Raw genomic sequence first — 114349 nt, 5'->3', positions numbered from 1 at the left:
GCCGAGTCAAGCCAGCTGACCAAGAGGTAGCTGCTCGGCCGTCGACGGAAGGAATGTCTGATGCGCTCTGCTCGCATGCTTCTCGCCACCGGGGCGGCTTCCGCTGCCCTCGCCCTCGGCGCCCTCGGTGCCACCGGCGCCCACGCGGTCGGCTCGGACCACGAGGACTCCTCCTACAGCCAGGAGGAGAGCAAGGAGAACGGCTCCGAGAACGGCAAGGAGAACGGCTCCGAGCACGGCAAGGAGAACGGCTCCGAGCACGACAAGGAGAACGGCTCGGAGAACAGCAAGGACGAGGACTACAACAAGGACGAGGACTACAACAAGGACGAGGAGGACTACAACAAGGACGAGGACTACAACAAGGACGAGGACTACAACAAGGACGAGGACTACAACAAGGACGAGGAGGACTACGGCAAGGAGCACGAGAAGGACTCCTACGAGTCCCCGCGTGGTGGCGTGCACACCGGTGGCGGTGCGCTGGCCCTGATCAACGAGGGCGACTGGAGCAAGGACTCGGGCTCCTCGAAGGAGAGCGAGCACGGTTCGGGCTACAGCAAGGACAGCGAGCACGAGTCCGGCTACAGCAAGGACAGCGGGACCAAGGAGTCCTGGGGCAGCGACCACGACAAGCCCCGCGGCGGTATGCACACCGGTGGCGGCGCCCTGTCCGCTCCGAACATGACCGCGGGCGGGCTCGCCGTCCTGGCGGTCGCCGGAACCGGTCTGTACGCGGTGCGCCGTAGGAAGACGGCCGGAAGCGCGGTCTGATCCATGCCGGACGCGATAGCCGCCGCGGCCGCCACGCGCGAGCCGCGTGGCGGCCCCGGTCGGCCCGCCCGGTACCCCGTCCGCTTTGCTGCCGTGCCCTAGTGAGGTGGTTTCCGATGGCAGCTGGTCCGCCTACTCCCGCTGACGACGAACTGGACGCGCCCGAGCAGGGGTCCCGCTCCGGCGCGATGGTGATGTGCGCCGTCGCCGCTCTGGTTCTGGTCATGAGTCTCGTCGGCGGCCAGGACACGACGCCCGGCTCCCGGGCGCCGCAGGCCGCTTCGGCCGGCGCCTCGGCGTCGTCGGAGGGCGGGTCGGCGCAGCCCGCCGACACATCGGCCCCGTCCGCAGGACGGCCGCCGACGAAGCGTCTTCCGAGATCGAAGCCCGTGCGGCTGCTCATCCCGAAGATCTCGGTCGACGCGCCCTTCACGGACCTCGCCATCGGCCCCTCGGGGCAACTGGAGCCCCCGCCCGCGGCCGACACCAACCTCGTCGGCTGGTACGCCAAGGGACCCTCCCCGGGGGAGATCGGTACGTCGGTGATCGCCGGACACGTCGACACGGCGACGTCCCCCGCCGTCTTCGTGGGCCTCGGCGAACTGGAGGAGGGCGACGTCTTCCACGTCAGACGAGCCGACGGACGCAAGGCGTCGTTCGAGGTCGACGACGTGGAGACGTTCGAGAAGGACGACTTCCCCGACGAACGGGTGTACGGCGACTCCTCCAGGCCCGAGGTCCGGCTCATCACCTGTGCGGGTGAGTACGACCGCAAGGTACGGGACTACACGGAGAACCTCGTCGTCTTCGCCCACCTCGTCTGAGGGGACGCCCTCGTCCTTCGCTCCGCACAACCCGCTGCGCGGCCGGTCACCCGCGTAGTTCATACGAGTCGCGCTCTTCACAGGTCGGGCACAGGATCGAGGAACGCTGACGTCGACTCACCGTGACCGAACCACACCCCGCCCTCGCCGAAGGAGATGTGCGCAGGATGACCACCACGTCCGAACGTGTTTCGGGATCGCTGACACGACAGATCTCGCAACGTGTCTCCCAGTCCGTGTTCGACGGCTCCAGGCTCCGTGTCGTCCTGCTGGTGGACGTCTACGACGGCGCACAGCAGCAGTTCCTGGAGGCCTACGAGCAGCTGTGCAACCAGGTCGCGTCCGTCCCCGGGCACGTCAGCGACCAGCTGTGCCAGTCCATCGAGAACCCCTCGCAGTGGCTCATCACCAGTGAGTGGGAGAGCGCCCCGCCGTTCCTCACCTGGGTGAACAGCGAGGAGCACGTGCGGATGGTGGCACCGCTGCACGACTGCGTCCGCGACACCAGGTCGCTGCGCTTCCACGTGGTCCGCGAGACCGGCGGCCCCGCAGCGGAGCCGAACGCCGGACAGCGCCGGCTCCAGGCGTCGCCGCGCATCGGTGACGGCGTCATCCGCCACGCGCTCACCTTCACCGTCAAGCCCGGCAGCGAGGAGGCCGTCGCCAAGATCCTCGCCGGCTACGCCTCGCCGGAGCCGCGGGTCGACGACACCACCCGCCTGTGCCGCACCTCCCTGTTCATGCACGGCAACCGCGTGGTGCGGGCCGTCGAGGTGCGCGGCGACCTGCTCGCGGCGCTGCGCCACGTCGCCCGGCAGCCCGAGGTGCGCGCCGTCGAGGAGGCCATCAACCCTCACCTCGAGCAGCAGCGCGACCTCGACGACCCGGCGTCCGCCCGCGCCTTCTTCACCCGGGCCGCCCTGCCCGCCGTACACCATGTGACGGCGGGCCAGGAGACCCCGGACGCGGTGCGCCACGCCCTGTACTACCCGGCCCGCGAAGGGTGCGCCATGCGGCTGGCGGAACTCCTCGCCCGGCACGACGAGGCGGCGGCGGACGACCCGAAGGGCCCGGTGCTGCGCAGCACCATCTTCCAGAGCGAGGACGTCGTGATGCGGCTGATCGACGTGCACGGCGGGCTCGACGCCGACCCCGGCGCGGTGCTCGGTCTCAGCGACCGCGCCCAGGCCGCCGAACTCACGGCGCTCCTCGACGCCGAAGCCCTCGGCGTCGATGCCGCCGCGCTGAAGGACGGCGACCCCGCCCGCCTTCTCACACTCGCCCGTATGGAACTCGTCACCGACCGCCGCGCACCCGAAGAAGCCTGAGCCCACGCCCTGGCTGCAGCGGCCGAGCCGCCGTGTCGACACGGCGCCTGATCCGGAGGAAAGTCGTGATCAATCCCAGAATCGTGCATCTGAGCGAGGTAGAGCCCAACACCAGGCGCGGTGGCGACCTGCGCGCCATGCTCACTCCCGCCACGGTCGGCTCCACCAGCGGCTTCATGGGCGTGGCCATCGTGCAGCCCGGCGACCGCATCGGTGAGCACTACCACCCGTACTCCGAGGAGTTCATCTATGTGGTGTGCGGGCAGCTGGAGGTGGACCTGGACGGCGAACCCCACCCGCTGCAGCCCGAGCAGGGGCTGATGATCCCCGCCTACATGCGGCACCGCTTCCGCAACGTCGGCAACGTGGAGGCCCGCATCGTCTTCCACCTGGGCCCGCTGGCGCCCAGCCCGCCCCTCGGCCATGTCGACACCGAGGAGACCGACGGCCTTCCCGTCGGCGCGGAGATGAACGTGGGCGGCGTGCCGGCGGCCGAGCGTACGCAGGTCCGGTCATGATGACCCGGCGCGTGGCGGTCACCGGTATAGGCATTGTCGCCCCGGGCGGTATCGGCGTACCGGCCTTCTGGGAGCTGCTGTCCCAGGGCCGTACCGCGACGCGGGGCATCACCTTCTTCGACCCGTCCGGGCTGCGCTCCCGGATCGCCGCCGAATGCGACTTCGACCCGGCGGCCCACGGCCTGGATCCCGCGGAGGCCGAACGCTGCGACCGGTACATCCAGTTCGCCCTGGTCGCCGGCGAGGAAGCGGTACGCGACTCCGGACTCGACCTCGCCAAGGAGAACCCTTGGCGGGTCGGGGTCTCCCTGGGCACCGCGGTCGGCGGCACCACCCGGCTGGAGCACGACTACGTCCTGGTCAGCCATGGCGGCAAGCGCTGGGACGTGGACCACCGGGAGGCGGAGCCGAACCTGCACCGCGCCTTTTCGCCCAGCACCCTCGCCTCCACGGTGGCGGAGCGGTTCGGGGCGTGCGGACCGGTGCAGACCGTCTCCACCGGCTGCACCTCCGGGCTCGACTCGATCGGGTACGCCTTCCACACCATCGAGGAGGGCCGGGCCGACGTGTGCATCGTCGGCGCCTCGGACTCGCCGATCTCGCCGATCACGATGGCGTGCTTCGACGCGATCAAGGCGACCTCCCCGAACAACGACGACCCGGCCCACGCGTCGCGCCCCTTCGACGCCGACCGCAACGGGTTCGTCATGGGTGAGGGCGGTGCCGTGCTCGTCCTGGAGGAGCTGGAACACGCCCGGGCCCGTGGGGCGCGCGTGTACTGCGAGGTCGGCGGCTACGCCACCTTCGGCAACGCCTACCACATGACCGGTCTGACCAGCGAGGGCCTGGAGATGGCGCGGGCCATCGAGCTGGCACTCGACCACGCCCGGCTCGACGGCACCGACATCGACTACGTCAACGCGCACGGGTCGGGCACCCAGCAGAACGACCGCCATGAGACGGCCGCGGTCAAGCGGGCCCTGGGACAGCACGCCTACGACACACCCATGAGCTCCATCAAGTCCATGGTGGGTCACTCCCTCGGCGCGATCGGATCGATCGAGGTCGTCGCCTGTGTGCTGGCCCTCGCCCACCAGGTCGTACCGCCCACCGCGAACTACGAGACCCCGGACCCCGAGTGCGACCTGGACTACGTGCCGCGCGTCGCCCGTGAGCGACGGCTGAACAGCGTGCTCTCCGTGGGCAGCGGGTTCGGCGGCTTCCAGTCCGCGGTGGTCCTGAACCGGCCGAGGGAGAAGACACGATGAGCGAACCACATCGGCGGCGCGCGGCCGTCACCGGTATCGGAGTGGTCGCGCCCAACGGAACCACCACCGAGACCTTCTGGAAGTCCACCAAGGAGGGCATCAGCGTCCTGGACCGCGTCACCCGGGACGGGTGCGAGGACCTGCCGCTGCGGATCGCCGGTGAGATCCGGGAGTTCGACCCGTCGGCGGCGATCGAGGAGCGCTTCCTCGTCCAGACGGACCGGTTCACGCACTTCGCGATGGCCGCCGCCGACCTCGCCCTCGACGACGCCCGCCTGCCCCGGTCCGACACCGACGGTTCTCCGTTCTCCGTCGGCGTGGTGACCGCGGCCGGCTCCGGCGGCGGCGAGTTCGGCCAGCGCGAGCTCCAGCAACTGTGGGGCAAGGGCAGCCGCTTCGTCGGGCCGTACCAGTCCATCGCCTGGTTCTACGCGGCCAGCACCGGCCAGATCTCCATCCGCCGCGGCTTCAAGGGGCCGTGCGGCGTGGTCGCCGCCGACGAGGCCGGGGGCCTGGACGCCCTGGCACACGCGGCGCGGGCCGTGCGGCGCGGCACCGAGGTGATCGTGGCCGGGTCGACGGAGGCGCCGCTGGCTCCCTACTCGGTGGTCTGCCAGCTCGGTTACCAGGAGCTGAGCACCGTCGACGACCCGTCCCGCGCCTACCGCCCGTTCACCTCGGCGGCTTGCGGTTTCGTGCCGGCCGAGGGCGGCGCCATGCTCGTGGTCGAGGACGAGGAATCGGCCCGGGAGCGGGGCGCGCAGGTGCGGGCCTTCGTCGCGGGGCACGCGTCGACGTTCACCGGCGCCTCCCGCTGGGAGCAGTCCCGCGAGGGGCTGGCCCAGGCCGTCCGGGGCGCCCTGGACGAGGCCGGCTGCGCCCCCGAGGAGATCGACGTGGTCTTCGCGGACGCCCTCGGCGTCCCCGACGCCGACCGTGCCGAGGCGCTGGCCATCGCCGACGTCCTCGGCGCGCACGGCCGTCGGGTGCCCGTCACGGCGCCGAAGACCGGCATCGGCCGGGGCTACTGCGCCGCGCCGGTGCTGGACGCCGCGGCGGCCGTTCTCGCCATGGAGCAGGGCTGTGTCCCACCCACCCCCAATGTCTTCGACATCTGCCATGACCTCGACCTGGTGACGGGCGCGGCGCGGGTCGCCGAGGTGCGCACGGCGCTGGTCCTCAGCCGGGGCCTCATGGGGTCGAACTCGGCGCTGGTGCTTCGGCACGGCACCACCGACGCCTCGCAGTGAGACGTCGCGGAGCAAAGGAGAAAACGCATGAGTGACCGAATCACCGTGGAAGAGCTGGCCGAGCTCATGAAGAAGGCCGCCGGAGTCACCGTCCCCGCGCCGGAGCTCCAGCAGCAGCAGGATTCCGGCTTCGACTCCTTCGGCGTCGACTCGCTGGGGCTGCTCGGTATCGTCGGCGAGCTGGAGAACCGTTACGGCACGCCGATGCCGCCCGACGCGGAGCGCTCCAAGACCCCGCGCCAGTTCCTGGACCTCGTCAACAGCGCGCTGCTGGCGGGGGCCTGAGATGGCCGGCCACACGCAGAACGAGATCGTCATCGCCGCACCGGTCGACCTCGTCTGGGACATGACCAACGACGTGGCGGGCTGGCCGCAGCTGTTCAGCGAGTACGCCTCCGTCGACATCCTGTCCCAGGAGGGGAACAAGACCACCTTCCGGCTCACCATGCACCCCGACCAGGACGGCAAGGTGTGGAGCTGGGTCTCGGAGCGGGAGGCCGACCGCGAGACGCTGTCCGTCACGGCCCGCCGCGTCGAGACGGGGCCCTTCGCGTACATGAACATCCGCTGGCAGTACAAGCAGGTGCCCGAGGGCACCCGGATGACGTGGACGCAGGACTTCGAGATGAAGCCCGACGCGCCGGTCGACGACGACTGGATGACGGACAACATCAACCGGAACTCCAAGGTGCAGATGGCCCTGATCCGGGACCGCATCGAGCAGGCCGCCGCGGAGCGCGAGCCCGTGCCGAGCCTGACCGACTGAGCGGGACGGAGAACCGGACGATGCACCAGGCACTGATCGTCGCCCGTATGGCCCCGGGCTCCGCGCAGGACATCGCCAAGGTGTTCGCGGAGTCGGACAGCGGAGAACTCCCGCACCTCATCGGGGTCACCGGGCGCAGTCTGTTCCAGTTCGGTGATGTGTACCTGCACCTCATCGAGTCCGAGCGGGACCCGGGACCCGCCATCGCCAAGATGGTCGGGCACCCCGAGTTCAAGGACATCAGCGAGCGCCTCTCGGCGTACGTCAGCGCGTACGATCCCGAGACCTGGCGGTCGCCGAAGGACGCGATGGCGCACTGCTTCTACCGCTGGGACCGGGACGCCACCGGCTGAACCGCCCAGCCCCACGCCAGCCGCCGGACACGCGAGGTGAGCGTGCCCGGCGGCCGGCGTCGTACGGCGCTGCCTCACCGGCGGGCGCTGCCACCCGGGACGGTGCAGTCGAACGCGTGCAGATAGGCGTTGACCGGACGCATGTCGTCGATGTCCAGGCCCGCGGCGGTGAGCCGGCCGACCATGCTCTCGGTGGTGTGCTTGGCCCCACCGACGTTGAGCAGCAGCAGCAGGTCCATGGCGGTGCTGAACCTCATCGAGGGGGTGTCGTCGACCAGGTTCTCGATGACCACGACCCGCGCTCCGGGGCCGCCCGCCGCGATGACGTTGCGCAGTGCCCGGGCGGTGCTGTCGTCGTCCCACTCCAGGATGTTCTTGATGATGTACACATCCGCCTGGACGGGGATGTCCACGCGGCAGTCGCCCGGCACGATCCGGACCCGGTCCGCGAGCGCGCCTCCCGGACGCAGCCGGGGATCGGCGTTCTCCACCACGCGCGGCAGGTCGAGCAGGGTGCCGTGCAGCGACGGGTACTTCTCCAGCAGGCTCGCCACCACATGCCCCTGGCCGCCGCCGATGTCGGCGACCGACTTGCTCCCCGACAGATCGAGGAACTCGGCGACCTCCCGCGCGGACTGCGTGCTGGAGGTCGTCATGGCGCGGTTGAAGACGTCGGCCGACTCCGGGGCGTCCTCGTTGAGGTAGGTGAAGAACTCCTTGCCGTACAGGTCCTCCACGACGTTGCGGCCGGTGCGCACCGCCTCGTCCAGCTTGGGCCACGCGTCCCAGGTCCACGGCTCGGTGCACCACAGGGTGATGTAGCGCAGGCTGTGCGGGTCGTCCTCGCGCAGCAGCCGGGACATGTCGGTGTGCGCGAACGTCCCGTCCTGCTGCTCGGCGAAGACGCCGTAGCAGGAGAGGGCCCGCAGCAGCCGACGCAGTGGCTGGGGCTCGGTCTTCACCGCGGACGCGAGGTCCTCCACGGCCATCGGGGTGGCGCCGAGCGCGTCGGCCACCCCCAGCCGGGCGGCCGCGCGGAGGGCGGCGGCACACGCCGCCCCGAACACGAGCTCCCTCAGCCGCATGGGCGGCGCAGGGGCGGTCTCTGCGGTCGTCATGTGCCGCCTTCCTTCCTTGCAGGGTGGTGCGGACGGTCCGCCGGGCGGCTCAGCACAGGCCCGCGGGCCGAGACGCCTGGCAGGTGTTGCCTTCGAAGGTGTTGCTCACACCGCTGTCCACGTCGACGAGGTCGGCCGGGGCGTTGTTCCCCAGCGTGTTGTCGCTGATCCGGTTCCGCTCGCCGGAGGCGCCGACGATGCTCTTGAACAGGACGATGCCGCCCGACATCGGCGACTCGCCGGCGTGGTCGCGGACCACGTTCCGCGTGATCAGGGTGTCCTCGGTGCCGGTCAGGACGATGCCGGAGCCCTGGATGGCGTCCAGGCGGGCGGTCGCCGGGCAGGACTTGTTGTTGCGCACGATGTGGTTGTCGCGCACGGTGAGGGCGCCGGCCCGCGGCTTGTTCTCGTCACCGACGAGGAACACACCCGCGCAGTTGCCGGTCGCGTGGTTGCCGGAGACGGTCAGGTTGCGCAGCCGGCGGACGGTGACGCCGATCCGGTTGCCCTCCAGCCGGTTCTTCTCCACCACGGTGCCCCGGGTGTCCAGGGCGCCTTCCTCGGCGCTGATCGTGTTGGCGAGGAACAGGCCCGCGTCACCGTTGTCCCGGGCCGTGTTCTTGCGCAGCACGCTGCGGATCGAACGCTCCTGGGCGATACCCCACACGCCGTTCTTCACCGCCGTCACGTCGTGCACGGTCAGCCCGTCCGTCGAGACCGCGGACACCCCGGACTTGGCGAAGCCGGTCACCGTCAGGGAGGCGACGGTGACGTCCCGGACGGCGCGGTCCTTGGTCCCCTCCACACAGATGCCGTTGCCGCTCGCGGCACAGGCGTCGGCCGCCTTGTCCGCGCTCGGCCTGATCACGGTGTCGCGGCCCATGCCCCGCAGGCTCAGCCCGGACGTCGTCACCTTGACACTCTGGTGGTAGGTGCCGGTGGTCACGAGCACGGTGTCGCCGGGCTTCGCGGCGTCCACGGCCTCCTGGATGGATTCCCCCGGGAAGACCAGGTGGGTCTCGGGCACGGCGATCGGCGGAGCCGCGCCGAGCCCCACCCCCATCAGCGCGGCGGTGCACGCCAGATACGCGATATGGCATTTCGTCATATTCCGCACGGTATGACCAGATGGGTCGCGGACGTGCCGGATGCGCCATCCGACGGCGTGTCCCACGCCCGCAGGGCAGGCCGGACCGCTCGCGGTCAGTCCCGCGGACGGGCGCGATCCCGCTCCCTGGCCCGCAGGATCTCGACGGTGCGCTCGCACCAGTCGAGGTTGCCCCGTTCGAAGGCGAGGCCCCGGGTGCAGGTCAGATAGGGGCCGATGCGGCGGCCGTGGCGCAGGAAGTCCTCCTCCGCGCGGTCGCCGCGCATGGTGTGCAGCAGTTCCTCGAACAGCTCGATCCTGGCCCGGGCGAAGGCGGCTCGTGCGGTGAGCTGGTCGATCAGGGCCCGGGTGTCGACATGGTCGACGGCCTGCACCTTGACCAGGAGGTCGTCGCGGATGGCGGACGGCTTGGCGGAGGCGGACGCGAAGCGCTCCAGCTCCGCGAGGCCGGCGTCGGTCACATGGAACAGACGCTTGTTGGGGCGGCTCTCCTGCACGACCTCCCGGCCGGCGACGAACCCCTCCTTCTCCAGCCGGCTCAGCTCCGCGTAGAGCTGCTGCGGCTGGGCGTGCCAGAAGTTCGCCACGCCCAGGTCGAACGCCTTCGCCAGCTGGTAGCCGCTGAGCTCGCCGTCGAGCAGGGCCGCCAGCACGGCGTGCCGTAGTGCCATCGGACCGCTTCCCTCCTGCCCCTGTCGGCGTGTGCACCACCCATGATAGTCATGAAAATGACTACTCATATTCATGACTATGGAGGCTGGGCAGCATGACCACCGCAGACCGTTTCCGCGCCGCCGTCGACCACCGCGACCTCGCCGCTCTCGACGACCTCTTCACCGACGACATCCGCCTCTACAGCCCGGTGAAGTTCACCCCGTTCGAGGGCAAGCCGATGGTGATGGGCCTCTTCGGCGTCCTGCTGCGCACGTTCGAGGACTTCCGCTACATCGGCCAGTACGCGGGCGAGGCGCAGACCAGCGCCGACGGCACCTCGGCGCCGTCCGAGATCCTGCTGTTCCGCGCCACGGCCGGCGGCAAGGAGATCCACGGCGTAGACCTGCTGCACTTCGACGACGAAGGGCGGATCAAGGAGTTCACGGTCATGGTCCGGCCGCAGTCCGCCGTCCACGCCCTCGGCGAAGCCGTGCTCGCCGGGCTGGCCGCGGACGGCCTCGTACCGACCTCGGCCGATCGGTAGGACACGCGCCGCCGCGCGCCGTGGCGGGCGACGCGGTGGACCGGCCAGGAGGGACACCGCGGCGGCGCGGCCTCACCGCCGCGGGCTGTCCGGAGGAACCGGAACCCGGGCGCTCCCGCGCTCCCGCTTCACCGGGCTCGACTTCAAGGACGACGGCGACTGTCCGATGCTCGAGATCAACCGCCAGGGCCGCCCAGAGGGGCCTGCTCGGACCGGGACACGACGAAGGCCCCCACCGACGGGTGGGGGCCTTCGTGCGGAGCGCCGGCCACGACTTGAACGTGGTCCTGCCCCCTGGAAGGGGACTGTGCGACGGTTACACCTCCGGCGCTTGACGGGCAGCGCCGCTGCTCAGGCTGCCCGACACCTCGACAGTACGCACCGCCGCGGCGGCCGGCCACCGCAACGAGCGGCAGACGGGTGACGTGTCGCCCGGTTCACCTGGGTGGCCCAGGAGCGGTTGCCAGGGCGGAAGGTGTCCGTCGGCGGTGGGCTCAGTTCCCGCCGCGCGCCCTGCGGCCGGTACGCGCGACGCGTGGGCGGTCGCCGGCGTCGAGGGGGCCGGAGTACCCCACCGTGCCGAGGCTGAGCAGGACATGGCGCTCGGCGACCTCCTCGGCGGTCAGCGGACCCTCGGCCCGGTACCAGTTGGCCACGCCCTGGCACATGATGAGGACCGCCCGCACGGCGTCGGCCGGGATGGGTGTGGTGAAGGCTCCTTCGCGGATCCCGGCCTGGACGGTGTCGAGCAGCATGTGCTGCAGGTAGTCGCGCAGAGCCACGTACCGGGCGCGGTTCTCGGGTTCCAGGCTGCGGATCTCGGTGTCGAGGAAGGCCAGGCCCTTGCGGTTGGCCATGTAGAGCACGATCGACTCCACCATGCCGCAGAAGCGGGGCAGCGGTTCCTCGCCGGCCTCGGCGGCGGCGGCCCGGCAGCGGTCCAGGACGTCCTTCATGGACGTCTCCAGGAGTGTGGTGAGCAGGGCCTGCTTGTTCTCGTAGTGGTAGTAGAGGGCGGGCACGGTGACGCCGACCCGGCCGGCTATGTCCCGCACCGAAGTGCCGTGGTAGCCGTGCTCGTTGAACGCCTCCATGGCGTGCAGCAGGATCGGGTGCAGGTCGAGCGGGCCGTACGAGCGCCAGTGTGGTGCGGGAGCGGCGGTGACGCGGCTCGGTTCGGTGCTCAACGGCTCTCCTCCGACGGCTGGACGACGGGGACATCGTAGGTCCTCCACGGCGGTTCACGCACCGGTTGGTCGCTTATCGATCGCTCAGTGGCTGTCGAGCGGATCGTCAATAAACAGCTCCGTCACAGGCGTTGACCATCTCGTGTTGCGCTCCTACGGTCTTAGCGAACGCTCAGTAAGTACCCGATCCCCTTGCGGAGAGGACCCGATGAGCCCGACGAGTGATGCCCCGGCGGCCGGCCCCCGCCCGACGACCACGGCCGGCGACCGCGCCGGTCCGCTGGCCGGAGTGCGCGTGGTGGAGCTGGCGGGCATCGGCCCCGCCCCCTTCGCCGCGATGCTCCTCGCCGACCTGGGCGCGGACGTCGTCCGCGTCGACCGGCCCAGCCCGTCCCCGGTCGGTATCGCCCCCGCGCAGGACCTGGCCAACCGCAACAAGCGGTCCGTCCTCGTCGACCTGAAGACGCCAGGGGGACCCGGCACCGTGCGGGCACTCGCCGCGCGCGCCGAAGTCCTCGTCGAGGGCTACCGACCCGGCGTCGCCGAACGCCTCGGGGTGGGACCGGGGGACTGCCTCGCCGTCAACCCGGCGCTGGTGTACGGCCGGATGACCGGCTGGGGCCAGCACGGACCGCTGGCGCCGCGGGCGGGACACGACATCGGCTACATCGCCACCGCGGGCGCCCTCGGACTGATCGGCCCCGCCGACGGCCCGCCCGTCGTCCCCCTCAACCTGCTCGGCGACTACGCGGGCGGTTCCCTCTACCTGGTGGCCGGCGTGCTCGCCGCGCTGCTCACGGCCCGCGCCTCCGGCCGCGGACAGGTGGTGGACGCCGCGATCGTCGACGGCACCGCGCACCTCACCACCGTCGTCCGGGGCATGCTCGCCGCCGGGGGATGGCGTGCCGAGCGGGGCCGCAATCTGCTCGACGGAGGCTGCCCCTACTACACCGTCTACGAGACCGCGGACGGCGGCTGGATGGCCGTGGGCGCGCTGGAGCCGCAGTTCTACCGCGAGTTCGTCCGGGTTCTCGGTGTGCCGGGCGAGGAACTGCCGGACCGGGACGACCCGCGCGACTGGCCGGAGCTGCGCGCCAGGTTCGCGGCACGCTTCCGGACGGCGAGCCGCGAGGCCTGGACGGCTCTCTTCGAGGGCACCGACGCCTGCGTGGCGCCCGTGCTGTCGCTGCACGAGGCGGCCGGCCATCCGCATCTGGCCGGGCGCGGCACCTTCACCGAGGCGCACGGTCTCACCCAGCCCGCCGTCGCTCCCCGCTTCTCCGAAACCCCCGGCGCGCTCCGCCTGCCCCCCGCCGAGCCCGGAGCCCACACCGAGGAAGTGGCCCGCGACTGGGCGGTCCCCGAACTCACCGCCGCGAAGTCCGCCCCGGCCGGGGCGGCGAAGGACGCCGACTGATGGAACTCTCCACGCCCCTCACCTACGCCGGCAATCCGCGCACCGCCGCGGACCGGGCCGCCGCACTGGAACAGGCCGGGCTCGACGCCGTCTGGGTGGCCGAGGCCTACGGCTTCGACTCGCCGACGATCATGGGATATCTCGCCGCCCGCACGGACCGGATGAAGATCGGCTCCGCCATCCTCAACGTCTACTCCCGCACTCCCGCACTGCTCGCCCAGACCGCCGCCGGACTGGACGCCCTCACCGGCGGACGCGCCCTGCTGGGCATCGGCGCCTCCGGACCGCAGGTCGTCGAGGGCTGGCACGGCCGCCGCTACGACAAGCCCCTCGGCCGGACCCGCGAGGCCATCGAACTGGCCCGGCGCATCTGGCGCCGCGAAGTGATCGAGCACCACGGCATCACCGACCTGCCGCTGCCCCCGGAGAAGGGTGGCACCCTCGGCAAACCGCTGAAACTGCTCACCCACCCGGTCCGCGACACCATCCCCGTCTACGTCGCCGCGCTCGGCCCGGCCAACGTCCGGATGACCGCCCAACTGGCCGACGGCTGGCTGCCGTTCCTCTACGCGCCGGAGCACGCGGACAAGGTGTGGGGCAAGGCCCTGGCGGAAGGCGCGGCGCTGCGCGACCCGGCACTCGGACCGCTGTCCGTCGTGGCGGGCGGGCTGCTCGCGATCGGCGAGGACGCCGAGGCGGTCCGCGACCTGATGCGGCCCACCATCGCGCTCTACGTCGGCGGCATGGGCGCGCCCGGCCGCAACTTCTACTACGACCTCGTCTGCTCCTACGGCTACGAGGCCGAGGCCGCCGCCGTCCAGGAGCACTACCTGGCCGGCCGGAAGAGACAGGCGGAGGCCGCCGTCCCGGCGGGGCTGTGCGAACTGGTCTGCCTGGCCGGACCGGAGGGCTATGTGCGCGACCGCGTCGAGGCCTTCCGGGAGTCGGGCGTGACCATGCTCAACATCACGCCCGCCGGCCCGGATCCGGCCCGGCTCGTCGAACGCGTCAAAGGCTGGCTGTGAACAACCCGCCGCCCCGCATCCCACCCACCCGGAGACGACATGAAGCGTGACCTCTACGGCCCCGAGCACGAAGCCTTCCGCGAGACCGTGCGCACCTTCCTCACCAAGGAGGTGGCCCCGCACCACGAGCAGTGGGAGAAGGACGGAGTCGTCGACCGCGAGGTGTGGCGGTCGGCGGGCCGGCAGGGCCTGCTCGGGCTCGCCGTGCCCGAGGAGTACGGCGGCGGAGGCAGCGACGACTACCGCTACAGCGCCGTCCTCATCGAGGAGTTCGCCCGCGCCGGCGCCTCCGGGCTCGCGCTCAGCCTGCACAACGACATCGTCGGCCCCTACCTCACCCGGCTCACCACCGACGAACAGAAACAGCGCTGGCTGCCCGGCTACACCACGGGTGACATCGTCACGGCCATCGCCATGACCGAACCGGGCGCGGGCTCCGACCTCCAGGGCATCCGCACCACCGCCGTCGACCAGGGCGACCACTACCTGCTCAACGGCGCCAAGACCTTCATCTCCAACGGCGTCCTCGCCGACCTGGTGATCGTCGTCGCCCGCACCACCCCCGAGGGCGGCAGCGCCGGCCAGAGCCTGCTGGTCGTGGAGCGCGGCATGGCGGGCTTCGAGCGCGGCCGCAACCTCGACAAGATCGGGCAGAAGGCGCAGGACACCGCCGAGCTGTTCTTCCACGACGTGCGCGTGCCGAAGGAGAACCTGCTCGGCGAGGAGAACCGGGCGTTCACCTACCTGATGGCCAACCTCGCCCAGGAGCGGCTGGCCATCGCCGTCGGCGCCGCCGCCGCCACCGAGGCCGTACTGGACCTGACGACGCGCTACGTGAAGGAGCGCGAAGCCTTCGGCCGGCCGCTGGCCAAGCTCCAGCACGTGCGCTTCGAGATCGCCGAGATGGCCACCGAGGCGGCCGTCACCCGCAGCTTCATGGACCGCTGCATCGCCGAGCACAGCCGCGGCGAACTCGACGCCGTGCACGCCTCGATGGCCAAGTGGTGGGCGACCGAACTGGAGAAGCGGGTCGCCGACCGCTGTCTCCAACTGCACGGAGGCTACGGCTACATGACGGAGTACCGGGTCGCCAAGGCCTTCGTCGACGGACGCATCCAGACGATCTACGGCGGGACCACCGAGATCATGAAGGAGATCATCGGCCGCTCCCTGCTCGGTTGAGCGCCCCCGCCCCCGCACCGCACCCCTCATCCGGAAGGCACCGATGGTGACCAGTGAAGCGTATGTGTACGAGGCGATCCGCACCCCGCGCGGACGCGGCAAGGCAGGCGGCGCCCTGCACGGAGTCAAGCCCGTCGACCTCGTCGTCGGCCTGATCGACGAGGTCCGCCGCCGTTTCCCCGGCCTCGATCCGGCGGCCGTCGACGACATCGTGCTCGGTGTCGTCAGCCCCGTCGGGGACCAGGGCGCCGACATCGCGCGGACCGCCGCGCTCGCCGCCGGCCTGCCCGACACCGTGGCCGGCGTCCAGGAGAACCGCTTCTGCGCCTCGGGCCTGGAAGCCGTCAACCTGGCCGCCGCCAAAGTGCGTTCGGGCTGGGAGGACCTGGTCCTGGCGGGCGGCGTGGAGTCCATGTCCCGCACCCCGATGGGCAGCGACGGCGGCGCCTGGGCGCAGGACCCGCTGACCAACCACGACACCGGCTTCGTCCCGCAGGGCATCGGAGCCGACCTCATCGCCACCCTGGAGGGCTTCACCCGCCGCGACGTCGACGAGTACGCAGCCCGCTCCCAGGCCCGCGCCGCCGAGGCGTGGAAGGACGGCCGCTTCGACCGGTCCGTCGTCCCCGTCCGCGACCGCAACGGAATGCTCGTCCTCGACCGGGACGAGCACCTGAGGCCCGGCACCACCGCCGACAGCCTCGCCGCGCTCAAGCCGTCCTTCGCGACGGCCGGCGAGGCCGGCGGGTTCGACGCGGTGGCCCTGCAGAAGTACCACTGGGTGGAGAGGATCGACCACGTCCACCACGCGGGCAACTCCTCCGGCATCGTGGACGGCGCCGCCCTCACCCTGATCGGCTCCGCCGCGGCCGGCGAACGGTACGGACTGCGGCCCCGGGCCCGGATCGTGTCGGCCGCCGTCTCCGGCGCCGATCCCACCATCATGCTCACCGGGCCCGCGCCCGCCTCCCGCAAGGCCCTCGCCAAGGCGGGGCTGACGGTCCAGGACATCGACCTGGTCGAGATCAACGAGGCGTTCGCCGCGGTCGTCCTGCGCTTCGTCAAGGACCTCGGCCTAGACCCGGAGAAGGTCAACGTCAACGGCGGTGCCATCGCCATGGGCCACCCCCTCGGCGCGACCGGCGCCATGATCCTCGGCACGCTCGTGGACGAACTGGAGCGCCGCGAACTGCGCCACGGCCTCGCGACCCTCTGCGTCGGCGGCGGCATGGGCATCGCCACCGTCGTGGAACGCCTCTGAGCGCCGGCCCGCGCTCCCCAACCCCGGCCCGTCCACACCCCTGGAGAACCGCACCCCATGGTCACCACCGCCGCAAGCCGCACCATCCGCTGGGAAGAGGACACCACCGGCGTCGTCACCCTCGTCCTCGACGACCCCGACCAGTCGGTCAACACCATGAACGAGGCGTTCATCGACTCGCTCGACGCCGTCGTCGACCGCCTGGAGAGCCACCGCGACACCCTTCGGGGCGTCGTCGTCACCTCCGCCAAGAGCTCCTTCTTCGCCGGCGGCGAGCTGCGGGACCTGATCGCCGTCACCCCCGCCACCGCCGAGCGCTCCTTCGAGGCGGGCATGCGCGTCAAACGCGCCCTGCGCAGGCTGGAGACGCTCGGCCGGCCCGTCGTCGCCGCCCTCAACGGGGCCGCGCTCGGCGGCGGTTACGAGATCGCGCTCGCCTGCCACCACCGGGTCGTCCTCGACCGCCCGGCCGCCCGCGTCGGCCTGCCCGAGGTGACGCTGGGCCTGCTGCCCGGCGGTGGGGGAGTGGTCCGCACGGTGCGCATGTTCGGCATCGCCGACGCCTTGCAGAAGGTCCTGCTGGAAGGCACGCAGTACGGCCCGGAGGCCGCGCTGCGGGCCGGCCTCGTCGACGAGATCGCCGCCGATCCCGCCGAACTCCTCGCCAAGGCGCGCGCGTTCATCGACGCCCACCCCGAGTCCGCCCAGCCCTGGGACACACCCGGCTACCGCATCCCCGGCGGCACCCCCGCGCACCCGGCGCTGGCCGCCCGGCTGCCCGCCCTCCCCGCCCTGCTCCGCAAGAAGCTCGGCGGCGCCCCGTACCCGGCGCCGCGCAACATCCTCGCGGCGGCCGTGGAGAGCACCCAGGTCGACATCGACACCGCGTTCGTCGTCGAGGCCCGCTACCTGACCGACCTGGTCACCGGGCAGACCACGAAGAACATGATCCAGGGCTTCTTCTTCGACCTCCGGGCCGTCGACTCGGGCGCCGGCCGCCCCAAGGAGCCACCGGCCCGCACGGTGCGCAGGGTCGCCGTCCTCGGCGGCGGCATGATGGGCGCCGGCATCGCTCACTCCTGCGCCGGGGCGGGCATCGAGGTCGTCCTGAAGGACGTCTCCACCGAGGCGGCCGAGCGCGGCAAGGCCTACTCGGCCGGCCTGCTGGAACGCGCCGTCGCCCAGGGCCGTATCACCGCCGAGCGGCGCGACGCGCTCCTCGCCCGCATCACGCCCACCGCCGACGCGGCGGACCTGGCGGGCTGCGACGCGGTGATCGAGGCGGTCTTCGAGGATCCCGACCTCAAGCGGAAGGTGTTCAAGGAGGCCGAAGGCGTCGTGGCACCGGACGCCCTGCTGTGCTCCAACACCTCCACCCTCCCCATCGCCCTGCTCGCCGACGGCGTCCGGCGGCCCGCGGACTTCATCGGGCTGCACTTCTTCTCCCCGGTCGACAAGATGCGGCTGGTCGAGATCGTCAAGGGCCCGGAGACGGGAGACGAGGCCCTGGCGCGCGCCTTCGACCTGGTCCGGCAGATCGGCAAGACACCCATCGTCGTCAACGACAGCCGGGGGTTCTTCACCTCCCGTGTCATCGGCCTGTTCATCGACGAGGGCGTCGCCATGGTCGGCGAGGGCATCGACCCCGCGACCGTGGAACAGGCCGCCGCGCAGGCCGGCTACCCGGCCAAGGTGCTCGCCCTGATGGACGAGCTGACGCTCACCCTGCCGCGCCGGATCCGCGAGGAGACCCGCCGGGCCGTCGAGGAGGCGGGCGGCAAGTGGCGTCCGCACCCGGCCGACGCCGTGGTGGACCGCATGATCGACGAGTTCGGCCGGGCGGGCCGGGCCGCGGGCGGCGGCTTCTACGAGTACGCCGACGGCCGCCGGACCGGACTCTGGCCGGGTCTGCGCGAGCACTTCACCGCCCCCGGCCGGACACCCGCCGACCTGCGCGAGCTGAAGGAGCGCATGCTCTTCGTCGAGGCGCTGGACGCCGTGCGGTGCCTGGAGGAGGGCGTGCTGGTGTCCGTGGCGGACGCCAACGTCGGCTCGCTGCTCGGCATCGGCTTCCCGGCCTGGACCGGCGGCGTCCTGCAGTACATCAACGGCTACGGCGGCGGCGCCGGAGCGGGTGGCGGACTGCCCGCCTTCGTGGCCCGCGCCCGCGAACTCGCCGACCTGTACGGAGAACGCTTCGCCCCGCCGGAGCTGCTGCTGCGCAAGGCGGAACGCGGCGAGATCTTCAGCGACGGCTGAAGCACCCCCGGCATCGACCACACCGACCGTCAGGAGGCCGAGTGAGATGACGACCGCCCCGCGCACCCCAGGGCAACCACCCGCCGAGCCCACCGCACCGGAACCGCTCGCCGAGCCCACCGAACAGACCCTGCCGCTGCTCCTCGCACGCAACGCCCGCCAGTACCCCGACCTGCCCGCACTGTCCTGGCGGCAGCCGGACGGCGGCAGTACCGGCGAGGACGGCTGGACCACGCTCACCTGGTCCGAGGTCCGCGACCACACCGCCCGCCTCGCCGCCGGATACGCGGCACTCGGCGTGGGCCGCGGCGACCATGTGCTGCTGATGACGGCCAACCGGCCCGAACACTGGCTCTCCGACCTGGCGCTGGTACGCCTCGGTGCCGTGCCCGTCAGCGTCTACGGCACCTCGGCGCCCGAGCAGGTCGCCCACATAGCCCGCAACTGCCGGGCCCGGCTCGCCGTCGTCGAGGGCCCCGCGCAGGTGGCGCTGTGGGAGCCGCTGGTGGCGGACACCGGGATCCCGCTCGCCCGGCTCGTCGTGGTGGAGCCCGGCGCGCAGGGCGGTCACCTCCCCTACGACGCCCTGCTGCGGGAACCCGTCCCCGAGCGCTTCGACAAGGCGCTCGACACCGCCCGGCCCGAGGACCCGCTGACCGTCGTCTACACCTCCGGCACCACCGGCGAACCCAAGGGCGTCGTCCTGAACCACCGGCACGTGCTGGCCAACGCGCTGGCCCTGGACGCGGTGGTCGAGCTGCCGCCGCACGTCGAGCACATCTGCTACCTGCCGTTCGCGCACATCGCCGAGCGGATGCTCGGCATCTACCTGCCCTGCCACCGCGCCTCGCACGTCTACCTGTGCGCTGATCCGGCACGCGTCGCCGAAGTCGTGCGCAAGGTGCGCCCGGCGCAGTTCTTCGGTGTGCCGAGGGTGTGGGAGAAGCTCGCGGCCGCCGTCCGGGCCATCCTGTCGCTGCTGCCCGAGGACCAGCGCGCGCTCATCGACGAGGCGGCGCGGGTGGCCCGGGAGCACGTGGCGTACCGGGAGCGGGGCGAGCGGCCGCCCGCCGAACTGGAGGCCGCCTACGCCCGGCAGCGCGAGGAGATCCTGCTGCCGATGCTGGCCGCGGGCGGTCTCGACCGGGTGACCTGGGCGGCCAGCGCCTCCGCGCCGATGCCGATCGACGTGGTGCGGTTCTGGGCCGGCTTCGGCATCGTGATCATGGATGCCTGGGGGCTCACCGAGACCACCGGGGTGGCGACCACCAACAGTCCGCGCACCGGCTTCCGGCTGGGCTCGGTAGGGCGCCCGGTCTCCTCCGTGGAGGTCCGCGTCGCCGCGGACGGCGAGATCGAGGTGCGCGGCGAGACCGTCTTCTCCGGCTATCTGGGCGAGGACGGCTCGGCGCGGCCGGCCGTGGACGAGGACGGCTGGCTGCGCACCGGGGACATCGGCCGGGTCGACGACGACGGCTATCTGTGGCTCACCGACCGCAAGAAAGAAATGATCATCACCTCCACGGGCAAGAACGTCTCCCCGGCCCTGGTGGAGAACGCCCTCAAGGAGCACCCGCTGATCGGGCAGGCCCTCGTGCACGGCGACGGCCGCTCCTACCTGGTCGCGCTGCTGGTGCTCGACGCGGAGGCGGCGCCGGCCTGGGCCGCGGCCCACGGCGTCGACGCCGGCGGCGGCCTCGCCGCACTGGCCGCGCATCCCGTCGTACGGGAGGAGGTGGCGCGGGCGGTCGCGGCGGCCAACTCGCGGCTCAACCGGACCGAGCAGGTCAAGCGGTACACGCTGCTGGCCGAGGAGTGGGGCCCGGGGACCGGGGAGCTGACGCCCTCGCTGAAGATGAAGCGCAGGGTCATCCGGGACAAGTACGCGGCCGCGCTGGCGGAGCTGTACGAGAACTGAGCCGCGGCCGCCACCGCACGACGGCGGGCGCCCCGCCCCCTTCGGGGGGACGGAGCGCCCGCCGTCGGCGTTTCCCGGCCGGCTAGAGCCCGTAGCTCTTGCCGATGACGTCCCGCTGGATCTCGCTCGTCCCGCCGTAGACGGTGGAGACGACCGCGGCGCGCAGATGGCGCTCCATGTCGAACTCGGTGGTGTAGCCGTAGCCGCCCATCATCTGCATGCCCTCCAGGGCGGCGCGCTTGGCGGTCTCGGTGGCCTTGAGCTTGGCCATGGACGCCTCGCGCGGGAACAGCCGGCCCGGTTCGGCGTCGCAGGCGAGCGCCACCTCGCGCACCAGCAGCCGGGTGCACTCGATCTCCGTGGCCAGATCGGCGATGCGGTGGCGCAGCGCCTGGAAGGAGCCGACGGGGCGGCCGAACTGCTCGCGCTCGCGGACGTAGGCGACGGTGTCGTCGAACGCGCGGCGGGCCAGGCCCAGCATGTTGGCGGCGAGGAACAGCCGCTCGTGGTTGAGGCCGGCCATCAGCTGCCGCCAGCCGTTGTCGACCTCGCCGACGACGGCGTCCGCGGGCAGGCGTACGTCGGTGAACCAGACGTTGTTGACCTCGCTGCCGCCCATGGTCTCGATACCGCGGATCTCCACGCCGGGCGTACCGGCGGGGACGTGGAACATCGTGAGACCGGCGTGCTTGTCGCCGCTCGTGCGGGCCACGAGCAGGATGCTGTCGGCGAGGTGGGCGTTGGAGATCCAGGTCTTCTGACCGTCGATCACCCAGTCGCCGTCCGGCCGGCGTCGGGCGCGGCAGCTGAGCGCGCCGACGTCGGAGCCGGCACCGGGCTCCGACATGGCGATGGCGAGGACGTTCCCGCGCGCCATGCCGGTGAGGACGTCGCGCTTCTGCTCCTCGGTGCCGAACCCTTCGTAGGCCTTGGCGGTGATGACGGTGGTGATGAAGCCGCCCGCCGGGACCATGCCGTACGAGGTCTCCTCCAGGAACAGGCACGCGTCGGCCAGTCCGCCGCCCGCGCCGCCGTACTCCTCGGGCAGGCACACCCCGAGCCAGCCGAGGTCGGCGAGCCGGGCGTACAACTCCGGGCTGTGGGGCCCGCGACCGCCCTTGGTCAGCGCGTCGCGCTGTTCACGGGTGCCGCACTCGCGTTTGGCGAAGTCGCGAACGGCGGTGACGAAGTCGGACTGTTCCGGGGTGAGACGACTGACCATGGGGTCCTCCGGGTTTCGGTAAGTTACAAAGAAATGCTAGTTGTTTCATGGTCTCTTCCATAGGGGTGGAGGGGTATCGTGAGGAGCACCATGAAGACTTCAGCGAACGACTCCCTGCTCGCGAGGGCCATCGCCCTGCCCGAGACCGAGGAGAAGGTGGCGCGGCGCATCCTCGACGCCGCCTTGGAGCAGTTCACGACCTTCGGCCTGCGCCGCTCCTCCGTGGACGACGTCGCCAAACGGGCCGGTGTCTCCCGCGTGACGGTCTACCGCCGCTTCCAGACCAAGGACGGACTGGTCGAGGCGTGCCTGCTGCGCGAGGGCAGCAGGTTCTTCCAGACACTGGACGCCGCGGTCGCCGGGCTGCCGACGATGGAGGAACGCGTCGTCGAGGGCTTCGTGGTCGCCCTGCGCCACACCAGGGCCCATCCCCTCTTCGGCGGACTGCTGCGCCTCGAACCCGAGGTGGTGCTGCCCTACCTGACTGTCCAGGGCGGCCCCGCCCTCGAGGCCACCTGCGACTATCTGACGGCGCATCTGCTGCGCGCGCAGCAGACCGAGGGCCGCGGCGACTCCGACCCGCGGCCGGTCGCCGAGCTGATGATCCGGGTCGCCGTCTCCTTCCTGCTGAACCCGTCCAGCTGTATCGAGATGGAGGACGAGGACCAGGCCCGCGCCTTCGCCCGGCGCTACCTCGCCCCCCTGCTCGACGCCTGACGGACGACGCCGCTCCTCAGCGCCGCCGGTGCAGCCACCGCGCGACGGCGACCGCCCGCTCCCGGGCCGCCGCCGTGGAGGTGAAGGAGGTCAGGTTCACCGGCGGGGCGAAGCGCCGCACCGTGACCGACTGCGGAGCGGTGAACGCCCGCAGCCCCTCCGCCCCGTGGATCCGCCCGAAGCCGGAGTCCCCGGAACCGCCGAACGGCAGCGCCGGCACGGCGGCGAACCCCAGCACCGAGTTGACCGACACCGCGCCCGCGCGCAGCCGGGCGGCGATCGCCGCGCCCGCCCGCCGGTCGCCGCAGAACACCGTGGCGCCCAGCGCGTACGCGGAGGCGTTGGCCCGGGCCACCGCCTCGTCCACGCTCGCCACCGCGTTGATCGCCACCGTCGGCCCGAACGTCTCCTCGGTCATCGCCGCCGAGTCCTCCGGTACGTCGGCCAGGACGACCGGCGAGACATACGCCCCGGACACCGACGCCGCCGAGCCCAGCAGCGCGCGCGCCCCGGCCGCGAGCGCCGCCTCCACATGCCGGCGGACCACCTCCGTCTGCCCCGGCATCGTCATCGGGCCGTAGACGGCGTCCGGCTGCGGACCGACCCGCAGCGACTCGGCCCGCTCCACCACCTTGCGGCACAGCTCGGCGTGCACCTCCCGCACGGCGTAGACGCGTTCGACGCCCGCGCAGGTCTGCCCGGCGTTGCTCATGGCACCCCACACGACGGCGTCGGCCGCCGCGTCCAGATCGGCGTCCGCCGTCACGATCGTCGCGTCCTTGCCTCCGCACTCGGCGAGGAACGGCGTCAGCGACCGCGCGCACTCCGCCATCACCTTGCGCGCGGTGCCCGGCGAACCGGTGAACGCCAGCTTGTCGACGCCCGACCGCGCCAGCGCCGCACCCGTCGACGCCGCGCCGGTCACGACGGTGAGCAGCCCGGCGTGCTCGGGCACGGCCGCGTCGAAGAGCTCCGCCAGCAGCACGCCCGTACCCGGGGTGTACTCGGACGGTTTGAAGACGACGGCGTTGCCCGCCGCCAGCGCGTAGCCGATGGAGCCCATGGGGGTGTAGAGGGGGTAGTTCCACGGGCCGATCACCCCGATGACGCCGAGCGGCCGGTGCACCAGCGTGGCCCGCTGGTGCGCGGCCGCCAGGCCGGTGGGCACCCGGCGGCGGCGCAGCACCCGCTCGGCGTTGCGGGCGGCCCAGTCCAGGTGCTCCAGGGTGAGGACCACCTCCAGTGCCGCGTCCCCGGCCGGCTTCCCGGTCTCCGCCGCGATGGTCTGCGCGACGCTGTCCAGAGCGGAGGCGAGTCCCCGCTTCCAGCGCAGCAGCCGCTCGCGGCGCCGGGCCGCCGGCAGCGCCGCCCAGTCGGCCGCGGCCGTCCTGGCCCGGTCCACGGCCCGGTCGACGGCGGGTGGTTCGTGGACCGGGTGCTCGGCGAGGACCTCGCCCGTCGCCGGGGCGCGCACGGTGAAGGTGGCCGGGCGGGTCGCGGCGTCCTGGCGGGTTTCGGTCATCGGTGCTCCCGGGATGTGTGGCCGCCGGTCGGCCCGGCACCGGACGCGCTCGCGTCGGAGGCGGACCTGCCGGAGGGGATCGTCGGCGTGGTGCGGGGGGCCGCGGTGCGTGGGTCGGTGGTGTGGGGGTCGGTGGTGCGTTCGGTGCGTTCGGTGTGGGGGTCGGCGTGGCGGTCGGCGTGGCGGCCGGCGTCGGACGGGTCGGTCTCGGCCGGGTTGTCGGTCGTGGCCGAGGCGTCGGCGGCGGCCGGGGTGTCGGCCGTGGCGGTCGGGCTCGTGGCGTCTTCGTCGGGGAGCGGGTCGAGCGGCCTGGACTGGGCCCAGTGCGGGCCCAGATCGTCCAGCGTCCAGCCGAAGGGATAGCTGCGCGGCTTGGGCCGGTACGGCCACCAGCCGGGCCTGGCCGGCAGCAGGCGCACCACGGCGGCCCGGGCGCGCAGGGCGTGGTGCGCGGCGGCCCGGACCGGTTCCGGCTGCGGACGGAAGCCCAGCGCGTCGAGCAGGGGTTCGTCGAGGACGGCCAGCGAGGCCCGCGCCACCAGCGGCCTGAGCGGCCGCGGATACCACTGGGTGACGACCCGCAGCGTCGCCGCGGCGACCCGCCGGTTGGCCGGGTCGTAGGCGAACATCTCCTCCTCGTAGGCGTCGTGCAGGCGGGCGAAGCCCGCGTAGTCGTCCGGCAGTCCGGTGATGCCCATCATCGTGCCCATGCGCCGCCCCACCAGGGCCAGGCTCTCGGTCTCCTGCGGGCACAGCGGACGCCAGCCGTACCGGTCGATCCACCGCTTCGGGCCGACCACCGTGGTGGCCAGGACGTAGCGGTAGTCCTCCTCGGGTATGCGGTAGCGGCCGTGGATCCGGTTGAGGTGCCGGGCGGCGTCCCGCGCGCGCTCGGACGCCATGCCGTCGGCGATCATCTCGTGCGCGATCAGCACGGTGTCGTCGTACCGCTTCTGCCCCGCGCGCTCGAACTCCTGGGTGCGGTCAAGGAGACGCGAGATCCGCGGTACCCCGTAGTCCCGCAGGAAGGCGATCGAGACGCCCTGGAGGTAGTCCCAGGGGAACTCGTACTGGGTGATCCAGCGGAAGATCTGCTCGTGGTCGCGGAGCGGATCCATCTGCTGGATGCGGCGGAGCCGGCTGTAGCGGCCCATGGACGGGTCTCCTAACGGTTCCTGGTGCTGCGTGCGGTCACATCCAGCGGCTTGTCGGCGCCCGAGCGCACCACCATCGTGATGTCGCCGATCACCGGCACCTTCTGCTCGAGCGGGACGCACACGTCGGAGACCGTGCCGAGACCTTGAACGCCGTGCCGGGGACGAACATGACGGCGGCGCGCTTCCAGTGCGTACGGCCCGTTCCTGGCCCGTTCGTCCGGGCGTAGGCGGATCTGTCACTCATGGGGACGTCCCTTCCGCGGGGCTGGACGATGGCGGCCAGCTCTCGACGACCACCGATGAGTCGAAGATACAAAAACTATTGACTTGTTTCACGAGCTGCGTCAATACTCCAGACACAACGGAGAAGCGGAGATGCCATGACCGTGCCATGACCGCTCCGCCGCGCATGTCCGCCGATCCAACTCCGCTCGAATCAGCGAGAGGTGGCGCTCCGTCCGCCGTCATGGCCCCCCGGTTGCTGCTCCTCCAGGTCGCGCACCCCGTCGTCGGCGCGGGCGTCGCGGACCACAGCAACTTCCGCACGCGATGCGGGACGTCGGCCGCGTCCGGGGGCTCAGGAGCACGACCTGCCCCCCGACCGGCCGCCTTCAGCGCCTACTACGACGACACCTGCCCGTGGCACGCACCGCCCGCGCGGCGTCCCGGGCCGAGCCGGCAACCGGGAGCCGGGGCAGGTGACCCACGGGCAGCGCGCGGACCACTGCCCCGCGCGCGTCCGGAATCGCCGCGCGGCCGTACCCCCTCAGCCACGCCAGCCGTCTCGCTCCGTCGCGCCGGCCGTCCCGCGCGTCACCCTCAGTCGCGCCGGCCGTCTCCCACAGTCGCGCGGGCCGTTACCCTCAGTCGCGCCGGCCGTCTGCCTCAGTCGGGCAGGCCCTCTCCCTCAGTCGTCCGAGCCGGAGCCGTTGCCCCCGCAGGTGCTCGAACGACTCGACGTCCGCAGCAGTTCGCCGGCCATCAGCGGGGCGCCGGCCACCCCGCGCACCCACCGCGGGCCGCCCCGAGCGGCCCAGAAGACGCAGCCGCAGCCGCCCACGACGAGCAGCAGGACGCCGGACAGCACGAGTACGGCCATGGTGAACTCCCCCTTCAGGCACTGGTCGCGGCCATCGTCTCAGCCGCGCGCCGGACGGCCGCGGCGGCCCCGCCATGGGCGGGGCCGCCGCGACTCGTGCCCGGTCCTTCGTTCCGTGCCGTCAGACCTGCGTGGAGAATCGCTCCCACACCCGGTGCGCGCCCAGCAGCTCGACGACCTGCTCCAGGACGGCGGTGGGGGAGTCGGCGACGACCACACCCGGGGCGTCGGTGGTCACACCCGCCGCTTCGAGGGCGGCCGTGCCGTTCGCCCAGGCACCGATGGCCTTGCCGTGCCGGAACGCCTCCGCCAGCAGCAGCCCGACCCGCGGATCCGGCGCCGACGGCCCCGCCGCGGTGGGCGTGGACTTCGCGTCGCGGGCGGTGTACGCGTCGCTGCCCACACCGGGCGCGCCGGCCAGCAGCACGGCGTCGAACTCCACCGAGCGCGCGGTGACATAGGTGCGCTGCACGGTCACCGCGCCGTCGCCGGAACCGAGGACGCCGCCGACGGGCGCGACGACCAGCGGCACCATGCCCGCGTCCAGCACGGCCTCGCGCACCGCCCGGACACCGTCCAGGTCGCCGTCGGCGCCCGTGAGGATGCCGACGATCCGCCCGTCGACCGGCCACGTCCGGCCGAGCTGCGACAGCGCCGGGCTGGGCTCGACGTCGGCGAGCGGTACGGTCGGTGACGGAGCCGGCAGGCCGAGCCCCTGCGCGACCTGCTCGCACAGCTCGGGGTCGATGTTGGCGAGCACCTGCAACTGCCGTTCCTTGATGGCCTGCTCGTAGCACTTGCCGAGCTCGAAGACATAGGCGCCGATGATGTGCTCGCGCTCCACCGGGGTCATGCTGAGCCAGAACCGGCGGGGCTGGCTGAAGTGGTCCGCGAACGACTCCGGGGCCTCGCGCACCCGCGTCGACTCCGGCACCCGCACCGGCGTCTCGATGAACGCCCCGGTGTCCGCGCCGGCCAGGAACGGGCAGCCGCCGTCGAGCGAGTTCGGCCGGTAGGGGGCCACACCGCGGTGCACCGCCGTCTGGTGCATACCGTCACGCTGCATGTCGTTGACCGGCGCGTGCGAGCGGTTGATGGGCAGCTGCGGGAAGTTGGGGCCGCCCAGCCGGGTGATCTGCGTGTCCAGGTAGGAGAACAGCCGGCCGGCGAGCAGCGGGTCGTCGGTGATGTCGATGCCGGGGACGAGGTGGCCGACGTGGAAGGCGACCTGCTCGGTCTCGGCGAAGAAGTTCGACGGGTTGCGGTTCAGGGTGAGCAGCCCGATCGGCTGCACCGGCGCGAGCTCCTCGGGGACGATGTTCGTCGGGTCGAGGAGGTCGATGCCCTCGAAGGTCTGGTCCGGGGTGTCGGGGAAGGTCTGGATGCCCAGTTCCCACTGCGGGTACGCGCCGGCCTCGATGGCGTCCGCCAGGTCCCGGCGGTGGAAGTCCGGGTCGACTCCGCTGGTGATCTGCGCCTCCTCCCACACCTGGGAGTGCACACCGAGCTTCGGCTTCCAGTGGAACTTCACCAGCGTCGTGCCGCCGTCGGCGGCCACCAGCCGGAAGGTGTGGACGCCGAAGCCCTCCATCGTCCGGAACGAGCGCGGGATGCCCCGGTCCGACATGTTCCACAGCGTGTGGTGGGTGGCCTCGGTGTGCAGGCTGACGAAGTCCCAGAAGGTGTCGTGCGCGCTCTGCGCCTGCGGGATCTCCCGGTCCGGATGCGGCTTGCCGGCGTGGATGACGTCCGGGAACTTGATCGCGTCCTGGATGAAGAAGACCGGGATGTTGTTCCCGACCAGGTCGAAGACGCCCTCGGAGGTGTAGAACTTCGTCGCGAACCCACGGGTGTCGCGCACGGTGTCGGCCGACCCGCGCGACCCCAGCACCGTGGAGAAACGCACGAACACCGGTGTCTCCACGTCCTTGGCGAGGAACGCGGCCTTGGACACGGAGGCCGCCGTGCCGTAGCTCTGGAACACTCCGTGCGCCGCCGCGCCCCGGGCGTGCACCACGCGCTCCGGGATCCGCTCGTGGTCGAAGTGCATGATCTTCTCGCGCAGATGGTGGTCCTGAAGCAGCACCGGTCCGCGCGGGCCCGCCTTGAGCGAGTGGTCGGTGTCGTACAGCCGGGTGCCCTGCGCGTTCGTCAGATAGGCCCCGGACTGCGCCATCCGGGCCTGCTCGGCGCCGGTCGGCTGACCGGTCGGCGAGACGGTCTCCGGGCCGCTCTGGTCCGGCTTGGGCGGCAGCGGCTCCCTCGGCTCAGTCGGTTCGGCGACCGACGGCGACTCGGCACCGGGCTTGCCCGGGATCCCCTCCGCCGGTTCGCCGTCGCCCTGCAAGCTGTCGGCGACCTTGTGGGCGACCCGCTTCAGGGGGTTGGCCTCGCTCATACGTCCTGCTCCTTGGGCTCATGTCGTCTCGTACGCCCCACGGGGCGCGCGCAGCGGGTACCCACGCCTGGGCGAATATGTTCCGGTCAAGGACGGAAGGCTGCCGCCGACGGACGGTTCCGGCCATCGGCCGGTCAGGTGATCGTCTGACCGTCGTGCGTGCCGCCCTCGCAGTACTGGGAGAAGCCGTTCGGGGCCGCGCTGTCCGCGATGATGATGATCATCCCGCCACCCTGGACGCACTCGCTCGCGGTGACGTCGACCGGGAGGCCGACCGACATGTCTACCGGCATGACGACCGAGGCCTCGACCGGGGTGTCGATGTTCCGTGCGGCGTCGGCCCGCGCCGGGCCGGCGGACAGCACCGACATCACGGACAGCACCGGTACGGCGGTCAGGACCGACACGGCCAGGGCCACGCCCGGTGCCCACGACGACATCCTCATGGCAACTCCTTCTCACCCGTGCCGTACCAGCCTCCCCGCCCCTCGCCATGCCCGCGACCGCACGCGCGCAGCCGGGCGACGGCGGACGCGGCGGGCCCGTACCGGCCGGCCTCAGCTCCTCGCCGGTACCGGACGCCGGAGCAGGTAGACGGCCGCCGCGCCGACCAGGACGGCCATGCAGGCGATGAACACCAGCCCCGCGCCCTCGAGACCGATCGGCGCCACCAGCAGGCCCACCCCGATGACCGGTACGGAGATGCCCGCGTACGCCACGACGAACAGCGTCGAGATGACCGCCGCGCGCCGCTCCGCCACCGAGGCCTCGGCCACCGCGGACAGCGCCCCGCGGAACGCCAGTCCCTGCCCGCACCCGCCGACGACCGCGCTCAGCACCACCAGCGACAGCAGCTCCCACCACAACGCCCCCGCGAGCAGCGCCAGCCCGGCGAGGAGCCCGGCACAGCCCAGCGGCAGCGACCGCCGCACCCCGACCCGGCCGACGGCGAGCTGCCCGACCGTCGAGGCGAAGAACGCCAGCGCGACGACCAGCCCGCTCACCGCGTGGTCGCGCACGTCCAGGGCGTGGGCGAGGAAGGACGGGCTGACCGATGTGAACACCCCGAACAGGGCGAACCCCACGAACGAGGCGGTCGCCGCGGGACCGAACACCGCCCGCACCTCCGGCGGCAGACCGGGCCGTTGCGGACGTACCGTGCTCAGCGGCCACGGGGCGTACTGCGCGAGCACCCCGGCGAGCAGCGGACCGCAGCCGAGACCGCCCATGGTGGCGGCGGTCGCCACCAGCGTGGCCCGTGAGCCGCCGCCGCGCGGTGCCAGCTCCATCACGTACGCCGTGGCGGCCCCGGTGAACAGCCCGGCCGACAGCCCCGACAGCAGCCGCCCCGTGTACAGCCACCCGAGCCCCGTGGCGCACAGGAAGCAGAGCGCGCTCGCGGCCGCGCACCCGAGGCCCCAGAGCAGCACCGGACGCCTGCCCACGGCGTCCGAGGCGTTGCCCGCGAGCAGCAGCACGCCGATGACCCCGAAGGCGTACACCGCGTACACCACGGTGACCGTGAGCTCGGAGAAGCCGAACTTCTGCTGGTAGAGGCCGTAGAGAGGGGTCGGCAGCGTGGTGCCGGCCATGCACACGGCGAACACCGCCCCGGCGAGCAGGCACGGGTGCCAGCCTCGGCGATCACCGTCCATGCCGCCGACGGTAACCGTCCCGCCCCGCGCCCTCCGCCCCGGCACGCCGGGCCCTCCGCCCGTCCGAAGCGCCCGGTGGTGTGTCCGCTCTCCGGTGCCGAAGTGCGCGACAGGCGGACGATTCCCATGGACCGTCAGGAATCTCTGTGCGCTCTCTTTACGTGTCCGGCACCCGGGGGTAACTTCCAGCCGTCGAAAGCGGTTGCAGCAAGTTTCCGATGATCCTTTCGGATCGTCGTCGAAGCGAAGCGAGCGCGCCCGTGGCCGCGCTCGTCCCGACGCGGTCCGCTCACGAGGGAGTCCCCATGCAACGCAGTCCTGCCAGGCGGCTGAGACGGCCGCTGACCACCCTGGCGATAGCCGGCTCACTGCTGAGCCTCGTCCAGTTCGCGCCGCGAGACGCCGAGCCGGCCGCCGAACCGGTCGCGGCCACGGCCGGCGCGGCGAACACGGCGACGGTCTTCTACTACACGAAGACCAGGAACTGGTCGCAGTACAAACTGCACTACGCCCCCGACGGCGGCACCTGGACGACCGTCCCGGGCGTGACCATGGAGGCCGCCTGCACGGACTGGGTCAAGAAGACCGTCGACCTGGGCTCCGCGAGCGGACTGCGGGCCACCTTCAACAACGGCAGCGGCACCTGGGACAACAACGGCGGTGCCAATTACGCCCTGGGCACCGGGAACATCACCGTCAAGGACGGTGTGGTCGCGCACTCCGACCCCTGCGCCGGCAGCACCGAACCGCCCGACGGCAACGCGGCCACCGTGTACTACTCGACCGAGTCGCTGGGCTGGTCCACGGCGAACATCCACTACGCGCCCACCGGCGGCACCTGGACCACCGCCCCCGGCGTCGGCATGCGGGCCGCCTGCACCGGCTGGTGGAAGCAGACCGTCGACCTGGGCGCGGCCACTTCCATGAAGGCCGCGTTCAACAACGGCAACGGCGTCTGGGACAACAACAACGGCAGCGACTACACCCTCGCCGCCGGCACCAGCACGGTGAAGAACCGCACCGTCGTCGCCGGCGCCGCCGACCCGTGCGCCATCGAGGCCCCCGACACCGAGGCCCCCACCGCCCCGGTGAAGGTGAGCGCGAGCGCCGACGGTGTCTCCGTCGTGCTCACCTGGGACCCGTCCACCGACAACAAGGCCGTCATCAAGTACCAGGTCACCCGGACCGGCGGAAGCCAGGGCACCGTCCTCACGGACGTCGGCTCGACCGTCCTCACCGACAGCGGCCTCGACGCGAAGACCACCTACACCTACACCGTGCGGGCCGTGGACGCGGCGGGCAACATCTCCGCCGCCTCCGCGTCTGCCCGGGCGACCACCGGCGAGAAGCCGGCCGCCCCGGCACCGGGCACCCCGCTGGGCACCGACCCGCGCAAGGACCCCATCTACTTCGTGCTCACCGCCCGCTTCAACGACGGCGACAGCACCAACAACCGCGGCGGCAGCCAGCATGTGAAGTCCGGCAACGCGGCCGCCGACGACCCCATGTTCCGCGGCGACTTCAAGGGCCTCGTCCAGAAGCTCGACTACATCAAGGGCCTCGGCTTCTCCGCCGTCTGGATCACCCCGGTCGTCCTCAACCGCTCCGACTACGACTACCACGGCTACCACGGCTACGACTTCTACAAGGTCGACCCGCGCCTGGAGTCCGCCGGAGCCACCTACCAGGACCTGATCAACGCCGCCCACGCCAAGGGCATGAAGATCTACCAGGACGTCGTCTACAACCACTCCTCCCGCTGGGGCGCCAAGGGCCTGTTCACGCCCACCGTGTACGGCGTCCGCGACTCCCAGTGGAGCTGGTACTACGACGAGCGCAACGAGGGCTTCGCCTACGACGGCCTGACCGTGGAGCCCAAGAGCGGCAAGTCGTACTACAACGGTGACCTGTGGTCCACCGCCCAGCCCTCCGGCAACACCTGCCTCAACTGGGGCACTCCCACCGGCGCCAAGAGCCCCGAGGGCTACACCATCTACAACTGCCAGTGGCCGAGCCCCACGTCGGGCATGTTCCCCAAGGCGTACTACCACCAGTGCTGGATCGGCAACTGGGAGGGCGAGGACTCCCGCTCCTGCTGGCTGCACGAGGACCTCGCCGACTTCGACACCGAGAGTGCCGCGGTGCAGAACTACCTGATCGGCGCCTACAACAAGTACATCGACATGGGCGTCGACGGCTTCCGCGTCGACACGGCCGTGCACATCCCCCGCACCACCTGGAACCGCCGCTTCCTGCCCGCCATCCAGGAGCGGGTGACGCAGAAGTTCGGCGCCGAGGCCGCGAAGAACTTCTTCGTCTTCGGCGAGGTCGCCGCCTTCGTCAACGACAAGTGGAACCGCGGCTCGGTCAACCACTCGGCGCAGTTCTACACCTGGAAGGAGCGCAAGGAGTACGCCGCCGACGACGCCAAGGCCGCCCTGGAGATGTACGACTACGAGCAGCAGCTCGGCACGGCCAACCAGCCCACCTCCACCAACGCCTTCCTGCAGGGCAACAGCTACCACACGCCCGACCACGCGCGGTTCTCCGGCATGAACGTCATCGACATGCGCATGCACATGAACTTCTCCGACGCCCGCAACGCCTTCCACAACGGCAAGGACTCGGACGACAGCTACAACGACGCCACGTACAACGTCGTCTACGTCGACAGCCATGACTACGGCCCCAACAAGAGCAGCGAGCGCTACTCCGGCGGCACCGACGCCTGGGCCGAGAACATGTCGCTGATGTGGACCTTCCGCGGCATCCCCACCCTGTACTACGGCTCGGAGACCGAGTTCCAGGCGGGCAAGAAGATCGACTGCGGCCCCACCTGCCCGCTGTCCACCACCGGCCGCGCCTACTTCGGCGACCAGATCGCCGGCGAGGTGAAGGCGGCCGACTTCTCCAAGGTCGAGTCGGCCGGCGGCACCGTCGCCACCACCCTGGCCAAGCCCCTGGTCAAGCACGTCCAGCGGCTCAACCAGATCCGCCGCGCGGTGCCGGCCCTCCAGATGGGCCAGTACTCCACCGAGGGCATCAGCGGCGACATGGCGTACAAGCGCCGCTACACCAGCGGCTCGACGGACAGCTTCGCGCTGGTCACCGTCACCGACGGGGCCACCTTCAGCGGTATCCCCAACGGCAGCTACGTCGACGCCGTCACCGGCGACGTCCGCAACGTCACCAACGGCACGCTCACGGTCGCCGCACCCGGCAAGGGCAACCTGCGCGTCTACGTCCTGAACGGCTCGGGCAAGATCGGCACGGACGGCCCGTACCTGAAGTAGGCCGACGGACCGGCCCACGGTCGTGACGACGCCGCCGTGGGCGCGGGGTGGCAGGCTCACCCGGCGCCCACGGCATCGTGCCGGACGGCCTTCGCGGACGGCCTACGAGGATGGCCTTCCGGGACGGAAACGGGGCAGCAGCACCGCATGAGGCCGCAACCGCGTTTCGCGCTGTCCGCCACCACCCTCGACGCCCCGAACGCCCACGAACTGGCGCGGTTCTACCAGGGCCTGCTCGGCTGGCCGGTCAGGAAGGAGGAGCCCGGCTGGGTCGAGATCGCACCGCCCGACGGCGGCACCGGGCTGTCGTTCCAGACGGAGCCGCTGTTCACCCGCCCGCAGTGGCCCTCCGCCCCGTCCGGGCAGCAGATGATGATGCACCTGGACATCGAGGTCGACGATCTGCCCGCGGCCGTCGAGCACGCCGTCGCCCTCGGAGCGACGGCGGCCGACTTCCAGCCCCAGGACGACGTACGAGTCCTGCGCGACCCGGCCGGACACCCCTTCTGCCTGTGGGTCCGCACCGACGCCGGCCCCTGACGCCGCCCGGACCGTCAGTCCCGCTCGCCGCCCGCTGTTCCCCCCGTCGTCCCCGCCGTGCGGAGGACCACCTCGTCGAAGTCGGCCGGCAGACCGTGACCGGTCAGGTCCCAGGCCCACAGACCGGCGAACGCCCCGGTGAAGCCGAGCGAGCGGATCCGGCCGTCGACGAACTCCTCGGCGTGCTCGTCCGACAGCACGGTCGCGTCCAGGGCCGGCCCGAGGGAACGCCAGCCGGCACCCGTGTCATGGCGGAACCGCAGCCGGGGCCCGTCGAGGTCGAGCCCGAGGCGGAGCCGCGCCACGGCGCCGAGCGGCACCTGGCCGGCCTCGTCCACGGTCACCGCGCCCCGGTCGGCGGCCGCCACCCGCAGCACCGCCCGCCCGTCGTCGTCGGCGGTGACATGCAGGAAGTACCAGTTGCGGGAGTTGTAGTAGGCGGTGATGCCGGCCAGGTGCTGGAAGCCGCTCGGCCGGTACTCCATCGTGGCTTCCAGGGAGAACCGCCAGGAGGTGACCCGCTGGGCGACCAGGCCGGCGCCGGTCAGGCTCTGCGGTGAGCTCCGCCGCGCAGCCGCAGATGCGAGGGCCGTTCGGCGAGGGTGCACCAGTCGGGCGTGGCGGGCCGGCGCAGCGTCGACCAGTCCGGGGCCAGCGCGGGCGCGTCGAAGCCGTCGACGGTCTCCGTAAGTTCGTCGCCGTCCCGCTGCTCCGGACTCTCACCCGGCGGCAGCGGCAGCGGCGGGGCCGGTAGCTCCGTCGAGGGAGCGCCGTCCGGGGTGCGGGGCCATCCGTCCGCGGTCCAGGTGACCGGAGCCAGCGCGGTCTCGCGGCCCAGGACGCACGGCCCGCGGCGGCCGTGGTGCCGCGCCACCAGGTAGGCGAGCCACCACTCACCCGTGGGCGTCTCGACGAGGCTGCCGTGACCGGCCTTCTGCAGGGGCAGGTCGGGATCGTGCCGGGCGGTGATGAGCGGACCGGCCGGATCGCTCTCGTAGGGGCCCTCCAGGCGACGCGACCGGGCGACGGTGACCTGATGCCCGTAGCCCGTCCCGCCGTCCGCGGTGAGGAGGTAGTACCACTCGCCCCGGCGGTACAGGTTCGGTCCCTCGATCCACCCGGCGCGCGGTGGCAGCACGACCCGCACCGGGTCGCCGACGAGGCGGCGCGCGACGCGGTCGTAGCGGGTGGCCTCCAGGCCCGCCGAGCCGCCGTGGCCGGGCCGCCAGTCGTGGACGAGATTCAGCAGCCGGCTCTCCGCACCGTCGTGGAAGAGCGAGGCGTCGAAACCACGGGCGTGCAGCAGGACCGGATCCGACCACGGTCCGTCGATCGACGGGGCGGTGGTGAGGAGGTTGGGGCTGTCCGTGAAGCCTTCCGCGTAGGTGGAGACGTTGCTGTACACGAGGTGGAACAGCCCGTCGGCACAGGTGAGGTTGGGCGCCCACACGCCCCCGGAGTCCGGGCAGCCGGTCAGGTCCAGCAGCCGCGTGCTGTCCAGCGCCCCGCCCAGCGGGCGCCAGCGCACCAGATCCCGTGAGTGGTGCAGCCGCACACCCGGGAACCACTCGAAGGTCGAGGTGGCCAGGTAGTGGTCGGCGCCCACGCGCACGATCGAGGGGTCCGGGTGCGAGCCGGGGAGGATCGGGTTGCGGACGACCCGGCTGCTCTGCTGCGGCACGCGTTCCCTCACCCGTCCACCTCGTCACGAACCTGCCATCGCCGACCCGGAGAAGGGGCGGTCCACCCGGACCGTAGTGTCGAACACGCGCTTCGACAAACGATCACCTCGTCGCCCGGGCGGCCGGGCCGTGCGCGGTCATGACAGCATGCCGGTATGCCTGTCCCGCACCCCGATGGCGAGTACGCGATCACCACGATGTACTCCGTGCCCGACGACGCCTGGTACCTGGAACTGGACGTCGTCGCCGGTCGGCGGAGCGTCGTGACGGCGATCGTCCCCGACGAGGACCCGGCGCGGGAGCCGACGGTGTGCTTCGACCCCCAAGGGGGGCACCTGGACATCCCGTACGAGGTCATGCGGTGGTTCATGGACCAGGTCGCCGAGGAGATCCGCACCTCGCGCGCCTGGATGCGGCTGCGGCCCGAACTCGTCTCCGTCATCCACGACTTGCGCCAGGAGCACCTGGGCATGCTCTCCGACGAGGAGTTTCCGCACGTCCTGGCGCAGGTGCGCGCCGCCGTCCCCGAGGCCGACCTGCCCGCCGTGCTCGCGGCCGCGTTCGGCCGGAGACCCGACGGCACGACCATCGACCACGGGTAGGCGCCACGGTCCGGAACGGACCCGCGTCACTCGCTCAGCCCGACGACGCCCCAGCCCCTCCCCGCGGCCTCGGCCAGGACCTGCCCCCACCCCTCCAGCAGCTCCTTGAACGCGTCGAAGTCGCCGACCCACCCCTCGGGGGCGGCGGCATGCTCCGTGAACGCCTGCCGTGCCCCGTCGAGACCGGGGCGTATCCGCTCCCAGCGCGCGCCGAGTTCGCGCACCGTGCCCGGCGACCGAGCCAGCAGCACGCCCTGGCCGTGGGCGTCGGGGTCGTCCTCGTCGTCGCCGAACAGGCCCGGCTCGGTGTGCCGCGCCGTACCGTCGAGCCCGTCCCAGACCAGTTCCAGCAGCAGAGCGTCCCACTCGGCCCGCATCGGCGCGGCGATGTGCTCCCGGAAGGATTCCCACCGCTGCCCGGCCCAGAAGTGCGGCTTGAACGACCCGCAGGTGCGCGGGAACTCGTACACGGCGAAGCGGCCGCTGTGCGGTCCGCGAGGCCAGTCCAGGCCGCTCTCGACGGCCGGCGCGTCGCGATCCCACCAGCCCGTGCCGTCGTCGTACCAGGCGTCCCTCAGCCGCGTCAGCCGCCGGCCGGGCGGAACCTCGGTCAGCCACGACCAGTCGGCGATCATCACCGTGATGTCCAGCCCCATGCCCGCCCCCTCAGCGCCGGTCCCCGGTCAGCCGCGCCACGGGACGGGCGTCGACGCGCGGTCGGGTCGTCCTGATGGGCACGCAACCAGTGTCGCAGGTGGTGGAGTCGGGCACGCGGGCGGTCTACCCTGGCGGGGTGACGACTCGGATGATCATCCTCAACGGTGGTTCCAGCGCGGGGAAGTCCGGGATCGTGCGGTGTCTGCAAGCCGTACTGCCCGATCCATGGCTGGCGTTCGGGTGCGACTCGTTCGTCGACGCGATGCCCGCGCGGCTCCAGGCGTCGGACCACGGGATCGACATCTTGGCGGACGGCGTGGTGAGCGTCGGGGAGGAGTTCCTGGCGCTGGAGGCGGCCTGGCGCGAGGGCATCGCGGCGATGGCCCGCGCCGGCGCCATGATCGTCGTCGACGACGTCTTCCTCGGCGGAGCGGAGTCCCAGCGGCGCTGGTGCAAGGCTCTCGGCGATCTGCCCGTCCTGTGGGTCGGCGTCACCTGCGACGCGGCGGTCGCCGCGGGCCGGGAGATCGCGCGCGGAGACCGGGCCCGGGGCATGGCGGCGGCGCAGGCCGGCATCGTCCACGAAGGCGTGAGCTACGACCTGGTCGTGAACACGACGCGGACCGAGGCCCTGGAGTGCGCGCGCGCCATCGCCGCACGCGTCGACGGCTGAACCGGACGGAGCCGAGGGCGCTTTCCCGGGCAGTGACTGCGCCGGTCGGCCGAACGGTCAGGAATCGAGAAGCGCCGCCCGCCGAGCCGCAACTAACGTTGCCGCCATGGACATCACCATCCACACCACGTCCCTCCCGCACGACGACCCGGACGCCTCCCTGGCCTTCTACCGCGACATCCTCGGCTTCGAGGTCCGCAGCGACGTCGGACAGGGCAGGATGCGCTGGATCACGGTGGGCCCCGTCGACCAGCCCGGTACGTCGATCCTGCTGGCGCCGCCCGCCGCCGACCCCGGCATCACCGAGGACGAGCGCCGCACCATCACCGAGATGATGGCCAAGGGCACCTACGGCTGGATCCTGCTCGCCACCCGCGACCTCGACGGCACCTTCGCCAAGGTGCAGGCCAACGACGCCGAGGTCGTCCAGGAGCCCACCGAGCAGCCCTACGGCGTACGCGACTGCGCCTTCCGCGACCCCGCGGGCAACCTCATCCGCATCCAAGAGCTCCGCTGAACCGGGGAAGGATTCCGCATGTGCCATCCCGCCTGGGGGCGCGCACTGACCGCCGCACGGCGTCTGAGCGACCTCGCACGACTGCGCCGCGTCCGCGACCGGCTCGACCGGGAGTACGCGCGGCCGCTGGACGTCGAGGCGCTCGCCCGCGACGCGGGCCTGCCGGCCGGAGAGCTCAGCCGCCAGTTCCGGCTCGCGTACGGCGCGTCCCCGTACGCCTATCTGACGGCACGTCGTATCGAGCGCGCGGCGGCGCTGCTGCGCCGTGGCGAGCTGGGTGTCACCGAGGTCTGCCGTGCTGTCGGCTGCGCCTCGCAGGGCGTCTTCGTCACGCGCTTCACGGAACTGACCGGCATGCCGCCCACCGCCCACCCGCGCGTCAGCGGTCCGGTCGGGGACCGGGAAGCACCGGCGCCCGAGCCGCAGCCGGTGTGACGGACAAGGAGATCACCGACATGACGGGGGAAACCATGACAGCCATGCCACCGCGGAGCCTCGCGGAGAGACTGCGGGACACCCGCGCGAGGCTGGAGAACGACATCGACCTCTGGGTCGCCACGCCGGGCTCTTCGGGCGTGCACCTCATCCCGCTCTCGTACCTCTGGGACGGGGAAGCGTTCCTCGTCTCGACGCCGCGTGCCTCCGTCACCGGCCGCAACCTGCTCGCGGGCGGCGTCGTACGACTCGGCCTGGGACCCACACGCGACGTCGTGGTCGTCGACGGCACCGCCGAGCCGGTGGATCTCGCCGACCTCGACCCGAGGACGGGCGACGCGTTCGCCGCCAGGACCGGATTCGATCCGCGCGAGCTCGACGCCTACCAGTACTTCCTGATCCGGCCCCACCGCATCCAGGCCTGGCGGGAGGCGAACGAGCTGAAGGGCCGCGACCTGATGCGCGACGGCACCTGGCTGGGCTGACCACCGTCTGGCCGCAGTCAGGGGGAGTCGGCTGGAGGAGCGGCCGTTTTGCGGCTATGGCTTAGGACGTGACTGTCACTCCCGGCCAGGAACCCGCCGCGCCCGTGTGGCGTGCCGTCCACCGCACCACCAGAGGGTCGCGGCATGCCGGGCGCTGAGACCCGGCGCCGGCTGCCGCGCGCCCTGCCGGCGCTGCTGGCCGCGCTCTTCGTGCTGCTGCACGTCTTCGGCTATCCCGCGACGCGCTTCTCCAACGACTCCTACCGCTACGCCCGCGAGGCGTACGAGTTCCTGGGCGACTCCCCGGGCGAGGCGACCCGCAAGGCCGTCGCCGCCTACTGCGAGGACACGGCCGCGCTGGTCCACCGCAACCGCATGCTCGACCAGCTGGGATTCCGGGCACCGGGCCGCGAGGCCGCCTACGCGGCGCGGTGCGAGAAGAAGTACGCGGGTGGACTCGTCCCGACCGACCCGCGGTACGAGAGGATCTTCCACACCCGGCCCGGCTACCCCCTGATGGCCGCTCCCTTCGTGGCGCTGCTCGGCGCCAAGGCGGGACTCACCCTGGTCGCCCTCGCCTTCACCACGCTCGCCGGCTACCTCGTGCACCTGCTGCTGCGCGCACTGCGCGCGCCGCCGTGGGCCGCCGCGCTCGGCCAGGCCTTCTACTACGTGACCCCGCTCGCCTTCTGGGGAGGCCGGCCGCTGACCGAGGGCCCGGCCCTCGCGCTGACGACCGCGCTGCTGCTCGCCTCGGTGTGGTTGCTGCGCGACCGCGTCCTGCCGGGCGCGGCGCTGTTCGCCGGTGCCCTCGCCTGCGGGCTCACCGTCCGCTACTCCAGCTTCCTGATCGTCGTGCTGTTCCTGGCCGCCGCCGCGGCCGCGTCGCTGCTCCTCGTCCGTCGCGCCAGGCGCCCCGGAGCGTGGTGGCTGGCCGGACTGTCGGCGGGCGGCACCCTGGCCGCGCTGGGCCTGAGCAAGGCCCTGAGGCTCCCCGGCACGGCCGACTCGCTCCAGGACACCTTCACACTGCACTGGACCCGGCCCGAGATCGCCGACCCGTGGCGAGCCCTCGCCCGCCTCAACCTGAACTACTGGTGGCAGTGGCTCCAGAAGGAGGCGCTGGCCCCGATGCTGCTCCTGCTGCTGGCGGTGGGCGCCTGGGGCGTGTGGAAGCGCTCGGTGCCGGTCGCCCTGTGCGTGATCGCCGTGGGCGCCACCGGCTTCGCCACGGCGGCGGCGCACCCCCTCGCGGTCGAACTGGACCGGCTGTACGTCGCCGTATGGCTGATCCCCGTGATCGGGGTGCCGCTGGCACTCGCCCGGCTACGGCGTCCGGTGCCGCAGCCGGGTGGCAGCGGTCCCGGCCGGGCGGGTGCCCCGGCCGGGGAGGACCCGGAGGGCGAGCGCGAGTCGGCGTGGCTGTGACCGCGGCGGCGCGGCCCCGGCCGCCCGACTGGCGTCCGGCGGCGGGGCACGTCCCTGATCCCTCCGGGCGGGCAGCCGGGCGCCCGGAGGGACCGGCGATCAGGAGCTGGTCAGGATGACCAGCCGCTGGGTCGCCCGGGTCATCGCGACATAGCGGTCGACCGCTCCCTCGATCCCCTCCCCGAACGCCTCCGGGTCGACGAGTACGACCAGGTCGAACTCCAGGCCCTTCGACAGCTCCGGGGTCAGCGACCGCACACGCGGCGTGGCACGGAACGTGGGATCGCCGATGACGCAGGCGATCCCGTCGTCGTGCTCGGCGAGCCAGGTGTCGAGGATTTCGTGCAGATCCGCGACGGAGCCGTGCACGACGGGGATGCCGTTGCCGCGGACGGAGGTCGGCACGTTGGCGTCCGGGAGCGCGGCGCGGATGACCTTCTCCGCCTCCGTCATGACCTCCTCCGGGGTCCGGTAGTTGATGCTCAGGGAGGACACCTCGACACGGTCGAGCCCGACCCGCTCGAGCCGCTCCCGCCAGGACTCCGTGAACCCGTGCCGCGCCTGGGCGCGGTCCCCGACGATGGTGAAGCTGCGCGACGGGCACCGCAGCAGCAGCATCTGCCACTCGGCGTCGGTCAGCTCCTGCGCCTCGTCCACGACGATGTGCGCGAACGGGCCGTCCAGGACCTGCCGGTCGGCGCGCGGCAGCGCGCTCTCGTCGATCAGGCTGTCCTGGAGGTCGCGGCCGTGCAGCATCGTCACCGCGCCCTCACCGTCGTCGTCGGCCCTGATCAGGCCCTCGATCACACCGGCCATGCGCTCGCGCTGGGCGGCGACGGTGGCGTCGTGGCGGCGCTTGCGCAGCGACGCCTTCGGGTCGCCGAGCCGCTGCCGCGCGGCGTCCAGCAGCGGCAGGTCGGACACCGTCCAGGCCTCCGCCTCGTCGCGCCGCAGCTTCCGGACGTCGTCGGGGGCGAGCCAGGGAGCGCATTTGCGCAGGTAGGCGGGTACCGACCAGAGATCCGCGACGAGGTCGGCCGGTTCGAGCAGCGGCCAGGCGCGGTTGAGGGCTCCGACCAGCTCACGGTTCTGCCGCAGCGACCTCCGGAACAGCTCGGGCGGGACCTCGTCGTCCTGCCTGTCCAGCGTGATCTTGTCCAGCAGGATCGTGACCAGCGCCTCCCAGACCTCCTCGCGGCCCTCGTTGTGCGGTGTCCCGGGTTCGGGTGCCTCGAACGCCTCGGCCCAGTCGTCGGCGCTCAGCCGGACGTCGGACCAGTGCGTGGTGACCGTCATCCCCTTCGTGGGCGGCTCCTCGTAGAACCTGACGGCCGTCTCGATCGCCTTCACCATGTCCGCGGACGACTTCAGACGGGCCACCTCCGGGTCGCTCTCGACCGTGGCGCCGGCTCCCTCGGGCACGAGGTCGCGCAGGGTGCAGGTGCGCACACCTTCCTCGCCGAGACTCGGGAGGACGTCGGCGACGTAGGCCAGGTACGGCTGGTGCGGCCCGACGAACAGCACGCCGCCCCTGCGGTGGCCCAGGCGGGGGTCGGAGTACAGGAGGTAGGCGGAGCGGTGCAGGGCGACGACGGTCTTGCCGGTGCCCGGACCGCCGTCGACGACGAGAGCGCCGCGGGAGCCGGCTCGGATGATGGCGTCCTGGTCGGCCTGGATGGTGGCGAGGACGTCCCGCATCCGCGCCGAGCGGTTGCCGCCCAGGCTGGCGATGAAGGCGGACTGGTCGTCGAGCGCGGCGTGCCCTTCGAGCCCTTCGGCGGTGAACACCTCGTCCCAGTAGTCGCTGATCCGGCCGCGGGTCCAGCGGTAGCGGCGCCGGCTCGCCAGCCCCATCGGGTTGGCGTGGGTCGCGGCGAAGAACGGCTCGGCCGCGGGCGAGCGCCAGTCCAGCAGCAGCCGGCGCCCGTCGCTGTCGGTCAGGCCGAGCCGTCCGATGTACACGGGCTCGGGGTCGTCGGCGGTGACGATGTGGCCCAGGCACAGGTCCAGGCCGAAGCGTCGCAGGGCGCGCAGCCTGCCGGTCAGCCGGTGGATCTCCAGGTCCCGCTCCAGCACCTCGCGGCCGACACCGCCGGGTGCCCTGCGCTCGGCGTCGAGGCCGGCGGACAGTTCGGCGATCGTCTCGTCGAGGCTGGCCGCGATGGCCCGGAAATGGCGCTCGTCGTCGGCGATCAGCGCCGGGTCGGCCTTGGGGGAGAGGCGGCCCGGGAGATCGAACGCGCTCGTGGTCGCGGAGCTCATGTCACCAGCTCCGATCAGAGGTCTTGCCGGCGCCGTACGATCCATGATCCGGCAAAAGCACATGCACTTCGTGGGTCTCCCGTTTCCGCAGTTTCCAGCCGAGGCCAGCGATTCTGCGTCATGACCGGGGCCTTGCCGCAAGCCCCCCCGTGCGCTATACGTTGAGAGTGGCAAGGAGTGGGTACGTCCTCCGGCCCTCGTTCATCCCCCTCGGCCCTCGGCCTCGATCTTCTCCCACGCCGCCGATGCCGGCTGTCCTCACGCTCGGCGGACGAGTTTCTCACGAGGCGCCGGCACATCGCTCACCGCCGGGCGGCCCAGGAGCCTGGTCAGCAGCGGGCCGGCCATCGCGGTCGTCACCACGGCCATGACGACCATCAGCGAATACAGCTTCTGATTGAGGAAGCCCAGTTGCAGGCCCACGTTCAGGACGATGAGTTCGGTCAGGCCACGGGTGTTCATCAAGGTCGCCAGCGCGGCGGACTGCCGCACCGGCATACGGCTGAGACGGGCCGCCGTGAACGCGCCGACGAACTTGCCGCCGACCGCCACCAGCAGGATCAGCGCCAGATCGCCGAGCCCGCTCCCGTCCACCTTGGAGAGGTCGACCTGGAGGCCTGCCACCAGGAAGAACACCGGCAGCAGCAGCGTTCCGCTCAACTGGCCCAACCGGTCGTGCACTTCACCGCGCAGCCGCTCGGTGCCGGTGCGCGGGAGCACCACACCGAAGAGGAACGCGCCGAAGATGTAGTGCAGGCCCAGCCACTCGGTGGTGGCGGCGGACAGCAGCAGGCCGGCCAGCACGCAGGCGAACGTGGCGGGGGTCAGTCCGGGGTCGCCGCGGCGGGCCGTGAACCGGCGCAGCAGCGGGCGCAGGACGAAGAGCATGCCCAGCAGATAGGGGATGGCCAGCAGGATCCGCCACTGGTCGGGCCCGGCCGAGCCGCTGACGGCGACCACGGCCGCCAGCAGCGACCAGGCGAGGACGTCGTCGATGGAGGCGCAGGCCAGCGCCACCACACCCAGCGGAGTGCGGGCCATGCCCCGGTCGACGAGGATCCGGGCCAGTACCGGGAAGGCGGTGATCGACATGGCGATGCCCATGAAGAGCATGAAGGCCGTCCGGTCCTCGGTCGCGTGATGCTGCATCAGGTACCACGCCAGGGCCATGCCCAGTCCGAAGGGCAGCAGGACGGAGCTGATCGAGACGGTGGCGGCGAGGCTTCCGCTGCCGCGTATCAGAGCGGCGTCCCACTCCAGGCCGACGATGAACATGAAGACCGCTACACCGACCGCGGCGAGGGCGCCGAGCAGGGGCCGCACGCTGGCGGGGAAGAGGGCGTCGGAGACGGCCCCGTGGAACAGGCTCGGGCCGAGTGTGATGCCGGCCAGTACCTCGCCGATCACCGGCGGCTGGCCCAGACGCCTGGCGAGTGCGCCGAACAGCTGGGCCAGGACGACGATGGCGGCGAGGCTGACGAGGAGCGAGGTGGTCCGATGAGCGTCCATGCGATCGGTCTCCGTCCGTGAGGAGGGGCGCGGGCAGGACCAAGGAGGCGGCGTCGTGCCCGAGGCGGGGCCGCTTCGCGGGGTGCAGGGCCATCCTTGCCACGGCGGCCGGTTCACGAACGTTCGGCGGACCAGCGGCTGGAGCAAGGGAAGCCTGCGGGGGCGCATGTCCACCCCCGTGTGCTCCGTGAGGTGGGGGACTGCCTCAGGATGTGCGCCGGGCCGGAGCGGGACACACCTTCCGTACCGCTACTCGGGCAGCGGGCGGTCGTCGACGACGTGCTTCATGACCAGCGTGGAGGTCAGGCGCTGGACGCCCGGCAGCCGGGCCAGCCGCTGGTCGTAGAGCTGCTGGTAGGCGGTGAGGTCGGTGGTGGCGACGCGGAGGAGGTAGTCGGGTTCGCCGAAGAGGCGCTGGGCCTGGATGACGTGCGGGATGGCGGTCACGGCCTCCTCGAAGGCGGTGACGGTGTCGGGATCCTCCCAGCGCAGGGTGGCGAAGACCAGGGTCTCGAAGTTCAGACCGAGGGCTGAGGGGTCGACGACGGCGCGGTAGCCGCGGATCGCGCCCTCCCGTTCCAGGTCACGCAGCCGTCGGTGGCAGGGCGAGACGCTCAGCCGCACGCGGGCGGCCAGTTCGGTGACGGTGAGACGGCCGTCCAGCTGTAGCTCGGTAAGAATTTTCCGGTCCAGGGCATCCATGGAAAAGATTCTCCCTCACCGACAGGGACCGCCGGGAAAAGACAGGAACATTTTCGGGCGTAATCGGCCTAACCTTCCCTCGCACAACAAGAAATGCGAGAGGGACCGATCGATGGACACGACCACAGTGGCGGCCTTCCTGGCAGTGGACCTGCTGCTGGTGTTCACTCCGGGCGCGGACTGGGCCTACGCGATCTCGGCCGGGCTGCGGGACCGGTCGGTGGTGCCGGCGGTCGCCGGGCTGATCACCGGGTACGCGGGCTACACGCTGCTCGCCGTGGCCGGCCTGGTGGCGATCGTGGCGAGTTCGGCGACCGTGCTCACCGCGCTGACCGTCGCCGGGGCCGGCTATCTGGTGTGGCTGGGCTGGGGAGTGCTGAACCGCCCGGCGGTCCTCGGCGCGGCCGCGGGACCCATGGCCTCCTCGCGCGGGCAGATCATGCTCAAGGGCGTCGGGATCAGCGGACTGAACCCGAAGGCGCTGCTGCTGTACTTCTCGCTGTTCCCGCAGTTCATCGAGCCCGCGGCGAGCTGGCCCGTCGCCGCCCAGACCGGGCTGCTCGGCACGCTGCACATGACGTCCTGCGCGGTGGTCTACCTCGCCGTCGGCGCACTCGCCCGCACCGTCCTCAGGACCCGGCCGTCGGCGGCCAGGGCGGTCACCCGGGCCTCCGGGGCCATGATGATCGTCATCGGTGGATCTCTGCTGGTGGAGAGCTTGGCCGGCTGAGCGGTCGAGTCCGCCGGTCGTCCGGGCGGAGGCGCTTGCGGGCCGCTCCGCGGCCTGCGGCAGGATGGGGCGGTGGCTACCGATGCGGAAGAGAGCGGTGAAGCAGGCACCGGTGCGAGAAGGGTCGGTGCGAAAACGACCGGTGGGAAGACGACCGGTGGGAAGACGGCCGGTGGGAAGACGGCCGGTGGGAAGACGGCCGGTGGGAAGACGGCCGGTGCGAAAACGACCGGTGGGAAGACGGCCGGTGGGAAGACGGCCGGTGGGAAGACGACCGGTGGGAAGACGGCCGGTGCGGAAGGGATCGGGCTGAGCGACACCGAACTCCGCGAGATCGCGGGCTACGCGGCCGACTGCGCGAGCAGGGTGCTGCCGGTCTTCGAGCGGAGCGCTCCCGCCGACACCCGCCCCCGGGACGCCGTCGACGCGGCACGCGCCTTCGCCGACGGCGGCCGGCGCACGACCGCTCTGCGGCAGAGCGCGTGGGCGGCGTACAAGGCGGCGCAGGAAGCGACACTCCCCGCCGCCGTCGACGCGGCGCGGGCGGCCAGCCACGCGGCCGCCGCCGCGTTCCTGCACCCCAAGGCGAGCGCTCACCAGGTCAAGCACATCCTCGGTGCGGCGGCGCACGCGGCGCGCGCGGAGGAGCTGGCGGCCGGAGAGGACGAGCAGGTCGCCGCGGCGGCCCTCGAACGGGCGCGCCGGCACGCGCCGGCCGCGGTCGCCGCGGTGCTCGGCCGACTGCCCGCGGCGCCTTCCGGCGGCGGACGCGTGGGCGGGTTCATCCGCGAACTCGACGCCGCTCTCCGCGCCTGAGGCACACGCCGCGTCCCGCTCACTCACATGACACCGCCGCGCGGTGTGCGCCGGGCTTAACCCCGTGCGCTCCCACGGTGTGACGGGACGGAAATTCGATCTTCCTACGGTGCTGAGTCATGGGCCGCCCGTCACCGGCGGGGCGAGGTCGGCCCGGGACGGTACACGCGCGGTGGGGTGGGATTTCGGTGGCAACTGACTCGAAGGACGGCAGCGTCCGCACGGTCTGCTCGTACTGCGGCGTCGGTTGCGGAATCGTGCTCGACATCGCGCGGGACCCCGCCGACGGCCGGCGTCGGGTGACGAAGGCCTCGGGCGACAAGGACCACCCCGCCAACCGCGGACGCCTGTGCACCAAGGGCGCCACGAGCGCGGACATGATGGCCTCGACCGGGCGGGTGGCGAAGGCGCTGGTGCGCTCCGAACGCGGGGCCCAGCCTGCCGAAGCCGACGTGGACGAGGCGATCAGGGCGGTCGCCGGCCGGCTGCGGGCGATCCTGGACGAGCACGGGCCGGACGCGCTGTCCTTCTACGTCTCCGGGCAGATGTCACTGGAGGCGCAGTACCTGGCGAACAAGCTGGCCAAGGGCTTCGTCCGGACCAACCAGATCGAGTCCAACTCCCGGCTGTGCATGGCGTCCGCCGGTTCCGGCTACAAGCTGTCGCTGGGCGCGGACGGCCCGCCCGGCTCCTACGAGGACTTCGACCGGGCGGACACCTTCCTCGTCATCGGCGCCAACATGGCCGACTGTCACCCGATCCTCTTCCTGCGCATGATGGACCGCGTCAAGGCGGGCGCCCGGCTGATCGTCGTCGACCCGCGCCGCAACGCCACCGCCGACAAGGCCGACCTCTTCCTCCAGATCAAGCCCGGCACCGACCTGGCCCTGCTCAACGGCCTGCTGCACCTGCTGGTCGCCGACGGGCACACCGACGAGGAGTTCATCGCCGAGTTCACCGAGGGCTGGGAGGAGATGCCCGCCTTCCTGGAGGACTATCCGCCCGACCGCGTCGCGGAGATCACCGGCCTCGCCGAGAGCGACATCCGCCGGGCCGCGCGGTGGATCGGTGAATCCGGCGACTGGACGAGCTGCTGGACCATGGGCCTCAACCAGTCCACCCACGGCACCTGGAACACCAACGCCCTGATCAACCTGCACCTCGCCACCGGTGCCATCTGCCGACCCGGCTCCGGCCCCTTCTCGCTGACCGGCCAGCCCAACGCCATGGGCGGCCGCGAGATGGGCTACATGGGCCCCGGCCTGCCCGGGCAGCGTTCCCTTCTCGACGACGCCGAGCGCGCCTTCGTCGAGGAGCTGTGGAACATCCCCGCGGGTTCGCTGCGCACCGAGGTCGGGCGCGGCACGGTCGAGATGTTCGAGGAGATGGCCGCCGGGAAGATCAAGGCGTGCTGGATCATCTGCACCAACCCCGTCGCCTCGGTCGCCAACCGCAAGACCGTCATCGCGGGTCTGGAGGCCGCCGAACTCGTCATCACCCAGGACGTCTTCGCCGAGACCGAGACCAACGCGTACGCCGATGTCGTACTGCCCGCGACGCTGTGGGCCGAGTCCGACGGCGTCATGATCAACTCGGAGCGGAACCTCACCCTCGTGCAGGGCGTCGTCGACCCGCCGGGACAAGCACTCCCCGACTGGCAGCTGATCGCCCGGGTGGCCCGCGAGATGGGGTTCGCCGAAGGGTTCGGCCACACCTCCGCGGAGGAGGTGTTCGAGGAGCTCAAGCGGGCGTGGAATCCCAAGACCGGCTGGGATCTGCGCGGCGTCACCTACGAGCGGCTGCGCACCGAACCCGTCCAGTGGCCCGCCCCGCCCGGCGGGACGGACCGCAACCCGATCCGCTACCTCAACGACGGCGTCAGCCAGAGCCTCCTGGAGCGCGAGGACGGCAGCCGCCCGCGCCTGGCCTTCCCGACGCCCGGCGGACGCGCCCGGTTCTTCGCCCGCCCGCATCTGACGCCCGCCGAACTCCCGGACGACGACTACCCCTTCACCCTCAACACCGGCCGTGTGCAGCACCAGTGGCACACCATGACCAAGACCGGCAAGGTGGCCAAGCTCGCCCGGCTCAACCCCGGCCCGTTCGTCGAGGTCCACCCCGAGGACGCCGCCGCACTCGGTGTCGCCGAGGGCGATCACCTGGAGGTCGCCTCCCGGCGCGGCCGAGCCGTCCTGCCCGCCGTGGTCACGGACCGGGTCCGGCCGGGCACCTGCTTCGCCCCCTTCCACTGGAACGACCTCTTCGGCGAGTACCTCAGCATCAACGCCGTCACCAACGACGCCATCGACCCCATCTCCTTCCAGCCCGAGTTCAAGGCCTGCGCCGTCGCCCTCGCCAGGACGGCCGCTCCTGTGCCGGCGGCGGGCGCGAAGGGACGGCCGGAGGCGGCCGGCGAGCAGACCGTCGCCGGGCAGGCCGTCGTGGGGGATGGCGCTGCCGGGCATGGCGTTGCCGGGCAAGGCGCTGCCGTGCGGCGTGGGGCGGCTGTGACGCCGGGCCCGGTTCCGGTCGCGGTTCCGGTTGCGGCCGGGGCGGCGGCCGTGGCGGCGGACTCACCCGTCCAGGCGCTCGCCACGCTGTTCGGCATCACCGACCTCGCGCCCGCGCCGCTGGCCGAGCCGGAGCGTCACTACCTGTCCGGCTATCTCTCCGGTCTGGCCCTGGCCCCGTCCGACGGCCGCGTCCCCGTCCTGCCCTCCGGCGCGCCCTTCACCCCGGACCGCGCCTTCTGGGTGGACGGCGTCCTGGCCGGCATGTTCTCCCGTACCACCGCCGCCTCCGGTGCGGGGGCCGGCTCCGGTACCGACACCGGATCCGGTGTGCCCGCGCCGACCGGCGCCCCGGCGGCCGGCACCGCCGTACCGACCCGGCGTCTGCTCATCCTGTGGGCCTCGCAGACCGGCACCGCCGAGGCGTTCGCCGAGGGCGCGGCCGTCCACCTCGCCGAGGCCGCGGGCCGCACCCCCGAGGTGCTGCCCATGACCGACGCGTCCCCGGCCCACCTCGGCGCCGACACCGACGTACTCCTCGTCACCAGCACCTTCGGTGACGGCGAGTCGCCCGACAACGGCGCCGACTTCTGGCAGTCGCTGTCCGACCCGGACACCGCCCGGCTGGAGGGAGTGCGCTACGCGGTCCTCGCGTTCGGCGACTCCAGCTACGACGACTTCTGCGGCCACGGCCGCCGGCTCGACGAACGGCTCGACGCCCTCGGCGCCACCCGGCTCGTTCCCCGCATCGACTGCGAGCCCGACTTCGAGGAGGCCGCCGAGGACTGGCTCGTCCGGGTCGTCACCGCGCTGGCCACGGCCGACGACGGGCCGCACGGCGACCCGGGCGCTGCCCGGGCGACCGCACCCACCGCATCAGCCGCGCCCACCGCGAACGCCGCATCCGCCGCATCCGCCGCGCCCGCCGTCGGCACCGCCTCCTCGCCCTCGCCCACGCCCGTGCCGCCCGTGCCCACCAAGGCCTCGCCGTTCGCCACCCTGCTCATCGGCAACCGGCTGCTGAGCCTGCCCGGTTCGCAGAAGGAGGTCCGCCAGTTCGCCTTCGACACCCGCGGCGGCGAACTCGCCTACGACGCCGGGGACGCCCTCGGCGTATGGCCGACGAACGGCGCCCCACTCGTCGCCGAATGGCTCGCGCTCACCGGTCTCGACCCCGACGAGCCGGTCGACCTCGGTACCGGCGCGCCGATCCCCGTGGAAGAGGCGCTGCGCACTCGGCTCGACATCGCCCGCATCACCACCGACCTGCTGAAGTTCACCGCGGAGCGCACCGGGAGCCATGAACTGCGGCGGCTGCTGCGGCCGGACAACAAGGACGCGCTCGCGCAGTGGAGCTGGGGACGCCAGGCCGCCGATGTCGTCGCCGCGTACCCGGTCCGCGCCTCGGCGGCCGAGTGGGCCGGCGTGCTCAAGCGGCTCCAGCCCCGGCTGTACTCCATCTCCTCCAGCCCGCTCGCCCACCCCGGCGAGGTCCGCCTCACCGTCTCCGTCGTCCGCTACACCAACGACCTCGGGCGGGACCGCAAGGGCGTGTGCTCCACCTACCTCGCGGACTGCGCGGACGACGGCACCGTGCAGGTCTTCGTCCAGCGCTCGCCCCACTTCCGGCCGCCGGCCGACCCGGCCACTCCCATGATCATGGTCGGCCCCGGCACCGGCGTGGCCCCCTTCATCGGCTTCCTCGAAGACCGCCAGGCACGGGGTCACACCGGACCCAACTGGCTCTTCTTCGGCGAACAGCGCCAGACCACCGACTTCTACTACCGCCAGGAGCTGGAGGCGTACCAGGCGTCCGGCCACCTCGACCGCCTCGACCTCGCCTTCTCCCGCGACCAGCGCAACAAGATCTACGTCCAGGACCGGATGCGTGAACACGGCGCCCGCCTCTGGCAGTGGCTCCAGGACGGCGCCCACTTCTACGTCTGCGGCGACGCGGCCCGCATGGCCAAGGACGTCGACCAGGCCCTCCGGGACATCGCCGCCACCCACGGCGGCATGGACGACGGCGAGGCCACCGCGTACGTCAGGCGCCTGGCCGCGGACAAGCGCTACGTCCGGGACGTCTACTGACCCTCCCGCCCGACACCGCCGCCCTGTGCCGCGACGCGCTCCGGAGCGGATCTGCGGCTGCCCGCCCTGGACGGCACCGTTCTCGCCGAGCGGGCGCCGGAGCCGGGCGCCGACGGCGGTCGGCTCGGCTGGGCCGACCGCCGCGGGTTCGTCGACGCCGACGCCGTCCTGGCGGCCACGGCCGATCGCGGCGAGGACCCTGACCGGCTCAGACACTGGCCGCTCGACGCCCGCACCCCGGAGATCCGCGGCCGGTCACCCGTCCGGAGGGCTCCGCCGCCGGGCGGGCGTGTCCGCTCGGGGACGGGACCTGGATCACCTGCGACGAGGAGAGCCGGCTGCTGAACCGGTGGTGTGAGCCCGCCCGGACGCGGGTGGTGGCGGTGTCGTGGGCCTCAGGGGCGCAGGATCAGACGGATGGGGTCGCCCGTCTTCTTCTCCAGCCGTTCGACCGCCTCGGCGGCCTGCGACAGCGGCAGTACGTCGCTGATGGATCCGGCGAAGTCCAGCCGACCGCCGTTGATCAACCGCAGCAGCTGCGGCAGCGCCACCGGCATGTCGGAGCCGTAGTGGCCGAGGATCTGCTGCTGGAGGTAGCTGAAGCGGGTGCCGTCCGTGACGGTGAGCGGACGGTTCGTCAGCCCGACCAGCACCAGCCGGCCCTTGGGCGCGAGGACGGTGAGCGCCTGTTCACGCACCGCCGGCACGCCCGCGAAGTCGAAGGCGGCGGCGAGGCCCAGCCCACCGGTCGCGGCGGCCACGGTCTGCCGCAGCGCGGGGTCGGCGGAGTCGAGCGCGAAGTCGGCACCGGCGGCCAGCGCCCGCTCCCGGGCGACCTCGCTGGGATCCACGGCGATGATCGGGCACGCGCCCACGGCGCGCAGCAACTGCACCGCGTGCACCCCGAGTCCGCCGATGCCCCACACACCGACCGCCTCGGCCGGCCGGACGGCACCGGTCATGGTGATCGCGCCCCACGGCGTGGACACGGCGTCCGGGATGATCGAGCCCTGGTCGAAGGGGATGGCGTCGGGCAGCAGGGTGAGCGCGTTCGCTGACGACAGGGCGTACTCGGCCCAGCCGCCGTCGTAGTCGACGCCGCGGGTGTAGGTGACACCGTCGCGCACCTCGCCCGCGTACAGCACGACGCGCTGTCCCGGGGCCCACGCGGTGACTCCCTCGCCGGTCTCGGCGACGGTGCCGGACACCTCGTGGCCGAGGGTGACGACATCGCCGTCCAGCAGGCGCGGGGTGAGGGTGCCGTCGATGAGGTGGACGTCGGACAGGCAGACGCCGGCCGCCTCCACCTTCACCAGCACCTGTCCGGGCCCCGGCTGCGGGCGCGGCACCTCCTCCAGGCGCAGGGTGCGGCTCGGAAGGCGCAGGCGGGCGGCGAGCATCTGCTCCATGACGTGACTCCCTCGGTGCGGCGGCGGAGCCCGCGCGACTGTCGCAGGTCGCCTCGTGCCGACCGTACTGCTCGGTCGGCTCGTAACGCAAGGAGGCTTGCTTTAGGGTGAGGGCATGATGCCACCTCCGCCGGGTTCACGACCGGCTCCGGACTCCGCCTCGGCCGCGGCCCCGCAGCCCCTGCGGCGGCGCGGGGAGCGCATGCGGCAGGCCGTGCTGACCGCGACGGTCGGCATCCTCGCCGCCGAAGGGCTGGCCGGCACCACCGTCGCGGCGGTCGCCCGGGCGGCCGGCGTGCACGAGACCTCGGTCTACCGCCGCTGGAAGACCCGCGAGAACCTGATCCACGACGCGCTCACCAGCCGGCTCGACGCCACGCTGCCGATCCCGGACACCGGCGAGGTGCGGGAGGACCTGACGCGGTTCTTCGAGGCGCTCGTGGACCTGCTGAGCGGGCCGTACGGACCGGCGCTGCTGCGGCTGAGCGTCGAGCGCGACGACACCCTCGACGACCGCCGCCACCCGTACTGGACCGAACGCCTGGAACGCGCGGCCGTCATGGTCCGACGGGGCGTGGAGCGGGGCGAACTGGCCGAGGACACCGACCCGGGCCTGGTGATCGAGGCGATCAGCGGCCCTCTCTTCACTCGGGTCCTGCTGAGCGACACCCCCGTGGACCCGTCCGTCGCCCACGGCCTGATCCGGCTGGCGCTCGACGGCGCCCGCGCCCGGCCGGACGGCCCCGGCGGCAGCTGAGCCGGTGCGCGCGGTCGTCCCGCCCGTACCGACGGGGGGGCCGAAGACGCGCTGCGCCCGCCCGCTCTCATGGCCTCCGCTCAGGTGTCCCGATCAGGTGTCCCGCTCACGTCTCCCGCGCCGGCGCGTACACCTCCGCCTCCAGTCCGAACGTCCAGGCGACGCCCTCCCGGGCCGTGCGGACCGTCGGCGGGACGCGGAGCCAGTACGTGCGACTGGTGCCGTCCGGCTCCGGGGTGGAGTTGACGACCTCCACCATCACCACCGGCTCGTCACCGTCCAGGTCGATCCGCCAGAGCACGCCGGTCTCGTCCCGGTGCAGGGGACGCGCCCCGGAGTCCGCCAGGTAGCGGTCGTAGCCGTAGTGCTCCAGCATCACCCGGCGCAGCTCGGCGTTCTCCTCGGACCGGATGCGGTCCGGTGTCAGGGTGGCCAGCTCGGCCATGAACGCGGCCGAGACCGGCATACCGCGCCAGGCGTGCAGCGCGAAACCGTCCGGGTAGGCCAGCGCCGGACCGTCCCCGCGGTCCAGGCGCCCCGCCTCGTCGCGATGGAGAGCGACCGGCCGTTCCGACAGGACCGCCACCTCGGCGAACGGCCACCACCAGCCGGCACTGCGGCACACCGCCGCCAGCCCGTCCAGCGGCGCCCGGTCGGTCGGGAAGGCGGCGAGCCACGGAGCGTCGTGCTGGCCCAGGACCGCGTCCAGCAGGAGCAGCCGCACCCGGGCCTCCCGGGCGCGGTCACGGGGGCGGCCGGCGCCGGAGGGGGCGTTCGCGGGCGATGACCCCTCGGCACCGGAGGCGCTGCCGGCAGCACCGGCGAGGTCGTCGAGAACGCCGGTGCGGATCCGCTCCACCAGCGCCTGCGTGGACTCCCACAGCCGGCCACCCGTGGCCGACCAGTGTGCCGACCAGCCCGCGGCCCCCAACTCCGTGTGCAGCCGGTCGCGTTCGCGGGCCCAGGGAGCGCTCCGCACCTCCTCACGCACGCAAGGGCCGCTGTCCTCCAACTCCAGGATCAGCGCCACCGCCGCGCGAGGGGAGCCGGCCCACAGCACACGCCGCGGTTCCGGCAGGCCGGCCCGCCGGTAGGCCAGCCGGACTCCCTCCTCGGCCCCCGCGCGATCGGCCGGCGTCGCCGCCGCGGCCCGTGCGCGCCAAGGGGCGACGGCATCGGGAACACCCGGACCATCGACCGGTTCCACCGCACCGCCCGGCCCTTCGGCCCCTTCCAGAACGCCCGCCGCGCCTGTCGTCGTCATCCGCTTCTCCGTCATCGTCGCCCCGTGCTCCCTCACCACCGCGCCCACTGCTCCGGTCCCGTCCACCGCGCCCGCTCCGTACGGGCAGTTCAGTCCGCGACGATCCGCACGGACCCCGGCACGTACTCCCGCTGCCGGATCACCCGGTACCAACCCCGCGGAAGCGGTATCGCCGCGTGCTCCTCGTGCACCACGCGTCCGCCCTGCGGCAGGTGCAGCAGCATCGGACCGAACGGTCCCGGCTCACGGACCAGTTCGCCGGGGCCGACGACCGCGTGCGCATGTCCGGTGACCTCGCCCAGCGCCAGGACCAGGCGTCCCCGCGCGTCCCGCGGCTCCCTCGGCGCCGCCGCGACATGCGACGGCACCGCCTCCGACGCCACGGGCACGATCAGCACGTCTCCCTGCCGGTACACGACAGCTCTCCCCTCCGCCGGCGCCGACGCACCGGCCTCATGACGCAGACAGTAGGTGCCGCCACTGACAACGCACCGAACCCCGCCCCGCCCCGCCACGTTGTCAGCGGCTGTTGGTACAACTGCGGTCATCACGCAATGCCCTCACCCATCACAGGAGCAGCCGCATGACCATCGGTGACCACCTCTCAGCGCTGTACCGGCTGCCCGCCCACACCTTCCCCGGCCCCGAGGCGCGCACCGACGACCTGCCCGAGCCGGACTCCGTCGCCTGGCGCGTCACCAGCGACGTGTACGACGCGAACGAGGACTGGACGGCGGCCTTCACCCGCTTCTGCGCCACCGTCGACACCGCCCGCGTCCGCGCCCTGATCGTCGGCGCCTGGGAGGAGGCGTACGACACCGATTCGTCGGCCGTCATCGAGGCGCTCGTGGCCGTCCGAGACCGGTTCCCGGCGCTGCGGGCGCTGTTCCTGGGCGACATGGTGATGGAGGAGTGCGAGATCTCCTGGATCAACCAGACCGATGTCACCCCGCTCCTGGCCGCCTTCCCCGACCTGGAGGAGTTCGGCGTCCGCGGCGGATCGGGGCTGCGCTTCCCCGCCTTGCGCCACACCGCCCTGCGCAGACTCACCATGGAGTCCGGCGGGCTGCCCGCGGCGGTCGTGCGCGGCGTGAGCGCCAGCGACCTGCCCGCCCTGGAGCACCTCGACCTGTGGCTGGGCACGCCCGACTACGGCGGCGACAGCGAGGTGGGCGACCTGGACGGGATCCTGTCCGGCGCCCGGCTGCCGCGCCTGCGCCATCTGGCCCTGCGCAACAGCGAGATGCAGGACGCCGTCGCCGCGGCGGTCGCCTCCGCCCCGGTGGTGGCCCGTCTCGAGGTGCTGGACCTGTCCATGGGCGTGCTCACCGACGAGGGCGCCACCGCCCTGCTCAGCGGACAGCCGCTCACCCACCTCAAGGAACTGGACCTGCACCACCACTACATCAGCGAACCGCTCCGGGAGCGTCTGGTGCGCACGCTGGAGACCGCGGGCGTCTCCCTGGACCTCGACCGCGACGACGCGGACGAGGACGAGGACGACGACGGCACGGTGTGGCGGTACGTCGCCGTGGGCGAGTGAGCACGACGAGCATGCGTCCCGACCACCTCCCCGAACACTCCTTCGTGAGTGAACCGCGCCCGCGCTTCGCGGTCGTGGGCAATCCGGAGAACCGCCGGGTCGCCCTCTTCGCCGAGGCGGTGCGCGCGGCGGGACTCCCCGCACCGCGTGTGGTGCCCTGGCTGGAGGTGCTGCGCGCGGGCGGAGCGGAGTTCGACGCGCCGGAGATCGTCCGCGTCGACTCACCGGGGGAGAACGCGGACGTCGACCGGCTGCTGCGCGGCGCCGAGGACCCCACCCGGGTGGAGGGATCGGCCCGCTGGTACGCCGGGTTCACCGCCGCACTGCGCGGTCTGCGCGGCGGCGTCCGGCTCGACGACCCGGCAGAGCTCGCGGTGCTGTTCGACAAACGGCGCTGCCACGCCGTGCTCGACGCGGCGGGCGTCCCGGTGCCGGCCTCGCCCACCTCCGGGGAGCGGGCCGCGCCGGTGCACGGCTGGGACGACGTGCGCGCCCTGATGGCGGCGCACCGGATGCCCCGGCTCTTCGTCAAGCCTGCGCACGGCTCGTCGGCGTCGGGAGTGCTGGCGGTGGAGTCGGGCGGGGGAGGGCGGATCAGAGCCACCACCTCGGTGGAACTCGCCCCCGACGGACGTCTGTTCAACTCGCTCAAGGTGCGCCGCTACGAGAGCGAGCGGGACATCGCGGCCATCGTCGACGCGCTCGCCCCCGACGGCCTGCACCTGGAACGCTGGCTGCCGAAGGCCTCCCAGCAAGGCAGGGCCGCGGACCTGAGGGTGGTCGTGGTGGGCGGCCGGGCCACGCACGCCGTGGTGCGCACCAGCCGCCGGCCGCTGACCAATCTCCACCTCGGCGGCGCCCGCGGCGACCTCGACGCGGCCCGGCAGGCGGTGGAGGCGGCCGGCGCCCGCTGGGCCGACCTGCTCGACGTGTGCGAGCGGGCGGCGGCCTGCTTCCCGCGCACCCTGTGCGTCGGCGTCGACCTGCTGCCGGCCGTCGGCTGGCGCAGGGCCGCGGTGGGGGAGGTCAACGCCTTCGGCGATCTGCTGCCCCGGCTCACCGGCCTGCCCGGCAGCGGAGCCGAAGGCATGGACACCTACGCCACCCAGGTCGCGGCCGCCCTGCGCCTCCCCGCCCGGGGCCTCCCCGGCCTGCGCCCGCCCGCCCGCACCGGACCCGGCCGTCCCGCACTCCCGGACCGGCACGCCGCCGAGCACCACCGGACCGACCCGCACCAAAAGAGAACAGGAAGCCCCGATGCCCTCGCCCGCCCCGACGCCTGACCCGCTCCCGCCCACCCCGCCGGCCGCGGGCGAGCCGGACATGAACGAGATCGTCGGCAGCCACGACCTGCTCCTCGTCACCCTCGACACCCTGCGCCACGACGTCGCCGCCGAACTGGCCGCCGCCGGCCGCATCCCGAACCTGGCCCGCCACCTCCCCGGCGGACAATGGGAGAAGAGGCACGCCCCGGGCAGCTTCACCTACGCCTCCCACCAGGCGATCTTCGCGGGCTTCCTGCCGACCCCGGCCGCGCCGGGACCTCATCCTCGGCTCTTCGCGGCCACCTTCGCCGGCAGCGAGACCACCGCCGGCGGCACCTTCGTCTACGACACCCCCGACGTCGTCTCCGGCCTCGCCGCGGCGGGCTACCACACGGTGTGCATCGGCGGCGTCGGCTTCTTCAACAAGCAGGGTCCGCTCGGCACGGTGCTGCCCAGCCTGTTCCACGAGTCCCACTGGTCCCCGGAGTTCGGCGTCACCTCGCCCGCCTCGTTCGAGAACCAGGTCGCCTGCGCCGAACGCGTGATCGCCGGGCTGCCCGCCGAACAGCGGCTGTTCCTCTTCGTCAACGTCTCCGCTCTGCACCAGCCGAACTGGTTCCACCTGCCCGGTGCCACCCGCGAGGCCGGCGACACGCGCGCGACGCACGCCGCCGCGCTGGAGTACGTCGACCGGCACATCGGGCGGCTGTTCGCCGCCGCGAGCAGCCGGCGCCGCTGCTTCGCGATCGTCTGCTCCGACCACGGCACCGCCTACGGCGACGGCGGCTACACCGGCCACCGGCTGGGCCACGAATCCGTCTGGACCGTGCCCTACGCCCACTTCGTCCTCGACCCGGCGTCCGCCACGCCGGACGAGCCGGCCGCCACGACGCCCCTCCCCGCAGCCCGCCCGACCGAGGCCACCCGATGACCACCACCGCACCGCCCGCACACCTCAGCCCCTACCAGAGCTACGTCTACGCCTACCCGCACAAGACGGCGTACCGCGCCCTGGCGGACCGGCCCCGGCTCACCTCCCTCTGGGCCGGTGAACCGAAGGACGCCCTCTCCCTCTATCTGCACATCCCGTTCTGCGAGATCCGCTGCGGCTTCTGCAACCTCTTCACCCGCGTCGGTGCCCCGGACGGTCTCACCGGCGCCTACCTCGACGCCCTGGAGCGCCAGGCCGGCGCGGTGCGCGAAGCCCTCGACGCCACCGGCGAGCCGCAGTTCGCGACCGCGGCCTTCGGCGGCGGCACCCCCACCTTCCTCACCGCCCCCGAGCTGGAACGGCTCTGCGACATCGCCGAGCACCGCATGGGCGCGGACCTGCGCGCCGTACCGCTGTCGGTGGAGGCGTCACCGGCCACCGCCACCGCGGACCGGCTGGCCGTGCTGGCCGAGCGGGGCGCCACCCGGCTCAGTCTGGGCGTGCAGAGCTTCGTCGACTCCGAGGCGCGCGCCGCCGTGCGCCCGCAGCGCCGCGCCGACGTCGAGGCCGCTCTGGAACGCGTCCGGACCGCCCGCATACCGGTCCTCAACATCGACCTCATCTACGGCATCGACGGCCAGACACCGGACACCTGGCTCCGCTCCCTGGACGCGGCCCTGGCCTGGCGGCCGGAGGAGCTCTACCTCTACCCGCTCTACGTGCGCCCCCTCACCGGCCTCGACCGCCGCCACGGCGGCCCCGACCCCGCCTGGGACGAGCAGCGGCTCGGTCTGTACCGGGTGGGCCGCGACCACCTCCTCGCCCAGGGCTACACCCAGCAGTCCATGCGCATGTTCCGCCGCACCGACGCCCCGCCGCAGGGCGCCGACGACTACGCCTGCCAGACCGACGGCATGATCGGCCTCGGCTGCGGCGCCCGCTCCTACACGGCGGAGCTGCACTACTCCTTCGACTACGCCGTCGGCATGCACCAGATCCGTCAGATCATCGACGACTACGTCGTACGTCCCGCCGCCGACTTCGCCCACGCCGAGTACGGCCGTGTCATCGACGCGGACGAGGCACGCCGCCGCCATCTGCTCCAGTCCCTCCTCCAGGCCGAGGGGCTGCGCGTCGACGACTACCGGGCCCGCTTCGGCAGCGCTCCCGCCGACGACTTCGGCCCCGAACTGGAACGCTTCGCCGAACGCGGCTGGCTGACGGAGACCGAGGCAGCGCCGGAGACGGGCGACAGCCCCATCACCGGCACCGCCACCGGCACCGGCACCGTCACCGGCCCCAGCACCGGCACCGGCCCCACGATCCTCCGGCTCACCCCCGAAGGGCTCGCCCACTCCGACGCGATCGGTCCCGAGCTGTTCTCCCCGGCCGTCCGCTCCGCCATGGCCGCCTACGAGCGAAAGTGACCGGCCGCCCCATGGACCTCACCCTTCTCTACCGCGGCCCCCTCGCCTCCTGCGACTACGACTGTCCCTACTGCCCCTTCGCCAAGCGGCGCGACACCACGGCCCAGTTGCGCGCCGACCGGGCCGCCCTGGAACGCTTCGCCGGCTGGGCCGCCGGGCAGACGGACGACCGCCTCTCGATCCTCTTCACCCCCTGGGGCGAGGGCCTGGTCCGTTCCTGGTACCGGCGCACGCTCGCCGACCTCTCCCACCTCCCGCACATCCGGCGGGTGGCGATCCAGACCAACCTCAGCTGCCGCACCGACTGGCTAGCCGAGGCCGACCCCGACACCCTGGCGCTGTGGTGCACCTACCACCCCGGCCAGACCCCCTACGACCGCTTCCTCGGCAAGTGCCGGGAACTGGCCGCGCGCGGCATCCGCTACAGCGTCGGCGTCGTCGGCCTGCCCGAGCACCTCGCCTCGGCCCGCCGCCTGCGCGCCGACCTGCCCGAGCACGTCTACCTGTGGGTGAACGCCGCCGAGGGCCACACCTACACCGACGCGGACGCCGACCGCTGGACGGCCCTGGACCCGCTCTTCCCCTACAGCCGCCATCCGCACCGCAGCGCGGGCCTGCCCTGCCGCACCGGGGACTCGGTGATCTCGGTCGACGGCGACGGCACCGTCCGCCGCTGCCACTTCGTCCCCACCCCCCTCGGCAACCTCTACGACGGCTCCTACCGCACCGCCCTGCGCCCCCGCCCCTGCCCGCTGGCCGCCTGCGACTGCCACATCGGCTACGTCCACCTGGAGACGCTGCCCCTGTACGACGTCTTCGCGGGCGGCGTCCTGGAACGCATCCCGGCGACCGCGACCGCGACCGCTACCGCGCCCGCCACACCGCCCGCCGCACCAGCGTCAGCGCAGCGCCGCTGAGGCGGTTTCGGGGGACGCGGTCTCGTTGCGCAGCCAGACGGTGCGCTGCGGATACGGGATGTCGATGCCGGCCGCGTCCAGGGCCTCCTTGACCCGGCGGCGCAGCTCGCGGGTGACGGCCCACTGCTGGAGCGGAAGCGTCCGGACCGCCATGCGCACCAGCACTCCGTCGGCGTCCAGCGACTGCACGCCCCACACCGCGGGGTCCTCCAGCAGGACGTCGGCGAAGTCCGGGTCCTGGCGCAGGGCCTGTCCGGTCTCCTCCAGCACCCGGTAGACCTCGTCGAGGTTGGCCTCGTAGGCCACCGCCACGTCCAGGACGGCGCGCGCCCACTCCTGGCTGTCGTTGCGGACCCGCAGGATCTCGCCGTTGCGGATGTGCCACAGACCGCCGTCGAGGTCACGGACGTGGGTCAGGCGCAGCCCGACGTGCTCGACCTCGCCGACGGCCTCACCGAGGTCGACGGAGTCACCGACACCGTACTGGTCCTCGATCATGATGAGCATGCCGGACAGGTAGTCCGCGACCAGGCTCTGCGCGCCGAACCCGATCGCCAGGCCGACCACTCCGGCGCTGGCCAGCAGCGGCCCCAGCGCGATGCCCACCTGGTCCAGGACCATGGCGACGGCGATCACGAACAGCACGACGGACACGATGCTGCTGAGGACGGATCCGATGGTCCGGGCCCGCTGCTCGCGGCGTTCCCGCGCCCGTGAGCGGTCGCGGTGCAGCACCGCCGGTCCGCGGATCGCACGGCGGCCCGTCTCCCGTCCGCCGTCGGCGGGTTCGAGGATGCGCTGGACGACGCGGGTGATGGCCCGCTCGGCCAGCTTCCTCACCAGTGCCACGCCGATCAGGATCAGCGCGATGCGCAGGGGTATGCCGACCAACGCGGAGACGTGGTCGCGCGCCCAGCCGGGCATCGCGAGTGCCAGTTCCACGGACGGGCCGGTGGTCGGACGGTCGGGCAGCTGCACCATGGACCGTGTCGCTCCGTTCCTCGCTGGGGGATCTTGTGCTGCGAGCGCCCCTACCCGCACCGATCGCGGTTACCCCACCACCGTCCTTTGGCCCGCGCGCGGGCGGAGGGTAGCGTCGTACCGAAGCCTGGTCGCCAAGTGTGCTCTCTGCTCGGCCGGACCGTAAGGACCCACTGATGCCCAGCAGGACGGTGACACGATGAACTCGCTGGTGTTCGACAGCGACGACCTGGAACTGACGGAGGACTTCCTCTGCCGGGCCTACGCCCGTATGTCGATCGGGAGCAGCAGCCCGCAGGACAGCAGGACGCACATCCGCCGCGACACCATGCCGTCGGTGAGCGTCGACGAGCTCGACCTGGGCTTCGACATGAGCTACACGGTGACGCCGCTGGGGAAGATCTGCCTGTGCCTGGTCCACGAGGGGACCATCCAGGACCACGGCTACCAGGGGGTGCGGGACGACTTCGGCCCCGGCGACATGGTGCTCTTCGCACCCCCGGAGCTGCCGTACTCGGGCCGGATCTGCACGGCCCGCTACAACATCACCATGCTGGACCCGGCGCTGCTCGACCAGGTCGCGGCCACCGGGCCGGAGCAGCGGTCGAAGCCGGTGCGGTTCACCGGACACCGGCCGGTCTCGGCGGCCGCGGAGCGCCACCTCAAGGACACCATCGTCTACCTGCGCGATCACGTCCTCGCCGATCCGGCGATCGCAGACGAACCGCTGGTCGCCTCCACCAGCAGCCAACTGCTCGCCGCGAGCGTCCTGGCCGCCTACCCGAACACCGCGCGCGCGGAGACCACCGGACAGGACCGCACGGACGCCCACTCGGCCACCCTGCGGCGGGCCGTCGCCTACATCGAGGACCACGCCGACCGGCCCCTCACCGTCGCCGACATCGCCGCCGCGGCGCACGTCACCGTCCGCGCGCTCCAGTACGCGTTCCGCCGCCACCTCGACACCACACCGCTCGCCTACCTGCGGCGTGTGCGCCTCGCGCAGGCCCACCAGGAACTGCGCGCGGCCCAGCCGCTGGGTGGCATCACCGTCACGGAGATCGCCGCGCGCTGGGGCTTCGCCCATCCCGGCCGGTTCGCCGCGCTCTACCGCGACGCCTACGGCACCAGCCCGTCGAGCACCCTGCACAGCTGAGCCGGTTCACGCCCCGGTTCACGCCCCGGTTCCCTCCGGCATCCCGGTCCGCTGCGACGCCCGTGCCTTCAGCGCGGTGTCGAGGGCCTCACGGATCTCGGGCGGCAGCCATTCGCAGTGCGGCCACTGCACGATGTGTTCCGCGACCTCGCGCAGTTTGGTGTTGGTGTGCTGAGAGACCTCTTTCAGGACGTCCCAGGCCGGCTCCGGACGCAGTCCGCCGAGGGCGATCACCACACCGATCGCCTGGTCGACGATGGCATGGGAGACGAGAGCCTGCTTCAGCTGCGCGACCTCCTCCTGAAGAGCGGTCATTCTGTGCGCGAGGTCCACTTGCTCAAGCATGGTGGGTGCAATCCCTGGATCCCTGGGTGAGACGGCCTGTCGGTCACCGTCCTCATGCCCCCGGAAGCACCAGGCAGAAGTCCACGGAACGAAGACCTGCCGCCGCCGCGGTACGGAAAGCGAAACCCTCGCGACACCGCGCCGTACGTGACGGCCCTCGCCCGGGTCAGCACGGCTTGCGCCAGATCCCCAGTTCCGGCTTCTTCCGCATCGACGACAACCGCAGTTCCCGCGCCTGCGGGCAGAAGCGGGAGGTGGGCTCCGCGTACTCCACGTGGAAGACCGCCTTGCCCGCCGCGATGAACGGTTCGAGCAGCGCGCACTCGTCGTACTGGGCGCACTCCTCGTTGACCGCGAAGTCGAAGTCGTCCACCAGCTGCGGAATCTGGGGCAGGTCGTTCTTGAGGCCCACCGCCAGCCCGCGCTCGTGCGCGATGTCAGCGATCATGCGGTTGTAGCGGAGCTGGTCCGCCGCCGTGAGCGGGAAGCCGGTGTCGTTGCCGTACCCCTCCACCAGGTCCGGCTCCACCGCGTCGAAGCCCTTGTCACGGCACATGTCGAAGCGGCGTTCCATGAGGGGGCGCAGGACCGACAGCCGGCGGATGTCCAGCCAGCGCTCGCCGCGCCAGCCGTTGGGCCGGCCCAGGAGGGAACGGGGGAAGGCGTCCCGGTCGGGGCGGAAGTCCTCCCAGGCGCCGACGTTGACGTAGCAGATCACCTTGCGGCCGTCGCGGTGCAGGCGGGCGACGTCGGCGGCGCTGTTCTCGAAGCCGTCGATGTCGTAGACGGGCACGTCGACGGACGGGTCGACCCGCCCGTCGAGCTGCCACTGCCAGGCCAGCCCGGGGCGCGGCCGCCACGGATCGCCGCCCGTGCGGCCGGGGTCGCCGGTGCGGCCGGGGTCGCCTGAGCAGGCGGCGAGGACGGCGACGAGGGCCAGGGCGGCCGCGAGGGCCCGTCCGAGCCGCCTCACCGGTCCGCCTCGGCCAGCGCCGGTGTCAGCCGGGACCAGGGGTTGGGCGGTTCTCCCGTCACCGGCCCGCACACCGCCGCGCCCCGCTCGACCGCCGTGCGCACGGCGAGCGGCACCAGCGGCTCGGGCACCCCGTAGACCAGGTGGCACAACCGCTCCGGCGGCTGCCGCGCCGTCCACGACGGGCGGCTGAACGCCGACACGTACCGCGACCAGGGACCCTCGAACGTGACCGTCAGATCGGCGAGCCGCGCGTAGCCGGGAGCGGGATGGACGCCCGGATTGAGCACGACGGTCGAGGCCCCGAGCCGGCGCACCGAGCGCACCAGGCGACGGCAGGCCGGCAGCCCGTGCGGCGCCGCGGTCACCTGGTCGAGGAAACAGCCGTCCACGCCGTACCACTCCTGGTGCCGGCGCAGATCGGCGGTGATCAGCGCCGGCTCTCGCGCGCCGTAGTCGGTGTCGACATAGCCCAGCAGCCGCGCCCCCGCCGTGCGCAGCGCCTCGGCCGCCGCGACGAACGCCGGGTCAGGGGCCCGGCCGGGACCGTCCGCGGGGTTGAGCACGACCGCGTAGGTGCGCCCGGCGCCCAGGATGAGGCGGTGCCAGGCGGCCGGGTCCTCGGCCGGGTGGACGTAGAGCGGGATCAGCAGGCTCATCGCGCCGGTGCCCCTTCGGAGCTGCGGGACGGTGCGCCCGTGGCCGCCCACAGCGCCTCCAGCGACTCCTCCAGGGTGTGGGCGGGCCGCCAGCCGAGGGCGTCGCGGGCGGCGGTGATGTCGGAGCACTGCCACGACACGTCCGCGGACCGCGCGGAGCCCTTCGCGCCCTCCTCGACGACCCGGCCCCGGAAACCCGCCACCTCCGCCAGCGTCCGCACCAGCTCCCGTACCGGGACCGCGTCGCCGCCGCCGACGTTCAGCACCGGCGGGAGCGGCCCGGGCACGGTCGCCGCCAGCCCCGCCGCCCGTGCCACATCGCGTACGTCGACGAAGTCGCGGTGCGCGGACAGGTCACCGAGCCGCACCGTCGCGTCCGGGTCGCGCCCGGCGTCCGCGAGCAGCGCGGCGACCCGGCCGGGCAGCCCGGTGGGCGGGGCCCCCGGTCCGACCGGGTTGCCGACCCGCAGCACCACCGCGTCCAGCCCCGACGAGGTCACCGCCACTGTGCCCGCCAGCTTGGTCGCCCCGTACGGACCGGCGGGCCGGGTCGCCGCCGACTCCGTCACCCGCAGTCCGGGTGCGCCGGGCCCGTACTCGGCGGCCGAGCCCAGATGGACCAGCCGGGCCGCGGGCGCCGCCTCCCGCAGCGCCGCGCACAGGACGGCCGGGCCGCGCGCGTTGACCTCCGCGAGCGTGACGGCGTCACCGCCGGTCGCGCCCGCGCAGTTGACGACCGCGTCGGGCGCCGCCGACGCCAGCGCCGTCGCCAGGTCCCGGGCACGGTCGGACGCGAGGTCCACGGCGACATCGGCACCGGCGGGGGAGCGGCCGCCGACGAGCACCCGCGTGCCCGGCAGGGCACGCAGCCGCGCGACGACATGACCGCCCAGGTAACCGGTGGCGCCGAGTACGAGGATGCGCATGGGTGGATCAGGCTCCCTTGAGCAGCAGCGACTTGCGGCTGGTGAACTCCGCGTTGGCCCGGTCGTAGTCGTCGGGCCGGCCGATGTCCAGCCAGTAGCCGTCGAACTCGTAGGCGTGCGGCGGGCGCTCGGCCGCGAGCAGGTCCAGCACCAGCTCGTCGAAGCCCAGCGGCAGCCCGGGCGTGTACCCGTCGAGCGTGGCCCGCGCGACGCCGTAGACGCCCATGGACACCCGGTAGTCGATGCTGGGCTTCTCGGTGAAGGCGACGACCCGGCTCGCGTCCGTGGTCAGCACCCCGAAGTCGATGTGCACCTTGCGGGCGTAGGTGGCGATGGTGAGGGGCGCGCCCGAGTCCTCGTGCCGGCGCAGTACGTCGGCGTAGTCGAGGTCGGTGAGCACATCACCGTTCATGACCAGGAAGTTCTCCGGCAGCCGCTCACGCAGGTTGAGCAGCGGGCCCATGGTGCCCAGCGGACTCTCCTCGGTGGCGTAGTCGACGCTCATGCCCCACTGCGCGCCGTCGCCGACGTAGGCGCGGATGATCTCGCCGAGGTGACCGATGGCGATGGTGCAGTGGGTGAAGCCGGCCGTGGCCAGCTGGCGCAGCACGATCTCCAGGATGGCGTGCTGGTCTCCGATCGGGACGAGCGGCTTGGGCAGCGCCGTGGTGTACGGCCGCAGCCGGACGCCCTTGCCTCCGGCCAGGATCACTGCGTGCATGGCATACCTCCTGCGGGTACGTGCCCGTCGGGTCAGATGTTGTAGATGCCGGTCTTGTAGCGGGCCAGGTTGGCCGGATCGACGAACCACCGCGCGGTGCGCGCCAGGCCTTCCTCCAGCGTGTGGCGAGGACGCCAGCCGGTCGCCGCGGTCAGCCGGGTCGCGTCGGCGACGAGCCGCATCACCTCGGAGCCCGCGGGCCGCAGCCGTTCGGTGTCCTCGCGCACGTCCAGCGGCGCGTCCATCACCTTGCCGATCAGCGCGACCAGGTCACCGACGGAGATCTCGCCGCCGGTCCCGGCGTTGAAGGTGCGGCCCACGACCCGCTCCGCCGGTGCGGTGCCCACCGCGAGGAACGCCTGCGCGGTGTCCTCGACGAAGGTGAAGTCGCGGGTGGGACGCAGATCGCCGAGGGTGATGGTGCGCTCCCCGGCCGCCACCTGGCCGACGACGGTGGGGATGACCGCCCGCATCGACTGCCGCGGGCCGAAGGTGTTGAACGGCCGCAGCGTCACCACCGGGGTGTCGAAACTGGCGTGGTAGCTGTCGGCCAGCCGGTCGCCGCCGGCCTTCGAGGCGGCGTACGGCGACTGGGTGTTGATGGGGTGGTCCTCGGTGATCGGCACGGTCTGCGCGGTGCCGTACGTCTCGCTGGTCGAGGTGTGCACCAGCCGCGGCGTGCCCAGCGCGCGCACCGCCTCCAGCACGTTGAGCGTGCCGGTGACATTGGTGTCCACATAGCTGTGCGGCGCCTGGTAGGAGTACGGGATCGCGATGAGCGCGGCGAGGTGGTAGGCGCAGTCGGCGCCGTCCAGGAGGCCACGCACCGAACCCGGGTCGCGTACGTCGCCGAGGACGATCTCCACCTGGTCGAGGACGTCGGCGGGCAGGGTCTCCAGCCAGCCGTAGGACGAGAACGAGTTGTACTGGGCCATGGCCCTGACGCGGTGGCCGGAGGCGACCAGCGCCTCGGTGAGGTGCGAGCCGATGAAGCCTTCGGCTCCGGTGACTGCGGCGAGCGGTGCGGAGGTCAACTCTGGGGTCCTTTCGTCCGGTGCTACGACGGGGATGGCGGGGGCGGGTGGTCCCCCGGTGCGGTGGCTCGGCGGGTCAGGCGTGCGGGGAGGGCCGGCCGAGCAGATGGATCGCGCAGATGGCGAGACAGAGGGCGGCCGCGCCGCAGACCGGCGCCAGCACGCCCGGACCGGGCGGCAGCTCCAGCGCCGTGACCGCCCCGGCACCGCCCGCGGCCGTCAGACAGAGCACGGCCGCCGGCCAGGCCGCGCCGAACGCCTGGAGGAGCAGCGCGGTCCACAGGGCCGCGGCCAGCGGCAGCAGCGCGCCCGGCCCGCCGCCGGTGAGCAGCGCCGGCGGCAACAGCAGCAGCAGATAGGCGGACAGGCACAGGCCGAGCACGGCGGACGAGCGCAGCAGGAACCCGGCGGGCGTCGCGCTGACCCGCAGCGCCGCGACCGACCAGCCGCGATAGCGGTACAGCAGCCACTCGGCCGGACCCATGCTCACCGTCAGCGCGATCACGGCGTACGGATCGCGGCGGCCCTCCAGCATCACCAGCACCGCCGCCGCCAGTCCGAACAGGCCGTACGGGACGGACGCGGCGAGGCGCGGCCGGGGGCCCTCCGCGGCGGCCGGGGCGGCGAGCCCGCTCCACAGGACCCGGGCGGTGACGGCGAGGGTGGCCAGCAGCGCCAGCAGCGGCAGACCCGCCCGCAGCAGCGGGCCGGGCTCCCACCACGGCAGCACCGCGGCACCGGCGATCAGCGGACTGAGCGCGGCCAGCAGCAGCCGTTCCCGGCCCAGTACCAGCAGCACGCCCGCCGCGGCCAGGTACAGCGACTGAGCGCCCGCCGCCACGGTGGACGGACCACCGCCCGCGGGCAGCGCGGCCAGGCCCGTGGCCACCGCCGCGCCCAGCGACGACCCGGTCAGCAGGGTGCGGGCCGCTTCCCGGCGCCCCGTGACCAGCCGCAGGTGCGCGCGGTGGCCCAGCGCCTGGCCCCACGCCCAGGAGACGACGCCCGCCACGATCAGGACGGAGGCGTGCCGGTCGACGCGCCACAGCGGCGCGGTGAGCAGATAGGCCAGGGCGGGCAGCGCGAACAGCACCCCGCGCAGCAGACACCGCACGGTGTCGGGCCGCCACGGGTCGGCCGCGGCGGGCGGCTCCGGGAACGTCCGGGGCACCCGCTCGTACAGTGCGGACGCCAGCGAGAACAGGTTCGGGTGGCCGTACCGCTCCTTGATCAGGGAGGCGGACAGGCCCTCCGCCTCCAGCAGCGCCGCCACCTCGTACGGGTGGACGGCCGGGCCGACGCGGTCGGCGAGTTCGGCGGCGAGCGCGCTGACCGCCTCCTCGTCGGGACCCTGCCGGGGCAGCCGGATCGCGAGCGTGGTGTCGTCCAGGGCCCAGCGGGGGCGGCGGCGCGGCGGGCGCGGTTCGGCCAGCCGCAGCGCCAGGGTGTCCTGTTCGGCGCCGCCGGGTTCGAGGGACATCGGCCCGCTCATCCGGTGAGGCTCCCCGTGCCGGTGACCGCCGGGGCGGGCAGCACGATCCGGGTGGGCGACTCCCGTTTGCCCGTGGCGAGTTCGTGGTAGATGGCGCGGAACGTGTCGATGGTCTGGCGGAGCGTGAACTGCTCGATCACCCGCAGCCGGGCCGCCTCGCCCATCGACCGGCGCCGGCCGGGGTCGCCCAGCAGTTCCAGCGCGGCGGCGGCCATCGCGGCCGGGTCGCGCGGCGGCACCACCAGACCGGTGTCGCCGACCGCCTCCCGCACGCCGCCCACATCGGTGGAGACGGTGGCCCGCCCGCACGACATGGCCTCGATCAGGGTGAACGGGAACCCCTCGCTGATGCTCGACAGCATCACCACGTTCCCGGCCGCGTAGGCGTCCTTGATGTCGTCGACGCGGCCCTCGAACGTCACGGCGTCGGCGTGACCGAGCTCGGCGGCCAGCGCCTCGCAGCGTTCCCGGTATGCCTCCCCGCCCCGCGGCGTGCCGCCGAACAGACGCAGCCGCACGTCGGGCAGCCGCTCCCGCACCAGGGCGAAGGCGCGGATGAGGGTCTCCAGGTCCTTGATCGGGTCGACGCGTCCGGCCCAGCTGAGGGTGAGGCGCTCCGGCTCGGGCCCGGCCGGCGGGAAGGCCGCGGGGTCCACGCCGTTGTAGACGGTGCGGATCGACTCCGGGTCGGCGCCGCCCTGCTCCTCCCACAGCCGGTTGTAGCGGTTGCCGGGAGTGATCAGCGCCGCCCGCCGGTAGGTCTCCTCCGCCAGCAGCCGGAAGAAGCCCAGGATCACCGCCTTGACCGGCCAGCGGTAGGGCGCGGTGCGGTAGCCGAGGTAGCGCTCGCGCAGGTAGACGCCGTGCTCGGTGAGCAGCAGCGGAACCCCGTGCCGTTCGAGGGCCGCGAGCCCCGGCAGCACGGCGACCCCGCCGCTCACGGCGTGCGCGACACCGTCCTCGGGCGGCGGCGCGGCCAGCGGACGCAGGGCGTGTTCGAGCAGCGCCGTGGCGGTGAGCGCGTCGTGCAGGGTCGGCCGCGCCTCGCACACGGCGAGCCCCGGACGCGTCCACACGGAGGTCAGGATGGTGATGGCCGTGTCGCTCCGCAGGAAAGGGCCGAGCAGTCCGTCCGCCGCAGCCCGCGCGAGCGCGTGCAGCGCGGGCGGGAAGCCGTCCTCGGCGCCGGGGTCGACCAGCGCGGACAGGAACCGCTCGTAGGCGGCGGCGAGTTGCCTGCGCGCCCGGCCCCGGGGCGGGCGGCCCGGCGGAGCGGTGCCCCACATGGGCACGGAGAGCACGTCGCGGACATGGCCGGGCAGGTCCCACACGACCGACTCGCGTCCGGTGCCGGTGACGGCGATGACGTCGAAGTCGATGTCCGGCATGCCGGTGACGAGCTGGTCGCACCAGACGCTCACACCGCCGTGGCTGTGCGGGTAGGTGCCTTCGGTCAGCAGGGTGACGCGCGTGGCGCCGGAGCGTCGCGCGCCGCGGTGATCGTGCATCGATGTGCTCCACGGCCGAGGTGTGGGGTGGTGGTGCGGGTCCCGGCCGCGGGTGGGCGGCCGGGACCTCACTGCCGTACGCCGGTCAGTCGCCCGCTGTGGGGGAGACCGGCTCGGCCACGCCCTCGGGGACGCGGGTGTCCGGGGCCGGGGCGGTGGCCGTGGTGGCACCGCCCGTGTCGCCGGCCGCGGAGGAGGCGGCGGACGCCGGCAGGGCGAGGGTGAGCGGCGTGGCCGCCGGCGTCGTCCAGCCGGACCGGTCGCCCGCGTAGGCCTCGCCGAAGGCGGAGCCGGCCCGGGTGGTGCCCTCGGGCATCGTCGCGGGGACCGCCACTCCCGCCGGGCTCTCGACGGTGACGGTGTCGCCGACGCGGTAGGCGGTGACCTGGCCGTCGCGCACGGCGGCCCGCCAGGCGGCGCGCCGCTTCAGCTCGCCGCCGATGTCCTTCATCCGCAGGTTCACCACCGGGGTGTTCGCCGCGAACAGCGCGTCGTAGCCGCCCAGCACGCCGTCCAGGACCGGGTAGGCGATGCGGTCCTCGGCCAGGTTCGACTGGTGGATGAAGTGCGGCTTGGGGTCGTTGGCGAGGACGTGACCGAGGGCGATCTGCCGCTCCAGGGGCACGATGTGCCCGGTGTAGCCGGTGGCCGTGTCGAGCGGTGCGGACAGGCAGGTGGTGGTGGCCGGGTTGTCCTCGCAGATGCCGCTGCCGCCCTGGGCGCGGCTGGTGTAGATCCAGTTGTACTCGTCCACCTGCTCGGCGGCCCGGCCCGCGTTGTAGAAGACGTTCATCGGGTAGCGGGGGACGGTCGTGGCGGGGCCGACCTGCCGCTGGTCGGGCTCGCGGGAGTTGTCCGAGGCCAGCCAGGTGATGCCGTTGTCGGCCAGGGCGAGCGCCAGGTTGGGGTTGTCGGCCGGCTGCTGCGGCAGCACCCGCAGCCCGGAGTGCTCGCCGGTGACCAGCTCGTCGTCGTCCAGCGGCAGCCCGGCGAGGTCGCCCCAGACGCGGTTGGCGGCGATCTCGTCGGAGACCTCGTTCCGGCTGACCCACCGGGTGCTGCCGTCCGCGTTCGTGGCGCACCGCCACGGCACCACCGTGGTGTCCTGTGCGCAGCCGAGGAAGGCGTGCGTGTAGGTGTGGTTGATCCAGCGGAAGGCGTCGCGTTCGGCGACGAGCTTGTCGGCCAGCGGGTCGGCGCCGTTGTTGTCCTCGCGGTGGTCGACGCTGCCGGCGCCGTTGTAGGCGAAGTCGAGGGTGAAGCCGTGCTCGCGCTGCCAGGCGACGGCGTGGTCGACGTCGGCGGGGGTCATGCGGATCGGGTCCGGGGTGGCGTTCGGGTCGGTGCAGTCCACGTCGCCGGGTGTGCAGTTGAGCGTGGAGTTCCAGCGGTCGTCGGCCGCGAACACGTCGTCGACGTGCACGGCGAAGTAGTTGCGGGAGGCGCCCAGGTGGATCCCGCCGGTCATCCATTCGACGATGCCGCGGGCCAGCAGCCGGAACTGCTGCTGGTACTGGTTGTAGACGAAGGTGACGACGAGTTCGCGCCGCCCGTCGTGCCGGTACTCGCCCACCAGCGAGCCCCGCTTGGCCGTACCGGGGATCGGCGCGTCGACGTACGGGGTGAAGTCGGCGCCGGCCACCGGAGTCGACAGGTAGGCGTAACTCTCGCCGACGGATGGGGAGTTGTCCTCGAAGGGCACCGGTCCGTCGAGGTAGCCGAAGGCGCCCGCGCGGCCGGCGTCGGTGACCCGCGCCTGCACGCCGTCGACGCTGCCGGAGTAGCCGCCGTAGACCGGGTACTGGAGCCCGGCCTCGGGGCGGGCGTAGGTGTACGCGTCCACCTGCGGGATGTCGTAGGCCTGCTCGTAGGCCACCAGCGCGGCCATCTCCGGGGAGTTCGCCGGGAACGGGTTGTCGCTGGGCAGGACGACGGCCTGGAACTTGGCGCGGCTGCGGCCGTCCACGGTGTCGGCGAGATAGCCGGCGTCGATCACGGGCCGGTCGGAGCGCGTGAGGTCGATCTCCGTGTACGGCGTTCCCGCGGTGTCCAGCTCGGCCGCGATGGCGTCGGTGGACGGGCCTCCGTCGCTCACCACGAGCACCCGCAGGTCGATACGGGGAGCCGGGGCGTCGGCGTGGGCCGCCGGGCCCGGCAGCGCCAGGGCGGCTATGAGCGCGCCCGCCGTGAGCAAGGTGGTGCGTATGGTCCGCTTCATGCGGTGCTGTCCCCTCCCAGGGCAGGGGTGAGTACTGCTCCGCGGAGCGGACGCACCCCCTCGCGTGACGCCGGCTTCCCCCTCAGAGACCAGTCGTCGACGCATCCGTCGCGTCAAATAGTGAGGTGCTTGTGTGGCTTTCGTGGTCCTAGTGCGAAACCTGACGGAAAAACGCAGGTGCACGGCAGGCGGCCGTCCGGGCCGGGTCGCCGGTCGAACGGTCTGCCGGGGCCGCCGGTCCGCACCCCGCTCGGGGGGCTTCCGTCCAGGTAGGAGGCGGAATGCGGAGCACCGGCGGACCACTGGGGCCCGCCGGTGGGGCTGTCATTGGTGTAAACCAGCCTGCCGGTCTTCGCTGCGCCGGTTTCTGGTCACCGATCGGCCCGTCGCCGGTCCGTCAGGAGCAGAGGACGCGGGTCTCGGGCGTGAAGACCGGGCCGCCGCTGACGCTCGTGCTGTCGCTGAACTCGGCGTAGAAGTACGAGTAGAAGCCGATGTTCCCGTTGCAGCCGGAGTCGGGGGCGACCTGGAGCGTCAGCGTCACGGTCCGGCTCTGGCCGGGCGGGACGGTGGCGCCGTAGTTGGTGCCGAGGTTGGCGGGGCCGGTGCCGGAACAGGGGGTGCTGCCGGAGGCCGTGGCCAGGGTGCAGCCGGTGAAGGAGTACTTCAGGTCGGGCCGCTGGGTGGTCAGCCACGTGGGGTCGATCGTCTGGTACACGAACCACAGGTCGTACGTCTTGTTGTTCGTCAGCGTCATCGACAGGTTCACCGTGCCACCCGGCGTGGTGGTGGCGGCGTCGGTGGTGAACGTCAGTTGCGCGGGGGCCGGGTCGGCCGCGCTCGCGGCCGGGGCCAGCCCGAACAGGGCGAGGACGAGGGCGAGGGCGGCAGTGAGACCGAGGCGTCTCATCAAGGGTGATCGCATGGCCCGGGAGGCTAGGCATGCCGCGAGCGCGACGTCTGCCCCCGGATCGGCGCCGCATTTCGCGAACGTCCGAAAGTGCGCCTCACGTGAAGACCGTGCGAGGAAAGCGTGACGGGCGGCCGGGGATCGTATACACCCCTGGTGAAGCCGGTGCGACGAACCGGGGCGGCGCCGCGGTCGACCTCGGAGCCGGGCGGCCGGTCGGCGGCGCCTATTGGCGCGTACCGGTTGTTCCACCGACCGTGACAGGCCGGTCGCGCCCTGTTTCCGGCGGTCACTCTCGGCCATCAGGCGCATTCCGGACCGGTGACCCCGGCCGGCGGCCGAATACGCGTCCCACCTGCGGAGGAGGCACACGAGGGGCGGTCCGACGTTTGGAATCCCGCCAGCGCGGGACTGCTGAGTGCGCGGGGATTGGAGGCTTCGGCTGATGGCGACCGTCGGTGTCGAAGAGGAATACCTGCTGGTCGATCCGGTGACGGGCCGGCTCGCTCCCTACGCGGAGAAAGTCCGCGCTGCGGCCGGGCTGGAGCCCTTCGTGACCTCCCGGGAGATCCAGTCGGAGCTTTTGCAGGCGCAGGTCGAGGTGGCCACACCCGTCTGCGCCACGCTGGAGGAGGTCGGCGGCCATCTGCTGCGACTGCGGCACGCCGTGGGCGGCGCGGCCGAGGCGCACGGCTGCCGGATCATCGCCAGCGGAACCCCGCTGCGCCGGGAGGACGCGCCCGTACCGGTCACCGAGCAGACCCGGTACAAGGCCATGCAACGCCAGGCGCCGCAGCTCGTGGCGGAACAGATGGTCAACGGCATGCACGTCCATGTCTCCGTTCCCGACCGGCGGGTCGGCGTGCAGGTCCAGAACCGGCTCCGGCTGTGGCTGCCGACGCTGACCGGCATGGCGGCCAACTCCCCGCTGTGGGAGGCCCACGACACCGGCTTCGCCAGCTGGCGCACCGTCGTCTTCGACCGCTGGCCGGTCAGCGGCCTCCCGCCGCACTTCGCCGACGAGCACGACTACGAGGAACGGATCCAGCGGCTCCTGGTCACCGGCGTCATCAGCGACGTCGGGCAGGTCTACTGGCAGGTCCGGCTCTCGGAGCGGTACCCGACCGTGGAGGTGCGCTGCACGGACGTGCAGCTGCGCACGGACGACGCGGTGATGTTCGCCGGGCTGATCCGGGCCCTCGTCGACACCGCCGTCGCCGAACTGGCGGCCGGGGTGCCGGTGGTGGAACCGGGCCCGGAACTGCTGCGGGTGGCGATGTGGCAGGCCGCCCGGCACGGGCTGAGCGGCGACCTCATCGGCCGGGACGGCCGGCGCCGGCGGGCCGGCGACGTGGTGTGCGGGCTCCTGGAGCACGTCGCTCCGGCGCTGGAGGCGACCGGGAACAGCCGCGAGGTCACCGCGCTGGTCCACCGCCTCCTCCAGGAGGGAACCGGAGCCGACCGCCAACGCCAGAGCCTCGCGCAAGGCGGCCTCGCGGCGGTCCTCGCGATGATCATCGAGGCGAGCGGGATGCCGTGAGCGGCGCCGGCGCGATGCCGGCGAAGGGCTCTGGGCGGTGTTCGGCCGCGACACCGTGTGGCCGGCCCGAGCCGCCGCTCTCGTCGCCCCACCTGAGTCCGGGGTGTTCAAAGACCCCGGGTCAGCCCTTCAGGTGGCGTTCCAGCCAGTCCGCCGCCGCGCGGCGGAACAGGCGGCGGTTGTCCGCGCGGAGGAAGTCGTGGCCCTCGTTGCGCAGGGTGAGCAGCTCCGCGAGCCGGCCGCGTTCCCGGGCCGCGCGCAGGAACTGCTCCGACTCGCGCGGCGGGACGTTGGTGTCGTGCTCGCCGTGGACGGCGAGCACCGGGACACGCAGCGCGTCGACGCGGCTCATCGGGGACAGCGAGCGCAGCAGCTCGCGGTCGCGTTCCGGGTGGCCGTACTTGTGGGCCGCCGACTGGGCGATCCACGGTTCGGTGCCCTCGAAGAACGTCGCGAAGTCCGACATGCCGCAGACCGCGACCCCGGTGCGGAACAGCTCCGGATGCCAGACCAGCGAGGCGAAGGTGAGGTAGCCGCCGTAGGAGCGGCCCATGACGGCCAGCCGTGACGGATCGGCGGGACCGGCCAGGACGGCGTGGGCGGCGCAGTCGGCGACGTCGTCGATCGCGGCGAACCGCCCCGTTCCCAGGTCCGCGTCGACGAACGACCGGCCGTGACCGGAGGAGCCCCGGACGTCGGGCGCGAAGATGTCGAGTCCGCGCCCGAGGATCTCGTGGTAGAGCGGGTTGAGGACGGGGCGTTCCTGTTCCTCGGGGCCTCCGTGCAGATGGATGACGCAGGGCGCCGGTTCCGCCGGGCCGCGTCCGGGCGCGCGGTAGTACCAGCCGTGCAGGGGGAGCCCGTCCCGTGCCGTCAGGCTCACCGGCACCGGCCGCACGGGCGGGCGGCCCGGCGGGACCGCGTCGGTGTCGCGCGACGACCACGGGGTGCGCAGCAGGGACACGCCCTCGGGTAGCCACCACACGCCGGGGCGGCGCTGCGATCCGGACAGGGCCAGCGCCAGTCGTCCCGTGCCGGCGGCCGTGACGCGGGTGACGACCTCGTGCGGCAGTGGGACGGGCCGTGGCGAGCCGATGACGTCCCCGGCCGTGTCGGGCGGGAGCGTGTCGACGATCTCCACCTCGCTCGCGCCCCGCACGTTCCACGCCAGGACGGCGGCGCGGCCGTCGTGGGCGAAGGCGAGCAGTTCGAGGTCGCTGCCCTCGCGTTCGGAGGCGACGGACCAGCCGCGCGGCTGTCCCTCGGCGTCGAGCGGGGCGGTGAGCAGCGCCGCGAACTCCCGGTAGGCGTTGCTGCGCAGCCAGAGGGCGTCCGCCTGGGGCGAGAACCGGCCGATCCACGGGTCGCCGTCGGCCACCGGCATCACACAGGTGGTGGTGAGGTCGCCGGTGCGGATGACCACCGCCTCGCGCCGCCCTCGGGGCCCGCGGCGGACCAGGGCCAGTCCGCCGTCGCGGCTGAGATCGCACACGCGCAGCGTCGCGGCGTCCGCCTCGGCGGCCAGCAGGACCGGCGCGGCCGCGCCGTCGGGGTCGATCAGGTAGGCCGACAGTCCGTCGCCGGAGCCCACCCGCGCGTCGGTGCGCCGGTCGCGCCGGTCCTCGGCGCCCGGGGCGTCGGCGGTCGGCGGCGGATACGGCGTCGCGAGGTCAGTCCCGGTGAGCGGCGACGCGCCGAGCAGCACGGCGTCCCCGTCGCGGCCCGACCAGCCGGCCGGCAGCGGACCGGCGTACCTGGGCTGTTCGAGGGGACCGGAGTCGGCCGCGACGTCCTGCCCGCCACCGGCACCGCCGAGGACGCCGAACATGTTCGACAGGCCGGAGCCGGCGGGTGCGGCCGCCGGGACGGCGACGGTGACCGCGACGGCCGATCCGTCGTGCGCCCAGCAGCCCAGGTAGGCGGAGCTGCCCGGCTCGGCCCCGGCCAGGATGTGCCGGTCGGTGCCGTCGGGGCGTACGCACAGCACCCGTGTGTGTTCGCCGCCGCCGGGAGCCGTGGTGTAGGCGATCCAGCGCCCGTCGGGCGACCAGGCGACCTCCCGTACGGGATCGGGTTCGGCGTCGAGCAGCCGTACGTCCGCGCCGTCCACGGGACCCGCCCACAGCTGCGGTACGCCGCCCCGGTCGCAGATGAAGGCCACCTGCGCCCCGGAGGGGTCGGCCGAGGGGTACCAGCAGCCGTGGGCGGTGAGCCGTGTCGTGGCCTCGCGCGGACCGGAGGCGTCCGGCAACTGGACCGGGGCGGGCGCGGGGAAGGCGGCGGGCGACGCGGAAGCACGGCTCTCCGCGCGGCCGACGCCGGTACCGCCGAGGTCGCCGATGCCGCCCGCGCCGCCGAGGTCGCCGATGCCGCCCGTGCGGTCGCCGCCGCCCGAGCTGTCCCCGCCGGCCACGCCGCCCGCCTCGGTCGTGCCGTCCGCGTCCGGGACGGCAGCCGGGCCCGTGGCGCCGGTGTCGTGGTGGGCGCGTCCGTCGATCAGACGCCGTGTGTCTGCAGCCATATCTCCAGCAATGCCACCTGCCACAGCGTGTTCGCGCCACGCCGGGTGCGGTGTCGATCGGGTGCCGCCAGCAGCTTCTCGATGTAGGCGTCCTCGAAGAGCCCGCGCCGCTTCGCCTCCGGCGCGTTCAGCGCCTCGCGCACGCGGTCCAGGACGGGCCCCGCCATATGGGTGATCGCCGGGACCGGGAAGTACCCCTTGGGCCGGTCGACCACCGCGTGCGGCAGGAGCTTGCGGCCCGCCTCCTTGAGGACGCCCTTGCCGCCGTCGGCCAGCTTCAGGTCCGGCGGGCAGGCGGCGGCCAGCTCCACCAGTTCGTGGTCCAGGAACGGCACCCGGGCCTCGAGACCCCAGTCCATGGTCATGTTGTCGACCCGCTTCACCGGGTCGTCCACGAGCATGACGTGCGTGTCGAGCCGCAGCGCGGCGTCGAGCGCGGTCTCGGCCCCGGGCACCGCCATGTGCTCCCGCACGAACCGTCCGGAGACGTCGTCCGGCGGCAGCATGTGCGGCTGCAGCATCTCCGCGAGCTCGGCGTGCGACCGGTCGAAGTAGGTGTCGGCGTACCGCTCGGGCTCCTCCTCGCGGGCGACCTCGGCGAGCCGCGGATACCAGTGGTAGCCGGCGAACACCTCGTCGGCGCCCTGCCCGCTCTGCACGACCTTCACCTCCTTGGCCACCTGCTCCGACAGCAGATGGAAGGCGACGACGTCGTGGCTGATCATCGGCTCGCTCATCGCCGCGATCGCTCCGTCGAGCGCCGTCGACACCCGCTCGGAGGGGACCATCAGCTGGTGGTGGTCGGTGGCGAACTCCCTGGCGACGAGGTCGGAGTACTCGAACTCGTCGCCGTCGGTGCCGCCTTCGGAGGCGAAGCCCACGCTGAACGTGGCCAGGTCCCGCTGGCCCTCGTCGGCCAGCAGCGCCACGATCAGGCTGGAGTCCAGACCGCCCGAGAGCAGGACGCCCACGGGCACGTCGGCGACCATCCGCCGGCGTACGGCGGTGCGCAGCGCGTCGAGCACCGCGTCACGCCACTCACTCGCGCTCATGTCCGCGTACTCCGGGCGGCGCGTGTACGACGGCTGCCAGTAGCGGTGCTCGTGGCGGCGGCCGTCCGGCTCGACGACCCACACCGTGGCCGGGGGCAGCTTGCGCACCCCGGACAGCACCGTGCGCGGTGCCGCCACCGTCGCGTGCCAGCTGAGGTACTGGTGGACCGCGACCGGATCGAGGGAGGTGTCCACCTCGCCGCCCGCGAGCAGCGCGGGAAGCGACGAGGCGAACCGCAGCCGGCCGGGGGAGTGCGTCACGTACAGCGGCTTGATGCCGAGCCGGTCGCGGCACAGGATCAGCCGGCCGGTGCGATGCTCGACCAGCGCGAAGGCGAACATGCCGTAGAAGCGCTCGACGCACGCCGTACCCCACTGCCGGTACGCCTTCAGCACGACCTCGGTGTCGGAGGTCGACACGAAGGTGTGGCCGAGGCCCCGCAGCTCCTCGCGCAGTTCCTTGTAGTTGTAGATGCAGCCGTTGAAGACGCCGGTGATGTCCTGCTCGGCGTCGGTCATCGGCTGCGCCCCGAGGTCCGACAGATCGATGATCTTCAGCCGCCGGTGCCCCAGCGCGGTCTGCCCGCGGGACCACAGTCCGCGGCCGTCGGGGCCCCGGGCGGCGAGCCGGTCGGTCATCCGCTCCACGGCCGCGAGATCCGGCTGCCCGCCGTCGAAGCGCATCTCCCCGCTCAGACCGCACATCGGGCGCCACCTCCCGGGTGGAAGGCTGCGATCCGGGGTGGGGAGGCCTGCGCGAGCCTGCCCGAAGGACCATGGGCGGAGCTGGTCGACATGGTGGTACTTCTCCTTCGGCAACGTGGGCGCCGGACGTACGGCGCGGCAAGTCGTGTCACTCGGAGTTCCCAGAGCCCCCGCGAATATTCGGTGGCCGGCAACCTGTATGCGGCCGGCAGCGCCCCATCGAACCCGCGCGATTCATGCGCACCGGTGGGAACCTGGCCATCATGAGCAAGACTGCGCTGATCGTCATCGACATGATCAACACGTACGACCACAAGGACGCCGAGCTGCTGCTCCCCACCGCGGAGACGGTGGTACCGGTCGTGGCCGGCCTGCTGGAACGGGCGCGCCGCAGCGGCATCCCCGTGATCTACGTCAACGACAACTTCGGCGAGTGGCGCTCGCACCACGGCGAACTCCTGGACCAGGCCCTGGCGGGCGCGCACGGGCACCTCGTGGAACCGCTGCGGCCCGACGACTCCTCGCTCTTCGTCGTCAAGGCCCGCCATTCGATCTTCTTCGAGACACCGCTGACGTACCTGCTCCATCAGCAGGGCATCGACCAGCTCGTGCTGTGCGGCCAGGTGACCGAGCAGTGCGTGCTCTACTCCTCGCTCGACGCCCACATCCGGCACTTCGACGTGATCGTCCCGAGGGACGCCGTCGCGCACATCCACGCCGACCTCGCGGCGGCGGCCCTGCGGATGATGGAGACCAACATGGGCGCGCGCGTCTGCGACAGCGCCGAGCTGTGGCAGTGACCGGCTCCGCGGGGGCTCCCCTCGGCCCTCAGCGCAGCCGCAGCCGAGCCGCCTTCTTCCACCGGGCGGGCACGCGCTCCTCCTCCAGCCGGGCGCCCGCGGCCTGTTCCCTGCCGTAGAGCAGGCCCCAGGTGAAGCCCGGCTCGCCCGCGTGGTGTGCCGCCAGGGCGTGCTCCCGCAGGGTCTGGCGGGCCACGACTCCGTCGTGGTGATCGCCCAGGGCCTTCTGGACGGCCTTGACGTGCTTGCGTGCCCGGTCCGCCTTGCCGCCCAGCGCCGGGCCCGCGGCCTCGGCCGCGTACCGCACCGTCTTGGCCGCCTTGCGGGCCTCGTGCAGGGCCGCGTCCCGCTCCGCCCCCGCCGGCTGCTCCAGCGCGTGCCGCATCCGGCGGGCGAACTTCGCGTGCGCCTTCTCCACGGCCTTGGCCATGACCTTCCTCGGCTTCTTCGCCGCCTTGGCGCGCAGCGGCGGACGGGCGACCAGGTCCTCCAGCGCGTCGAGGAGCGCCAGGTAGCGGGGGGAGCGCAGGGCGGCGAGCGTGCGGTCACGGGCGGCGGACTGCCGGGCGACACCCCAGGCACGCAGCCGCGCCTCGGCGGGCCCGAGGACCAGCTCGGGGGGCAGGTCGCGCAGGCCGGACCGCAGGCGTTCCAGGAGCACCTCCTGGTCGCGCTCCGCGCCCAGCTCGCCGGCCAGCCACTTCAGCTCGTCCCGCACCGGGTCCGTGGCCCGCCTGCCGAGGACGGAACGGTAGGCGCGCAGGCAGCTCCGCAGGCGCCGGCAGGTGGTCCGCATCGTATGGACGGCGTCGGGCAGCTCCCGTCGTACCGCCGGGTCCACGTCGACGAGCGCGCGCACGCGCTCGTCGAGGTACGCCAGGACCTGCTCACCGGCCGAGCCGGGCCGCACCGCGGACCGCGTCGGTGTGGGACGCGCCGCGTCCACGCCCGTGTCGGCCAGGGCCCGTGCCAGCTTGGACGACGCGCGCGCGGGCACGGCACCCGCCGCACGCAGCACCGCCTCGACGTCGTCCAGCACCGCGGCGTGCGCGGTGTCGGCGACCTCCACCTCCAGCTCCCGCCACCGGGCCTTCTCGCCGCCGGTGAGGAGGGGCTTGGCACGCACCGTGTCGACCGCGAGCTCGGCCAGGACCGTGCCCTCTTCGTCCACCAGATGCCGCAGCGTCCGGCTGGAACGAAGCCGTACCACCGGCACCAGAGGCGCCCCGCGGGTGCGCGACACCACGAGGTCGCGCAGCGAGTCGGGCAGATCGTCGGAGAGCGGTTCGCGTATCTCTTCCCGGCTGTCGCCGCCGAGCGGCAGCTTCAGGTGCCAGCCGGCGTCCGTGCCGCCGGTCCGCCGCCGCAGGGTGACCGAGCCGCGTGCGAGACGCAGGTCGTCGGTGTCGTAGTAGACCGCGTCCAGCTCCTGGGCGCCCTGGTCGACGACGGACGCGATCGCACCCGCACCGGTGAGCGACGGGAGCCAGGCGGTCTCGTCCGGCGAGGGCGCTTCGTACTTACGTTCCGTCTCCGGTATCGATCGGGTCATATAGTGCGCATTGACGCTGACCGCCCGCTCAAACCCGGATCGGCGGGTGGGTGTGGGGTGTGGGCGTGGAGGTGGGCCGGGGCGGTGCGGAGCCCGGGCCGTCCCTGCTCATCCGACGCCGTCGACCGGCAGCGCTGCCCACGGGCCCGCCGCCAGCCCCTCGCTCCAGGCCCGCAGGCACTCGTGGTTCACGCACACTATTCCGCACTGTGCGGCGTACTCCTCGGCCGGCGCGGTGAAGTCGCTGGTGGTGACGACGACGGCGACGTCCGCCTCGTGGACGGTGAAGCAGGTGCCGCCGAAGCGCTGGAGTTCCTGGGAGCCGACCTTGTTGTCGTCGCCGTAGCGCTTGCACTGGATGACGAGGCGCCGGCCGTCGGGAGTCGACGCCACCACGTCGGCACCCAGGTCGCCGGCGCCCCCCACGACCTCCACCCGCGAGCAGCCGTCCCGCACGCACAGATCGGCTATCGCCTGCTCGAACTCGTAGGGGTCGAGGCCGGCGTAATCGACGCCGGCGTAATCGACCCCGACATCGGCACCGGTGTGATCGACGCCCGCGAGGCCGAGGTCCGTGGGGCCGAGGACGGCGGTCGTCTCCAGCGCCCCGTCCCCGGCCACGGCCGTCGTCTCCGCTCCGGCCGGCCCCACGGCGACCGTCCCGGCGGCGGGGACTCGCACCGGACGCGTCCGCTCGGCCGGGGCGGCCGGCGTGGCCGGTGCGTCCGCGTCCAGGACGTCCAGCGCCGTCGCCGCGCCCTCCTCCAGCGCCTCGGTGGTCGCCCGCGCGAGCCGAGCCACCGACATGCGGCGCCGTCGGCGGTTCCGCCGCCAGGCCAGCGCCGCCGCGACACCGAGGAGAAGCAGGACGACGACCCACGCGGGACGCCGTTCCACGACGTCGAGGGCCGCACGGGCGACCAGTCCCAGGACGACCAGGATCACCGCGCTGAGACCGAAGAACATGGCGGTCGCCCGCAGGTCGAAGGGACGCTCGCGATACGGAAAGCGCCTACGGCGCTGGGGCACGGCCACCGACGTCATTCCTCCCTCGGGGAGCGGAGCGAAGATCACCTACGCCATGTGCCCGCGATCCCGGCGTTCACCGCCGAACGGGTGAACGCCGGGTGAGGGAGGGACGGGACCGGAGGGAGGAGGACCAGCGGGTTCAGTGCTGTGGAGCGGCCACCGAAGGGGCCGAGCCCGGCAGCGGACGCCCCGCCGACTCCGCCATCCGCCACACCGCGAAACCACCGATGACGGCCGCGGCCATCATGTAGTACGCGGGCATCATCATGTTGCCGGTCGCGCCGATCAGCGCCGTCACCACGAGCGGGGTCGTGCCGCCGAACACGGAGACGGAGACGTTGAAGCCGATCGACAGGGAGCCGTAGCGGACTCGGGTCGGGAACAGGGCCGGCAGCGCCGCGGGCATGGCGGCCGTGAAGCAGACCAGCAGCAGGCCCAGCGCGCCCATGCCCAGCGCCACCGCGAACAGACTGCCCTGGCGGATCAGCAGCAGAGCGGGGACGGACAGCAGCAGGAAGCCCGCACAGCCCGCCGCGATCACCGGCCGGCGGCCGACGCGGTCGGTCAGAGCACCGGCGAACGGCTGGACGATCATCATCAGCACCATCACGCCGAGCACCACGAGCAGCCCGTGGGTCTCGTCGTAGTGCAGCTCACTGGTCAGATAGCTCGGCATGTACGACAGGAGCATGTAGTCGGTGACGTTGAAGACCAGCACCAGACCGACGCACAGCAGCAGCGCCCTCCACTGGCCGGTCACCATCTCGCGCAGCGGCACCTTGGGCCGGGCGGACTCCGCCTTCTCGACCTCGGCCGCGAACGCGGGGGTCTCCTCCAGGCGCATCCGCAGGTAGAGGCCGATGATGCCCATGGGGCCCGCGATCAGGAACGGGATGCGCCAGCCCCACGACACCAGGTCGTCGGCCGACAGCAGCGCCGTCATCAGCGTGACCAGGCCCGCACCGCCGATGTACCCGGCGAGCGTGCCGAACTCCAGCCAGCTGCCGAGGAAGCCGCGCCGCTTGTCCGGGGCGTACTCCGCGATGAACGTGGACGCGCCCGCGTACTCGCCGCCGGTGGAGAAGCCCTGCACCAGCCTGGCGGCCAGCAGCAGGACGGGCGCGCCGACACCGATGGTCGCGTAGGACGGGATCAGGCCGATGGCGAACGTGCCCGCCGCCATCATGATCATGGTCACCGCGAGGACCTTCTGACGGCCGACGCGGTCACCGAGCGGGCCGAAGACCATGCCGCCGAGCGGACGGACGAGGAAGGCCGCGGCGAACGCGCCGAACGTCGACAGCAGCTGCGCGGTGGGGTTGCCGGAAGGGAAGAACACCTTGCCGAGGGTGACCGCGAGGTAGCTGTAGACACCGAAGTCGAACCATTCCATGGCGTTGCCGAGCGCCGCCGCCTTCACGGCGCGCCGGACGAGCGCGGGGTCGGTGACGGTGACGTCGGGGGTCTTCGTGAGGCGCGTCTGCGGCGCGGACGGGGGAGCGGCGACTGTGGCAGTCGACAAGACTTCGCTCGCCTACCTTTCGACGGGAACAGGGACGGGTCCGCGCGGCGGCGCTGTCGGCGGGCCGAAAAGCGACCATAGGTGCATTCGGCCTGCTCACGGGCCGTACACATATGCCTGCACAGTGCATCTAAATGCCGGATGTCCAGGCACGCCGGGCCGCCCCGGAGCCGTCCGTCCCGGATCTTCGTGTGAGCCATCTCGCGCTCACGCAGGCGTGCGGACGGGCCCGACCGGACCGTGCGACGGCCCGGCGGACCTCGTGCCTTCCCGCGTCCCGGCGGACCGGACCTCGTGTTCGCCCGCGGCCCGGTCGACCTCGTGTCTTCCCGCGGCCCGCCGGACCTCGTGTTCTCCCGCCTCCCGGCCCCGTCGTCAGCCGGCGACCGCCTTCACGGCGGCCAGATCCTCACCGGTCAGCTCGGCGACGCGGTGCGCCGGCACACCCGCCGCCAGCGCCCGGGTGAGCAGCGCCTCGCGGCCCTCCACACGGGAACGGTAGGCCAGCAGCTCCTCCTCCACCCGCGCGATGTTCCGCGGCGCGGCCTCATGGCGCACCCGGCTCAGCTCCTCCTCGCCCAGCGGCACGGGCAGCCGCTCGGCACCCTCGGGAATGGCCGCCGTCTCCTCCGGCGGCAGCAGCCGAAGCTCGGGAGACGTCGCGGTGACCCCCTGCGCGTCGAGCCATCCTCGTACCGCCGGGGTGTCCATGCAGGCCAGTTCCCCGACGGCCGCGGGCGGCACGCCCAGTGACGGGGTCGCGTCGGTCAGCAGGACGAGGTAGGCGTCATCGGTCATCCTCGGTTCCTCACGGGAGAGAGTCTTGGGTCCTGACGGCGTCCCGTATACCCGCCATCGCCCAGCTCACCGCCGCTTCCACCGGGCGGGCGCATCGCGCGGCACAAGCGTGGAAGAAGGGCACCATGACTTCTCTCACGTCCCAGCAGAACGCCGCCGACTTCTACGACTTCGAGGCCGCCCTGTCCGACGAGGAGCGCAAGGTCCTGCTCAGGACAAGGGCGTTCATGCGGGACGAGGTCCAGCCACTGGTGGCCGAGCAGTGGGCCGACGGCACCTTCCCCAAGGAGCTGATCGCCCGCTTCCGTGAGAGCGGCCTGGTCGGGCTGGCGTACGAGGGCTACGGCGAGCACGGCCCCGCCGCCAGTCATCTGCTGACCGGGATGATGGCGATGGAGATGAGCCGCGTGGACGCCTCGGTCGCCACCTTCTTCGGCGTCCACAACGGGCTGGCGATGTACGCGATCCACGCCGGCGGCGACCAGGAGCAGCGCGACCGCTGGCTGCCCGGCATGGCGAGGATGGACAGCGTCGGGGCGTTCGCGCTCACCGAACCGCTCGACGGCTCGGACATCGCGGCCGGCATGCGCACCACCGCCCGCCGCGACGGCGACACCTGGGTGCTCAACGGCGCCAAGCGCTGGATCGGCAACGCCACCTTCGCCGACCACATCGTCGTCTGGGCCCGGGACGTCGACGACGACCAGGTCAAGGGATTCGTCGTCGACAAGGGCACACCGGGCTTCACGGCCGAGAAGATCGGCCACAAGACGTCGCTGCGCATAGTCGAGAACGCGGACATCACCCTCACCGACGTCCGGGTCCCGGAGACCGACCGGCTCCAGAACGCCTCCTCGTTCCGCGACGTCGCCGAGATCCTGCGCGCCACCCGCAGCGGCGTCGCCTGGCAGGCCCTCGGCGTCATGATCGGCGCCTATGAACTGGCCCTGCGCTACACCGGTGAGAGGCAGCAGTTCGGCCGGCCGCTCGCGGGCTTCCAGCTCGTCCAGGACCTCCTGGTGAAGAGCCTCGGCAACATCACGGCGAGCTGGGGCATGCTGCTCCAGCTCGCCCGGCTCCAGGACGCCGGGGTGTTCCGCGACGAACACTCCTCCCTGGCCAAGGCGCACGTCACCGCCCGTATGCGTGAGGTGGTGGCCTGGGCGCGGGAGATCTTCGGGGGCAACGGCATCGTCCTGGACTACGACGTCGCACGCTTCTTCGCCGACGCGGAGGCCATCTACTCCTTCGAAGGCACCCGGGAGATGAACACGCTGATCGTCGGAAAGGCGATCACCGGACAGAGCGCCTTCGTCTGACGGACACCCGCCCTCACCCGGACGACGCGCCGGGCGGGCGCGGCCCGCTGCCGCGCTCTACGGTCGTAGTGCCTTGCGCAGGCAGGACCGGCAGGGCCGGGGCGGCCCCTGCACCGTGCGCCCTGGGAAGGGGCCGCCCACACTCACCTCGGCAGCGCGCGTCCCGACGCGCCCTCGTCCGCTCCGGTCCCCGGCCCGCCGTGCGCGATCCGTGTCAGATCGGCCGCCAGCGACTCCAGCCACGAGACGGTCGCGTAGTACCGCCGCGGCGCTCCCGGTGGCTCGGCGCCGAACTCCGCGAAGTGCGCGCTGACCCGCGGCACCGACGCGGCCGGAGTGTCCGCGCCGGGGTCCAGCGCCGCCGACACCAGCAGCATCCGCCCGGCCACGCGCTCCCCGAGCCCGCCGACCGAGTCGGCCGCCGCCGGGGACGGCTCACCGAACGGCGGGGTCAGCAGCCGTTCGGAGCCCCACAGGGTGTGGTGACCGGCGATCAGCACCGCCTGCCAGTCCACTCCGGGCAGCGGCGGCCGGCGGCCCGCGCCTCCGAAGCGCGCCGGCTCGCTCTGCAACTGCGCGTAGGCGGACTCCGCGAGGACGACCGCGCGACGCAGTGACCGGTGGCCGGGCGTCACCGACGGAACGGCCGCCGCCGCGCCGCCCGCCACCGAGGCGGTCGTGGCGACCACGATCTCCGCCGCCCTGCGCAGGAGTTCCGCCGCGCAGTGGCGCAGCTCCTCATGTGCGCCGCGAGGCCACGCCAGCACACCGAAGACGGCGCCGATCGCACTGCCGATCAGCACGTCCAGCATCCTGACCTCCGCCAGCTGCCAGGTCGGCGGCGCCAGCTGCGCGAAGACGAGCGCCACCAGCACGGTGAACATCCCCTGCGCCCAGCCGACCCCCCGCACCGGCCCGACCGTGAAGGCGACCAGCATCCACAAGGGCAGCACCACGGCGTAGACGACGGTGTCGGTGCCCACCAGGGTCAGCGTCCCGGCGGTCAACAGGGCCCCGGCCAACGTGCCCGCCAGCGCCACGCGGATGGTGTGCCAGGTCTCGTCCAGGGTGGTCCTGGTGAGGGTGAGGGTCGCCAGCATGGCCCAGAAGCCGTGCGGCAGCGTGTCCACGCCCGCCACCAGCCGGGCCGCCGTCAGCGCCAGCGCGATGCGCACCGCGTTCTGGAACAGCACCGACCTGTGCCCGGCATGGCCGCGGACCCGGTGCCACCACAGGACCGGGGCCCACGCCGTCGCGTACCAGAAGCGACCCGGCGCGACCTCCACCGCGGCATGCCGGCCCCGCACGGCCCGATCGGCCGCCGCGCCCATGGCCAGCGCGGCGTCGGCGACCTCCAGCACGGCGGCGTGCTCACGCAGCACGGCGGGCGGGAACCCGGCGCCGGGGGAGGAGCCGTCGGGCGTGGCCGGCGAGGCATGGCCGGACGGGCCCGGCGCGGCGGCGGCGGACCTTGCGGAGGAAGACGCTGCAGAGGAAGGCGCTGCAGAGGAAGGCGTTGCAGGGAAGGGCGTTGCAGGGAAAGGCGTGGCAGAGGTGGACGTGGCAGAGGAAGCGGACAGCGCGGGCAGCGCCGACAGGCGTGCGCGGGCCGCGAGCAGTGCCTCGTACGGCGCGACCGGCGACGACCCGGTGCTCAGGCAGCTCGCGGTCGCCGTCGCCAGCTCCGCCACCGCGCGCAGCACGGCCGTCACCTCGGGCGCCGGTTCGCGCGGCGGGGCGGGCAGCCGCGCCAGGCGGCTCAGCAGGGTGCGGGTGGCGAGGCCGGTGTGGGCGAGGGCGCGGTCGCGTACGCCCGGCCCGGCGGGACGTTCGGCGTCGGGAACGGTCAGCGGCCGCAGCGCCTGACCGGCCCCTCCGGCAGCCGCCGTGTCCGCGTCGGTCAGGGTGTACGGCGGTACGGCGAGGCGTCTCGCGCAGTGCGCGGCGGTCCGCGCGGCCCGGGCGCCGCGCTCCCGGTAGGTGGGCGGGGCGGGCTCTTCGAGGATCAGCGCCTCGGCGGCGACGAGCAGGAGCAGCCCGGCTGTCGTCCCGATCAGCCGGTCGCCGAGCGAGCCGGGGTCGTAGGGAGGGAAGGACGGCAGGATGTAGAGGAGTTGGAGGCCCGGCGCCACCCCTGCCGGGCGCGGGCCGCCGACGGCGGCGAAGGCCAGCGCGAAACCGACGACCAGCATGCCGGCCGCCGCGCTCCAGGTGCGCACCGACAGCTGGGTGCCGACCACCACCAGGAGCCAGCACACCGGCAGCGACCGCAGCATGATCCCGGCTCGTCGGCGCCCGGTGCCGGGGATCCTGGACAGTCCGCCGAGCGCCACCGCGGTGAAGAGGGCGTAGGTGGCGGCGACGGGGCGGTCGAGCCCGTAGCGGAAGACGTAGAAGGCGAGGACGGCGACCAGCGACACGCGCACGGCCCGGCGGCCCGAGGCGGCGTAGGCCGCCGGGATCCACCCGACCGGGACACCCCTCACCCCTTCAGGATCACCCACCACAGCCCGCCCGGCACCTGCCGGACCGGCCCCCGACCGTCCCGCCGGCCGTGCTCGCGCCCCTGACCGCCACCGCCCGCGCGTCCGCCGCTCGCGCGTCCGCCGCTCGCGCGTCCGCCGTCAGCGGCGACGGCCCCGAGCAGCCCAGCCGCTGCCGATCCCCGCGACGTGCAGGGCGAGCAGGGCGAGGCCGATCAGCATGAAGTTGGTCGAGGTGAAGACGTCGTTGGTCGAGATGTCCGCGGCATTGATCAGGAAGGATATGAAAAACAGGACCGCAGCGATGATGGCCAGCACGGTGTGCCTCCTTGGGATTCGGATCGGCTGTTGCTTGCCGTGTCTGGCCGTATGCCCCCGCGGGGACCGTGAACACGGGGCCCGTGCCGTCCGGCTCGTACAGTGGAGGGACGGGATCTCCTCCCGTGCCTCCCGGCACCTCCCCGCACCTTCCGCACCGGAGCGCTCATGCACCACTCGTCCACCACCCCGGACGACGACTCCGGCGCGCTGTTCGGCCTCGACGCCCTCGGCCCGGAGCCGACCCCGGCCGGCTCGGGCCCGTCCTTCCGTGACTCGGACACGGCCCGCCGCCTGCTGCGCGTACGCCAGATCTACGCCGAACCCGCGGCCGCCGCCTCCCCGCGCGGCCGGCAGATCATCGCCCGCTTCCCCGAGGCGGAGGTCGTCACGGTCGACTCCCACTGGCGCATCCCCGGCCTGCACGGCAACGAGGGCAACGTCGAGCGCTGGGTCCGGGTGAAGGGCGAGACGCTGGTCCTCGGCGAGAAGAAGACGCTCGCCACCCGTCCCAACGGCCGCTCCGCCGACTGGATCGCCCCCGGCCCCTCCAACGGCTGCGCCATGGCCTGCGCCTACTGCTACGTGCCGCGGCGCAAGGGATACGCCAACCCGATCACCGTCTTCACCAACATCGACCGGATCCTCGCCCATGTCGCCCGGCACATCGCCCGGCAGGGACCCAAGACCGAGCCCAACCAGTGCGACGCCGAGGCGTGGGTGTACGACATCGGCGAGAACGGCGACTGCTCGGTGGACGCCCTGATCTGCGACAACACCGCGGACTTCGTCCACGCCTTCCGGCAGTGGCCCACCGCGAAGGCGTCCTTCGCCACCAAGTTCGTCAACCCCGACCTGCTCACCCTCGACCCGCGCGGCCGGACCCGGATCCGGTTCTCGCTGATGCCGCCGGACGACTCGCGGCTGCTGGACATCCGCACGTCACCCGTCGCCGAGCGGATCGCCGCCGCGGCGGACTTCCTGGACGCCGGTTACGAGGTGCACTTCAACCTCTCCCCGGTGGTCGTCCGTCCCGGCTGGCAGGACGCCTGGGCGGAGTTGCTGAGGCATCTCGACGACGTCCTGCCGTCCCGGGTGAAGGAACAGGCCGCCGCCGAGGTCATCATGCTCACGCACAACCAGGAGCTGCACGAGGTGAACCTCCGGTGGCATCCCCGCGCCGAGGAGGTCCTGTGGCGGCCGGACCTCCAGCAGGCCAAGCGCTCCGAGAACGGCGCGCTCAACGTCCGCTACGGCAACGGGGTCAAGGCGGAGGCGGTTGAGGCGCTGCGGTCCCTGATCCGCCGGCACGCGCCGTGGCTGCGCGTCCGGTACGCCTTCTGAGCCGGGTAAGGGCACCCTAACTCTCGGATATGGTTCAGTGTGCAACCAACCAGCGGACGCACACACCACGGGAGCCGGCCTTGCCGCACACGATCGACACCGCCGACGAGCGGCCGGGCCGCCACACCGGCGAGGGCTGGGTCGAACTCGGCTCCCGCGCCGAACTGCGCGAGCTGCTGGGCGAACCGTGGCCCATCGTGATCGACAAGGTCCACGACCGGCTCACCGACGAGGACCTGGACATCCTGGCCCGCTCGCCCTTCTGTCTGCTGGCCACCGCCGACGCGAGCGGCAACTGCGACGTCTCACCGCGCGGCGACGCCCCCGGCTTCACCCACGTCCTCGACCGCGGCACCCTCGCCCTGCCGGACCGGCCCGGCAACCGGCGCGGCGACAGCTTCCACAACATCCTCGACAACCCGCACGCCGGCCTGCTCTACCTGATCCCCGGCAGCAAGCAGGTGCTGCGCGTCAACGGGCGGGCCCGCATCCTCACCGACGCGCCCTTCTTCGACGCGCTGGCCCGCGACGGCCACCGTCCCGGCCTCGCCCTGGTCCTGGACATCGACGGGATCTACCTGCACTGCCCGCAGTCCCTGAACCGCTCCGGGCTGTGGAAGCCCCGGCTCGGGCAGGCGGGGGCGAGCTGACCCGAGCGGGGCCGGAACGCCGCTCACCCTCGCGCCTTCACACGTCGCGCGGGCCCGGCCGCCACACTTGGCGGACCGTGGCATCCACCCGCGCACGAAGGGAACCCGCCCGTCCATGCACATCGACCTCACAGGACGCACCGCACTGGTCACCGGCTCCACCCAGGGCATCGGCGCGGCCATCGCCGTGGCCCTCGCACGGGCCGGGGCCCGCGTCGGCGTCAACGGCCGTGACGAGCGGCGGCTGGCCGACAGCGTCGAGTCGCTGGGCGCGAAGGCTCCCGGTGCCGAGCTGGTGCCCGTGGCCGCCGACATCACGAGCGACGAAGGCGCGGCCCGGGTCGCCGAGGTGCTGCCGCGGGTGGACATCCTCGTCAACAACCTCGGTGTCTTCGGCGCCGCCGACCCGCTGGAGATCACCGACGCCGAGTGGCGGCGCTACTTCGAGGTGAACGTCCTCGCCGCGGTACGGCTCACCCGGCTCTACCTGCCGGGCATGGTCGAACGCGGCTGGGGGCGCGTCCAGTACATCGCCAGCGACTCGGCGGTCGTCATCCCCGCCGAGATGATCCACTACGGGATGTCCAAGACGGCCCTGCTCGCGGTCAGCCGCGGCTTCGCCAAGCGGGCGGCGGGGACCGGAGTGACGGTGAACTCCGTCATCGCCGGGCCCACGCACACCGGCGGCGTCGAGGACTTCGTGTACGAACTCGTCGACCGTGACCTGCCCTGGGACGAGGCGCAGCGCGCGTTCATGCGCGAGCACCGCCCGCAGTCCCTGCTCCAGCGGCTGATCGAGCCGGAGGAGATCGCCCACATGGTCGTCTACCTCAGCTCCGATCAGGCCTCGGCCACGACCGGGGGAGCGCTTCGGGTCGACGGCGGGTACGTCGACTCGATCCTTCCGTGAGCCGGCTCGTGGCACCCTGGCGGCCACGCGTCCCGTCGGCCGGTCGCTTCGGCCGCTCAGCCGCCCAGACCGAAGAAGCGGGCCGCGTGGTACGGCCCGCAGATCGAGTCGTGGCCCTCGCCGACGGCGCCGGCGCCTGCGCCGGCCGGGCCGCGGACCCGCCCGTGCGACGGGATCGGCAGGATGACCGGTGGGCCCCACCGGCCGGACCCACCGCGCGGACCGAGCGGGCGCCCGGTGCCGCCTAGGGCACGCCCAGCTCGAACAGCGCGTACCCCGCGTACGACCCGGAGGCCAGCGCAGCCACGCCCAGCAGGGTGACCAGTGACGGCCGGGTGAGCCGGCGCAGGCCGACCGCGACGGGGACGAAGAGCGGGAAGAGCGGGAGCAGATAGCGCGAGACGTTGGCGAAGTACTGCTGGGTGCCCATCACCATGGTGAAGGAGACGACCGTGTAGACGACGAGGACCGCGGGCGGCCGCAGTTGCAGCAGCAGCACGGTCAGCACCGGTACCAGCAGCACCACGCCCACCCCGATCAGATCCGGGAACGGCATCGCGAAGAGGTAGTCGAAGTGGCCCACCGGCACCGAGGTGAGCACGTCGACGGTGTGCCGGCCGTAGTCGAACTTGTGGGCCCAGGCGCCGTCCTGGAGCTTGGAGTAGCCGTTCCAGTCGTCCATGCGGTGGCCGACCCAGGCGAGGTAGCCGAACAGGCCCAGCGGTGAGATCGCCACCGCGACGAGCGGGCGGCCCACCCCGTCCTGGCGGCGGCGCACGGCGAGCAGCGCGGCGACGGTCAGGGCGGCGATCAGCGCCACGGCGGTGGGCCGGCTGAGCCCGGCCGTGAAGGTCAGGATCCCGGCGGTGAGCCAGCGGCGGGTCATCACGGCGTAGCAGGCCCAGGCGGCGAGGGCCACGTAGAGGGACTCGGAGTACACCGACCACTCGGCCCCCGAGCCGGGCCAGACCGCCCACAGACCGACCGCGATCAGCCCGGCCCGGTGCCCGGCGAGCCGGGCGGTGACCGCGTGGACGCCCAGCGCCGCCACGAAGGACGTCAGGACCGAGACGGTGAGACCCGCCCCGAACGGGCCGAGGCCGGTGCACTCGGACACCAGCCGCATCAGCGCCGGGTACAGCGGGAAGAACGCCGCCGAGTTGCCCTGGAGCGTGATCAGTCCGGTGGCACCGGGGACCGGTTCGAGCGCGGGGTCGTAACCGTGCAGGACGATCTGCTGGTACCACCAGCCGTCCCAGCTGCCGAGCACGTCCCAGACGTGCGCCCCGCCGCCGAACCGCGGATGCTTCTCGCGGAAGTCGCCCGCCGAGTCCAGCAGGTACAGGAAGACGGCGAAGCCCATCAGCTTCAGCACGCCGTAGGTCGCGAGCACCGGACCGTGCCGCGCGACGGCGCGGCGCAGGCGCCGGCGCAGGTCCGGGGGATGGTGGAGCCGGCCGGACAGGTCGTCGGCGGCGGGGACCGGGCCGGCCGCGGGTACGGGTGCCGGTGCGGGGGCGGTGGTCATGAGGTCGTCGGTCCTGTCGTACGGGAGTGGTGGCGGGCGGGGAAGACCCAGGCCCGCAGGAGCAGGAAGCGCAGCAGCGTCGCGGCCAGGTTGGCGGCGATCAGCACGGCCAGCTCGACCCGCCGTCCGTGCGTGGGTGCGAGGTGGTGCAGCAGGGCGAGCGAACCGCTGGTGAGGGCCAGCCCGAACAGGAAGGTGGTCAGGCCCTTGAGGTGGTGGCGCACGGCACCGGACCGGCCCCGGATGCCGAAGGTGAGGCGGCGGTTGGCGGCGGTGTTGGCGAGCGTGCCGGCCAGCAGGGCGAGCGCGTTGGCGGCCTGGGCCCCGGCCACCGGCCGGAGCGCGCTGTACAGCAGCAGATGGAAGAGGGTGCTGGCGACGCCGACGGCGGCGAAGCGGAGCACCTGCGGGAGCAGGCCGGGCGGCAGCTCGGGGCCGCCGTCGAGGTCCTCGCCGCGGTGCAGCGCGCTCAGCGGCAGCCGGCCGCCGGCCAGGGCCCGCCCGAGCCGGGCTATGCCCCGCAGATCGGCCAGTGCCGTGGACAGGATCCGCACCCGGCTGTCGGGATCGTCCACCCAGTCCACCGGCACCTCGTGGATCCGCAGCCCGGCGCGCTCGGCGATCACCAGCAACTCGGTGTCGAAGAACCACGCCTGGTCCTCCACCAGGGGCAGCAGCCGCTCGGCCACGTCCCGCCGTACCGCCTTGAAGCCGCACTGCGCGTCGGAGAACCTGACGGCGAGCGTGCCGCGCAGCAGGGTGTTGTAGCCGCGGGAGATGAACTCCCGCTTGGGCCCCCGCACCACGCGCGAGCCGCGTGCCAGCCGGGTGCCGATGGCGATGTCCGAGTGGCCCGAGACGAGCGGCGCGACCAGGGGCAGCAGGGCCGCGAGGTCGGTGGACAGGTCCACGTCCAGATAGGCCAGCACCGGTGCGGTGGAGCGCGACCAGGCGGCGTGCAGGGCCCGCCCGCGCCCCTTCTCCGCCAGCCGGATCCACTCGGTGTCGGGCAGTTCCGCGACCAGCCGGGCGGCGATCCGCGGGGTCCGGTCGGTGCTGGCGTTGTCCGCGATGGTGATGCGGAAGGAGTACGGAAAGGTTTCCACGAGATGGGCGTGTAGGCGCCGGACGCACGGCTCCAGGTCGTCCTCCTCGTTGAACACCGGGACGACCACGTCCAGAAGGGGGTCCGGATGGTGCGTGGGCAGCGGTGCGCGGCGCGGCAGCGCGGCCAAGGGCGGCGCCGGGGACTGCGCTGTCGGGTGGGCGGTGCGGGCCGACCGCCTCAGGGTTCTCATGGCTGGTTCACAGTCTCTTTCCCGCCCAAGGCATGCCGAGGGCGCCCACGTTCGGTCGGTGACGGGTTGCCGGGCCCGGGCGGTGGGGCGCTCACGGGCGGAGTGAAGGCAGGGGTGAAGGGGGGAAGGGAGGGAGGGCGGCCCCAGGGCCGTGACGGGTCCGGCCGGTGCCTAGCCGGTCGCCTCGGCGTCGACGCTGACCGAGGGGGTCGGCTCCTCGACGTGCTCGGAGGCCGTCGGGGTCGTGGTCGGGGTCGTGGTCGCGGGTGGGGCCGCGGCCGTCCGGCTCGCGGTGGCCGTCGCCCTGGAGGTCGCCTCGGAGGTCGCCGAGGACCCGGCGGTGGCCGGTGGCGTCGTCCCCTCGGGCGTCGCACCGCTGCTCGTGGTCGCCGGCGGGGTGGTCGACGGGGGAGCGGACGAGCTCGCGCTCGGGTCGGGGGACCGGTCGGCGGGCTGCGTGGTGGGCGCGGGCTGAGGGCTGATCGCCGGCCGCGGCCGGGGGTCGGCGGGCTGGCTCCGGGTGAGCGTGCCGGGGAGCATCGCGAGCGCGACGCTCAGACCGGCCGCCGCGACGGCGGAACCGCCGACCCGCCACAGCATCCGGGCTCGGTGCCGGGCCCGGATGCCCTGCCGCAGCCGCTGCCGGTGCCGGGGCTCGAAGGAGGCGGGCTGCTGGGTGTCGCGCATCAGGTGCGCCAACTCCCGCTCGAAGTCGTCCATGGCGTCTCCCTTCACCCCACGGTCCTGACGGTGTCGGACAGGATCTGCCGCAGCCGGGCGACGCCGCGGGAGGCGTGCGAGCGCGCGGTGCCCACCGGGCAGCCCAGCGCCTGAGCCACCTGGGACTCGGGCAGATCCTCGTAGTAGCGGAGCACGACCGCGATCCGCTGTCTCGGCGTCAGCAGCGCCAGTGCCGCCTCCAGCCGCGACCGTTCGGCGACGGCGGACGACACATCACCGGGCTCGGCCCGGTCGGGCAGCTGCTCGACGGGGCGCTCGCCCCACCACCGCCGCCGGGCCGACCGCGCGGCCATCCGCACGAGGACCTGGCGGACGTACGCCTCAGGTGCCTGATCGGCGACCTTGGGCCAGGCGAACCACAGCTTGACCAAGGACTCCTGCACCAGGTCCTCGGCCCGCTGCCGGTCGCCCCCGGTGAGCAGTCGTGCGACGTGCAGCAAGGCCGACCACCGGGCAGCCACGAACTCGTCGAAGCTGTCTGCCGGAAACCGCTCCATCCTCACCGTCCCGCCGTCTCATGAACCCCTACGTCCTGGTAAAGACGCTGGACCCCGGCGGACGCTGCACCCCGCACATGTGATCCACCTCACGCGGTCGCACCGCCCGCCGTGAACGACCGAACTCGCCCCGAGAGATTCCGACTTGACCGTCACGGCGGGTAGCCGACCGGAAGCGGAGCGAAGGAGTTCGTTTGAGTCGGCGAGAACTGCGCAGGTGTTCGCCTGGTAATACGACCGGCGAAAGGAACACCGTCATGGCGGCGATCGACAACGACGAGTCGGTGGTGGACCCCGCCGCGGTCAGACGCCACCGGGTGCTGTTCCGCGCGATGGAGAAACGACGCAACCCGAAGCTGCGCCGCAGCGACATCACCGTGACCGACGAAGCGGCGGTCAAGCGGGCCACCAAGGCCGCCGCCCTCGGCAACGCGATGGAGTGGTACGACTTCGGCATCTACAGCTATCTCGCGGCCACCATCGGGAAGGTCTTCTTCCCCTCGGGCAACGACACCGCCCAACTGCTCAGCTCCTTCGCCACCTTCGCGGTGGCCTTCCTCGTACGCCCTGTCGGCGGCATGGTGTTCGGACCGCTCGGCGACAAACTCGGCCGCAAGCGCATCCTCTCCATCACCATGATCATGATGGCGGTGGGCACCTTCGCCATCGGTGTCATCCCTCCGCACTCCGCCATCGGCCTGTGGGCGCCGGCCCTGCTGATCTTCTTCCGGATGGTGCAGGGCTTCTCCACCGGCGGTGAGTACGGGGGCGCCTCCACGTTCATCGCGGAGTACGCGCCCGACAAGCGCCGCGGCTTCTTCGGCAGCTTCCTGGAGTTCGGCACCCTCGCCGGCTACATCGGCGCCTCCGGCCTCGTCGTCATCCTCACCAGCGTCCTCAGCGAGCAGCAGATGCTCGACTGGGGCTGGCGCGTACCGTTCCTGGTCGCCGCCCCGCTCGGTCTGATCGGCCTCTATCTGCGGCTCAGGCTGGAGGAGACACCCGCCTTCCAGAAGCTTGAGGGCGGCACGGTCAAGACGGCCGAGGCCGCCGACGCCATGGAGGCCTCGGCCGCCGTCGGCCTCGGCAGGATCTTCACCCGCCACTGGCGGCCGCTGCTGCTGTGCGTCGCGCTGGTCGCGGCGTACAACACCTGCGACTACATGCTGCTCTCGTACATGCCGACGTACCTGTCCGACGAACTCGGCTACGGCACCACGCACGGTCTGCTGATCCTGCTCATCGTGATGATCCTTCAGATGTGCGTGATCACCCAGGTCGGACGTCTCTCGGACCGTTTCGGACGCAAGCCGCTGCTGATGTCCGGCATGCTCGGCTTCCTCTTCCTCTCCGTGCCGTCCTTCCTCCTGATCCGGCAGGACGACGTCGTCCTCATCACCGTGGGCCTGCTCCTGCTGGGCCTCTCCCTGGTGCCCCTGCTCGGCACGATGTCGTCGGCACTCCCGGCGATCTTCCCCACCCAGGTCCGCTACGGCTCCCTCTCCGTCTCCTACAACCTCGCCACCTCGATCTTCGGCGGCACGACCCCTCTGGTGATCACCGCGCTGATCAGCGCCTTCGACACCAACCTGATGCCGGCCTACTACGCCACCGCCGCCGCGGTCGTCGGCGTCGTCGCCGTCCTGTGCATGAAGGAGACCGCCAACAAGCCGCTGGCCGGCTCCCCGCCCTCCGTGGAGACCGAGCAGGAGGCCGCCGAACTCGTCCAGGCCCAGTCACCCGGCCCCAGGTTCTGACGAGCCCGCCGCACCCTGTTCCACGCGGATCGCCCCGTACCTCCCTCGGTACGGGGCGATCCGCGTCCACTGGGCCGTACCCGCGCCCAACTTGGCCTGATCACACCGGTCCTGCCCTTCGCCGACCGGGACGGCGAGGGAGCACGATGTCCGCAGCCGCGAATCCAGCCCAGTGAGGTGGTAGCCCATGGACGTCGTCGACCTGGCCGCGCTCGGTGAGTCCTTCACCCGAGACCCCTACCCCGTGTACGCCCGCCTGCGGGCCCAAGGGCCGGTGCACCGCATCCGGATGCCGGAAGGCGGCGCGCGTGCCTGGCTGGTCGTCGGCTACGAAGCCGGACGGGCGGCACTGGCCGACTCCCGGCTCACCAAGGACTGGAGCAGGGCCTCGCCCGAACTGCCGCTGGGCGCCGTCTCCTCCGGTCCCCACATGCTCAGGTCCGACCCGCCGGACCACACTCGTCTGCGCAAGCTGGTGGCCCGCGAGTTCACCGCACGCCGCGTGGAGGAACTCGCGCCGCGCGTCCAGAAGACCACCGACGCGCTCCTGGACCGGATGCTCGCCGCCCCCGACGGCCGCGCCGACCTCGTCGAGGCGCTGTCCTTCCCACTGCCCATCTCCGTGATCTGCGAACTCCTCGGCGTCCCCGACCTGGACCGGGAGTCCTTCCGCACCTGGTCCAACGATGCCCTCGGCGCCACCGAGCCCGAGAACCGCAAGGCCGCCGCGGCCGCGATGGCGCGCTACATGACGGAGTTGGTGGAGGACAAACGGCAGCACCCCGGCGACGACCTCCTGAGCGCGCTGATGCACGGCTCGGCCGACGACGGCGACCGGCTGTCCCGGGAGGAACTCATCGGCATGGCCTGGCTGTTGCTCGTCGCCGGCCACGAGACCACCGTCAACCTCATCTCCAACGGCGTCCTCGCCCTGCTCACCCACCCCGAGCAACTGGCGGCCCTGCGGTCGGACCCCTCCCTCATCGACAACGCCGTCGAGGAGATGCTGCGCTACGAAGGCCCCGTCGAGACCCCCACCTACCGGTTCACCGTCGACCCGGGGACGATCGGCGACACGGTCGTCCCCGGCGGCGGCGAACTGGTCCTCGTCGCGATGGCCGACGCCAACCGCGACCCCGCGCGCTTCCCCTCGCCCGACCGCTTCGACATCTCCCGCGACGCCCGCGGCCATGTGGCTTTCGGCCACGGCATCCACTACTGCCTGGGCGCGCCACTGGCCCGCCTCGAAGCACGCATCGCCGTCCGGACCCTGCTGGAACGCTGCGCCGACCTGACCCTCGACATCCACCCTGCGGCCATCACCTGGCGCCCGGGCATGATGATCCGCGGTCCGCGGAGCCTGCCCGTGCGCTTCACCCGCTGACCCCGAGGCCGGTTTGTCAGGTCGCGGTTCCCGTGGTCGAGCGGCGCACGATCAGCTCGGGCTGGAGCAGCACATGCGCGTGCTCGTGCGCCTGCGACGCCCCCGCGACGGTCTCCTCGATGAGCAGCTGCCCGGCCGTCCGCCCCATCGCGCGGGCGGGCCGCCTCACCGAGGTGAGCGGTACGACGGCTGAGGCGGCGAAATCGATGTCGTCGTAGCCCACCAGGGCGATGTCGTCGGGGATGCGCAGGCCGGCCTCGTGCAGCGCCCGCATGACCCCGAGGGCGAGCAGATCGTTCGCGCAGAAGACGGCTGTCGGCCTCGGGGACAGGGCGAGGAGGCGGTGACCGGCGTCCCGGCCGGCGGTGAGGGTGAGGTCGGCGCAGGGCACCTCCCGCAGGGCGGCCGGGGACAGACCGGCCGACGTCAGGGCGCTGAGGGCCCCACGGTGGCGGTCCCGGACCTGTTGCAGGCGGTCCGGGCCGCTGACGTGGGCGAGGGAGCGGTGTCCCAGCTCGATCAGATGGCGTACGGCCGCGTGGCCGCCCGCCACGTCGTCGATGCCGACCGAGCAGGCGGCGGGCTGGGGGGCGTTCTGGTCGGCCATGACGTACGGGACCGCGTTCCGCCGGAACGCCGACACGGTCCTGCCCACGCCGGCTCCCGAGGACAGCACGGCTCCGCGGATCTGGTGCGAGGACATCAGCGCCATGTGGCGCGCCGCTTCGGCCGGGGCGCGGGCCCCGGCGCACACCATGACACCGAGGTCGGCTTCGGCGGCGGCCTGCTCGACGCCCGCGGTCATCGCGGTGAAGAACGGGTTGTCCAGGTCGAGCACCATGACGGCCAGCACCCGTGAGGCCAGCCCGCGCAACGGTCTGGCTCCCTCGGCCCGGACGTATCCCAGGTCGTCGATCACGGTCAGGACCCGCGTGCGCGTGGATTCGGCCACGATGTCCGGGCGATTGAGCACATTGGAGACGGTGCCCAGCGAGACACCGGCCTCGCGTGCCACGTCCTTGATGCCGACTCGGTGGCGCGTGCCGTGGCCATGGTCCATGTCTCCCGTCCTTCCTGCTGAGCGCGAGTGTACGTCGATTTTGAATCGTTTCATACGAGTGGTGAGTGGCCTGACCGGCGAGGCGGCCCTGAGGTGGCCCGCCGAGTGGCCCGTCAGCCACCAGTGACGTGAGTCACACCTCCAATACCTAGTGACACTCGGGATTCGCGTTCATCATCGTGCCAGTGCGTTGGAACGTTTCAGCCAGATGGCGGATGCGCTACGGACATCTCCGCGCACGCTCCCGAGGCTCCTCGGGCCCGCGTGGCCCGCGTGGCCCGTGGCCCCGTGACCCCTGACTCCCCTGAATCCCGTGAAAGGAACGGCCGCATGACATCGACGTCAGCAAGCGCCCCACACACCGCATCGAGACAGGGCGATGCCACCGGCTGGAGTGCGCGCCTGGTCGGCGTGCTGGTCGCGCTGATCTGGCCGACCCAGTTGCTGGCCGCCGTGGGGATCATCGGAGCCAACGTCACGGCCGACGTCGCCCAGAGCTTCCGTACGACGCAGGTGGCCTGGTTCACGCTGGTCGTGACCTTGGTGTCCATGCTGCTGACGCCGTTCGTGATCAAGCTGGGCGACCGGTACGGCAAGAAGCGGCTGATGCTGGCGATGACCGGGCTCGGAGTGATCGGTGACGTCGTCGCCGCCACCGCCGGGAGCTTCTGGCTGCTGCTCGTGGGCCGGGGCATAGCCGCCTGCTACGGCCCGTTCGCCGCCCTGTCCTTCCCCGCCGTCCGCGACATCTTCCCCGCCCGGCTGGTGAAGCCGGCCAGCGCCATCCTGGGCAGCAGCGTCGGACTGGTCGGCCTCACCGCGCCCTTCGTGGCCGGCTGGCTGGTCGACCACCACGGCTACCGGGGCGCCATGTGGTTCATCGCCGCCGCGACCGCCGTCAGCTTCCTCCTCGTCGCGCTCCTGGTGCCGCAGACGCCCCGGCACGAGTCCCGCCCCGGTTTCGACTGGCTCGGCGGGCTCACGCTGGGCGGTGGCCTGACCGCGCTCGTCCTCGCGGTCAGCGAGGGCCAGAGCTGGGGCTGGGGGAGCCCGGCCACCCTCGCCTGGCTGGGCGGCGGTCTGGCGGCTCTCGTCGCGTTCCTGTTCGTCGAGCGCTCCAGCCGGCACCCGATCCTCGATCTGAAGGTGCTCGGCCGGCGGCCGGTCGCGGTCGTCGTCATCGTCGGAGGCCTGTCCCAGGCCATCGCCTACGTGATGCCCGCCATGGCCATCCTGCTCGCGCTGTATCCGCACATCCCCGGTGTCTCCGCGGGACTGGGATGGACCGCGCAGCACAACGCCGTGGTGGGAGTGACCTGGAACCTGGTCATGTTCGCCACCGGCATCGCCGCGAGCCGGCTGCTGCGCGGACGGGATGTCCGACCGCTGTGGTGGGCCGGGCTGCTGCTGATGGCGGCCGGCTACGGGCTGATGGGCTTCTTCCACGGCAACGAGCTCGAACTCGTCCTGACCTCCTGCCTGGCGAACGTCGGAGCCGGCATCGTGGTCGCCGGCGCTCCCGTGCTCGTCGTCGGGGTGGTGGCACCGCACGAGCAGGGCCTGGGCAGTGGGATGGTCAACATGCTGCTCAGCCTCTTCGGCGCCGTCGTCAACGCCGTCGCCTTCGCCGTCCTGGCGGCGCACAGCACGGTCATGGACGGGACTGCCTTCTACCAGGACCAGGGGTACGCCTGGGTCTTCTGGAGCGGCGCGCTGCTGACCCTCCTCGCGCTGGCGATCTCGCTGTTCATCCCGGCCTCGCGGGAGCCGGAGGACGTCGAGGCCACCCCCGCCCCGTGACCGCACCGCTCCCTCCCGTCACCGTCCGACGGCCGTCACAGTCCCTGGCCGTCGGCGGTGATGGTGCGGGCGATGCGGTCGGCGTGCAGGCGGACGGCGCCCACGAGATCGAGGGTGCCCTCGGAGATGACCCACTGGAGTTGCAGGCCGTCGCTGACGGCGATGCATTCGCGGGCCACCGCCACGCAGTCGGCGTCCGGCCGCACCGTGCCCCTCTCGACGCCGAGCTCGAAGTGGCGGGCGATCTCGTCCACGGCCCGCTGGTACCGCTCGGAGAAGAGGGCGTGGGCGGCACTGGTGGGAGCGGCGGCCTCGGCGGAGGTCAGGACGAACAGCTGGATCAGGCCCGGCTCGGCGAGCGCGCGTTCGGTGGCGGCGACCATGGCGCGCAGCACGTCGGGCCCGGTCGTGTCGTCCGGCAGCAGAGCCCACCACTGCGCCTCCGCGGTGAACCGGTGCTCCATCACCGCCAGCAGCAGTTGCCTCTTGCTCGGGAAGTGGTGCAGCAGTCCGCCCTCGGTGATGCCCACGTCCTCGGCGATCCGGGTGAGCGCGGTGCTGTGGTAGCCGTCCTCGGCGAACCGCTGTGCCGCCGCCTCCACGATCTGCTGCCGGCGGGCGATGCCGCGGGAGTAACTGCCGCGTGGGCCTCGGGTGCTGCTGGTCATGGAGGTACACCGTAGTCGTGCCCGGCCCGGCGGACCGCGGCGGACCGGCCCCTCGACCGGAACAAGAAGCAGGAAACAACCAGAAGTCAGCCCTGCCAGAAGACAGCCTCCAGAAGTCAGCCGAACGACGAGAACAGCAGCACCGGAAGATTGGCGAGTCACCTCTTGTCCGAATCCCCCACGTCATTCCCCACGTCCCCCGTCCGACTGCGCGCCGAGCATCTGAGGGGCAACGACAGCTCCTCGGAGCGCCGGCCCCGCCTGTCCTGGCAGCTGCCGGAGGGCGCGGGCCGGCAGAGCGCGTTCCAGCTGCGGGTCGGCACGCGGCTCACCGACTGGGTGCACAGCGAGGAACGGCATCTCGTGCCCTGGCCCGCCGCACCGCTCCGGCCCGGCGAACGCACCTCGATCCAGGTCCGTCTCCGCACCGCCGAAGGGGAGGTCGGCGACTGGTCGGAACCCCTCGTCTGGGGGGTGCTCCCCGATCCCGGTGAGCTCGCCGGGCACTGGCTGCGACCCTCGGAACCCGTCGTCCCGGAGCCCGGCACCCGGCCCGTGTACGAGTTCCGGACCGAGTTCCGGTTGCCCGCCGCGGCTCCGGCCGTGGCCTGGGTGACCGCCGAGGGCGTCTACGAGCTGTTCGTCAACGGCACCCGCGTCGGCGACCGGGAACTGACCCCCGGATTCACCTCGTACCACTCCCGCCTTCAGCTGACCCGCCACGACATCACCGACGCCCTCCGCGAGGGCGCCAACACCGTCGCCCTGCGCGTCAGCGACGGCTGGTTCCGCGGCCGGCACGGGCTCGAGCGGCGGGCCGACAACTTCGGCACGTCCGTGGCCGTGGCGATGGACCTGACCGTACGGCAGCCGGACGGCGGCGTCCTCGCCGTCGGCACCGACGCATCCTGGCGCGTACGCCGTACCGGCTCGACCGCCGACCTGATGGAGGGCGAGCGGCACGGGCTCACCACACCGGGGCCGTGGGAGCCGGTCGTCGTCGGCGGTCGTCTCGCCTCCGACGACCGCCTCACCGGCTACCTCGCGCCGGCCAACCGCGCCGTCGAGACCCTGCGGCCCCGAGCGATCCACCGGCACGAGCACGGTGTCGTCGTCGACTTCGGGCAGAACCTGAACGGCTGGGTGCGGGTCCGCCTCCCGGAGCACGCCGAGGCGACCTTGGCCTACGGCGAATGGCTCGACGCCGACGGCCGCGTGTACCGCGACAACCTCCGTGGCCTCAGCCTCGACACCTTCCGGCCCACCAGCGCCGGCCAGCTGGACCACGTCCGCACCGGCACCGGCGGCCGGTTCGAACCGCGGCACAGCAGCAAGGGTTTCCGCTACGTCCAGATCGACGGTGTCGGCACACTGGCGCCGGCCGACATCGAAGCCGTCATGGTCCACACCGACCTGGAACGGACCGGGCACTTCGCGTGCAGCGACGACGACCTGAACCGGCTGCACGAGGCGGTCGTCCGCAGCTTCCGCGGCAACGCGCTCGACATCCCGACCGACTGCCCGCAGCGTGAGCGCTCGGGCTTCACCGGCGACTGGCAGGTCTTCCTGCCCACGGCGGCCTTCCTCTACGACGTCGCGGGCTTCAGCAGGAAGTGGCTCGCCGACCTCGCCGCCGACCAGGACCCCGTCACCGGCCGCGTGCCCAACGTCGTCCCCTCGCCCCGGCTGGACGGGAACATCGCCCGCACGGAAGGCTCCGCGGGCTGGGGCGACGCCTCCGTCATCGTCCCCTGGTGGCTGTGGATCCTCTACGGCGACCGACGCGTCCTCGACGAGCAGTTCGCGTCGATGACCACCTGGGTCGAGTTCGCCCGGGATCGTGCGGCGCGGCTGCGCCACCCCGGCCGGGCCGACCGGGCCCCCGCCGACCACGAGCGGTACCTGTGGGACGCGGGATTCCACTTCGGCGAGTGGCTGGAGCCCGGCGCCGAACTCGGTCTCGACCCGGACGCCGACCACGGAGACGTCGCGACCGCCTACCTGTACCGCTCGAGTCTGCTGCTGTCGCGAGCGGCCGGTGTACTCGGCCGCCGGGCCGAGGAGCGCGAGTACCGGTCGCTCGCCGCACGGGTGCGCGCCGCCTGGCGGCACGAATACCTCGACGCGGCCGACGGCCGCGTCCGTCCGCACCGGCAGGCCTCCTACGTACGGGCCCTGTCCTTCGGCCTCCTCGACGACCGCGAACGCCCGCTCGCCGCCCGGCACCTCGCCGACCTGGTGGAAGCAAGCGGGCGGCGGCTCGGCACCGGATTCCTCTCCACCGCCGACCTGCTGCCCGTACTCGCCGACCACGGCTACACCGGACTCGCCCACGCCGTCCTGACCAGCCGGGGCGTTCCCTCCTGGCTCGGCATGCTCGACGCCGGTGCCACCACGCTGTGGGAGAAGTGGGAGGCGCTGGACGAGAACGGACTGCCGACGTCGTCCCTCAACCACTACAGCAAGGGCGCCGTGGCGAGCTTCCTGCACCGGTACGTCGCCGGCCTCCGACCGGTCACCGACGGCTCCCCGGACCATGTCGCCTACCGGAAGGTCGTCGTCGCGCCGCAGGTGCTCGGGGATCTGACCTGGGCCGAGGCCCGGCTGGACACCGTGCGGGGGCCGATCCGGGTGCGCTGGGACCGCACGGCGGCCGAGTTCACCCTCGAAGTGGCGGTGCCCGCCGACACCACGGCGGAGGTCCGGCTCCCGGACGGGTCCGTACACCTCGTGCGGGGCGGGTCGCATCGGTACGGCGTGCCGCTCGGTCCCGGGACCGCCGGATGAGCCGGTAGCCGGGGCGGCGAGAAGGCAGGCGGGTGAAGGGTGGTGGGAGCCGGGTGGTGGGAGGCGGGCACCGTGAGGGCCGCCTCCCGCCTCCCCCCGATGCCCTCGTCACGTGCGGCCGGCCGAGGTCGTGGCCGGCTGCTTCTCGCAGGCGTCCGCGGGGGCCGGGCGGGGGGAGCGGATCGCCAGGGACAGCAGTGCGGCGGTGGCGCAGGCGGCGCCCAGGGCCAGCCAGATCGGGTCGTAGGTGCCGAAGGTGTCGCGGGCGACGCCTCCGAGGAGGGAGGCCAGCGCGGCGCCGATCTGGTGCGCGGCGTTGGTCCAGCCGAAGACGATGGCGCTGTCCTCGCCGTAGAAGGTCCGGCACAGGGCGATCACCGGGGGCACGGTCGCCAGGTCGAGCAGGCCGAACAGGACGACGAAGGTGACCATGGGCAGGTCGACGGCGGCCGTCATGATCAGAGGGAGGGCGATGAGCAGCAGGCCGCGCAGGAAGAAGTAGGCGGCGAGCAGGCGGCGGGCGTCCATGCGGTCGGTGAGCCAGCCGGAGACGATCGTGCCGGCCACGTTGAAGACGCCGATGACCGCGAGCAGCGAGGACGCGGTGGTGACGGGCATGCCGTGGTCGTGCGCGGCCGGCGCGAAGTGCGTCCACATGATGCCGTTGGTGGACGCCCCGCAGATGGCGAAGGTGCCGGCGAGGAGCCAGAAGGGGACGGTGCGCGCGGCCCCGCGCAGCACGGTCACCGTCCGGCGGGCGGCACCGGGCACGGGCGCGGGCCGCGGGACGAAGGTGTCGCTGCCGTAGGGGCGTTGTCCGATGTCGGCGGGGTGGTCCCGCAGCACGAGGAGGACCAGCGGGGTCACCGCCAGCGCGGCCAGGGTGAGGCTGACGAGGGCGGGACGCCAGTCGTAGTGGTCGATCGTCCAGGACAGCGCGGGCAGGAACACCATCTGGCCGAGGACGCTGCCGGAGGAGAGGATGCCGGTGACCAGGCCCCGGCGGCTGGTGAACCAGCGGTTGGTGACGGTGGTGCCCAGGGTCATCGACAGCGAGCCGGTGCCCAGCCCTACGAGGAAGCCCCAGAAGAGCGTGAACTGCCATGCGGCGCTCATCACGGTGGTGAGCACGGCGCCCGCGGCGACGGCGCCCAGAGCCGCGAGCACGACCCGGCGGATGCCGAACCGGTCCATCAGCGCGGCCGCGTAGGGGGCGGTGAGGCCGTACAGGACCATGTTGACCGAGGCCGCCAGGCCGATCGAGCCGCGTGACCAGTGGAACTCGTCGCGCAGCGGCTCCTGGAGGATGCCGGGCATGGTGGAGAAGGCACCGGCGATGACGATCGTCAGTCCGGCGACCGCCGCGACCCACCAGGCGCGGTGTCCGGGTTTGTTGTCGAGGTGGCCGATCGTGTCACTCATGTCTTCATCCTTCGGTGACCGGGCGGCCGAGAACCACTGGCCGTTCGGACAGGTAGTGAAAGAATCTGGTCATGGCTTCAGTGCGGGACGAGACGGAGCACAGGACGGTGCGTCGGTCGGCGCATCGCGTGGTGGTGCTGGTGCGTCCGGGGCTGCTGCCGATGGAACTGGGCATCGTGCACCGCCTGTTCGGGACCGCGACGGGCGCCGACGGGAGACCGCTGTACTCCGTGGTGACCTGCGCCACGACGCCGGGTGAGATCGCCACGGACGCGGACTTCACCGTCAACGTGCCGACGGGGCCGACGGCACTGCGGGACGCGGACACCGTGATCGTGCCGGCCGCCGTGGAGGACTACCGCCCGCAGCGGCGCGGGCAGGTGAGCCCGGCGGTGTGCGCGGCCCTGGAGTCGGTGCCGTCGACGGCCCGGCTGGCCTCCATCTGCACCGGCTCCTTCGTCCTCGCGGCGGCCGGACTGCTGGCGGGCCGACGGGCCACGACGCACTGGAAGTCGTGCGCCGAACTGGCCGCGCTGTACCCGGAGATCGACGTCGACCCCGACGTGCTGTACACCGACGACCAGGGAGTGCTGACCTCCGCCGGTGTCGCCGCCGGGATCGATCTGTGCCTCCACATGATTCGCGGCGATCACGGCGCCGACGTCGCCAACACGGTCGCCCGCGGCACCGTCGTGCCGCCGCACCGCGAAGGCGGTCAGGCCCAGTACATCGAGCGGCCGGTGCCGGAACCCGACGGCAGTCCCACCGCGGCGGCCCGGGCGTGGGCGATGGAGCACCTGGGGGAGGCGCTCACGCTCGAGGACCTGGCACGCCAGGCGTCGACGAGCGTCCGCACCCTGACCCGCAGGTTCCGCCAGGAGACGGGGGTCCCTCCGATGCGGTGGCTCGGCCGCCAGCGCCTTCAGTACGCCCGGCGCCTGCTGGAGCGCACCGACGAGCCCGTGGACCGGATCGCGGCCGAGGCCGGCTTCGGGACGGGGACCGCGATGCGGCAGCACTTCCGGGAGGAGCTGGGCGTGTCCCCGCGCGCGTACCGCAACACCTTCCGGGGGACGGGGTGAGGGCACGCGCGCGGGGATGTCCGGGGGACGGCCGGGCGGTTCAGCCGGCGGCGGTCTCGACGGGGCCGATCCGGTACAGCACTTCGTCGTGGTGCTCGTCGGGGAAGAGCGCGGCGGGGAAGAGCACCTCGGTGTGGACCGGGGCGCGGTACCGCTTGGCGCACTTCTTGAGCACCATGATGATGGCCTTGTTGTCCGCGGACACGGTCGCCTCGATGTAGCGCGCGCCGCCCGCGACGGCCCGCTCCGCGGCCCGCTCGAAGAGCTGCACGCCGAGCATCGGGACGCCGTGCCTCGGCTTCGCGGCCTCCTGCCACACCAGATACGTGTCGGGCCGCTCGGGGCGGAAGTAACCGGTCAGGAAGCCGACCACCTCGTCGTGGAGGGTGGCGACGAGTGAGGTGTCGGCGAAGTCGCGACACCACAGCGCGTAGTAGTACGGGCTGTTGTCGTCCAGCTCGTCCGACTCGTGGACCATCTGCCACATGGCCTGCGCGTCCTCGACGCGCGGGGTGCGGTACTCCGGGCGGGCCCGGTCGGTGGTGGCGGACTTGGCGGGCTCGGCGGTCTTGGCGGGCGCCGTCATGCGGTGGCCTCCTCGGTGAGCAGCGGGTACACACCGTTCTCGTCGTGGTCCTCGCGGCCGGTCACCGGCGGGTTGAACACGCAGACGAAGCGGGAGTCGACCTTGGGGCGCAGTGTGTGCCTCTCGTGCCCGTTCAGCAGGTACATGGTCCCGGGTGTGATGTGGTGCTTCTCGCCGGTCTCCTCGTCGGTCAGTTCGGTCTCGCCCTCGACGCACAGCACGGCCTCGATGTGGTTGGCGTACCACATCGTCGTCTCGGTGCCGGCGTAGACGGTGGTCTCGTGCAGGGAGAACCCGACGCCCTCGCGGGCGAGGACGATGCGCTTGCTCTCCCACGTCCCGGAACGGGACTTGACGTGGCGGTCGGTGCCCTCGATGTCCTTGAACGAGCGCACGATCATGGTTGGCTCCTCGGTCTCGCAGTGACGTCTGACGTTCGTTCAGGCCGCGTCGCGGGTGTCGAGCTGGGTGAGGGCGAAGTCGGTGAAGGTGTCCACGGTCTCGAAGTCGTCGGCTTCGAGTTCCTCGGGGTCGACCTCCAGGCCCAGCGAGTCCTCCAGCTCCATCAGCATCTCCAGCATGGTGGTCGAGTCCAGGTGGAGGTCGTCGAAGAGCCGGGTCTCCCCGGTGAGGCCGGTCACCGGCCGGTCCAGGACGCTCGTCAGGGCGGTTTCCATCGCGGTGGTCACATCGGTGCGGTTGACGCTCATGGTCGTGCGGTCCTTTCCGTTCACGCGTTCGCGGGGTCGAGAATCCGGCTGGTCAGGGCCTGCCGGTCGACCTTGCCGTTGTTGTTGGTGGGCAGCTCCGCCACGGGCACGCAGCGGCGCGGGATCTTGTAGTCCTCGATCAGCCCTCGCATCCGGGCCAGGACCTCGGCTCCGTCCAGGTCGGTCACCGCGGCCAGGACCGCCTGGGCACCGGTCCTGGAGCCGGGCGGCAGCACGGCTGCCGAGGTGACGCCCTCGACGCGGCGCGCGGCGGCCTCGACCTCGGTGGCGCTGACCCGGAAGCCACGCTCCTTGTACAGGTCGTCGCGGCGCCCGGAGAAGTAGAGGTAGCCCTCTTCGTCCATCCAGCCGTAGTCGCCGGTGCGCAGTTGCGGGAAGAGCCCCGCGTGCCGGTGGAAGCGCTCCGCGGTCATCTCCGGCCGCCGCCAGTACCCGGCCATGACATGCGGGCCGCGTACGACGAACTGACCGACCTCGCCGGCCGGCAGGCGCCTGCCGTCGTCGTCGACGGTGAACACCTCGGTGCCGGGCAGCGCCCGCCCGGACGAGCCGGGCCGCAGCAGGTCTCCGTCCGGCGGCATGATGGTGGCTCGCTTGCACTCCGTGAGGCCGTACATCAGCTGCACGGACAGCGTGGGCATCGCCTCGCGCAGCGCGGCGATGGTCCCCTCGGACAGGGCGGCACCGGTGTTGGTCAGCAGACGCAGCCTCGGCTTGTTCTTCGCCCGGCGCACCAGCCAGGCCAGCCGGTCGGAGACGGAGGGCACGGAGGCGAGCACGGTGGCCCCGCTGTCCCGCAGGGCCCGCAGCAGCGGCGGCCCGACCTCGGCGATGCTGCCCACGCGCAGTTCGGCGCCGGCCAGGAAGGTCAGGAACAGCTGGTAGAGGCCGTAGTCGAAGGAGAGCGGCAGCGGACTGTAGACGACGTCGTCACCGCGGTAGCCCAGGCAGTCCTGGATGGCGCGGGCGGCGAACAGCATCTGCTGGTGGGTGCTGACCACCGCCTTGGGCAGCGACGTGGTGCCCGAGGTGTAGATCAGGCAGGCGCCGTCCACTCCGAGCGGTTCGGGCAGGCGGGCCCCGGCACCGTCCGGTGCCGGCGCCCGGCGCAGCTGCCCGGAGGACAGCACACGCACTCCGTGGGCCCGCGCGGTGGCGGAGACCTCGGGGTCGTCGGTCACGATCGCGGCGGGCTCGCAGTCGCGGAGCACATGTTCCAGCGGCCGGTCGCGGACGTGCTCGTGCAGCACGCTGAACATGGCACCCGCCCGGGAGACCGCGTGCACGGTCACGGCGACGGTGATCGCGTCGGGCGAGGAGACGACGACCCGGTCACCGCGCCCGACGCCCTGCGCCCTCAGCAGATGTGCGGCGCGGCGGGAGGCCTCGGCCAGTTCGTCGTAGGTGATGGCGTCCGTGTCCGTGCGCAGCGCACAGCGGTCTCGGTGGGCTGCGGCCGCGTCGTCGAGCAGGGCGTGCAGCGCGTGCGGCTCGGGCACTATCGGCCTCCTGTCAGTGCGACGGCGGGGGTCTCGCCGGCTCGCGAAGAGCGGCCGGGGGATGCGGACTTCGGCGGTTTGGGTACGACGGTGACGGCGTTCGCCGTGCAGACCACGACGGGTTCGTCGAGCACCTGGGCCGCGCTGGGACTCGCGTCGGAGGAGGCGATCACCTTGCGGGCCTCCAGGGCGACGAAGCGGCGCAGCCTGGTGCTCCGGGTGAGCCGGGCGGTGGCCTCGATGTAGTCGCCCGGACTGACCGGTGCCGTGAAGCGGATGTCGGAGTACTCGGCGAGCAGCCCCTCGTCTCCGTCGCCACGGATGGTGATCTCGGTGACGAGGTCGCCGAACATCCGCAGGATCCGGGCCCCGTCGACGAGTCCGCCCCCGTAATGGGCCTCCTCCTGACCGATTCTGACGCGCAGCAAGGCCGTCAGTGTCTCCGTGCCGGCATCAAGGGAAGTCATGCGGATCTCCGTCCTCGTCTCCGTTGTTGTCGTGCGGTCGCGGTCGCGGTCGCGGTTGTCGTGCGGTCGCGGTTGTCGTGCGGTCCGGGGTGTCGTGCGGTCTGAAATGTCATGCGGCCTGAGTCGTCGTGCGGGCTCGGTCGTCACGCGGTCCAGGTCGTCATGCGTGCGTGCCGGAATGCGTGAGCACGGCCACCGCGGCGACCGCGGTTCCCTTGTGGGTGATCGACACCAGCACGGACGAGTGAGGTGCCGCCTTCGCGGCCTCGTCGCGCAGTTCGACCCGCGGGGATCCGTCCGCGGCGCGCTTGATGTGGATGCTGCGTGGCGCGATGCCCTGGAGCAGCCCTCTGCCCAGCGCCTTGAGGACCGCTTCCTTCGCCGCGAAGCGTCCGGCCAGATACTCGAGGCGCCGCTCCTTCCGCAGCCCTCGGGCCTGCTCGATCTCCTCCGGCGCGTAGCAGTACCGCAGGAACCAGCGGCGCGTCACAAGACCCTTCAGCTCGTCGCGGCCGACGATGTCCAGGCCCACGCCCTCGGGGCACCGGCAGGGCGTCACAGCACGTCCTCGAACTCGGCCAGCCGCTGACGGGCCAGCATCTCCTCCGGTGTGTCCCGCTCCCGTACGAGCCAGGCCTTTCCGCCGTGCACGAGCACCTCCGCCGGGTGGCCGTGGCTGAGGAAGAGGCCGGGCGAGGCGGTCGGGCCGTAGGCTCCGGACCGCTCGATCCCGAGCAGGTCACCGGGGCGCACCTCGGGAAGGCGGGCCTTCTTCACCAAGGTGTCGTTCGGGGTGCACAGCGGGCCGGTGACGGTGTAGGTGTGCGCGGGCGGTGCTTCGGGCCGTCCCAGATGCACGACGGGGAAGTTCCGCTTGACGAAGCTCCCGATGCCCACCGCCGCCATGTGATGGTTGGTGCCGCCGTCGGCCACGACGAACGTCTCGCCCATCGATTCCTTCACGTACAGCGCTCGTGTGACATAGGTGCCCGCGTCGGCGGTCAGGAATCGGCCCAGCTCCATGATGATCCGGCAGTCCGGATGGCGCGCACGGAATTCCTCGACCGGTCCTCGGATGCTCCTGCCGAGTTCCGCTGTGTCGATCTCCGATTCGTTCTCGAAGTAGGGGACACCGAGGCCGCCGCCGAAATCCACCACGGAGAGTTCCATGGGCAGTCCGGCCGCCAGTTCCTCCGCCATGGCGAGAATGCTGCGGGTGTTCTCCACGACGTCCTGGTGGTCGAGGAAACGGGTTCCCATGTACGCGTGGAATCCCTTGACCTTGATGTGCTCCAGGGAGCGGATGAGGTCGCCGGCGTCCCGGACCTCCTTCTCGTCCACTCCGAACTGCCGGGGTTTGCCGCCCATGGACAGCCCGGATCCCTTGCTGTGGAAGCTGGGGTTGACCCGCAGCATCGCCGGGAACCGGCCGGCTCCCCGGTCGGCCACCACCTCGTCCAGGAGGCGGAGTTCCGCCGTGGACTCGCAGACGACGGCGTAGATGCCGGCCGCGACGCAGGCCTCCAGATCGGTCCTGGTCTTCCCCGGGCCGAGGAAGATGATGTCCGCCGCGTCGACACCGGCCCGCAGAGCGGTGATGAGTTCGGTGCGCGAGGAGACCTCGGCGCCGGCTCCTTGCCTGCCCAGGAAGGAACAGACGCTGATGTTCGGGTTGGCTTTGAGTGAGTACAGGACGTCCACGCCGTCCGGCAGGACGGCGGAGAGATTCTGGAAAGTCTTTGCCAGAACCTGTGTGTCGTAGACGAATAAAGGGGTTCCGAACCTTTCCGTCAATTCGGTGACTGGTATTCCCTGGACGTGTGCTGTCGGCTTGGACAAATGAACCTCCGCGCTCTCGGTCACCCGTCGCCACGACCGTAGGTGACGCCACGAGGATGAGTCACATGCGGCCCCGGGGAATCAGCCATCTCTTGGGTGCGCTGGAATGGGAAGGGGCCCATGGATTCCCATGGGCCCCTTCGGTATGCCCCTTTCGCGCGGGGGTGTGACCTACACCACTGGGGGAGTGCCGACATATCGGCGGCCAACGCCCGTCTCACGCATTCCAGGCAAACCGGTCATCCATGCTACGTAAACGGATCGGATGGTGACTGGAAGTGAGTGATCCCTGGCCGGGTTGTGTCGGTCGCCGCGTATACGTGTCCATGGGGAGATCGTGCGGCCGCACACTCCCCGTCCGCCGAGCCCACCGCTGATCAGGATCAGGAGTAAGGATGACCATCACCCAGCCCGACCTGAGCGTGTTCGCGACCGTGGAGTCCGAGGTGCGCAGCTACTGCCGCGGCTGGCCCACGGTCTTCGACCGGGCGCGCGGCAGCCGTATGTACGACGAGGACGGCCATGAGTACCTGGACTTCTTCGCGGGTGCCGGGTCGCTGAACTACGGCCACAACAACCCCGTGCTGAAACGGGCGCTGCTGGACTATCTGGAGCGCGACGGGGTCACGCACGGCCTGGACATGTCGACCACGGCCAAGCGGTCCTTCCTGCGGACCTTCCAGGACCTGGTGCTGCGCCCGCGGGACCTGCCCTACAAGGTGATGTTCCCGGGCCCGACCGGCACCAACGCGGTGGAGTCGGCGCTGA

97 protein-coding genes and 2 pseudogenes are annotated in these 114349 nt (G+C 72.4%); 47 read left to right on the top strand and 52 right to left on the bottom strand.

Annotated features, from left to right (window positions below; all coding sequences use genetic code 11):
* Positions 1-60 precede the first annotated feature (60 nt).
* From ABT232_RS23565 to ABT232_RS23525, 9 genes are all read left to right on the top strand, one after another.
* The gene (locus ABT232_RS23565) at positions 61-774 is read left to right on the top strand and encodes a hypothetical protein (RefSeq protein ID WP_351843010.1); all 714 of its coding nucleotides are present in this window, start codon (positions 61-63) and stop codon (positions 772-774) included.
* A gap of 116 nt (positions 775-890) precedes the next feature.
* Entirely contained in the window at positions 891-1598 is a 708-nt protein-coding gene (locus tag ABT232_RS23560; protein ID WP_351843008.1) for a class F sortase, read from the top strand.
* A 167-nt stretch (positions 1599-1765) separates the two neighbouring features.
* Entirely contained in the window at positions 1766-2926 is a 1161-nt protein-coding gene (locus tag ABT232_RS23555; protein ID WP_351843007.1) for a SchA/CurD-like domain-containing protein, read from the top strand.
* Between the two features lie 65 nt (positions 2927-2991).
* On the top strand, positions 2992-3444 hold the full coding sequence (locus ABT232_RS23550; RefSeq protein ID WP_450872096.1) for a cupin domain-containing protein: 453 nt from the start codon (positions 2992-2994) through the stop codon (positions 3442-3444).
* On the top strand, positions 3444-4712 hold the full coding sequence (locus ABT232_RS23545) for a beta-ketoacyl-[acyl-carrier-protein] synthase family protein (protein ID WP_351843035.1): 1269 nt from the start codon (positions 3444-3446) through the stop codon (positions 4710-4712). The genes ABT232_RS23550 and ABT232_RS23545 overlap by 1 nt, the downstream gene beginning before the upstream one ends.
* Positions 4709-5962 carry a ketosynthase chain-length factor gene (locus ABT232_RS23540; protein WP_351843005.1) on the top strand — a complete coding sequence of 418 codons (1254 nt, stop codon included), beginning with the start codon at positions 4709-4711 and terminating at the stop codon, positions 5960-5962. Before ABT232_RS23545 ends, ABT232_RS23540 begins: the two co-directional genes overlap by 4 nt.
* Before the next feature lie 27 nt (positions 5963-5989).
* Positions 5990-6247, top strand: coding sequence for an acyl carrier protein (locus ABT232_RS23535; RefSeq protein WP_351843004.1), 258 nt, complete (start codon positions 5990-5992; stop codon positions 6245-6247).
* Between the two features lies 1 nt (position 6248).
* On the top strand, positions 6249-6728 hold the full coding sequence (locus tag ABT232_RS23530) for an SRPBCC family protein (protein WP_351843002.1): 480 nt from the start codon (positions 6249-6251) through the stop codon (positions 6726-6728).
* Between the two features lie 20 nt (positions 6729-6748).
* Positions 6749-7081, top strand: a complete 333-nt coding sequence (locus tag ABT232_RS23525) for a TcmI family type II polyketide cyclase (RefSeq protein ID WP_351843000.1) — start codon at positions 6749-6751, stop codon at positions 7079-7081.
* A gap of 74 nt (positions 7082-7155) precedes the next feature.
* Here the strand turns inward: ABT232_RS23525 and ABT232_RS23520 are convergent, their stop codons facing one another.
* From ABT232_RS23520 to ABT232_RS23510, 3 genes are all read right to left on the bottom strand, one after another.
* On the bottom strand, positions 7156-8199 hold the full coding sequence (locus ABT232_RS23520; RefSeq protein ID WP_351842998.1) for a methyltransferase: 1044 nt from the start codon (positions 8197-8199) through the stop codon (positions 7156-7158).
* A 49-nt stretch (positions 8200-8248) separates the two neighbouring features.
* Entirely contained in the window at positions 8249-9307 is a 1059-nt protein-coding gene (locus ABT232_RS23515; RefSeq protein ID WP_351842996.1) for a right-handed parallel beta-helix repeat-containing protein, read from the bottom strand.
* Between the two features lie 95 nt (positions 9308-9402).
* Positions 9403-9978: a PadR family transcriptional regulator gene (locus ABT232_RS23510; RefSeq protein ID WP_351842994.1), complete on the bottom strand. Its 576-nt coding sequence runs from the start codon at positions 9976-9978 to the stop codon at positions 9403-9405.
* Positions 9979-10073: 95 nt separating this feature from the next.
* On the opposite strand from ABT232_RS23510, the gene ABT232_RS23505 reads away from it, so the two are divergent.
* The gene (locus ABT232_RS23505) at positions 10074-10505 is read left to right on the top strand and encodes a nuclear transport factor 2 family protein (protein ID WP_351842992.1); all 432 of its coding nucleotides are present in this window, start codon (positions 10074-10076) and stop codon (positions 10503-10505) included.
* A gap of 494 nt (positions 10506-10999) precedes the next feature.
* On the opposite strand, the gene ABT232_RS23500 is transcribed toward ABT232_RS23505, so the two are convergent.
* Complete coding sequence (locus ABT232_RS23500) at positions 11000-11692, bottom strand: TetR/AcrR family transcriptional regulator (protein ID WP_351842990.1); 693 nt, start codon at positions 11690-11692, stop codon at positions 11000-11002.
* Positions 11693-11900: 208 nt separating this feature from the next.
* Between ABT232_RS23500 and ABT232_RS23495 the strand changes: the two genes are divergently transcribed.
* From ABT232_RS23495 to ABT232_RS23470, 6 genes are read left to right on the top strand one after another with little or no spacing between them, the layout of a single operon-like run.
* Positions 11901-13109 (top strand): CaiB/BaiF CoA transferase family protein, encoded by a 1209-nt coding sequence (locus tag ABT232_RS23495; RefSeq protein ID WP_450872095.1) that lies wholly within the window; start codon positions 11901-11903, stop codon positions 13107-13109.
* Complete coding sequence (locus ABT232_RS23490) at positions 13109-14134, top strand: LLM class F420-dependent oxidoreductase (RefSeq protein ID WP_351842988.1); 1026 nt, start codon at positions 13109-13111, stop codon at positions 14132-14134. Before ABT232_RS23495 ends, ABT232_RS23490 begins: the two co-directional genes overlap by 1 nt.
* A gap of 39 nt (positions 14135-14173) precedes the next feature.
* Positions 14174-15316 carry an acyl-CoA dehydrogenase family protein gene (locus ABT232_RS23485; RefSeq protein WP_351842987.1) on the top strand — a complete coding sequence of 381 codons (1143 nt, stop codon included), beginning with the start codon at positions 14174-14176 and terminating at the stop codon, positions 15314-15316.
* Between the two features lie 46 nt (positions 15317-15362).
* Positions 15363-16577 carry an acetyl-CoA C-acetyltransferase gene (locus tag ABT232_RS23480; RefSeq protein WP_351843031.1) on the top strand — a complete coding sequence of 405 codons (1215 nt, stop codon included), beginning with the start codon at positions 15363-15365 and terminating at the stop codon, positions 16575-16577.
* 57 nt (positions 16578-16634) lie between these two features.
* The gene (locus ABT232_RS23475; RefSeq protein ID WP_351842985.1) at positions 16635-18836 is read left to right on the top strand and encodes a 3-hydroxyacyl-CoA dehydrogenase NAD-binding domain-containing protein; all 2202 of its coding nucleotides are present in this window, start codon (positions 16635-16637) and stop codon (positions 18834-18836) included.
* Between the two features lie 46 nt (positions 18837-18882).
* Positions 18883-20754, top strand: coding sequence for an AMP-dependent synthetase/ligase (locus tag ABT232_RS23470; RefSeq protein WP_351842983.1), 1872 nt, complete (start codon positions 18883-18885; stop codon positions 20752-20754).
* Between the two features lie 82 nt (positions 20755-20836).
* On the opposite strand, the gene ABT232_RS23465 is transcribed toward ABT232_RS23470, so the two are convergent.
* Positions 20837-21976, bottom strand: coding sequence for an acyl-CoA dehydrogenase family protein (locus ABT232_RS23465; RefSeq protein ID WP_351842981.1), 1140 nt, complete (start codon positions 21974-21976; stop codon positions 20837-20839).
* Positions 21977-22066: 90 nt separating this feature from the next.
* Between ABT232_RS23465 and ABT232_RS23460 the strand changes: the two genes are divergently transcribed.
* Positions 22067-22693, top strand: a complete 627-nt coding sequence (locus ABT232_RS23460; protein WP_351842979.1) for a TetR/AcrR family transcriptional regulator — start codon at positions 22067-22069, stop codon at positions 22691-22693.
* A gap of 16 nt (positions 22694-22709) precedes the next feature.
* Here the strand turns inward: ABT232_RS23460 and ABT232_RS23455 are convergent, their stop codons facing one another.
* The 6 genes and pseudogenes from ABT232_RS23455 to ABT232_RS23430 all read right to left on the bottom strand — a co-directional run bounded on the left by ABT232_RS23455 (position 22710) and on the right by ABT232_RS23430 (position 30524).
* Complete coding sequence (locus ABT232_RS23455) at positions 22710-24215, bottom strand: aldehyde dehydrogenase family protein (protein ID WP_351842977.1); 1506 nt, start codon at positions 24213-24215, stop codon at positions 22710-22712.
* A 281-nt stretch (positions 24216-24496) separates the two neighbouring features.
* Positions 24497-25369, bottom strand: a pseudogene (locus tag ABT232_RS23450) (oxygenase MpaB family protein); the annotation flags it as partial.
* 910 nt (positions 25370-26279) lie between these two features.
* Entirely contained in the window at positions 26280-26471 is a 192-nt protein-coding gene (locus tag ABT232_RS23445; protein WP_351842975.1) for a hypothetical protein, read from the bottom strand.
* Between the two features lie 121 nt (positions 26472-26592).
* On the bottom strand, positions 26593-28869 hold the full coding sequence (locus tag ABT232_RS23440; protein ID WP_351842973.1) for a catalase: 2277 nt from the start codon (positions 28867-28869) through the stop codon (positions 26593-26595).
* Between the two features lie 134 nt (positions 28870-29003).
* On the bottom strand, positions 29004-29315 hold the full coding sequence (locus tag ABT232_RS23435) for a hypothetical protein (protein ID WP_351842971.1): 312 nt from the start codon (positions 29313-29315) through the stop codon (positions 29004-29006).
* A 111-nt stretch (positions 29316-29426) separates the two neighbouring features.
* Positions 29427-30524, bottom strand: a complete 1098-nt coding sequence (locus ABT232_RS23430; protein WP_351842969.1) for an MFS transporter — start codon at positions 30522-30524, stop codon at positions 29427-29429.
* Between the two features lie 305 nt (positions 30525-30829).
* On the opposite strand from ABT232_RS23430, the gene ABT232_RS23425 reads away from it, so the two are divergent.
* Positions 30830-33817 carry a carbohydrate binding domain-containing protein gene (locus ABT232_RS23425; RefSeq protein ID WP_351842967.1) on the top strand — a complete coding sequence of 996 codons (2988 nt, stop codon included), beginning with the start codon at positions 30830-30832 and terminating at the stop codon, positions 33815-33817.
* 147 nt (positions 33818-33964) lie between these two features.
* Positions 33965-34357 carry a VOC family protein gene (locus tag ABT232_RS23420; protein WP_351842965.1) on the top strand — a complete coding sequence of 131 codons (393 nt, stop codon included), beginning with the start codon at positions 33965-33967 and terminating at the stop codon, positions 34355-34357.
* Positions 34358-34371: 14 nt separating this feature from the next.
* Here the strand turns inward: ABT232_RS23420 and ABT232_RS23415 are convergent.
* Positions 34372-35963, bottom strand: a pseudogene (locus ABT232_RS23415) (glycoside hydrolase family 43 protein).
* A 231-nt stretch (positions 35964-36194) separates the two neighbouring features.
* Between ABT232_RS23415 and ABT232_RS23410 the strand changes: the two are divergent.
* Complete coding sequence (locus ABT232_RS23410) at positions 36195-36641, top strand: hypothetical protein (RefSeq protein WP_351842963.1); 447 nt, start codon at positions 36195-36197, stop codon at positions 36639-36641.
* 26 nt (positions 36642-36667) lie between these two features.
* Here ABT232_RS23410 and ABT232_RS23405 read toward each other — a convergent pair whose 3' ends face one another.
* The gene (locus ABT232_RS23405) at positions 36668-37297 is read right to left on the bottom strand and encodes a hypothetical protein (protein ID WP_351842961.1); all 630 of its coding nucleotides are present in this window, start codon (positions 37295-37297) and stop codon (positions 36668-36670) included.
* A 137-nt stretch (positions 37298-37434) separates the two neighbouring features.
* Between ABT232_RS23405 and cpt the strand changes: the two genes are divergently transcribed.
* The 5 genes from cpt to ABT232_RS23380 all read left to right on the top strand — a co-directional run bounded on the left by cpt (position 37435) and on the right by ABT232_RS23380 (position 40836).
* Entirely contained in the window at positions 37435-37971 is a 537-nt protein-coding gene (gene cpt / locus ABT232_RS23400) for a chloramphenicol phosphotransferase CPT (protein WP_351842959.1), read from the top strand.
* 106 nt (positions 37972-38077) lie between these two features.
* Positions 38078-38488: a VOC family protein gene (locus ABT232_RS23395; protein ID WP_351842957.1), complete on the top strand. Its 411-nt coding sequence runs from the start codon at positions 38078-38080 to the stop codon at positions 38486-38488.
* A gap of 18 nt (positions 38489-38506) precedes the next feature.
* A complete protein-coding gene (locus ABT232_RS23390) occupies positions 38507-38923 on the top strand; it encodes a helix-turn-helix transcriptional regulator (RefSeq protein WP_351842955.1) in 417 nt (138 codons plus the stop codon).
* A gap of 35 nt (positions 38924-38958) precedes the next feature.
* The gene (locus ABT232_RS23385; RefSeq protein ID WP_351843029.1) at positions 38959-39408 is read left to right on the top strand and encodes a pyridoxamine 5'-phosphate oxidase family protein; all 450 of its coding nucleotides are present in this window, start codon (positions 38959-38961) and stop codon (positions 39406-39408) included.
* Between the two features lie 144 nt (positions 39409-39552).
* Positions 39553-40836 carry a hypothetical protein gene (locus ABT232_RS23380; protein ID WP_351842953.1) on the top strand — a complete coding sequence of 428 codons (1284 nt, stop codon included), beginning with the start codon at positions 39553-39555 and terminating at the stop codon, positions 40834-40836.
* A gap of 99 nt (positions 40837-40935) precedes the next feature.
* Here the strand turns inward: ABT232_RS23380 and helR are convergent, their stop codons facing one another.
* The 3 genes from helR to ABT232_RS23365 form a co-directional block, all read right to left on the bottom strand.
* On the bottom strand, positions 40936-43098 hold the full coding sequence (gene helR / locus ABT232_RS23375; protein WP_351842951.1) for an RNA polymerase recycling motor ATPase HelR: 2163 nt from the start codon (positions 43096-43098) through the stop codon (positions 40936-40938).
* Between the two features lie 258 nt (positions 43099-43356).
* Positions 43357-44607, bottom strand: coding sequence for a cation:proton antiporter domain-containing protein (locus ABT232_RS23370; protein WP_351842949.1), 1251 nt, complete (start codon positions 44605-44607; stop codon positions 43357-43359).
* A gap of 249 nt (positions 44608-44856) precedes the next feature.
* Positions 44857-45309, bottom strand: a complete 453-nt coding sequence (locus ABT232_RS23365; RefSeq protein WP_351842947.1) for an Lrp/AsnC family transcriptional regulator — start codon at positions 45307-45309, stop codon at positions 44857-44859.
* Positions 45310-45421: 112 nt separating this feature from the next.
* On the opposite strand from ABT232_RS23365, the gene ABT232_RS23360 reads away from it, so the two are divergent.
* The 3 genes from ABT232_RS23360 to ABT232_RS23350 all read left to right on the top strand — a co-directional run bounded on the left by ABT232_RS23360 (position 45422) and on the right by ABT232_RS23350 (position 51456).
* Complete coding sequence (locus tag ABT232_RS23360; protein ID WP_351842945.1) at positions 45422-46039, top strand: LysE family translocator; 618 nt, start codon at positions 45422-45424, stop codon at positions 46037-46039.
* A gap of 72 nt (positions 46040-46111) precedes the next feature.
* Positions 46112-46855 (top strand): putative immunity protein, encoded by a 744-nt coding sequence (locus tag ABT232_RS23355; protein ID WP_351842943.1) that lies wholly within the window; start codon positions 46112-46114, stop codon positions 46853-46855.
* A 188-nt stretch (positions 46856-47043) separates the two neighbouring features.
* Entirely contained in the window at positions 47044-51456 is a 4413-nt protein-coding gene (locus tag ABT232_RS23350; RefSeq protein ID WP_351842941.1) for a bifunctional nitrate reductase/sulfite reductase flavoprotein subunit alpha, read from the top strand.
* 395 nt (positions 51457-51851) lie between these two features.
* Here the strand turns inward: ABT232_RS23350 and ABT232_RS23345 are convergent, their stop codons facing one another.
* On the bottom strand, positions 51852-52865 hold the full coding sequence (locus ABT232_RS23345; protein WP_351842939.1) for a zinc-binding dehydrogenase: 1014 nt from the start codon (positions 52863-52865) through the stop codon (positions 51852-51854).
* A 202-nt stretch (positions 52866-53067) separates the two neighbouring features.
* On the opposite strand from ABT232_RS23345, the gene ABT232_RS23340 reads away from it, so the two are divergent.
* Positions 53068-53622, top strand: a complete 555-nt coding sequence (locus ABT232_RS23340) for a TetR-like C-terminal domain-containing protein (protein WP_351842937.1) — start codon at positions 53068-53070, stop codon at positions 53620-53622.
* 106 nt (positions 53623-53728) lie between these two features.
* On the opposite strand, the gene ABT232_RS23335 is transcribed toward ABT232_RS23340, so the two are convergent.
* Both ABT232_RS23335 and ABT232_RS23330 read right to left on the bottom strand, forming a co-directional pair.
* Positions 53729-54886, bottom strand: a complete 1158-nt coding sequence (locus tag ABT232_RS23335; protein ID WP_351842935.1) for a DUF6745 domain-containing protein — start codon at positions 54884-54886, stop codon at positions 53729-53731.
* Positions 54887-54975: 89 nt separating this feature from the next.
* Positions 54976-55302: a DUF8820 family protein gene (locus ABT232_RS23330; protein ID WP_351842933.1), complete on the bottom strand. Its 327-nt coding sequence runs from the start codon at positions 55300-55302 to the stop codon at positions 54976-54978.
* Positions 55303-55469: 167 nt separating this feature from the next.
* Between ABT232_RS23330 and ABT232_RS23325 the strand changes: the two genes are divergently transcribed.
* The 5 genes from ABT232_RS23325 to ABT232_RS23305 are packed head-to-tail and all read left to right on the top strand — an operon-like array spanning position 55470 to position 60969.
* Complete coding sequence (locus ABT232_RS23325) at positions 55470-56429, top strand: STM4015 family protein (protein WP_351842931.1); 960 nt, start codon at positions 55470-55472, stop codon at positions 56427-56429.
* Between the two features lie 44 nt (positions 56430-56473).
* Entirely contained in the window at positions 56474-57712 is a 1239-nt protein-coding gene (locus ABT232_RS23320) for an STM4014 family protein (protein ID WP_351842929.1), read from the top strand.
* Positions 57713-57752: 40 nt separating this feature from the next.
* Positions 57753-58625, top strand: coding sequence for an STM4013/SEN3800 family hydrolase (locus ABT232_RS23315; RefSeq protein ID WP_351843027.1), 873 nt, complete (start codon positions 57753-57755; stop codon positions 58623-58625).
* A complete protein-coding gene (locus ABT232_RS23310) occupies positions 58622-60052 on the top strand; it encodes an STM4012 family radical SAM protein (RefSeq protein WP_351842927.1) in 1431 nt (476 codons plus the stop codon). Before ABT232_RS23315 ends, ABT232_RS23310 begins: the two co-directional genes overlap by 4 nt.
* Before the next feature lie 11 nt (positions 60053-60063).
* Positions 60064-60969: an STM4011 family radical SAM protein gene (locus ABT232_RS23305; RefSeq protein ID WP_351842925.1), complete on the top strand. Its 906-nt coding sequence runs from the start codon at positions 60064-60066 to the stop codon at positions 60967-60969.
* Here the strand turns inward: ABT232_RS23305 and ABT232_RS23300 are convergent.
* Complete coding sequence (locus ABT232_RS23300; RefSeq protein WP_351842923.1) at positions 60952-61950, bottom strand: mechanosensitive ion channel family protein; 999 nt, start codon at positions 61948-61950, stop codon at positions 60952-60954. The genes ABT232_RS23305 and ABT232_RS23300 overlap by 18 nt on opposite strands.
* A 199-nt stretch (positions 61951-62149) precedes the next feature.
* On the opposite strand from ABT232_RS23300, the gene ABT232_RS23295 reads away from it, so the two are divergent.
* Complete coding sequence (locus ABT232_RS23295) at positions 62150-63106, top strand: helix-turn-helix transcriptional regulator (RefSeq protein ID WP_351842921.1); 957 nt, start codon at positions 62150-62152, stop codon at positions 63104-63106.
* Between the two features lie 18 nt (positions 63107-63124).
* Here ABT232_RS23295 and ABT232_RS23290 read toward each other — a convergent pair whose 3' ends face one another.
* From ABT232_RS23290 to ABT232_RS23245, 10 genes are all read right to left on the bottom strand, one after another.
* Positions 63125-63451: an ANTAR domain-containing protein gene (locus ABT232_RS23290; protein ID WP_351842919.1), complete on the bottom strand. Its 327-nt coding sequence runs from the start codon at positions 63449-63451 to the stop codon at positions 63125-63127.
* Positions 63452-63617: 166 nt separating this feature from the next.
* Positions 63618-64424 carry an endo alpha-1,4 polygalactosaminidase gene (locus tag ABT232_RS23285; protein WP_351842917.1) on the bottom strand — a complete coding sequence of 269 codons (807 nt, stop codon included), beginning with the start codon at positions 64422-64424 and terminating at the stop codon, positions 63618-63620.
* Positions 64421-65083 carry a spherulation-specific family 4 protein gene (locus ABT232_RS23280; protein WP_351842915.1) on the bottom strand — a complete coding sequence of 221 codons (663 nt, stop codon included), beginning with the start codon at positions 65081-65083 and terminating at the stop codon, positions 64421-64423. Before ABT232_RS23280 ends, ABT232_RS23285 begins: the two co-directional genes overlap by 4 nt.
* Positions 65080-66009 carry an NAD-dependent epimerase/dehydratase family protein gene (locus ABT232_RS23275; protein ID WP_351842913.1) on the bottom strand — a complete coding sequence of 310 codons (930 nt, stop codon included), beginning with the start codon at positions 66007-66009 and terminating at the stop codon, positions 65080-65082. Before ABT232_RS23275 ends, ABT232_RS23280 begins: the two co-directional genes overlap by 4 nt.
* 7 nt (positions 66010-66016) lie before the next feature.
* The gene (locus ABT232_RS23270; RefSeq protein ID WP_351842911.1) at positions 66017-66730 is read right to left on the bottom strand and encodes a nucleotidyltransferase family protein; all 714 of its coding nucleotides are present in this window, start codon (positions 66728-66730) and stop codon (positions 66017-66019) included.
* 32 nt (positions 66731-66762) lie between these two features.
* On the bottom strand, positions 66763-67764 hold the full coding sequence (locus tag ABT232_RS23265; RefSeq protein WP_351842909.1) for a GDP-mannose 4,6-dehydratase: 1002 nt from the start codon (positions 67762-67764) through the stop codon (positions 66763-66765).
* Positions 67765-67840: 76 nt separating this feature from the next.
* Positions 67841-69256: a hypothetical protein gene (locus tag ABT232_RS23260; protein WP_351842907.1), complete on the bottom strand. Its 1416-nt coding sequence runs from the start codon at positions 69254-69256 to the stop codon at positions 67841-67843.
* Positions 69253-70764 (bottom strand): GT4 family glycosyltransferase PelF, encoded by a 1512-nt coding sequence (pelF, locus tag ABT232_RS23255; RefSeq protein ID WP_351842905.1) that lies wholly within the window; start codon positions 70762-70764, stop codon positions 69253-69255. The genes ABT232_RS23260 and pelF overlap by 4 nt, the downstream gene beginning before the upstream one ends.
* Positions 70765-70849: 85 nt before the next feature.
* On the bottom strand, positions 70850-72982 hold the full coding sequence (locus ABT232_RS23250; protein WP_351842904.1) for a hypothetical protein: 2133 nt from the start codon (positions 72980-72982) through the stop codon (positions 70850-70852).
* Positions 72983-73379: 397 nt separating this feature from the next.
* Complete coding sequence (locus ABT232_RS23245) at positions 73380-73907, bottom strand: hypothetical protein (RefSeq protein ID WP_351842902.1); 528 nt, start codon at positions 73905-73907, stop codon at positions 73380-73382.
* Between the two features lie 430 nt (positions 73908-74337).
* Between ABT232_RS23245 and ABT232_RS23240 the strand changes: the two genes are divergently transcribed.
* Complete coding sequence (locus ABT232_RS23240; protein ID WP_351842900.1) at positions 74338-75432, top strand: carboxylate-amine ligase; 1095 nt, start codon at positions 74338-74340, stop codon at positions 75430-75432.
* A gap of 121 nt (positions 75433-75553) precedes the next feature.
* On the opposite strand, the gene ABT232_RS23235 is transcribed toward ABT232_RS23240, so the two are convergent.
* Both ABT232_RS23235 and ABT232_RS23230 read right to left on the bottom strand, forming a co-directional pair.
* Positions 75554-77953: a S9 family peptidase gene (locus tag ABT232_RS23235; protein WP_351842898.1), complete on the bottom strand. Its 2400-nt coding sequence runs from the start codon at positions 77951-77953 to the stop codon at positions 75554-75556.
* Positions 77929-79710 carry an N-acetylglutaminylglutamine amidotransferase gene (locus ABT232_RS23230; RefSeq protein ID WP_351842896.1) on the bottom strand — a complete coding sequence of 594 codons (1782 nt, stop codon included), beginning with the start codon at positions 79708-79710 and terminating at the stop codon, positions 77929-77931. The genes ABT232_RS23235 and ABT232_RS23230 overlap by 25 nt, the downstream gene beginning before the upstream one ends.
* A gap of 263 nt (positions 79711-79973) precedes the next feature.
* Here ABT232_RS23230 and ABT232_RS23225 point away from each other — a divergent pair, with 263 nt between their 5' ends.
* Entirely contained in the window at positions 79974-80510 is a 537-nt protein-coding gene (locus ABT232_RS23225; protein WP_351842894.1) for a cysteine hydrolase family protein, read from the top strand.
* A 28-nt stretch (positions 80511-80538) separates the two neighbouring features.
* On the opposite strand, the gene ABT232_RS23220 is transcribed toward ABT232_RS23225, so the two are convergent.
* The 4 genes from ABT232_RS23220 to ABT232_RS23205 all read right to left on the bottom strand — a co-directional run bounded on the left by ABT232_RS23220 (position 80539) and on the right by ABT232_RS23205 (position 85411).
* A complete protein-coding gene (locus ABT232_RS23220; protein ID WP_351842892.1) occupies positions 80539-82062 on the bottom strand; it encodes a CYTH and CHAD domain-containing protein in 1524 nt (507 codons plus the stop codon).
* Between the two features lie 108 nt (positions 82063-82170).
* Positions 82171-83106 (bottom strand): restriction endonuclease, encoded by a 936-nt coding sequence (locus tag ABT232_RS23215; protein ID WP_351842890.1) that lies wholly within the window; start codon positions 83104-83106, stop codon positions 82171-82173.
* 124 nt (positions 83107-83230) lie between these two features.
* Positions 83231-84613, bottom strand: a complete 1383-nt coding sequence (gene proP, locus ABT232_RS23210) for a glycine betaine/L-proline transporter ProP (protein ID WP_351842888.1) — start codon at positions 84611-84613, stop codon at positions 83231-83233.
* A 375-nt stretch (positions 84614-84988) separates the two neighbouring features.
* On the bottom strand, positions 84989-85411 hold the full coding sequence (locus ABT232_RS23205) for a DUF6003 family protein (RefSeq protein WP_351842886.1): 423 nt from the start codon (positions 85409-85411) through the stop codon (positions 84989-84991).
* 125 nt (positions 85412-85536) lie between these two features.
* Between ABT232_RS23205 and ABT232_RS23200 the strand changes: the two genes are divergently transcribed.
* The gene (locus ABT232_RS23200) at positions 85537-86730 is read left to right on the top strand and encodes an acyl-CoA dehydrogenase family protein (protein WP_351842884.1); all 1194 of its coding nucleotides are present in this window, start codon (positions 85537-85539) and stop codon (positions 86728-86730) included.
* Positions 86731-86873: 143 nt separating this feature from the next.
* Here ABT232_RS23200 and ABT232_RS23195 read toward each other — a convergent pair whose 3' ends face one another.
* Positions 86874-89216, bottom strand: coding sequence for an FUSC family protein (locus ABT232_RS23195; RefSeq protein ID WP_351842882.1), 2343 nt, complete (start codon positions 89214-89216; stop codon positions 86874-86876).
* A gap of 138 nt (positions 89217-89354) precedes the next feature.
* Positions 89355-89531, bottom strand: a complete 177-nt coding sequence (locus tag ABT232_RS23190) for a hypothetical protein (protein ID WP_351842880.1) — start codon at positions 89529-89531, stop codon at positions 89355-89357.
* A gap of 168 nt (positions 89532-89699) precedes the next feature.
* Here ABT232_RS23190 and ABT232_RS23185 point away from each other — a divergent pair, with 168 nt between their 5' ends.
* From ABT232_RS23185 to ABT232_RS23175, 3 genes are all read left to right on the top strand, one after another.
* A complete protein-coding gene (locus ABT232_RS23185; protein WP_351842878.1) occupies positions 89700-90875 on the top strand; it encodes a spore photoproduct lyase family protein in 1176 nt (391 codons plus the stop codon).
* Positions 90876-90955: 80 nt separating this feature from the next.
* Positions 90956-91525: an MSMEG_1061 family FMN-dependent PPOX-type flavoprotein gene (locus ABT232_RS23180; protein ID WP_351842876.1), complete on the top strand. Its 570-nt coding sequence runs from the start codon at positions 90956-90958 to the stop codon at positions 91523-91525.
* 115 nt (positions 91526-91640) lie between these two features.
* Positions 91641-92435 carry an SDR family NAD(P)-dependent oxidoreductase gene (locus ABT232_RS23175; protein WP_351842874.1) on the top strand — a complete coding sequence of 265 codons (795 nt, stop codon included), beginning with the start codon at positions 91641-91643 and terminating at the stop codon, positions 92433-92435.
* 244 nt (positions 92436-92679) lie between these two features.
* Here ABT232_RS23175 and ABT232_RS23170 read toward each other — a convergent pair whose 3' ends face one another.
* The 4 genes from ABT232_RS23170 to ABT232_RS23155 all read right to left on the bottom strand — a co-directional run bounded on the left by ABT232_RS23170 (position 92680) and on the right by ABT232_RS23155 (position 96499).
* Positions 92680-93963, bottom strand: coding sequence for a putative hexosyltransferase (locus ABT232_RS23170; RefSeq protein WP_351842872.1), 1284 nt, complete (start codon positions 93961-93963; stop codon positions 92680-92682).
* Complete coding sequence (locus ABT232_RS23165) at positions 93960-95261, bottom strand: bifunctional glycosyltransferase family 2/GtrA family protein (protein WP_351842870.1); 1302 nt, start codon at positions 95259-95261, stop codon at positions 93960-93962. The genes ABT232_RS23170 and ABT232_RS23165 overlap by 4 nt, the downstream gene beginning before the upstream one ends.
* 171 nt (positions 95262-95432) lie before the next feature.
* Positions 95433-95981, bottom strand: a complete 549-nt coding sequence (locus ABT232_RS23160; RefSeq protein ID WP_351842868.1) for a cellulase — start codon at positions 95979-95981, stop codon at positions 95433-95435.
* An 11-nt stretch (positions 95982-95992) separates the two neighbouring features.
* A complete protein-coding gene (locus ABT232_RS23155; RefSeq protein ID WP_351842866.1) occupies positions 95993-96499 on the bottom strand; it encodes a SigE family RNA polymerase sigma factor in 507 nt (168 codons plus the stop codon).
* A gap of 257 nt (positions 96500-96756) precedes the next feature.
* Here ABT232_RS23155 and proP (ABT232_RS23150) point away from each other — a divergent pair, with 257 nt between their 5' ends.
* Together proP (ABT232_RS23150) and ABT232_RS23145 are read left to right on the top strand one after the other, a co-directional pair.
* On the top strand, positions 96757-98256 hold the full coding sequence (gene proP / locus ABT232_RS23150; protein WP_351842864.1) for a glycine betaine/L-proline transporter ProP: 1500 nt from the start codon (positions 96757-96759) through the stop codon (positions 98254-98256).
* Positions 98257-98443: 187 nt separating this feature from the next.
* Positions 98444-99640, top strand: a complete 1197-nt coding sequence (locus tag ABT232_RS23145; protein ID WP_351842863.1) for a cytochrome P450 family protein — start codon at positions 98444-98446, stop codon at positions 99638-99640.
* Positions 99641-99656: 16 nt separating this feature from the next.
* Here ABT232_RS23145 and ABT232_RS23140 read toward each other — a convergent pair whose 3' ends face one another.
* Positions 99657-100700 carry a LacI family DNA-binding transcriptional regulator gene (locus ABT232_RS23140; protein ID WP_351842862.1) on the bottom strand — a complete coding sequence of 348 codons (1044 nt, stop codon included), beginning with the start codon at positions 100698-100700 and terminating at the stop codon, positions 99657-99659.
* 330 nt (positions 100701-101030) lie between these two features.
* On the opposite strand from ABT232_RS23140, the gene ABT232_RS23135 reads away from it, so the two are divergent.
* On the top strand, positions 101031-102500 hold the full coding sequence (locus ABT232_RS23135) for an MFS transporter (RefSeq protein WP_351842860.1): 1470 nt from the start codon (positions 101031-101033) through the stop codon (positions 102498-102500).
* Positions 102501-102535: 35 nt separating this feature from the next.
* Here the strand turns inward: ABT232_RS23135 and ABT232_RS23130 are convergent, their stop codons facing one another.
* Entirely contained in the window at positions 102536-103168 is a 633-nt protein-coding gene (locus ABT232_RS23130) for a TetR/AcrR family transcriptional regulator (protein WP_351842859.1), read from the bottom strand.
* Positions 103169-103333: 165 nt separating this feature from the next.
* Here ABT232_RS23130 and ABT232_RS23125 point away from each other — a divergent pair, with 165 nt between their 5' ends.
* The gene (locus tag ABT232_RS23125) at positions 103334-105955 is read left to right on the top strand and encodes a family 78 glycoside hydrolase catalytic domain (RefSeq protein ID WP_351842857.1); all 2622 of its coding nucleotides are present in this window, start codon (positions 103334-103336) and stop codon (positions 105953-105955) included.
* A gap of 108 nt (positions 105956-106063) precedes the next feature.
* On the opposite strand, the gene ABT232_RS23120 is transcribed toward ABT232_RS23125, so the two are convergent.
* Positions 106064-107377 carry an MFS transporter gene (locus ABT232_RS23120; RefSeq protein WP_351842855.1) on the bottom strand — a complete coding sequence of 438 codons (1314 nt, stop codon included), beginning with the start codon at positions 107375-107377 and terminating at the stop codon, positions 106064-106066.
* A 71-nt stretch (positions 107378-107448) separates the two neighbouring features.
* Between ABT232_RS23120 and ABT232_RS23115 the strand changes: the two genes are divergently transcribed.
* Positions 107449-108459: a GlxA family transcriptional regulator gene (locus tag ABT232_RS23115; protein WP_351842853.1), complete on the top strand. Its 1011-nt coding sequence runs from the start codon at positions 107449-107451 to the stop codon at positions 108457-108459.
* Positions 108460-108499: 40 nt separating this feature from the next.
* Here ABT232_RS23115 and ectA read toward each other — a convergent pair whose 3' ends face one another.
* From ectA to ABT232_RS23080, 7 genes are all read right to left on the bottom strand, one after another.
* Positions 108500-109045, bottom strand: coding sequence for a diaminobutyrate acetyltransferase (gene ectA, locus ABT232_RS23110; protein WP_351842851.1), 546 nt, complete (start codon positions 109043-109045; stop codon positions 108500-108502).
* On the bottom strand, positions 109042-109446 hold the full coding sequence (locus ABT232_RS23105) for an ectoine synthase (RefSeq protein ID WP_351842849.1): 405 nt from the start codon (positions 109444-109446) through the stop codon (positions 109042-109044). Before ABT232_RS23105 ends, ectA begins: the two co-directional genes overlap by 4 nt.
* 39 nt (positions 109447-109485) lie before the next feature.
* A complete protein-coding gene (locus tag ABT232_RS23100; RefSeq protein WP_351842847.1) occupies positions 109486-109755 on the bottom strand; it encodes an acyl carrier protein in 270 nt (89 codons plus the stop codon).
* Between the two features lie 20 nt (positions 109756-109775).
* Positions 109776-111275, bottom strand: a complete 1500-nt coding sequence (locus ABT232_RS23095; RefSeq protein ID WP_351842845.1) for a class I adenylate-forming enzyme family protein — start codon at positions 111273-111275, stop codon at positions 109776-109778.
* Positions 111275-111742: a 3-aminobutyryl-CoA ammonia lyase gene (locus ABT232_RS23090; RefSeq protein WP_351842843.1), complete on the bottom strand. Its 468-nt coding sequence runs from the start codon at positions 111740-111742 to the stop codon at positions 111275-111277. The genes ABT232_RS23095 and ABT232_RS23090 overlap by 1 nt, the downstream gene beginning before the upstream one ends.
* A 160-nt stretch (positions 111743-111902) precedes the next feature.
* Positions 111903-112301 carry a holo-ACP synthase gene (gene acpS / locus ABT232_RS23085; RefSeq protein WP_351842841.1) on the bottom strand — a complete coding sequence of 133 codons (399 nt, stop codon included), beginning with the start codon at positions 112299-112301 and terminating at the stop codon, positions 111903-111905.
* On the bottom strand, positions 112298-113581 hold the full coding sequence (locus ABT232_RS23080; RefSeq protein ID WP_351843025.1) for a type III PLP-dependent enzyme: 1284 nt from the start codon (positions 113579-113581) through the stop codon (positions 112298-112300). Before ABT232_RS23080 ends, acpS begins: the two co-directional genes overlap by 4 nt.
* A 395-nt stretch (positions 113582-113976) precedes the next feature.
* On the opposite strand from ABT232_RS23080, the gene ABT232_RS23075 reads away from it, so the two are divergent.
* On the top strand, positions 113977-114349 hold a 373-nt coding region (locus ABT232_RS23075; RefSeq protein ID WP_351842839.1), incomplete at its 3' end, for an aminotransferase class III-fold pyridoxal phosphate-dependent enzyme.

Source organism: Streptomyces sp. NPDC001532 (assembly GCF_040298625.1).
Taxonomy (GTDB): Bacteria; Actinomycetota; Actinomycetes; order Streptomycetales; family Streptomycetaceae; genus Streptomyces.
Note: the sequence above shows the minus strand (reverse complement) of the source record. Positions and strands in the feature narration are given on the sequence as shown.

Excerpts from the sequence above, each read along its gene's own strand:
- ABT232_RS23160 (WP_351842868.1), bottom strand. The coding sequence starts at position 95,981 with ATGGACGACTTCGAGCGGGAGTTGGCGCACCTGATGCGCGACACCCAG.
- ABT232_RS23385 (WP_351843029.1), top strand. The coding sequence starts at position 38,959 with ATGACAGCCATGCCACCGCGGAGCCTCGCGGAGAGACTGCGGGACACC.
- ABT232_RS23185 (WP_351842878.1), top strand. The coding sequence starts at position 89,700 with ATGCACCACTCGTCCACCACCCCGGACGACGACTCCGGCGCGCTGTTC.
- ABT232_RS23430 (WP_351842969.1), bottom strand. The coding sequence starts at position 30,524 with ATGGACGGTGATCGCCGAGGCTGGCACCCGTGCCTGCTCGCCGGGGCG.
- ABT232_RS23315 (WP_351843027.1), top strand. The coding sequence starts at position 57,753 with ATGAACGAGATCGTCGGCAGCCACGACCTGCTCCTCGTCACCCTCGAC.
- ABT232_RS23510 (WP_351842994.1), bottom strand. The coding sequence starts at position 9,978 with ATGGCACTACGGCACGCCGTGCTGGCGGCCCTGCTCGACGGCGAGCTC.
- ABT232_RS23525 (WP_351843000.1), top strand. The coding sequence starts at position 6,749 with ATGCACCAGGCACTGATCGTCGCCCGTATGGCCCCGGGCTCCGCGCAG.
- ABT232_RS23380 (WP_351842953.1), top strand. The coding sequence starts at position 39,553 with ATGCCGGGCGCTGAGACCCGGCGCCGGCTGCCGCGCGCCCTGCCGGCG.
- ABT232_RS23130 (WP_351842859.1), bottom strand. The coding sequence starts at position 103,168 with ATGACCAGCAGCACCCGAGGCCCACGCGGCAGTTACTCCCGCGGCATC.
- ABT232_RS23555 (WP_351843007.1), top strand. The coding sequence starts at position 1,766 with ATGACCACCACGTCCGAACGTGTTTCGGGATCGCTGACACGACAGATC.
- ABT232_RS23420 (WP_351842965.1), top strand. The coding sequence starts at position 33,965 with ATGAGGCCGCAACCGCGTTTCGCGCTGTCCGCCACCACCCTCGACGCC.
- ABT232_RS23370 (WP_351842949.1), bottom strand. The coding sequence starts at position 44,607 with ATGGACGCTCATCGGACCACCTCGCTCCTCGTCAGCCTCGCCGCCATC.
- ABT232_RS23515 (WP_351842996.1), bottom strand. The coding sequence starts at position 9,307 with ATGACGAAATGCCATATCGCGTATCTGGCGTGCACCGCCGCGCTGATG.
- ABT232_RS23445 (WP_351842975.1), bottom strand. The coding sequence starts at position 26,471 with ATGGCCGTACTCGTGCTGTCCGGCGTCCTGCTGCTCGTCGTGGGCGGC.
- ABT232_RS23165 (WP_351842870.1), bottom strand. The coding sequence starts at position 95,261 with ATGAGAACCCTGAGGCGGTCGGCCCGCACCGCCCACCCGACAGCGCAG.
- ABT232_RS23145 (WP_351842863.1), top strand. The coding sequence starts at position 98,444 with ATGGACGTCGTCGACCTGGCCGCGCTCGGTGAGTCCTTCACCCGAGAC.
- ABT232_RS23280 (WP_351842915.1), bottom strand. The coding sequence starts at position 65,083 with ATGAGCCTGCTGATCCCGCTCTACGTCCACCCGGCCGAGGACCCGGCC.
- ABT232_RS23455 (WP_351842977.1), bottom strand. The coding sequence starts at position 24,215 with ATGACCGAAACCCGCCAGGACGCCGCGACCCGCCCGGCCACCTTCACC.
- ABT232_RS23220 (WP_351842892.1), bottom strand. The coding sequence starts at position 82,062 with ATGACCCGATCGATACCGGAGACGGAACGTAAGTACGAAGCGCCCTCG.
- ABT232_RS23305 (WP_351842925.1), top strand. The coding sequence starts at position 60,064 with ATGGACCTCACCCTTCTCTACCGCGGCCCCCTCGCCTCCTGCGACTAC.
- ABT232_RS23105 (WP_351842849.1), bottom strand. The coding sequence starts at position 109,446 with ATGATCGTGCGCTCGTTCAAGGACATCGAGGGCACCGACCGCCACGTC.
- ABT232_RS23090 (WP_351842843.1), bottom strand. The coding sequence starts at position 111,742 with ATGACTTCCCTTGATGCCGGCACGGAGACACTGACGGCCTTGCTGCGC.
- ABT232_RS23490 (WP_351842988.1), top strand. The coding sequence starts at position 13,109 with ATGGAACTCTCCACGCCCCTCACCTACGCCGGCAATCCGCGCACCGCC.
- ABT232_RS23140 (WP_351842862.1), bottom strand. The coding sequence starts at position 100,700 with ATGGACCATGGCCACGGCACGCGCCACCGAGTCGGCATCAAGGACGTG.
- ABT232_RS23345 (WP_351842939.1), bottom strand. The coding sequence starts at position 52,865 with ATGGAGCAGATGCTCGCCGCCCGCCTGCGCCTTCCGAGCCGCACCCTG.
- ABT232_RS23460 (WP_351842979.1), top strand. The coding sequence starts at position 22,067 with ATGAAGACTTCAGCGAACGACTCCCTGCTCGCGAGGGCCATCGCCCTG.
- ABT232_RS23225 (WP_351842894.1), top strand. The coding sequence starts at position 79,974 with ATGAGCAAGACTGCGCTGATCGTCATCGACATGATCAACACGTACGAC.
- ABT232_RS23360 (WP_351842945.1), top strand. The coding sequence starts at position 45,422 with ATGGACACGACCACAGTGGCGGCCTTCCTGGCAGTGGACCTGCTGCTG.
- ABT232_RS23250 (WP_351842904.1), bottom strand. The coding sequence starts at position 72,982 with ATGAAGCGGACCATACGCACCACCTTGCTCACGGCGGGCGCGCTCATA.
- ABT232_RS23235 (WP_351842898.1), bottom strand. The coding sequence starts at position 77,953 with ATGGCTGCAGACACACGGCGTCTGATCGACGGACGCGCCCACCACGAC.
- ABT232_RS23340 (WP_351842937.1), top strand. The coding sequence starts at position 53,068 with ATGCGGCAGGCCGTGCTGACCGCGACGGTCGGCATCCTCGCCGCCGAA.
- ABT232_RS23275 (WP_351842913.1), bottom strand. The coding sequence starts at position 66,009 with ATGCGCATCCTCGTACTCGGCGCCACCGGTTACCTGGGCGGTCATGTC.
- helR (WP_351842951.1), bottom strand. The coding sequence starts at position 43,098 with ATGAGCTCCGCGACCACGAGCGCGTTCGATCTCCCGGGCCGCCTCTCC.
- ABT232_RS23270 (WP_351842911.1), bottom strand. The coding sequence starts at position 66,730 with ATGCACGCAGTGATCCTGGCCGGAGGCAAGGGCGTCCGGCTGCGGCCG.
- ABT232_RS23475 (WP_351842985.1), top strand. The coding sequence starts at position 16,635 with ATGGTCACCACCGCCGCAAGCCGCACCATCCGCTGGGAAGAGGACACC.
- ABT232_RS23540 (WP_351843005.1), top strand. The coding sequence starts at position 4,709 with ATGAGCGAACCACATCGGCGGCGCGCGGCCGTCACCGGTATCGGAGTG.
- ABT232_RS23440 (WP_351842973.1), bottom strand. The coding sequence starts at position 28,869 with ATGAGCGAGGCCAACCCCCTGAAGCGGGTCGCCCACAAGGTCGCCGAC.
- ABT232_RS23465 (WP_351842981.1), bottom strand. The coding sequence starts at position 21,976 with ATGGTCAGTCGTCTCACCCCGGAACAGTCCGACTTCGTCACCGCCGTT.
- ABT232_RS23170 (WP_351842872.1), bottom strand. The coding sequence starts at position 93,963 with ATGACCACCGCCCCCGCACCGGCACCCGTACCCGCGGCCGGCCCGGTC.
- ABT232_RS23260 (WP_351842907.1), bottom strand. The coding sequence starts at position 69,256 with ATGAGCGGGCCGATGTCCCTCGAACCCGGCGGCGCCGAACAGGACACC.
- ABT232_RS23300 (WP_351842923.1), bottom strand. The coding sequence starts at position 61,950 with ATGGTGCAGCTGCCCGACCGTCCGACCACCGGCCCGTCCGTGGAACTG.
- ABT232_RS23175 (WP_351842874.1), top strand. The coding sequence starts at position 91,641 with ATGCACATCGACCTCACAGGACGCACCGCACTGGTCACCGGCTCCACC.
- ABT232_RS23290 (WP_351842919.1), bottom strand. The coding sequence starts at position 63,451 with ATGCTTGAGCAAGTGGACCTCGCGCACAGAATGACCGCTCTTCAGGAG.
- ABT232_RS23535 (WP_351843004.1), top strand. The coding sequence starts at position 5,990 with ATGAGTGACCGAATCACCGTGGAAGAGCTGGCCGAGCTCATGAAGAAG.
- ectA (WP_351842851.1), bottom strand. The coding sequence starts at position 109,045 with ATGACGGCGCCCGCCAAGACCGCCGAGCCCGCCAAGTCCGCCACCACC.
- ABT232_RS23335 (WP_351842935.1), bottom strand. The coding sequence starts at position 54,886 with ATGACGACGACAGGCGCGGCGGGCGTTCTGGAAGGGGCCGAAGGGCCG.
- ABT232_RS23505 (WP_351842992.1), top strand. The coding sequence starts at position 10,074 with ATGACCACCGCAGACCGTTTCCGCGCCGCCGTCGACCACCGCGACCTC.
- ABT232_RS23495 (WP_450872095.1), top strand. The coding sequence starts at position 11,901 with ATGAGCCCGACGAGTGATGCCCCGGCGGCCGGCCCCCGCCCGACGACC.
- ABT232_RS23155 (WP_351842866.1), bottom strand. The coding sequence starts at position 96,499 with ATGGAGCGGTTTCCGGCAGACAGCTTCGACGAGTTCGTGGCTGCCCGG.
- ABT232_RS23135 (WP_351842860.1), top strand. The coding sequence starts at position 101,031 with ATGACATCGACGTCAGCAAGCGCCCCACACACCGCATCGAGACAGGGC.
- ABT232_RS23200 (WP_351842884.1), top strand. The coding sequence starts at position 85,537 with ATGACTTCTCTCACGTCCCAGCAGAACGCCGCCGACTTCTACGACTTC.
- ABT232_RS23365 (WP_351842947.1), bottom strand. The coding sequence starts at position 45,309 with ATGGATGCCCTGGACCGGAAAATTCTTACCGAGCTACAGCTGGACGGC.
- ABT232_RS23215 (WP_351842890.1), bottom strand. The coding sequence starts at position 83,106 with ATGACGTCGGTGGCCGTGCCCCAGCGCCGTAGGCGCTTTCCGTATCGC.
- ABT232_RS23115 (WP_351842853.1), top strand. The coding sequence starts at position 107,449 with ATGGCTTCAGTGCGGGACGAGACGGAGCACAGGACGGTGCGTCGGTCG.
- ABT232_RS23205 (WP_351842886.1), bottom strand. The coding sequence starts at position 85,411 with ATGACCGATGACGCCTACCTCGTCCTGCTGACCGACGCGACCCCGTCA.
- ABT232_RS23100 (WP_351842847.1), bottom strand. The coding sequence starts at position 109,755 with ATGAGCGTCAACCGCACCGATGTGACCACCGCGATGGAAACCGCCCTG.
- ABT232_RS23520 (WP_351842998.1), bottom strand. The coding sequence starts at position 8,199 with ATGACGACCGCAGAGACCGCCCCTGCGCCGCCCATGCGGCTGAGGGAG.
- ABT232_RS23230 (WP_351842896.1), bottom strand. The coding sequence starts at position 79,710 with ATGTGCGGTCTGAGCGGGGAGATGCGCTTCGACGGCGGGCAGCCGGAT.
- ABT232_RS23310 (WP_351842927.1), top strand. The coding sequence starts at position 58,622 with ATGACCACCACCGCACCGCCCGCACACCTCAGCCCCTACCAGAGCTAC.
- ABT232_RS23120 (WP_351842855.1), bottom strand. The coding sequence starts at position 107,377 with ATGAGTGACACGATCGGCCACCTCGACAACAAACCCGGACACCGCGCC.
- ABT232_RS23565 (WP_351843010.1), top strand. The coding sequence starts at position 61 with ATGCGCTCTGCTCGCATGCTTCTCGCCACCGGGGCGGCTTCCGCTGCC.
- ABT232_RS23545 (WP_351843035.1), top strand. The coding sequence starts at position 3,444 with ATGACCCGGCGCGTGGCGGTCACCGGTATAGGCATTGTCGCCCCGGGC.
- ABT232_RS23325 (WP_351842931.1), top strand. The coding sequence starts at position 55,470 with ATGACCATCGGTGACCACCTCTCAGCGCTGTACCGGCTGCCCGCCCAC.
- ABT232_RS23425 (WP_351842967.1), top strand. The coding sequence starts at position 30,830 with ATGCAACGCAGTCCTGCCAGGCGGCTGAGACGGCCGCTGACCACCCTG.
- ABT232_RS23435 (WP_351842971.1), bottom strand. The coding sequence starts at position 29,315 with ATGAGGATGTCGTCGTGGGCACCGGGCGTGGCCCTGGCCGTGTCGGTC.
- ABT232_RS23560 (WP_351843008.1), top strand. The coding sequence starts at position 891 with ATGGCAGCTGGTCCGCCTACTCCCGCTGACGACGAACTGGACGCGCCC.
- pelF (WP_351842905.1), bottom strand. The coding sequence starts at position 70,764 with ATGCACGATCACCGCGGCGCGCGACGCTCCGGCGCCACGCGCGTCACC.
- proP (WP_351842864.1), top strand. The coding sequence starts at position 96,757 with ATGGCGGCGATCGACAACGACGAGTCGGTGGTGGACCCCGCCGCGGTC.
- ABT232_RS23405 (WP_351842961.1), bottom strand. The coding sequence starts at position 37,297 with ATGGGGCTGGACATCACGGTGATGATCGCCGACTGGTCGTGGCTGACC.
- ABT232_RS23245 (WP_351842902.1), bottom strand. The coding sequence starts at position 73,907 with ATGCGATCACCCTTGATGAGACGCCTCGGTCTCACTGCCGCCCTCGCC.
- ABT232_RS23530 (WP_351843002.1), top strand. The coding sequence starts at position 6,249 with ATGGCCGGCCACACGCAGAACGAGATCGTCATCGCCGCACCGGTCGAC.
- ABT232_RS23390 (WP_351842955.1), top strand. The coding sequence starts at position 38,507 with ATGTGCCATCCCGCCTGGGGGCGCGCACTGACCGCCGCACGGCGTCTG.
- ABT232_RS23470 (WP_351842983.1), top strand. The coding sequence starts at position 18,883 with ATGACGACCGCCCCGCGCACCCCAGGGCAACCACCCGCCGAGCCCACC.
- ABT232_RS23410 (WP_351842963.1), top strand. The coding sequence starts at position 36,195 with ATGCCTGTCCCGCACCCCGATGGCGAGTACGCGATCACCACGATGTAC.
- ABT232_RS23485 (WP_351842987.1), top strand. The coding sequence starts at position 14,174 with ATGAAGCGTGACCTCTACGGCCCCGAGCACGAAGCCTTCCGCGAGACC.
- ABT232_RS23395 (WP_351842957.1), top strand. The coding sequence starts at position 38,078 with ATGGACATCACCATCCACACCACGTCCCTCCCGCACGACGACCCGGAC.
- ABT232_RS23240 (WP_351842900.1), top strand. The coding sequence starts at position 74,338 with ATGGCGACCGTCGGTGTCGAAGAGGAATACCTGCTGGTCGATCCGGTG.
- ABT232_RS23295 (WP_351842921.1), top strand. The coding sequence starts at position 62,150 with ATGAACTCGCTGGTGTTCGACAGCGACGACCTGGAACTGACGGAGGAC.